Genomic DNA, 115,343 nt, shown 5'->3' with positions numbered 1-115,343 from the left:
GATAAAGCTTCTTATACTCCCCGGATTTCATTTCAAAAATCGCGGCATACAGGTCATTTCCCTCTGTTGCAGTTTCTCCAATGGAACGGTCCAGAACCTTGCTCAGACGGGTATCGTATTTGTCTTTATGAGCTTCATAAACCTTATCCACGTCCCCTTCCGCCGCTTTCAGCTGTTCCAGAAGTTCGTCTGCGTCTGCTTCGTCAGCGGAGCCGTCGTCTTTCGCTCCTTCGGTGGAATCCTCGGCTGCTGCGGTAGTAGCGGCCGCAGTGGACCCGGTTTCATCTGTCGCGTTCTTCAAATAGAGATAATCCGCCTTTACATGCCTGAACTCTGCTTCGTCCACCTCGGTGTCTACGTCCTCTACCAGTTTTTCATAAACACGCACCGCCAAAGCGTTGTTGGTATATACCCGTTCCGCCAGCTCTTTCGTAAAGCCTGCGGCTGTCAGGAACTTCTCTTCCAGCTTTTCATCCTCTGCGATTCTGGTCTGAATCTTTTCTTTATCCGCATCGCTGAGGGAAACGCCCAGTTCTTCCGCCTTAGCGTTTAATACATATTCCTGAACCAGCTCTGTCATCACCGCTGTCCTGAGGTACTGTTCCATGGTGGTGGAATCATCCGCCGCCTGCTTCCAAAACATCTCAATATCATAGCCAAACGAACTGTAGACATTCTCCAGCCCATATTGCTGCCCGCGCAGCATATAATTCGCTTCATCCAGGTAGATCTTCTGATCGCCCACTGTCGCTACCACTGTTGTGGCATATTTCTCGGGATCAATATGTTTCGTGCCGCACCCTGCCAACACGCCTGCCGCCAGGCATCCTGCCACCGCTGCCGCGGCCGTCTTTTTCCATCTGTTTCTCATGATAACCTCCAAATTGTACTGCATACTTGTCCATTATAGTATATTTCTGATGATCCCGCAAGAATTTTATAAGAAAGACACAATTTTTTCACTGTTGCCTTATGCAATTCCGCCATTCCCATCATCCCCCACAAAGCAGGAGAGCAGGCGGCCGATCATTTCTTCATCTACCATGGATACCGGGCCTTCCGCAGAGTATTCGGTTATATTGCAAACCATGGCATATCCGTCTTCCGTCACGAACCATGCCTGCCAGTCCCGATAATACGTATCTTCCATAAATCTGTAGGAAAGAGAAATATATTTAATCTCTTTTCCATCAGCCGCAAATGCCTTCACATCTTCATAAACGATATCGCTGTAGTCTTCGTCTTCCCCATAGTACTCCTGGTCTTCTTTGAAGTAATCAATGATGTCCTGCTCGGAATTATATTCTGACAGCTTCTCGGCCGAATAGGCTGCGGAATAAAACCCGTTGTCTGTATCGGCGCTGAAATAGGCTGTATATTCGCTGGTATAGTCGTTATGTTCCATTCCCTCCGGACACTTCACAGAAAATTTCCTGCTGTCATCGTAATCCTGAATTGTATAAACGCCGTCTGCGGATTCTGCCGGCTCTGTTTCATCTGTATTCCCGGCATTGGGTTTTCCAAAGGAATTTCCTCCGGAGGTATTATTGGATTCCTTCGCCTCATCCAGAGCTTCCTTGGGGATCTGGATGGAATCCACAGTATTGTACTCGTCATAATTAATTGTAAAGGACATTCCGTCCAAAGAAGCTTCCGCACCCTGCACGTCCATCTGGATTCCCATTCCTTCTTTGATTTCCATGGAGATTGACGCGGGCAATTTAGTATCTTTGAATATCTTAAATGTGCAGTCCACCTTCAGCTTCGAATAGTCTATCCCCTTCATCTGCTCCATAGCATCCCCAAGCAGCTTTTCTGCCGCAGCTATGGCGTTGCCGTCAACGGTGCTCTTAATCACATAGACCTCTTTCCCGTTGACCTCTTCCGTCCCTTTCTGCAGCTTAAAATCACCGGCTTCCTCTATATAGGCGGAAAAATCCATAACATCCAGACTGTCCGCCGCGTTTTCATCCATCTCGCTTTCCTGCACAGTCCACTGGTCGGCTGCTTTCACATAAGTGGTCAGCTTTTTGCCGTCTTCACTCAGCGCCATATACAACTCCATATCCGCGCTGATGTTCATCAGACTCATGGTCATTTTTCCCTTCATGTGCATCTGAGCAGGATCATTGACCGCTTCTATGTCCATATCCATTCCCAGATCCAGGCTCACAGAAATCCCGCTCTGCTTGACGCCCATTTTCATGTCCATATCCATGCTGCCTTTTACCGACGAGGCCTTAGAAGCGTTTTCACTGGCTTCTTTCATCAAATCCTCCGCCTTTACGCCGCCGCACCCCGCCAGCAGCCCCACAGCCAGAAAAATCCCCGCGGCCAGTCCCAAACCTCTTCTTCTCTTCGTTCTCTTTTCCATTTTTTCCTCCTGTTCTTTGAAAAACTCTTCAGTTACTTTTTATCCTTCCAGCAGTCCTTTTATGTCAGCCACCAAGTCTTTTATGGATAACAGCATACTTTCCGCGTCAGGATTCTTATGCTGCCGGTCCAGAAATGTGAAATAGGGGTTTTCCGCCGCCGTAAATTTCAGCTGGTTCCGGTATTTTGCCAGCAGCTCCGGTATTTTTTCTCCCTGCACCCTGGCTTTTCCGTACATGATGATCCGGCACTCCTGTTTGTTTCCGGAAATCTCAGTAATACAGGCTTTATGCGCCTCTGCTTTCAGCAATGCGATCTTCAGCAGGTTTTCCACAGCCTTGGGGATATCCCCGAAGCGGTCCGTCAATTCATCCTGCATATCCATATATTCTTCTTCCGTCTCCACCGCTGCAATCCGTTTATACATATCCAGCTTCACATACTCATTCCGGATATAGGAAGAGGGTATATACGCATCCATCGGCAAATCCACCGAAGTGTCAAATTCTTCCGCCTGGACCGTTTCCCCTTTCAGGGCCAGCACTGCCTCGTTCAGCATCTTGCAGTAAAGATCATAACCCACCGCTTCCATATGGCCGTGCTGCTGGGCCCCCAGAATATTTCCGGCCCCGCGGATTTCCAGATCTCTCAGCGCAATTTTGATTCCGCTGCCCAGCTCGGTAAACTCCCTGATTGCTTCCAGCCGCTTCTGAGCTTCTTCTTTCAGCAGCTTGTTCCTCCGGTACATAATAAAGGCATAAGCCGTGCGATTGGACCGGCCCACACGGCCGCGAAGCTGATACAGCTGGGACAGGCCGAATCGGTCCGAATCATGGATGATGATCGTGTTCACATTGGAAATATCCAGTCCCGTTTCAATAATCGTTGTGGACACCAGCACATCAATTTCGCCGTTGATGAAATCCAGCATGATCTGCTCCAGCTGATGTTTCGGCATCTGGCCATGAGCAAACGCCACGTTCGCCTCCGGCACCAGTTTTGCCACCTGGTTGGTGATCTCGTCGATGTTTTTCACCTGGTTATAAACATAATATACCTGTCCCCCTCTGGCCAATTCCCTGTTTATGGCCTCCCGCACCAGCTCAGGCTGGTATTCCATCACGTATGTCTGAATCGGTACCCTCTCGCTGGGCGCTTCCTCCAGCACGCTCATATCCCGCACGCCGATCAGGCTCATGTGCAGGGTCCTGGGAATCGGGGTGGCGGTCAGTGTCAGCGCGTCCACATTTTCCCTCATCTGCTTTATTTTTTCTTTGTGGGTAACGCCGAAACGCTGTTCCTCATCCACAATCAGCAGGCCCAAATCCTTAAAGTGTACATCCTTTGACAGAATCCTGTGGGTCCCGATGAGAATATCCACAAAGCCTTTCTTTAGATCCGCCAGGGCTGCCTTAATCTGCCCCGGCGTCCGGAAACGGGAAAGCAGTTCCACCCTCACCGGGAAATCTTTCATTCTCTGGACAAAGGTGTTATAATGCTGCTGCGCCAGAATGGTGGTAGGCACTAAAAAAGCCACCTGCTTGCCTTCCTGTACGGCTTTAAATGCCGCCCGGATTGCGATTTCTGTCTTTCCGTACCCTACGTCTCCGCAGACCAGACGGTCCATGATTTTGTCACTTTCCATATCATGCTTGGCAGCCTCCACCGCCGCCAGCTGGTCATCCGTCTCTTCATAGGGGAACATTTCTTCAAATTCCTTCTGCCAGACCGTATCCGGCATATAGGCGTAACCTTTTCCGTTCTGACGGGCAGCGTACAGCTTAACCAGCTCTGCCGCAATTTCCTGGACCGCTCCCTTGACTTTAGATTTTGTGCGGCTCCATTCATTGTTCCCCAGCCGGTTCAGCTTTGGCCTTTTTGCCGTGGAATCCGCATACTTCTGAATCAGGTTGAACTGGGTGGCCGGGATATACAGGTTTCCGCCGTCCCCATATTCTATCTTCAGGTAATCCTTTACCACCCGGTCCATTTCAACCTTTTCAATTCCCCGGTAAATACCCAGGCCGTGAGTCTCATGCACCACATAATCCCCGGCCTTCAGGTCTGACAGACTCCCGATGGCCCGTCCCTGATAGGCTGCATGGCGCTTTTTCTTCTTTTTTGCTTTCCCGACAATATCGCTTTCCGTAATCACCGCAAACCGGATCGCAGGATAGGCAAATCCCCGATGAAGGTTACCGTAGGTCACCAGTATTTCTCCGGGAGTGACCGCCTTATCCGGTTCCTCCGCATAGAAGGCCCTTAACTCATAATCCCGAAGATTCTGGGCCATACGTTCCGCTCTCAGCCTGGAGGCGCAGAGCAGCACCACCCGGTACTGTTCTTTTCTCCACTGTTTCAGGTCCTGGATCAAAAGATCAAAGTTGTCCCTGTAGGAATTCATGTTCTGAACCTGGATGCTGTATCTCCGGTCAGTTTTAATAAAAGGGATTTTCTGGTCCAGGCCGGTGAGCATCACGGTAGTCGGCCGATCCAGCCGGGCCAGCACTGCTTTTGTGCTCTCCAGGATCTCCGTCTGCCCAGCCAGCAGATAGCCTTTTTCCAGCCTGTGGCTCATGCTCTCGCGGAATTCCGTCTCCACCGCGTCTCCCCGTTCCTTTAGGCGGAGCGGTTCATCCAAGCAGATCATGGTTTCCTCCGGCGGAAAGTAATCCAGGAAAGTGACAGTCTTATCAAAGAAATATCGGAGATATCCTTCCAAGCCTGACGGCAGTCCCCCGTTTTCCAGTTCTTCCAGAGTCTCCTCCGTAATCATGCGCAGCCTGTGCGCTTCTTCCGTCCGCATGGCGCTTTTCAGCGTTTTGCAGGTCTTCTCCATCTCTTCCTTGATCCGCTGCATGCCGTTTTCCAGCATCTCCGGTTCAATCACCATTTCTGTCGCGGGGTAAATCCGGACCTCAGCCAGCCGTTCGGTAGAACGCTGGCTCTCCGCATCAAAGCAGCGTACAGAATCCACCTCATCTCCCCAGAATTCCACCCGGCAGGGAGTTTCCTGGGTCAGCCCATAAATATCCAAGATACCGCCCCGGACGCAGAACTGTCCCGGTTCTTCCACCTGAACCACCCGCCGGTAACCCATCCTTACCAACTGCTCCGACAGTACAGAAAGCTCTGCTTCCTCCCCTTCCGCAATGGTCATTACATGATCTGAAACAACAGAAAGCGGAGGCAGCTCGTTCATCAGGCTGTCCATCGTAGTTATCACCACGCCGCCCCGATCTTCCAGCATTTGCCGCAGCACCTGCATCCTCTCCCGTTCCAGCTGATTATTCTGCAAGTCCGCGCTGTAAAAGATCAGGTCCTTTACAGGGTAAAGAATGGCCCGGTCAGCAAACTGCCTGTAGTCCTCGAAAATCTCTCTGGCCCGGATATCGCTGTAGGTCACCAGCAGCTGAAATTTCCATCCTCTTCCCAGTTCATTTACAAAATGCACTTTCTGGGAGTCCATGCACCCGCAGGCCTGTACCGGCCCTTTTCTCTTCAGCAGCGCCTCCTTCAGGTCCGTATAATCCTTTAATTCATCCAAAGGACTGAAAAACTGATTCGCCATCTCTGCCCTACGCTTTCTTTTTGGCATTAAAGCGGTTCATCGCCGCGTCCGCTCCATCCTCCAGCAATACTGAAACAGCCTCTGCCGCAGTTTCCTGCGCCTCACGGGCCAGGGTCCTGTCCTCTCCGTCCATTCTTCCCAGCACATAATCCGCTAAATCCATTCTGGGAGGCTTCTCTCCCACGCCAACCTTAATTCGCAGGAATACATCCGTTCCAAGATGCTGCAGAATGCTCTTGATCCCATTATGCCCGCCGGCGCTGCCTTTTGTTCTGATCCTCAGCTGCCCCGGTTCCAGGCTGATATCGTCATAAATTACAATAAGATCTTCCGGCCCCGATTTATAATAGTCCATAATCTCCCGCAGGCTTTCACCTGACAGGTTCATATAAGTCTGGGGCTTGGCCAGTATTACTTTTTCTCCCCCAATCACACCTTTTCCAATCAGAGCTTTATGTTTCCTGGCGTCCACACTGATTCCGCTCTTTTCTGATAAAATATCTATTACTTCAAATCCCATATTATGCCGCGTTCCGGCGTACGCGGCGCCGGGATTTCCAAGTCCTGCCACGATCTTCATCTCCGTATCCTCTCTGCTCCTTCTTCAGAACGCAGTCTTTCCCGGGAACGTTCTGTCCCCGGGTATCTGCTTTCTAAAAATAGTTTACTATAAGATGGTTGAAGTTACAAGGGGATATTGATCCAAATACCGAAAAGCGTCCCTCCGGCCTTACAGCCTTTAGGACGCTCTCATTATTTCTCAGTCATTGCTGACTTTTCAGGAATTCTGTTTTCTCTTTCTAAAGACTACCAAACATCCACCCATTGCTCCACAGGCCACAATCAGCAGCACCACCGGGAAAGCAACTCCTGTATCATCTCCGGTAGGAGGCGTAACAGCTTCCGTAGAGTTTTCTGTAGGATCCGTCACATCCGGTTCCGTAGGCTTGGTGGGATCTGTAGGTTTGGTGGGATCCGTAGGTTTCGTTGGATCTGTCGGCTTGGTGGGATCCGTAGGCTTGGTGGGATCCGTAGGTTTCGTTGGATCTGTCGGCTTGGTGGGATCCGTAGGCTTGGTCGGATCATCCGCTTCTTTCACTGTAAATTCTGTCTCTGCAGTTCCATCCGCAGATACGATACCCAATTTATGTTTACCCAGAGACAGCGTTTCCAGATAAGCAGCCGTCAGTTCTACCGCAGAGCCGTCCTTGCCGGTCACATAATTTGCCTGATCAATCTTCACACCGTCAACTGTCACATACTCAAAATTCTCTGCGCTGGTGCGGAACAGCAGATTTACTCCGGAGCCCTTAGTCCATGTGCTGTTCATTCCTTCCACGATCTCGGGGGCTTCCACTTTATCACCCGGCAATACATGAACACGGAAATAACTTGTCACTCTGTTATCTGTAGTCACGTTTACTTTAACATATGCATAGCCTTCAGATATTGCAGTAAGCGTGCCGTCTTCGGATACTGTCGCAACTTCAGGGTCAAAGCTGGTCCAGGTCAGCGCAGTATCCTGCTCCAGAGTGGGTTCAGGAGAGAGAGCAGCCTCCAACACTTTTGTCTCGCCTGCCTTCAGCTCCACATCATGCTCTTCCACTGTTAATGTGTCCGGTTTAACAGGCTCACATACCACAGCAAAATTAACAGAATATTTTCCATCCTTAGAAGTCGCTGTAATATAGCTGACTCCAGGTTCGGAAGGCGTATAGTTTGCAACAGTGGCCGAGATATTTCCTACTGTTTCTTCCTGCAGTATCAGTTTTCCATTGCCGTCTGTTACTTTCCAGTCAAAAGGACCATAAACTCCGTCAGGCCTCTCATAAACAGTATCGCTCAGGACCATTGGCTCAGATGCGTAAGTTCCCGTGCTGCTTTCAGCTGCGCCTGTTTCTGCAGCTTTCCCTGATTCTGATTCTGTTTCTGTCTCATTGGCAGATGTGCCGGCGGGAGTTTCCACAGCCTTAACCCCTTCCGCAACAATACGAATTTTGTTATCCGCTCCGGAAGGACAGTAGTTTATGACAAGACTGCCTGTGGCGGGATCATAGCTGTAAACATGATACCAGGAATAATTCACCATCTCTACTTCATACCCGTCAGGATAAACGGTATAGAGCTTTACAGTTTCCGGCAATGTATATCCCGGTTCGGCAATCAGTTTGCCTTCATAACTGCCTCCGACATAGAAGAAGTCCGGGCCTTCCAGTCTCACGTTCTTCAACGAATCTGTAAGCACCTCATTTATTTGATGCTTGGAATTCTGCCGGTATTTTGCGAGCAGTCTGGCCGACTCGCCCAAATTCACATAGACTGCCTGATCCTGATAGTCTAACCCGGAAATCAGTCCATCCTCGTCCCTTGAACTGTAAAGAGCATCCCAATCAATATCCATGGACCTCTCCACACCGTCCAGCGTAACCTTCAACACGCCATGCCCGCCGGGCACTTCTATCATTTCAGATGTTTCAAGCGTCAGATACACAAAACCTGATAATCCATCCCCTGTATTCTGACCTACTGTAATCAGACCCGCGCCGTATTCCTCGGCAAACTCATCATCTTCATACGTCGCCCATCTGACAGTCTCAATTTTCGCATTCGCAGGCTGCAGATTCTGAACTTTAACAACCAGCTGGCCATTTGACTTCAAACCGCTGAATTTGTCCATAGACAAGTCGAAGCTTTCCACCCGTCCGGGAGTTTCTTCCACTGCAACCACACAAACTGCGGAGGCTGATCCATTAGAAACCGTGATCAGTGTCTGGCCAGGCTTCTTTGCCACTACTTTACCAAATTCATCAACAGTAGCTACCTCCGGATCGCTGGAAGTTCTCGTCAGCGTATGGTTCTCCATACCGGTATTGTCATTAACGCTCAGTTCAAATACATCGCCGGGGTGCAGCAGCGCCGACGTCTGGGAAAGAACGATTCCCTCTGTGGCATCCACCTTTACAGCATAGCTCCGGTCATTTGCGCCATAATCCCCGCAGGAGATTACAACATTTCCCGTCCAGTCAAAGTTGTAAATATTATTCTCTCCGGGATAGCTTTCTATTTTATGAACATACTCTGTTACATCCGCCTCAAAATCTACAGTCTTTGTTCCGCCGTCATAGACAACATTGCTGTAAAAAGCATTGCTGTAGTCCACTCCGGATTCGCTGTAACTCGGATCGCCGTAACCTTCTGCATATGAGCGGAGTACTATAGGCGCAATTTGAACAGACGCGATTGAACCGTCGGCATCCTCTACAGTTCCCTTTATATAAATACGCCCATCCTTCTCATACAGGCTGACCGCATTGTTTTTCAGTTTCGGCGCCACAGTATCCACTACAATCGGGAATTCGATTACATCACCCGTCATATCCATAGCATGCCCATTGAAAGTAGGCGTATATTTTCCTGAAAGCACTGATTCAAAATCAGTAACCTCACGGCCCGCTTCCTCATCAAAAACGTTCTGCCCGTAATCACCGTCCCCATATGCAGTAACGGAATATATACACTTGGTCCCGCTGGGCAGCACATTTCCTTCCATATCTGTTCCGTCCCAGGGAGGAACGGTGCCGTACAGGCTGAAGGGGAATACAAAACCATAGTTTGCATTATAAACTGTACGGAATGCATAACCCGCGCCATCTTTCATGTAGATCTCGCCGGTTTCCGCATCCTTTACCTCTACCACCAGCAGACGGGCATCTCTCAGCTGATACAGAATATAATCATCAACATAATCCAGATAACCGTCTCCATTGGGTGAAATGGTTATGTTATCCTTATTGTAAGACATAACCGTCTCAGTACTGAACATGTTCTGTCCCAGATCGATATAGCCCACCACTTCATTTCCATTGCGCAGTGTACTGCCGATCAGGCTGACTCCCCAGGAGGTCTCGTTATTCTGTACGTTTTCTCCGTCTTCAGGCTCATCAAACCATACGGCGCTGTCAAAAATAGGCGCTTTTGTCCAGTCTCCATAGAAAGAGAGCAGAGGCAGGCCCAGCTGTGCATTTCCGCTGCCCGTGTTATCCTTAAGGATTACAAATCCTTCAACGAAAGTTCCGTTTTCAAAAAGGCTGTTCAGCTCCGCTTTCTCCGTATCAGTCAGGGCAACTGTTGTCCTGAAGTCAGAAGTGCTGTTGGGCGCAGCGGTTACCGTCCCTACAGGAATAGTGCGGATCACTTTATCAGAATGCAGAATCGCAGCCCTGTCTTCACCCTTTAGATTCTGTGTCGTTCCGGTCAAAGGGCGCATTAATACAACTTCAGCATCATAAGATACCTGCTGGCCGGAAATATTATTCAGCGTAAACGCCACATCATATTTCCCGCTCTTTGCCGGATCATCTCCCAGCTCCAGCTTACCCACTGTCTGTCCGTCCACTGTAATATAGGCAGGCGTCTCCACTGTCGCAGCGGCATTTACCAGACCTGCTCCCTGTGACCTGGGGGAATAGTATACGCCGTTCTTATCTTTCTGAGGCAGCGCTGTGCTCACCAGTATCTGGCTGATCACGTCATTCAGCTCAGACGAAGGCAGAGAAGCAAATGCCGCCTCTTTCAGCACGCGCTGGCGCAGCAGCGCGCCGATTCCTGTCATATGGGGCGCAGCCATGGAGGTTCCGCTCATCATTTTATAGCTGCCCACATAGCCTTCATTTTCTGTATTAATTCTATCCAATACAGTGGACCAGATATTTCCGCCGGGCGCTGTGATTTCCGGCTTCAGCTCCAGGCCGGGACCCGCTCCCCATGTGCTGAATTCAGACATCTCTCCTGCGGTAGGATTTTCTATAAACATATCCTCTTTCGCAACCTGAATCGCCACTTGCTGGCCTGACTGCAGGGCTTTTGCCATTTCAGCACCGGATTTGCCGGAAATAAACGCAGAATCAAGACTGGTATTTTCCACTCCCATATTGATTAATTCTGTGCCTTCCGGGTCCTCATCGTATACAATAACAGCCAATACTCCATAACGCTCTCCCCGGGAATTCAGGCCGGAGTATCTCATTGCGTTATTAATTTTATCAACAAAGGAAATCTCACCCCCGCGCTTAACCAGCGCAATAGCGTCCTTACCTCCATTATATCCATTATTAAAACCAGCGGCAGCGTAATCCTCCGGCGTGCCGTATCCGTCCACCAGACAAACCGGATACTCTTTATCAGAGAAGTCAGCCTTCATTGCCACAGACCAAGGATCCTGGAAAGCTACTTTTATTTCTGCGCCGCTGCCATCCTTCCATGTAAAATAGGAATAACCCGCCACCTGATTATCAATAGAAGCGACGCTCAGGTTTGTATCATAGATGGCCGGAGAAGACATCATAGTAGTGTCCGGATTTTTAGCCAGGCTTTCTCCGCCATAATTGTTGCTCTGGGAGGAATACGCGGAATTGCCGGCGGAAGTCATCATCACGATGCCTGCTTTCTCCACACGGGCATACAAATCATGCTGCGCTGTATCGTCCTCTGCAAATCCATTGTCAGAACCAAGGCTCAGGTTAATCACATCAGCCCCCAGCCTGACCGAGTCTTCCAGCGCATTGATAATACTGGCTTCCTGCGCTCCGCCACCTGCGTCAGGAAAAATCTTCATCGCCAGAATCTGGGCGTCCGGCGCAACACCAGAAAATTTTACAACGCCTTCCTCTGTAGCTGCATATCCTGCAACAGTCCCGGCCACATGTGTTCCATGGTCGCTGTCTCCTGGAAGGACATGCAGATCAACATCCGCATAGTCGCAGGCATACGGCACTTTGCGGTTCTTATACAAGGCATTATTAGAGTAAACAATTTTACCTCCATCTGCCTTGGTAGTGGAAACCAGCTGATTGTCTTCCAGGAAAGCCTCCAGACTTTCGTCAGTATACCGAAGCTCCCAGCCGGAATTTGCATCAGCAGGATCCCCGCTCTTAAAGGAATTATCATCAAAAGCCTCGTGCACACGCACTACTTCACTGCCGTCATAGGACATCTTAATATCCAGGCCGCTGTCCAAAACAGCTACCAGCATACCCTTGCCTGTATAGCCTTCTTTCCAGACCTTTTCAATCCCAACCATATCGTAGCTGTAAGTATGTATGGGCTTTCCTTCTGTTACAGCAGCTTTTTCAATCGGTTCAGGGTTGTCATATACATGGCCTATATAAGCTCTTTTTACACCGTCGAGCCGTCTGACCTCTTCAAGTTTCCCATAAGGAATCTCTGCCGCAAATCCATTTAATACAACCGACCACTGAGCAGTCACGTTTAAGCCGGCCGCTGATCTTGTTCTAGGATTTGCCGTCAGTGCTGACATCTGAGAAATCACAGCCTGCTGATTGCTGACAATCTCCCGGGAAAATTGCTGGGCCTCCGGGGTTCCCAAAAACTTTGAAACTGCCTCGCCTGCTGATGTATCGGAATCTAATGCGGCATAAGCGCTGATCCCGTAATAGTCCATAACAGGTGCTTCTTCCAGCTCCACAATTACTGTTACAATCTCATCTTCCTCATACTGCGGAGCCTGAGGGCGGCCTTCGGACGTAAAGTCCTTCTGATCCAGGCGCGACGTTCCCTCCATTTCTTCGGCCGCAACCACTCTCTCCCGGCTCTCTTCCTCCTGATTTACATCCGCGTATGAAACCGTCGGTATCAGGCCGATCACAAGAGCAGCCGCAAGGAAGATTGAGAAATAGCGCTTCATGTTCTTCATAATTCTTTCTCCTCTCCTTTTTAGAAGTAATCCATAATCCCTCAGTGTAACATGTTCATCTAACATTAGTACCATGTACACTTATACTTTTTACTATATCCATTTCTGCTTTTTTTGTCAAGATATTTTATCACATTAAATCACTAATTTCCTCAAAATCCTGGGTTTTTAAGGAATCTGATATTCCGCCGCGCTTGTACTGTGTTTGACAAGCAATAAAAAGTGTGGCATACTCAATATACTTTTGATATTTACTATCATTACTACAAAGGAGCATTTACTGTGATAAATTATAATGATGAGCCCAACCTGCTGCTGGAAGCCCTGGCCTATCTTGGACGCCGCGCCTCCGGCAGCACCTGGAACCATATGGAAGAGCGTATCCGCTACCGCCATATAAAAATGAATTCTGCTTTTCAGGAGCAGTTTTCCAGGCTCAAAACTTTCACAAAAAAAGTGGATAAGCAACTGGCTCTGGATGAAAAAGACTTTTCCCCTTTATTCAGTAATCTGGACGGACTGCCCGCTAATACAGTCGGGTCTGCCTCTATCGCATTTACTCTGTTTTACACCGCTCTGGAACATTTTGACGGAGACTTTGAGGCGATTGTTGAATCCCTTAAGGCAAATCCGCCTGATGAAATCGCCCGCGGAATTGCTTTGGTACTGGATTTCACAGATGATTCCTCCGGTCAGGAGCCGCTGACAGCTTCGAAATTTATGCAGCTCGTCCTGGCCCAGTCCCTTCCTGACAGCACAAAAGTCTCAATTCTGGACACTTATAACCAATATACTTCTTTAATAGATGAAGCTGCTTTTTTTCTGAAACCCGTCATCCGGATTTTGAGCCAGGAATATGAAAGCTTGAAACGCCTTGTCAGCTTTTTCACAAAGGATTTATCCTCTCTGGGTTATCCGGAATTTCTTGCGCAGATGTCCCATCTGAAGTTCGATGCTGATGCCTCCTACCTTCTGCGTCCTTTTGTATTTGGTATGGATACGAATATTGGTTCAGACATTGTTCCTCAAACGCTGTGCCTGTACTGCGGTATTTTGCGGCGGGATCTTTCACACATGCTCAGTGAAAGCCTCCCTTCTGCAGAAGACGTCTATAATGTATATCATGTCCTGGGAGACAAGACTCGTTTTGATATCCTCTGCTACCTGCGGGGGCGCAAAGCATACGGTCAGGAATTGTCCAATTATTTCAATCTTTCCCGCAACACCATTCACCACCACATGAATAAACTGGTAAACAGCAATATGGTGCAATGCACGATGGAAGGCAACAGAGTATATTATTTCCTGAACCAGGATGCCCTTCATTCCATGGTTCACAGACAGTATGAATTATTCTGTGATGAACAGGATTAACCCTCCTGTTCTGATTCGTGTACAAAAAGAAGGGCCCCGCCGTATAGGAGGGCCCTTCCTGTTTTCAATTCATCTTGTTATCTTTACCCCGGCACCACCGGTGTGGGGCGCTTCTTATCAAAGACTTCCCTTGCGTCGAACAAATCGGAAAGACGGTCTTTATAATTGGGATAAGCAGAATCACCATTCAGCGCGCACACTGCCTCCCAAAGCCGGTAGCCGTCCAGGTTCCTGCGGCCCTGCTTAAAGACATTTCCGCTGATCTGTACCCAGCTGGGCGAAGCGTCCACTGTACAGAAATACCGGAAGCCTGCCTGTTTCAGGTAATTGATTTTTTGATTATCTTCCGGATATTCCTTCCAGCTTCCGGTGGGATCGGCCCCCTTGGGGTACAGGATCACATCTGTATCCCCTACAATAGGCTGCACCTCCGCTTCCCAGAGATCCGTATCAGCCTGAAACGATTCCAGGGACATTTCAAACATATCCAAATGGTTAAAGCTGTGGCTGGCAAAAGTCCATCCCAGCTCTTTCAGACGGTCCGCCACCTGTTTTGCCTTCACTTTATCCTCTTCAATATTGGGGTTAAGCTGCCATTTCGTCTTGTCCGCCGCCCGGTTCGGACCGTTTTCAGAATCCGAGGTTCGGTAGCCCAAAACACCGTTATATCCTGTCAGCGCAATAATTCCTCTGGCGCCCCGGTAGGAAAAGTCCGGGTGCTCTTTCAGAAAATCTTCCGTCATGGGAATCATATCATAGGAACCATAGGACACATTTCCTGCAGCGTCCTTATATTCATTCACCACATTGTTGTTTTCATCCAATACCAGCTTTGCGGCGAATCCGTCCCCCTCCATGTACTCATAATAGCTCACATCATCCTGGGACAGCACAAACGCCTTTTTCCCCGGCGGCAGGTAGATCTCTCCCTGAACCATCTTCTCATTTCCGTTTTCGTCTGTTTCAATATGGGCCAGGTCATGGATATCCACCATCACATATCCCGCGTCATACATTTTCTGCATGATCGCCGCGTATTCCTCCATGGTGGTCATCACATAATTGTAATTTGCCGCTTCCTGGGCTCCGCTGTGCTGAGGGTCCAGCGCCAGAGAAGTATCTACAATAAGCGTGTGATAAAAAACATGGGTCACCTTTGTTACGTCCACTTTCGTATAAGTAGCTTTCGCCTCCTGATATTTTTTCACTGCGTCCGTCATTTCAGGCACAGCCTCATATCCGGCAAAGGATTTGATTTTTTCTACAGCTGCGTCGGGATCGTACTGGGCAAAAAGCAATTCTGCTTCCGCCAGAATCTCCTCCGCCTCATTTGCTGCGGTAGTGGTACCGGCAGTCTCTTCTGTTGAATTCTCCGCCCCCTGTTCTGTCGTTCCGGCAGGCGCTGCGGCAGGCTGCTTTTTACCGTCCAGCAGCAGCTTCACGCAGACGCCGATCAGCGCCAGGCATACGACAAAAAGGGAAATAACGATAATGCGGTTGCGGATCACCTTTCTTCTGCGGCTCCTGTAACCACCTCTGTATGTCATTGCCTTCCTCCTCTGTATCCTATTTCAGTCATTGGTCAGCCGTGCGTAATCGGGGTAGGGCGCACAGCGTCAAACACTTCTCTTGCATCGAACAGATCCGACAGGCGGTCTGTATAATTCGTATCTCCATTCAGCGCCGCAACAGCCTCCCACAGCCGGTAGCCATCCAGATTTCTGCGGCCCTGCTTGAAGACATTGCCGGAAATCTGCACCCAATACTGGTTGGAGTCAACTGTGCAGAAGTAACGGAATCCTGCCTGCTTCAAATAATTGATTCTGGCGTTCGACTCATCATAAGGCCTCCAGGTCCCCGTTGGGTCTTCCCCAAAGGGATACAGGATCACATCGGTTTCCCCGATCAGAGGCTCTACCTCTTTCTCCCAAAGATCTGTATCCGCGGTGAAGCTGGCGTCGCTGCAGCCGTGCATGTGAAGATGGTTGAAGCTGTGGCTGGCAAAAGTCCATCCCAGCTCTTTCAGACGGTCCGCCACCTGCTTGGCCGTCACCTTATCCGCTTCTATATTGGGATTCAAAGTCCATTTGGTCTTTTCCGGCGCGCGGTTCGGGCCGTTCTCGGAATCCGAGGTACGGTAACCCAGAATACCGTTATAGCCGGTCAGCGCGATAATCCCCCTGGCCCCCCGGTAGGAGAAATCAGGATGCTCCTTTACAAAATCCTCTGTCATAGGGATCATGTCATAGGAACCGTATACCACCGTACCGTCGGCTTTCTTATACTCATTTACCACATTATTGTTTTCATCTATAACTAGCTTAGAGGCGAAACCGTCTCCGTCCATATATTCATAATAGCTCACATCATCCTGAGACAGCACAAATGCTTTCTTTCCGGGCGGCAGATAAATTTCTCCGGCCACCATTTTTTCATTCCCGTTGGCGTCTGTTTCAATATGGCCCAGTTCATGAATATCCACCATCACATAACCTGCATCATACATTTTCTGCATGATTTTCGCATATTCCTCCATGGTGGTCATTGCGTCATTATAATCCTTCCAGTTGTCCGGATTCTTCTCGGGGCTTAACGCAATGGATGAATCTGCGATCAGAGTATGATAAAAAACATGGGTCACCTTGGTCACATCCACCTTCACATAGGTGGACTTGGCCTCAGTATATGTATTGATCGCCGCAACCATCTCAGGAACAGACGCATAGCCGGCATAAGATTTGATCTTCTCCACTGCGGCGTCCGGATCATACTGCGCGAAAAGCAGCTCCGCCTCTTTCATGATCTGCTTCTCTTCAGCCGCCGCCTCTGTCGTCTCTGTCGCGGCGCTCTCCGTCTGGGATTCCACAACCTGTCCGGTATTTTGTACCGGCCCGCTGGCAGGCGTCCCCCTTCCATCCAGAATCAGTTTGATACAAACTCCGATCAGCGCAACGCTGACCACAAGCAGGGAAATCACAATGATACGGTTGCGTATCACCCGCCTTCTGCGGCGTTTGTAACGGCTTTGATACACCATCTTGCACCCTCCATTTCTCGACAAAACCTTGCATATAGCTCTTTCATTTTACACTATATGTCCGAGAAAGGCAACTTATATCTTGAAATGAAAATAAAGAAGTCCGCCCGTGAAATTCTCCGCCTGCGGCGTGCCTCCTTCAGCACCATAACCCTTACACAGCAAAAAGCCGCGGCAAAGCCTTTCATGCTCTGCCGCAGCCCTCTTTTTACACCGACCGCACCTTATACAAACAGCCAGCCTTCCGTCTCAATTTCCTGCGCTACTTCCTGATATTTGGTCAGCACTGTCTCCTGAATCATCTCCCGGGTTTCCGATTTGATCGGATGGGCAATATCATGAAATTCCCCATCCAGGGCCCGTCGGCTGGGCATCGCGATAAAAAGCCCTTTATCGCCCTCCAGCACCTTGATGTCGTGCACCACAAATTCATTGTCCAGCGTGATGGATACCAGCGCCCGCATCTTGCCTTCTCTGGAAATTTTCCTGACCCTTACGTCCGTTATTTCCATCAGGTCCCCCTCCCTTACATTATCTACAGAACGTAGCGGTCGTTCTTCTCAATCACTATTTTAATATTCCCCGGTTCGCCAACATGATTGGTGTTCGCGCGGATCGTGTCCCTGCTTTCCACAATACAGTTTTCTATGTATGTATTGTCTCCGATATAGATGTCATTGAGGATAATCGAATTTTTAACCACACAGTTATTTCCGATATATGCCTTCTTGAACAGGACTGAATTTTCCACCTGGCCGTTGATGATGCATCCGCTGGAAACCAGGCTGTTGCGCACCAGCGCCCCGGGATTGTACTTAGCCGGAGGATTGTCGTCAACCTTAGAGTAAACGTCCGGATACTGTTTAAAGAAATAGTCCCTTACCTCAGGTTTCAGGAAATCCATGTTCGTCTTAAAGTAAGCGTCCACAGTGGAAATGTTGCTCCAATAGCCCTCCATCCTGTACGCATAAATCCTCTTCAAATTCTTATACCGGATGAGGATGTCATTGACAAAATCATATCTGTCTTCCTGGGCGCAGCGCTCCACCAATTCAATGAGCTGCCTGCGGCGGATAATGTAAATCCCTGTCGATGCCAGGGACGAGGTCGCAACCATAGGTTTTTCTTCAAACTCAATAATGCGTCCGTCGTCATTGGTCTTGATCAGGCCGAACCGCTCCAGGTTTTCACTCTGGGCCATTTCTTTGCAGACCACAGTGATATCCGCTTTCTTTTCAATATGGTATTCCAGAACCTTGTTATAATCCAGTTTATAAACGCCGTCGCCTGCCGCGATCACCACATAAGGCTCATGGCTGCTTTTCAGGAAATTCAGGTTCTGGTACAGCGCATCCGCGGTTCCCATATACCAGTTGCTGTTTTCCGCAGTAATGGTAGGGGTGAACACAAACAGCCCTCCCTGTTTACGGCCGAAATCCCACCACTTGGAGGAACTCAGATGCTCGTTCAGGGAACGGGAATTATACTGTGTAAAAACCGCAACTTTCTGAATGTGTGAATTGGACATATTGCTCAGCGCGAAATCTATGCTTCTGTAACTGCCGGCCACGGGCATTGCGGCAATGGCTCTCTTGTGAGACAGCTCGCGCATCCGTTTATTGTTCCCGCCCGCTAAAATTATTCCGATTGCTCTCATCTTGTCCCACCTGCCTTAATGATGTATTCACCGCTGGCCAGATGCCCTTCCGGATAATCCTCCGCTTCTGTCAGGCCAGCAATCGCCGTATTTTTGCCAATTATTACGCCGCCCGGAATCGACGAATTCTCACCGATGGTCACCAGGTCAAACGAATATACCTTGGGGTTCAGTTTACTGGGGGCGTATTCTCCAACGCCGATCTGTGAGCCAGTTCCTACCTTCACATTCTCCGCAATAATCGCTTTATTCACGCGGGTTCCTTCTCCAATCACACATCCCTGCATGATAATGGAATCACGGATCTCTGCGCCCTTCTCAATCACGACCCCGGAACCGATCACAGAATTGTACACATTGCCGTATACCTCCGTGCCTTCGCCAATGATACACCGTTCCACATGGGAATCGGCGGAAATATACTGCGGCGGAAGAATATCGCTCTTCGTATAAATACGCCAGAATTCTTCATATAAATTAAACACAGGAATGATATCAATCAGCTCCATATTCGCTTCCCAATAGGAGGCCAGCGTTCCCACATCCTTCCAGTATCCGTTGTATTCGTATGCAAATACCCGGTCTCCTCTGCCATGACAATATGGGATGATATGCTTACCGAAATCACAGCCCGGCTCGTCCTTCATCCGGATCAGGGCTTCTCTCAGCACGGGCCAGGAAAATATGTAGATCCCCATGGAAGCCAGATTGCTCCTGGGTTTTTCCGGCTTCTCCTCAAATTCTGTAATCCTGTTCTTTTCATCTGTAATCACCACGCCAAAACGGCTTGCCTCTTCTATCGGGACAGGCATTGCGGCAATCGTGATATCCGCGTTATTGGACTTGTGGAAATCCAGCATCACCTCATAATCCATTTTATAAATGTGATCGCCGGACAAAATCAGCACATAGTCCGGATTGTAGTTATCAATATATTCAATATTCTGGTAAATCGCATTGGCAGTACCTGTATACCATTCGCTGTTCCCGCTCTTCTCATATGGAGGAAGCACCGTCACGCCTCCGATGTTGCGGTCCAGGTCCCACGGGATACCGATCCCGATATGGGTATTCAGACGGAGCGGCTGATACTGGGTCAATACGCCCACCGTATCCACCCCCGAATTAATACAATTGCTCAATGGAAAATCAATAATACGGTACTTACCTCCAAAAGCAACCGCCGGCTTCGCCACATGGGAAGTTAATACCCCCAGACGGCTGCCCTGTCCTCCTGCCAACAACATGGCAATCATTTCTTTCTTAATCACATTATCACCCCTCGCTGTGTTTTTCAGTAAAATATTATGTCTTATTTCACGTAAATTCATTATAGCATATCATTTTGAAAAAGTGAATATTTTAAACAAAAAAAATTCGTAGAAAAGGCTATTTTTGTCATTCTTTCCAATTTTCATTGTCTGATTCATGGTCTCTCCCTTCCTTTCTGTCATTTTTACAGCAAAATGAACAATTTTTCTCTCCTCTTCCCGAAGCTTCCTCCTCTCTGAAATCCTTATTTATCTCCCGCGCCCTCTCTGAACAATTTTTTCTTTCCTTTTAAACTGAATAATGCTATACTATAGGAAATAAATTAATCACAGAGGTAATCCTATGTACGAGATAAACTTTCATCAGCCGATTCACATCCATTTTATCGGAATCGGCGGGATCAGCATGAGCGGATTGGCAGAGATACTCCTGAAAGAGGGGTTCCGCATCTCCGGTTCCGACTCCCATGAGTCTCCACTGACACGGCATCTGGCTTCATTAGGCACTACTGTATTCTATGGCCACAGAAGGACAAATATTACTGCTTGTCCTCCCCAGGCTGTAGTTTATACCGCGGCCGTCAAACAGGATAATCCCGAACTGGCCGCCGCAGAAGAGGCCGGCATTCCGGTGCTGACCCGCGCCGAGCTGCTGGGCCAGCTGATGCGCAATTACCAGACTGCCATAGGAATAGCCGGGACTCACGGTAAAACCACAACTACTTCTATGGTTACTCAGATCCTGCTGGCAGACCACGCCGATCCCACAATCTCTGTAGGAGGAATTTTGCCGTCTATCGGAGGAAATATACGTGTAGGCGCCAGCGAACTGTTTGTGACAGAAGCCTGCGAGTATACCAACAGTTTTCTGTCTTTCCATCCGTCTATGGAAGTTATCTTAAATATAGAAGCTGATCATCTGGATTTTTTTAAAGATATTGACGATATCAGGGCTTCATTTCGCCGTTACGCCCAGCTTCTTCCTCCCGGCGGCCTTTTGGTAATCAGCAGCGCGATCCGTGATTTGAAGGAAATCACCCAGGGGCTCGCCTGCCCAATTGTCACATTTGGAGTGGACGGAGGGGATTATACCGCAGGCAATATCACCTATGACCATCTGGGCTGCGCCGGGTTTGATGTGATCTGCCGGGAAAGCGGCGAAGCGCAGAATCTGGGCCGTGTTCAGCTGTCCGTACCCGGGATGCACAACATCGGGAATTCTCTGGCAGCCATTGCTCTCTGCGCCCATCTGGATATTCCCTTTGAAACCATCGCTAAAGGTCTGAAGGAATTTACCGGGACAGAACGCAGGTTTGAAAAGAAAGGCGAGATCGGGGGGATCACCATTGTAGATGACTACGCCCACCATCCTCAGGAAATTACCGCTACCATTAAGGCGGCAGGCCATTACCCCCATCAAAGACTGTGGGTGGTATTCCAGCCCCATACCTACTCCAGAACAAAACTCCTGCTGGACGATTTCGCCGAAGCCCTTTCTCTGGCGGATGAAGTAGTTCTGGCAGACATCTATCCCGCCCGCGAGACCGACACTCTGGGAATTTCCTCCAGATGTCTGCAGGAAAAACTGATGGCTATGGGAACGCCCGTTCACTATTTTCCTTCTTTCGATGAGATTGAAAAATTTTTATTGGAAAACTGTATGCACGGCGATTTGTTGATAACTATGGGCGCCGGAGACATTGTAAAAGTGGGAGAATCTCTACTTGGGAAATAAGTTATCCACATTATCCACATATTTATCAACAAAGTCTTGCTGATAAATATGTGGATTTCTTTTTTTCATCAGTTCACATAATTTTCTATCCCATTCCTCCCCTTTTTCCCCAAAACCTGCTGTTTTTTTCGATATCAGTAAGTTAACGGCAACCATATATCTGTTTTTTTCCACATTATCCACATTATCCACAATTCATTTGTGTAAAACCGACCATTTTTTCGCCCCCTTGAAATTGCAAAAATATGTGTTATGATATTAATACAGTAAACCATATGGGGGAATTTTTATGCCATATATCGCTCTACATAACCAAACAGACTGCGGGCTGGTCAGCATTCCGGCCCGTTTCATTGATTATTACATGGCCCCGGCTGCCGGAGAATATGTGAAGGTATATCTTTGCCTGCTCCGCTGTCTCACCGGGGGAACCTCCTGTTCTGTGGCCGGTTTGGCCGAGCAGCTCCGTCACACAGAAGGGGATGTCTTGCGCGCCCTGCACTATTGGGAAGAGCAGGGCCTGGTCCGCCTGCAGTTCGACAGCCGCCGGGAACTGACAGATGTATCCCTGCTTCCGGTGCCTTCAAAAGGCGGCGAAATACCGCTTCCACATATGCCGGCTCCTGCAAAAACCCGGGAATCCGGTGTTTCCGAACCAGCATCTGCCGGGAATAGAGAGACCGCGGCAGGGCTTTCTCCCGCTGAGCTGGCCGATCTGGGCAGCGATAATGGGTTTCAGGAGTTCCTGATGATCGCTCAGCACTATCTGGGCCGTACGCTCAAGCCTTCCGACTGCGACCGTTTCGGCTACTGGTACCAGCTGTTCGGCAGGAGTGCTGACCTTTTGGTATTTCTTGTGGAATATTGTGTGGAGAACGGGCATACCAGTCTGCACTATATGGAAAAGGTGGCGCTTAACTGGCACCAGAGCGGCGTGACCAACGTTTCTGAAGCAAAGGAATACACTGATGCCCGCAGCAGCGCCGTCCATGCGGCGATGAGCGCTTTTGGCCTGAAGGACAGGGCCCCGGGCGTGCCGGAGCAGGATTTCATCCGCCGTTGGCAAAACGTTTACGGATTTTCCTCAGAGATGATCGGACTGGCCTGCGGGAAAACGATTTCCGCCATTCATAAGCCCAGCTTTGAGTATGCGGATAAAATACTGTCCTCCTGGAAAGAACAGGGAGCCTTCACCCCGGAGGCTGCGGCAGCTCTTGATTCCAAACGGCGCGGCAGCAAAAAGCAGGCCGCGGAACCCGCAACCGGGCGCGGCGCAGCCGGCAACCGTTTTCATAATTTTGACCAGCGTCAGTACGACTATGACGCGCTGGAGGACCAGATCTATAAATATTGACTGCGAAAGGAGAGCCAGAGGTGCCCTTAAAAAATTCTCAATTTGAGCAGCTGATGCGGGAATATTCCCGGCGGCAGCTGGATAACCTGCACGACCAGCGGCGCAGGGCAGAAGAAGTATACGCCGGTATTCCTGAAATGAAAGAGCTGGAAGATTCCCTCATCACCCTTTCCGCAGAGCGCACCCGCCGCCGGATCGAAACCGGCGTGCCGGACCCGGAGCTGGAACAGCAGATCCGCATGCTGCGGGCCAGGCGACTGCTTCTTTTAGAGAACGCCGGATTTCCTGCTGATTATCTGGAGGTTCATTACCGGTGCCCTGACTGCCGGGATACCGGTTATATCGGCAATGAGAAATGCCACTGTTTCCGCCAGGCCGCCATCGACCTGCTGTATTCTCAATCCAACCTGCAGGATGTTTTGGCCTCGGAAAATTTCAATACCCTTTCTCTTGATTTTTATCCAAAAGACCAGACGCATCCGCGGACAGGACAGACCATTTATGATTACATGAAGCAGGTGGCTGACCGCTGCCGGGCGTATGCCTATTCCTTTGGCCGGGAAAAGGGCAGCCTTCTCTTCACCGGCACCACCGGGGTGGGGAAGACCTTTCTGTCCAACTGTATCGCCAAGGAGCTGATCGACAGATGTTACTCTGTTGTTTACCTCACCGCTACAGAACTGTTTGACCTGTTTTCCCGGGACGCCTTCCGCTACGATGAAGTGGCGGACGATGAAATCAGCCAGTATATTCTGGAAAGCGACCTGCTGATCATCGATGATCTCGGCACGGAGCTATCCAACAGTTTCACCAATTCCAAGCTGTTTTACTGCATTAACGAGCGTCTGCTCCGGCACCGCGGAACCATCATATCCACCAATCTGTCTTTAAAGGAGCTGGCAGATGCTTACACGGAGCGGGTGACTTCCAGGATACTCTCCGCTTATCAGGTGATTCCGCTGTTTGGAAACGATATCAGGCTGGCCCGGAAATTCAGCGGCAAGCCTTGACTTCAGGCTATTGTCATGGTATAAAATATAGGTCCGGCAGGCGGAGAGCGCCGCTTGTCACAGCAAAGAGACGGAGGAAGACAAATGGCACGCGATGATCGCAACCTACAGACGATTCCAGTAGGCCCTCTGGGCCTGATCCCGATGAACAGCTGCACAGAGCTGGGCAAAAAAGTGGACAACTATCTGGCGGACTGGCGCCGGGAACGGGAAAACGAAAATAAAACCACCATTGCTTTTAAAGGATACCAGAAGGATTCTTATATTGTGGACGCAAAGGTCCCCCGCTTTGGCAGCGGCGAGGCAAAGGGCATTATCAACCAGTCTGTCCGCGGCGACGACCTCTACATCATGGTGGATGTCTGCAACTACAGCCTCACTTATTCTCTGAGCGGCCATGTAAACCACATGTCCCCGGACGATCACTTTCAGGATCTGAAGCGGATTATTGCCGCCGTAGGCGGAAAAGCGCGCCGTATCACGGTGATCATGCCGTTTTTGTATGAAAGCCGCCAGCACAAGCGTTCCAGCAGAGAATCTCTGGACTGTGCCATGATGCTCCAGGAACTGGCAGCCATGGGTGTGGATAATATCATCACCTTTGACGCCCACGACCCCAGAGTGCAGAACGCCATTCCTCTTCACGGTTTTGAGAATGTGCCCTGCATCTACCAGTTCATCAAGTCCCTTCTGCATGTGGAGAAAAACCTGCAGATTGACGCAGAGCATATGATGGTGATCAGTCCTGATGAGGGCGGAATGAGCCGCGCGGTTACTTTTGCCAACTACCTGGGCCTGGATCTGGGAATGTTTTATAAGCGCAGAGATTATACCCGCATTATAGACGGCCGCAACCCCATTGTAGCCCATGAGTTTTTGGGCAGCAGCGTGGAGGGCAAAGATGTCCTGATCATCGACGACATGATTTCTTCCGGCGAAAGCATTTTGGATGTGGCAAAAGAGCTGAAGAGCCGCAAAGCCCGCAAGGTTTTCCTGGCCGCAACCTTCGGCCTGTTTACCAACGGTCTTACTAAGTTTGACGAATATTACAGCAACGGCCTGATTGATCATGTGCTGACCACCAATCTGATCTATCAGACGCCTGAGCTTTTATCAAAGCCATATTATGTAAATGTTGATCTGAGCAAATACATTGCTTTGATCATTGATACACTGAACCACAATGCGTCTCTCCACGATCTGCTGATCCCTACGGACCGCATCAACCGGGTTCTGTCAAACTATAAAGCTGAGCAGGCCGCTCAGGCAGACGATAAAGCATGACCATACAGCCCTATAAACACCAGGCGCAGTATTACGAGACCGACCAGATGGGCATTGTCCACCACTCCAACTATATCCGGTGGATGGAGGAAGCCCGTATAGATTTTATGAAACAGGCCGGCCTCAGCTATCGTAAAATGGAAGCGCTGGAAATTATAATTCCCGTTCTGGAAGTCCAGTGCGTTTACCATTCCATGGTCCGTTTTGACGATACTGTAGAAATTCATACACGGCTGACAGCCTATAACGGAGTGAAGCTGGCCCTGTCCTATGAAATGAGAAATCCGGCCAGCGGCGCGGTCTGTACCTCCGGCAGCAGCAAACACTGTTTTCTTACTCCGGAACACCGGCCGCTGTCGCTGAAACGGTCATTTCCGGATTTGCATGAGAAATTTGCGGAACTTCTGAAGATTTAAAAAAAGCTTCCCATCACCCGATCGGCAGAGAAAAAACCGGCAAAGAGGCGGATGAGAAAGCTCCGGAGGCTATAGCCATAAGGCATCGAGCCTTCGGAGCTTTCTCATCCGCCTCTTTGCGATTCCCTCTGATTGTCCAGCCCCTGTACCGGCTCATCCTCACTCTTTCCCAGGAATATAAAACACAACCTCTGTTCCCATCCCTTTATGGCTGCGAATTCTCAGGCAGCTCTGACACCCATACTCTAAAAGCAAACGGAGATTAACATTCTGCAGCCCTATATGCTGATTTTCATATTCCACCGTTCTGGCTCCCAACTGCATTCTTAGTTTCTGGAGCTGATTCGCATCCATTCCGCAGCCGTTATCAAGCACTGTTATCAATACGCCCTTTTCCTTTCTTCTGATTTTTATCCGTATTTTTCCGTCTTGTTTTCTTTGGATTCCATGAATAATCGAATTTTCAACCAACGGCTGCAAAATCAGACGAAGAATTTCCTGCTCCTGTAACCCATTTTCAATATCCCATTCTGTCTGAAACCTGTTCTGATATCGTATTTGCTGAATTTCAATATATTTTTTGCAGTTATCTGCTTCTTCTCGCAGAGCGACCTTTTTCTCTCCAGAATCAAGAGAGTACCTCATGATATCCGCTAAATTTCCCACCATCCTTTCCGCGCACCCATCTTCTTTTCCTGTCTCATCCAATATTTCATAGCGAATCGTCTGAAGGGTATTGAATAAAAAATGAGGGTTAATCTGATACTGAAGCGCTTGAAGTTCTGCTACCTGCTTTTTAAATTTTTCTTCAGAAAGACGTATTTCCAAATAATCGTTTTTCAAAAACATTTGTATAATATTCTGCAATATTTGTGAATACATATCTTTTGTTTTCGACTCTGGTAAAGGTTTCTTTGCGGCAGCTAATTCAAACCACTGTATAATCTGAGACAAGTGGCTATAATCATTTACTGATATGATCCAGGCTAAAAATATGCTGAACAACAAAATCAGCGATAAGCTGAAAATTGTCGTCTGCATATGTTCCAGACTGGCCTGATAAAATAATTGTTCTGGAACAGCCGTAATAAGTCTTAAATGAAGTGAATCATATTCCTGCTCAATAAACCTGTACTTCTCACCCTGTAAGTTTATTGTATCTTTCCCTTCGTCCAAAGCGCCAGAAAACATTACCGCCAGTTCTGACGGACATTTCTCATTTTTTAAAATATACCCTCCTGCCTGGTCTGTTACAATTAAAAATTGTTCCGGATAAAACAGCGCGGATTCATACGACTTCAGAAGTTTTTCCATATCATAATTGAACACAATACCGCCCGGATAATTTCTAAGTTTATGAAATACAGACAATAGCTTTTTATCTTCCTCAAAATCATAATCCTTTTTCCGTCTCGTCCAAAGAAAGGATTCTTCTTTCCCGTTTCGCAGCACTTCAATCCATTCTTTATCTTTAAGCCATTTCACATCTATAAACTTCTGGTCCGATGTATACACCCTGTTCAGGTTATTGGGAAAGTATAAATAAATAGATTTAAGATCCGTACTTGAATTTATCATAGACTGTATCATTGTTGTGAATTGCTTCAGTATCATATAATCTGTATAGGAAGCAGTTCCTTCGAGCATCATTCTGTCCATCCCCAGCAGAACTCCTCCATTTTTAAAGTACAATTCCACAGTTTTTCCATGGTTGTAAAGCCTATCCATATCCTCTGCGGTCAGCTTCAGGGTGTTCTCCATTCTCTGATGCACTTCTCTGCTGGTTGTCTGAAAAGCATTCCAAGCCAGCAAAAGCCCCAGAAATAACTGGGGCAGCACAAAGGCGCAGAAAAGAGTAATAAAATTTTTCTTCACAAATTGTTCTTTTATCCGCACTGGTTTTGGTATTCGTCTCATAATTTATGATTTCTATACTCCCTTGGAGATATTCCATAGTAATTTCGAAATGCCCTTGTAAAATTTTTTGGGTCGTCATAGCCAATCAGATGGGCAATTTCATAGGTTTTCAGATATTCATTCTGCAGGAGCTTCCGCGCCTCATTCATACGAATTTCCTGAAGCGCTTCGGAGAAGGTCTTTCCTGTATATTGTTTAAATATTACTGACAGATAACTGTCACTGATCCCCACCCTGCCGGCGGCTTCTTTCAAAGTCGCTTCTTGCATATACTTCCTCAAGTAAGATTCCGTCCGCTTCACTATCTTGCTGTAGTACGATTCTTCAGTAACCCCCTCCTCTTCTCTGCAGGAAAGCCTTGTTCGGATTTTCTCAAATACTGTACAAAATTCCTCTGATTTTACCGGTTTCAGCAGATAATCGAAAACACCATACTTAATCGCCTGCTGCGCATACTTAAAGTCTGCGTAGCCGCTGATAAATACTACCGTTATATCTAATGACCTGCGCTGTATTTCCTTAATCAGGTCAATACCGGACATCTCAGGCATGGAAATATCAGAAACCACTACTTCTACTTTATTTTTTTCAAGATATGCCAATGCTTCAGCAGCGGATTCAAAACTGCCGACTACTTCAAATCCAAGTTTATTCCAGGGATAATGCCGTATCATTCCGGCTGCAAGTTTAGGTTCATCATCTATTACAATCACATGATACATCCTGTTCCATCCTCCTCTTTACTGCCAGGACGTCATCTCTATACCTGCGCAGCCGTTCTGGCTGCAGTCTTGCATAGATATAATATGGATAATCTGTACCGCAAAGCGTTGTTTCTATACGTTCTGCTATTTCATTTAACATATTTATATACTGTTCTAATTTTTCCACTGCTTCAGGTGTCCTTTGTTTTTCTGCCCATACAGCGCCATACATGGATAGCGTCACTGCCTTGCAAAGCTCCGCAAACAAAACCTCCAAATCTATACTTGCGATAATTTCTCCATGTAATGCTGAACTTATGCCCAAATGACCCTCTTCTATAAACTCAGCCAGCTTTTTCGTTTCTCGAACTGCCTGTTCCTTTTCACTGGCTATTTTTTCTATATTTTCCTCTGTCACTTCAACTCTTTGAGACGCGCCTTTTTCCCAATCATCCCTCCCATGAATCACTGTCATAATTTCAAAAGCTTTTTTTATCGTGTACGGTGGCTGATCACTTTCCAAAAATTGATGCCCCAGAATATATTCTGTCTTTCGGTATGCCTCCCAGGATGCCTCCATAAACTGCTTCAAATACCTCCATGCTTCTGGATTCTGCGGAATCTCAGGTTCCTGTTTTTGAGAAACTGTTTTTAAAGGAGAATATAGTCCCTGGGATGTCCATTCTCTGTAAATATTATCCGTTCCTTTTTCTGTGTCCGCCGCAAGCATAGCTCCTGCCAAAAGATTAACCCGGTTCATTGTTCTTTCCACAGAAGCGTCGTGCATCAATTCCCAATCTGTACGGAACCATACGCCGCAGGCCCCTTTTTTCAAACTATATTGCATCCGTTGTTTGATATCTTCTGCAATACTTACAGGAAAACAGCTCATTCCAAAAAATTGCCCCCATACATCAAACTCTATATATTCCTCCCGCAGACCGCTGCATCCGATTTGGGGATTTATGGGAAACGTGGGGTAAAAATCGTGGGGATACGCCTTCAGCGCTGCCGTAATATCCTTCGAAACCCTGGCACAGGCCTCTAAAACCAGATTCTGCTGATCCGCGGAAAAAGCAAAATCCCGAACAATCAGTTTTTTTTCATACTTCTGGCAGCTTTGATAAAGAGCCCTTATCATATTTTCATACCAGGTTATTTCCGGGGTACGCATGCATCTGGGACAGGTACAGCGATTCGCAGCAGCAGAAACCTTACTCTCTCTGGTTCCAAGGCTGACAATCAGGCCGTTTATTCCTGGGCATACAGAAAACAATTCTTCCAGCCTGGCCTTTTCATATTCCTCCCAAAAAGGATGATTTGGGCATATCACTCCATTCTCCCTTCTTAACCCCGGAATCATCTCAAAAATTTCTTCACAAGTATCAATCTCTTTTATCTCCAGATAAAATTCCGCCCCTGCCTCCGAGGCCAGCTGTGTTATTCTATTGATATATTCCCGCTGATAAAGAACCTTCTGTCTTTTTGTGGGCCATCTGTCCCACATTACATCATTATCGAAATATTTCCCCGGAAGTACCAGCTGGTTGATCAGGTCATTCTGATGGAATATCAGAGCATTCATCTCATATTCTTCCATGAACTTCAGGCTTCTTTCCACTTCACCCTGCTGCCACATTCTGTTGCTGTGAATCTCCAGGCCTCTAAATAAGAACTTTCCCATCTGATCTTCTATCCTTTCAATCCTGTTGTAGCAATCCCCTCCACAAAATACTTCTGCGCACATATATATAATACCACAGGCGGAAGCATTGACAATACAGACATTGCCATTAGTTGGTCCCAATGAACAGTAGCGGATATATCCAATGCGCTTCGCAGCGCTAATGAAAGCGGATATTTCTTTACGTCATTAATATAAATAAGAGGATTAAAGAAATCATTCCACCGCCACACAAACTGGAAAATAATCACTGAAAACATCGCCGGTTTTGATAGCGGGAATATAATTCTGGCAAAGATTTGAAAAGCTCCGCATCCGTCTATGCGGGCAGATTCATCCAATTCCCTGGGGATTCCACGTATAAATTGTATCATCATATAGATAAAAAAAGGATACGTTGCAAATAAGGCAGGAATAATAAATACCTTATAACTGTCTACCCAATTCAGCTTCTGAAATAAAAGATATCTCGGTACCAGCAGGATCTGTTCCGGTAAAAGCAGCGTAGCGATCATCAGGGCAAAAAGCGCACCTTTCAGGGGAAAACGGAATCTGGCAAAGCCAAAAGCCACTGTAATACTTGATAATACAGTTGCAGCCACCGTTGGAATCACCATCAAAAATGTATTTATAAAATAAGTGGTATAGCTTATTTTCCCATTGCCTTTCCAGCCTTCCACAAAGGCAGTCACATGAAAATTCTCCGGAAATATACTTAGGGACGTAAAGATCTCCTGATTATCCTTAAATGCGGATCCAAGCATCCAAAGCAGCGGATAAATCATAATAACAGTTAATAAGATTAAAAACAGGTATGTACCGGTTCTGCCTATTATCCTGTACATATTCTTCATGATTCCATCCCTCCATCCTGATAAAATACCCATCCCTTCGAACTTTTAAAGATAAGGAACGTCAATGCCATCATTATTACAAACAAAATCCATGACAGCGCAGAAGCATAACCCATTTTCAGATAAGTAAATGCGTTTTCATATACCATCAGGCCGTACAGATAAGTCGCTTTTAACGGTCCTCCCTGTGTAATCAGAAATGGTGCGGAAAATTCCTGAAATGCATTAATCATCTGCATAATGATATTAAACAAAATAATAGGCGTAATCATAGGAACAGTTATTCTGAAAAACATCCTCACTCTTCCGGAGCCATCTACCATAGCTGCTTCATACAGCTCCTTAGGGATCTGCTTTAGAGCAGCCAAAAACAAAATCATAGAAGAGCCAAACTGCCATACTGCCAAAAGGCTGACGGTGGGGAGCGCAAGTTTCGGGCTCCCCAGCCAATCTATTGCTGATAATCCTACTTTAGACAACAGCAAATTTACAAAACCTTCCCGTGCAAAAAGGAACCTCCACAGTATTGCGATGCCAACGCTGCCGCCCAAAATAGAAGGCAGATAAAATAACGTTTTAAATAAGCCGATTCCCTTTAACTTCATATTCAGCAGCATTGCAATGAATAAAGCAAAAAGCAGTTTGAGTGGTACCGATATGATTACATAAATACATGTAGCCATTAATGACTTCCTAAAATCCCTGTCATACGTAAATATTTCCTGAAAATTTGCTATTCCAATCCAATTCGGTGTTTTCAGCATAGATAGGTCCGTAAAAGAATAATACAAAGAATTCAAAAACGGGACTGCCTGAAAAATCAGAAAGCCAATTATCCAGGGCATAAGAAACACAAATGCCACCAGGTCTCTTTTTTTATACTTACCCATTGCGCGCCTCTTTCCTTACGGTTTTATTTTCTTAAGCAGCCTGGTAAGATCTTCGTAGAGACCCTTGGCCGCTTCCTCAGGCATCATCTGGCCATATCCGACCTGATGAGAATATTCGCTAATTGCTTCTGCTACTTCTGCATTCAAAGTAGGTGTGTTCTCAGGGCTTACCGTTACCTCCAGCGCCTGCGTAAGCATAGCGGATACTTCTTCAGAAATAAGACCCTTCTTCGCCAGGGATTCTTTTGCCTCTTCATTGGCAGGAACTCCCCTTGTATCCCCGGTTATTTCAACAGCTTCAGGATCATTCACAAACCAGTTAATAAACTTAGCCGCTTCTTCAGGGTGTTTGCATGCTTTGGGAATACCCAGCATCATTGTAGGTGCAATCGTAATCGCTGAGTCTTTTCCTCCTTCAGAGGAAAAAAGCCGCAATGTTTTTACCTCAAAAGGGGAAGCCGCAACCACGGAAGGGAGGTTGGAATTAACTAACACGGTCATCCCCCATTTTCCCTCCAGCCATGCCGGCACCTGGTCTGCAAACACATTTTCATACAAAACCGTCTGTTCAAATGAAGGCATTGTTCCTGTATCTACCAATTTTTTAACCATTTCCATACATTCCTTCAGGTCTTCTTCCGTACACACCAATTCATAATTGTCATTGATCATATTTTCTCCGTATTTCTGTTTGATCAAATCTCGTGTCAGATAGACCAGCACATCATTAGTCAGAAAAAGGAGATGCGCGTCTGGATCTTGCTGGTTTACTTTTTCCCCTGCTTCCAGCAGATCTTCCCATGTCCAGTCTTTTTCTGAAGAAAGCCCATACTTTTCAAAAAATTCCACATTATATAAAGCCCCCCTTGCTGTCATACCACAGGGAACGCCGATCAGGTAATCCTCTCTCCCGCAAAAATTCTGCACAAACTCCTGATCAAATTTACTCAGATCAATAATATCAGTTAACTCATTAATATTCAGAAATGGTTTATCCTGATTGATAAGATCTCCGATCCATTTATGATCGATTGAACAGATATCCGGCTGCGTCCCACCCGAAAGCTGTGTCAGAAGCTTTTCATAATACGTATCAAATCCCATATATTCATATTCAATACTGATTCCCGGATTTAACTCCATATAGCGGTCTATTGCTTTAATTGTTGCTTCATGCCGGTTATCACTTCCCCACCAGGAAAAGCGCAGCGTGATTTCTTCCTTTTCATTTCCGGTCTCTGTTACAGGATTTTCTGTGCCCTTAGTTTCCTCATTGCCCCCATTGCCTCCGCAGCCCGCCAAAGACACCATTGTCAATGCTGCCGCACAAAAGATACTCCATGCTCTTTTTCTCATCCTTTTTCCTCCTCGGATAACACTGTATTTTTGATATTATTATCATACCATTACTTATTTTTTCCTTCCAAATGGCAATTGATTTAAAAAAGTGTCATTCCATCAAAAAAACCCTGCAATAAGCCGCAGGGTATCAAATAAATGCCGGATAATGAATGAATTTCATGAGCTTTGGTAGATATCTTTATTGCTTTTAAAAAGATCTGCTATAGAATATATTCCAGAAGATATTTCACCGCCTGCTCCACAGTCTCAAATTCTGTATACCTCTCCGTAATATAGCAAACCGCGTCTGTCCATTCCCTCAGGCTATAGAGTTGAGGCTCAATCTCCCCTATTGTCTTTCGGATATTGTACCTTTCTTTATGAATACGCAGATCGGAAAGGTATTCACATTCCGATTTTTGGGCAATGTACTCCAAAAGCCCTTTTAATTTTTCCATGGATGTCCCTCCTTTTTTTAATTTTCGGAATTAAAATATTCATCCAAAAACCTTTGATGTACAAAGGAATAACCATGCCGATTATGGTAAAATTACAACAATAAAACAAACTAATGGAGGTTACCCTTTGCATTCCACACAGCATTTATATAAACTTATATATTCCAGATTAAAAAAGCAGATTCTGACGGGTCAGTTGGAATATAGAAGCCTTCTCCCTTCTATTTCGCAACTTGCCAGACTGCATCAAGTAAGCTCTAAAACTATACAGTCCGCGTTAAAGCTTCTGCAGAAAGAAGGACTGATTTGTACTCGAAAACGTCAGAGGGCTATGATCACCTACCAGGCAGGCTTTCTTCAAGAAAAAAGTTCTTCTATATGTTTGATTGCCCAGAAACAAGCTTCAATTTTAGATATCTATCGGACCATGGAAATGATCATGCCTGATATCCTTGCATTTTGTTCTAAATCAGTCAGTGTATATGAGTTACCTCACTACGGAAAAGCCATTGATTGGGCAAAAAAGCCACGCCCTGAGGGAAGCTGGCAGATATGTTCGGAAATTCTGCATGATGTTCTCCGTTCTTCCGGAAATTTTCTTATTAACAGCGTTTATGTATCACTGGAAATACAGGCCGAAGTACCCTTTCTGGCAGAATATCAATACTTGGTGACTCATTACACTCCCTTTTCAGAAAATCACCATGTAGACTGGATTTTAAATACTCTGCAGTCTAGCTATTATACTGTCCGGCGTAATTTTTCCGAGCATTATCATAACACTTACCAGACCATGGAAAAATCCTTCAGCATTCTTGCAAACCTATATCCCGGAATAAAAAGCAGCGGGAACTGTACGTTTACCTGGGATGCCGGTTGGGGTTGGGATTTACTCCATAAGAAAATCAGCCGGAAATTAATTGAAAAAATTGGCACAGGTATCTATTCAGCTGGAACACTGCTTCCGTCAGAAGCATGCCTGATGGAAGAATACAAAGTTTCCTTATCTACCATTCGGAAATCATTAAAAGTGCTTCAGGCCTCCGGCTTTATTGAAACCATAAATGGCAGAGGAAGCATTGTGCAGCCTCCGGAAAGGTGGAGATTCACCTCCATGATCAATCGTTCAGACTATCATCAGGATATTTTTATATATTTAAGTGCTCTGCAGTTCATTCCATTCCTCATACGTTCCTCTGCGGATCTGGTTTATACACACCTTGACGCAGCGGTTCAGGACGAATTACAGAAACGCTTTCATCAGTATCCTCGTAATTATCTAAAAGTATGGACGGACTATATTATTGCTCATGTACCTCTGTATTCGCTTAAAGTGATTCTGGAACAAGTTAATAAAGTTTTAAATTGGGGGTACTTTTATTCTCTTTATCCTATTGCCAGCCAGCTCCTGAGAAAATTAAATAAATTTGGTGAACGTGCATTTAAATGTCTGCAAACCGGCGATCGTGAAGGTTATGTAAATGGAATTCATGATGGATACCTTTATCTCTTCAAAGAGATCCGCAGCTATTTCATCCAAAACGGATACTTTCAGGCCCAGATGCTGAAACTGCCGAAGCGAGTTTAGTACTATTATTAATTTTCCTTTGCAGTACCAAAGGGCAATATTCCCACATCTGCCAGGCTCTCTGTTTTCCGCTCTGACATCCTCCCTTTGCCAAGCGCAGTTCTTTGGACGGATATCCAATTTCCCATACTGCGTCCGTCAGGAGCGATAACGGCAGGATTTAGCGGAAGTCGTCCATATTTACTTTTATACGCCTTTATCCATCGCAGCATTTCATCCCATCTCTCTTCCCGGACATCCTTCAGCGACCACACCATAGAAAGTTGTTCCAACGCTTTAATCTGTTCCGGTGAAAGAGGTCTGCGGCCAGATTCCCTATAATAACGTTCACGCTGAACAAATATCCAGTTTCCCAATTTTTCTCCGGCAGCTGTTTTGTAATTTCTCGGAACCAATAAATTACCATGTTCCCCATAATATGCCCGCGCAATCTGAAGCCAATCATTCCAGCCTTTTCGTTTATAAAACTGCCACGCAATACCGCAATGTTCTAATTCCCGAACCTGTTTTTCCGTCAAACTGCCTGCCCAATATTTTTTTCGTTGTTCCTTTATCCAGAATCCCAGCCTGCACCCATCTTTTGTAACATACTCTGACGGTACATCCAGACTGCCGTACTCCTGACGGTATTCCTCCGCCATTTCAAGCCATCTTTTCCATTGAAAACGGTCTTCCAGTTTCCAGATCATCCCAATTTTTTCCAGGGCAATGCATCGCTCTTTATTGAGTGAAGAGGGCAGTACTCCGTTATACATTCCCCGCTGCCGTTCTATCCACCGGCCAAGCCGAAAACCATCTGCTGTCACAAAGTCACGTGAAATTAATAAGTCGCCAAATTTACTGTAATAATTTTTTGCGCACTCATACCATTCTTCCCATGTCTGGGTTTGATATGTCCTCTTTCTCATGACAGTTCCCTTTCCAGGTTAACCTAAAGACTCACATAATGTTAATTATGTGAGTTTGAAAGTAGTAAGAAATTAAAATTTACATACAATTGGTATAATACATAAAATAATATAGCACAAATTGTATCTTATTTCAAGATAAAAACCTGTGTGTATTAATATTTTTAATTTCAGGTACAAAAATGAAACCGGCAGTAAAATCTGTGAATTCCGGTCTTGTTTTTGTACTTTTTTTATTGCAAAAGATCCGCCAGGTACCGGCGGTTTCGCAGCACGGGATCTTATTCTCCTCACATGGGCGCATTTAAGCTATCACATAATTAACATTATGTGACTATCAATATCTTTTGCACCCGTTCCATACGGCCAACATGCTCGTTGCCAGTCTCCATGGTGTAAATCCTTGTAGTGTTAATACTGCTGTGGCCCAATAAATCAGCCAAACGTACAATATCCTTTTCGAGAAGATAAAAGGTTCTTGCAAACAGATGCCACAAATTGTGAGGGAATACTTTTTGGGGAGCAACTTTTGCCGCACTGCAGAGTTTCTTCATCTTTCTCCAAATACAGCTCCTGTCCAGAGGGGCCAGATTTTTTCCTAAAAAGACTGGTCCGCTTTGAAGGCAGGATTTTTTAATATATTTTTTCAGCAGCTTTTGCAGCGGGGCAGGAATAAAAATAATCCGTGTTTTATTTTTGCAGTTAACTACTGCCTTTCCGCAGTATACTGCTTCTACTGTAATATATTTCAGCTCTGAAACCCGGATTCCGGTACCGCAAATTGTCTGAAGTATATACGAAATCTGTGTTCCGGCCGCCGCCTGTACTAACCTTTTATATTCCTGTTGTGTTAGTTCCTTTTCCTCATTGCAAAATATTTGTTTTTGGATCTTCATAAGTTTAACGCAGCATTTCTGCAAACCCCAAAAACGAAGAAATACGTTCATAGCTACCAGCATGGAATTCACACTTGCAGGCGCATATTTTTCTGCAAGCTGTTCTTTATAAGCAATTGTTAATTCTTTATTGACAGTACGGCCGTCAAGAAAGGCTAAAAAGCGCCGGATATCCCGCAGATATTTTTCCAGAGTAGCCTGGCTTTTTTCTTCTTGTTTCAGATATTCTTCAAACATTGTTAAGTTGTGATATCCCATTGTTTGCATGTAAAATCCTCCAGAATCTATAGATACAGAATATCTTTTCCGGCATTTGTAAAATTATGTATTCCCGATCTATTCATATTCTAGAAAAATCCTACTCCTTAATCAACTCTCATCTATATACCACAGCATAAAGGTCAAGAATTTTTTTCTGCTGTAAACATTTTTTTGCATAAAGCAGCCGGTGCTGCATCTGGATACTAAGATCCAGGCAGCACCGGCCGCACATATTTATTACATCCCCAGATTTTCTTCCTCCCGCCTGTGGCAGGTAAACAAAATCAGCTGATTCTCCTGTTCCTGCAGAAGTTTCAGCGTATTTTGCATCCGCACATCATCATAATGCACAAACAGATCGTCCACCAAAAGAGGCATGGGTTCTTCCGGCCACAGCACTTTTGCCGCGGCCAGCCTGATTGCCAGGTAAATCTGCTCCATGGTCCCCCGGCTCACCTGTTCCAAAGGAATCAGCTTTTCCCTGGTATTGATATAAACGCTCATATCTTCATGGATCACCAGGTCGGTATATTTACCCTCGGTCATCCTGGAAAGCAGCTGTGAGCTCATTTCATGAAGCCTGCTGCCAAAAGAGTTTTGAATCCTGCCCGAAAGCTCCTTCATCGTACGGATCGCAAGCTCCAGAGCCTGGATTTCTTCCGCCCGCTTTTCATTATCCGCGCATTCCTGTTTAAGCTCTTCCAGTTCCTCAGCCAGACGGTTCCTCTCCTCCTGGCATTTTTCCTGCTCCCAACCCGCGCGGCCGGCCGTATTATGAAGCTGCTTCAGCTCCTGGTCCAGTTTCTCGATCTCCGCCCTGTCAGCCGGTTGATACCGCTCCGACGCGGCCCTGCAGGCATTGTCCAGCCTTCGTATTTCTTCCTGATGTTGAAAAATCATATTATAGCGCCTGGCTTTCTTATCATGAGCAATCCAAAGCGCTACCCCCAGGATAAATACCGCCGCTTCACAGCCTCCTGCAATCAGTGTCTCCGTAAGATTCATCCAAAAGGGGATTATTTCAAAATAAGCGAGCACTGTCAGGATTCCTGCCATTACCGCCAATGCCGCCAGCACAGGTCCCGCGGCATTCTTTCTTTGCCTGAACTCCTGCCCGCCGGTCATCTGCTCCAGCTCCCTTTCCATCTGGGCCCGCTTATTCTCCATCTGGCGCAGCGTCTCCCGATGCACTGCGTCTCTTCCATCTGCATCCCGGAGCAAAGCAGCCCTTCTCTCTTCCATCTCTCTGATCTGTCCGGCAGACTGTTTCTGAGTCCTTTCCAGAATCATGCACTGTTTTTCCAGAAGATCCATTTCCTCCCGGCATGCCACACTGCGCCTGCCAGCCTCTGCATCCTGCAATGATTCCAGTCTGCGCCGTTCAGAAACCAGATATCCTTCTGCAGCGGGAAAATCCACTTCCAGATTGCCCGCATTGTTCAGATTCGCAATGTAATTTTTCAGCTCATCCGCCAGGCCGGAATCCGTAGCTGCTTTCATCTGGGCTACGCTCACTGTATTCACATAGCTGGTTTCGTTCATGCCGCCCAGAAGCTCTTCTATTTTTTCCTGGGCCGGCGCCAGCTCTCTTCCATGGGTTTCATCGATCAGCCTCACCCATTTATCCGTCTTCAGAAAGCTTCTTTCAATCCTGTAGGAAACTCCTCTGATCTCAAACCGCAGGACGCCGCCGTATCCTCCCTGGTTATCCCAGGGCTCATACCTGCTGTAAACATCATTTTTAGACGCTCTGCCCCGCTGTTTCTCAATCCCCCAGAACATTCCCTGGATAAAGGTATGTATCGTGGATTTCCCGGATTCATTGCGTCCGTATATCACATTGATCCCCGGCTGAAAGGTCATGGTCTTTCCATGGAATTTGCCAAAATGGGTCATGGTGATTTCTGTAATATTCATCGGCCCTTCCTCCCCATCAGCGCTGTGATACCATAATATAATGCTTTTTTCTGCACCTCTGACAGCCCTTCCAGATCCCCGAAACTCTGCAGATACATACCGATAATATCATGCCGGTGCTCCTGAGCCAGCTGTACCAGATCATAGTGGGGTACAGAATCATCTGTCACCTCTACAATATTCCCCAGTCCCGGAAGCCTGTCCAGCTGCAGGGGCGCTTCCGGGTCGTATTCCCCTTCCAGCAGCAGGCGGTATAGATTCTGCCTGCCATAAAGATTCACAACCTCCTGCACCTTTCTGCACAATGCGCCTTCTGTGGAAGAAGGCGTCAGCACCAGTTTTACCCTAAGGTATTCCCGCTTCGCTGCCGGCACAAATTTCAGGCTCAGCTTACCGCTTTCCAGCTCTCCCAGTATATAGCCTCTGCTGCCCAGATCGTTTTTGTCCGTAGGCTCCAGAGAACCGGAATAGGCGATCCTCTCTTCCTTCCAGATCTGCGGCTTGTGAATATGCCCAAGGGCTACATAATCAAATCCTGCTGCAGCCAGCCGCTTCCGTTGAAAAGGCAGGTGTTTCTCATCCCCGCCGTGGGCCAGAAGGATACAGTGTCCCTGCCCTTTTTCCACCGGGCGCGCCCCGTCCAGAAGCGGTTCCAAAATCTCCTGCTGCCGATAGCTGAAGCCCTGTACACAGGTATTCAGCTCCGGGAAACAGGCTGACTGCATTTCTTCATTTTTTAAAAATGTGACCTGGCTGCACCATTGGAATTCATCATAAACAGACCCAGGTCTCAGGTAGTCATGATTTCCGGCTATCATCACTACCTTTGTGTGCGTCAGCGTGGAAAACTGGTAATCAGCTTCCTTTAATTCCCGTTTCAGCGGCTGTCTGTGAAACAGGTCTCCCGCGATCAGCAGCAGGTCCACTGCATCCCGGTTGCACACCGCAACCACCTCGCTGAAGGTATCCCAGATTTCCTTCGCCCTCGCCTTGCTCCAGGGGCGCCCCAGGTCAGGCGCTGCTCCCAGGTGGATATCCGCAATATGAATAAACTTCATCAATCGCAGTTCTTTACGGTCCTGGGGAACGGAATCACGTCGCGGATATTCCCCATGCCGGTCAGGTACATCACGCAGCGTTCAAACCCCAGCCCGAAGCCGGCATGGCGCGTGCTGCCGAAGCGGCGGAGATCCAGATAGAACTCATAGTCCTCCTTCTTCAGCCCCAGCTCTTCCATACGGGCCACCAGCTTGTCATAGTTATCCTCTCTCTGGCTGCCGCCGATAATCTCACCGATTCCCGGAACCAGGCAATCCATCGCGGCCACTGTTTTGCCGTCCTCATTCAGCTTCATATAGAAAGCTTTAATTTCCTTCGGATAATCAGTCACGAATACCGGGCGTTTAAAGACCTCCTCTGTCAGGAACCGCTCGTGCTCTGTCTGCAGATCGCATCCCCAGGAAACTTTATACTCGAATCGGTGGTTATTCTCTTCCAGAATCTTCACTGCATCTGTATAGGTCACCCTGCCGAATTCAGAATTCAGCACGCCGTTCAGCCGGTCCAGCAGCCCTTTATCCACAAAGCTGTTGAAAAAATTCATCTCCTCCGGCGCATTCTCCAGAACGTAGCGGATGACATGCTTCAGCATCCCCTCTGCCAGGTCCATATCGTCGTCCAGGTCGGCAAAAGCGATTTCCGGCTCGATCATCCAGAATTCTGCCGCATGGCGCGTGGTGTTGGAATTCTCAGCACGGAAGGTAGGTCCAAAGGTATAAATGTTGCGGAAAGCCATGGCGTAAGTCTCACCGTTTAACTGTCCGCTCACCGTCAGGTTCGTTTCCTTTCCAAAAAAATCCTGGCTGTAATCAATCGCCCCGTCCTCTGTCAGGGGTGCGTTTTTCAGGTCCAGCGTAGTCACCTGGAACATCTCGCCCGCGCCTTCGCAGTCGCTGCTGGTGATCAGCGGCGTATGCACATAAACGAACTGGCGCTCCTGGAAGTACTGGTGAATCGCATAGGCGATCAGGGAACGCACGCGGAATACTGCCTGAAACGTGTTGGTGCGGGGGCGCAGATGTGCAATGGTGCGCAGGTATTCAAAACTGTGGCGTTTCTTCTGCAGGGGGTAATCCGGCGCGCTGGGCCCCTCTACAGTCACCTCCTCCGCCTGGATTTCAAAAGGCTGCTTCGCCTCGGGGGTAGCCACCAGTGTGCCGCGCACAATCAGCGCAGCCCCTACGTTGCATTTAGAAATATCAGCAAAATTATCCATGGTATCGTGATATACTACCTGTATGGGTTCAAAATAAGTGCCGTCATTCAGCACTACAAAGCCAAAGGCCTTGGAACCGCGGTTGCTGCGGACCCAGCCGCCCACCTGCACCTCTTTATCCAGATATGCTTCCTTGTTTTTAAAAATCTCTCTTACTGTTGTCAGATCCATAATCTTTCTCCTGTTCTCCCGTAAGTTTATAAAACTCATTATAGCAACTTGCAGTCATTTGTGCAAGGGATTTCCTGTTCAGCCCTGCTGCCTGGTAAACGCGTCGTATTCATCAGATACTTCCCTCAGCCGGGATACCAATTCCATAATCTGCTGGATTGTATAATCTATCTCTTCTTTTGTATTTTCTTCCCCAATCGTGAGCCGGACCGAAGCGTGGGCCAGTTCTTTGGGCAGCCCGATGGCTGTAAGCACGTGGGACGGTTCCGGAGAGCCTGTGGAACAGGCGCTTCCCGCAGAGGCGCAGATTCCTCTTGTATCCAGCAGCACCAGCAATGATTCTCCTTCAATAAACTGAAAGCTGAAATTAGCGTTGCCCGGCAGCCTTCTTCCTCTGCTTCCGTTCAGCCTGGTGTAGGGAACCAGCGCCAGCACCTGCCTGATCAGATAATCCCGCAGGCCGCTGATTTTTTCTGACCGCTCTCTCATGGTGCTAAATGCCAGCTGGGCAGCCTTGCCGAATCCGGCAATCCCCGGCACATTTTCTGTCCCGGCCCGCATATGGCGTTCCTGCCCGCCGCCATGAATCAGAGGCGGCAGCTCGATTCCTGCTTTTATATACAGCATCCCAACGCCTTTGGGGCCGCTCAGTTTGTGGGCGCTGGCACTCATCAGGTCTATATTCATCTCATTCACATCTATCGGAACGTGTCCGAATGCCTGCACCGCGTCCGTATGGAACAGCACATGGGCACGCCGGGCAATCCTGCCAATTTCCCTGATGGGCTGAATCGTTCCTATTTCGTTGTTGGCAAACATGACAGAAATCAGCACCGTGTCAGGACGGATCGCTTTTCTCACCTGTTCCGCAGATACCATTCCCTGTTCATTCACCGGAAGATACGTCAAGCGCATCCCCTGCTGTTCCAGCCATTCACAGGCATGGAGGACGGCATGGTGTTCAATTCTGGTGGTGATGATATGACAATGGGGATGAAGAGAAGCAATCCCTTTCAGCACCCAGTTGTCCGACTCGCTTCCGCCTCCCGTAAAATAAATTTCCTCCGGCTTTGCGCCGATTCCTCCAGCAATCCGCTGTCTGGCTTCCTCCACCGCTTTCCTGCTCCTGCCTGCCAGATCATAGACAGAAGACGGGTTACCGTATTCCTCCTGCAGATATGGGAGCATTTCCTCCAGCACTTCCGGACGCACGCCGGTGGTGGCTGCGTGATCCAGATAAATCATCGGTTTCATTGTGATTTTGCTCCTTTCGGGATCTTTCCATACTATATGATATTCTTCACACATATACCGTGCGCATACTTCCTAATCTTGTAGATTTTTGCCAGAAGGCAGGAAAATATTTGCTGGGTAGCCTGTCCCAGCCATGCTATACTTTAATAATAAGAGAGAAAGTATACCAAAAAGGAGGAGTTTTCTATGGTAGATTTAAAGGGAAAGCCATTTTATCTCAGTGATGCTGATATAAAATGGGTAGAGGACACCATCGCTTCCATGACGATGGAAGAAAAAATCGGACAGCTCTTTGTGCTCATGGCGAAAAGCGATGACGAGAATGATATTAAAGAAGTGGTGGAAAAGTATCATCAGGCCGGCCTGCGCTATCCGCCCAAGACTGCCAGGATGGTATGGGAACAGAACAGGAATTATCAAAAATATTCCAGAATCCCCATGCTGATGGCCAGCAACTGTGACAATGGCGGAGACGGCGCCTGCTCTGACGGAACTTATATCGCTACCGCGGCTGCCTGCGGCGCGGCTCCCACACGCCAGACCTCTTTTGATATGGGCTATGTGTCCGGAAAGGAATCCGAAGCCATTGGTTCCAGCTGGGTGTTCAACCCCTGCTGCGATATTTTCATGAACTGGCGCAACACCATTATCAACACCCGCTCTTTCGGCAATGAAACCGAGGCGGTGATTGAGAATATCCGGGCGTTTATCGATGGTGTTCACCAGAGCAACGTGGCCTGCTGCTGCAAACACTTCCCGGGAGACGGCGTGGAAGACCGGGACCAGCACCTTGTTCTGGGCGTCAACGACCTTTCCGCGGAGGATTGGGACAACTCCTACAGACGGGTTTATCAGGCTATGATTGATGAGGATCTGGAAACGATTATGGTAGGGCACATCGCTCTGCCGGAAATGAGCCGCAGGCTGCGCCCCGGCATCCAGGATCAGGATATCATGCCCGCCACCCTTGCTCCAGAACTGCTCACTGACCTGCTCCGCGGTGAAATGGGCTTTAACGGACTGATTATCACAGATGCCTCCCATATGGGCGGTATCGCCAACATGATGAAGCGGGAATATGCCGTACCATTGACCATCGCGGCAGGCTGCGACCTGTTCCTCTATGCCAATGACTACGATGAGGATTTTGGTTATATGCGCAAAGGCATCGAAAACGGCGTTATCACACCTGAGCGCCTGGAGGACGCGCTGAAGAGAATCCTTGGTCTCAAAGCACATCTCCACCTGCATGAACGCCAGGCAGCCGGAACCCTTGTTCCCGAAGAAGACGCGCTGAAAACAGTGGGCTGTCCCGAACATCTGGAGCTGGCTAAAAAAGCTGCAGACCAGTGCATCACGCTGGTGAAAGATACACAGAAGAATCTTCCCATCCGTCCCGATACCCATAAACGCATCCGGCTGTTCTACATCGGCTCCACTCCTGTTTCCAGGGCCTATAAAGGCGACCCTGTCAAGCAGGTGGTGATTGAAGAACTCCAGCGGGCCGGTTTTGAAGTGAGCGTAGCTCCCAGCATGGCTGATTTGGAAGTGGAATACGGCGTCCGTCCTGAGAATAATACGCTGATGACAAACTGCGGAAGCCGTAAAGACTTTCAGGATAATTACGATGCTGTGATGATGTTCATCAATGTGAAAGGCTACGCCCAGGAAAATAACGTCCGCATCCGCTGGTCCGTGGGCCATTCCAATGAAATGCCCTGGTTCGTTACGGAGAAGCCTACTGTGGGCGTATCCCTGAACTATACCACCCATCTCTGGGATGTGCCTCAGATCCACACCTTTATCAATTCCTATGGGCATACCAGAGAAGTGATCCGGCAGACCATTGAAAAGATCATGGGCGGCAGCGAATTCAAGGGAACCGCAAATGATACCGTGTTCTGCGGTAAGTGGGATACCCGGCTGTAAACATTATAATTCTATCACAGGGATTTTCTGCAAAATTTCCTGTAATTTAAAAAAGGACCTCAGGGTCCTTTTTTAGGTTAAGTATTTGTATGCAGCGGTTAGTTATTTCTAACCTATACTTACTATATAACATTTTTTTCTTTCTGTCAATACAAATTTCCATACGGTTATGCATCCCGGCACAGGGGCTGCGCAGATATCTGTTTCAGCAGCAAGCAGCCCCAGGCAGGTTTATCAATTTGCACCGAAAAAGTTTTATTGGTCAGCAGTCTTACTTTTCCCGCTGAGAATCTTCCTCAATTTTGTAACCTCTGCTTTTTCCAGCATCCCGTCCGCGTTGAGTTTTTCCACCATATTGCTGATGGACCCTCCGTACCAGGCGTTCAGGAAATTTCCATTGCGGTCCCGCTTGTAATCCTCCACATCCACCAGAGGCCGGTAATAAGAAACGCGGCCGCCTGTATAAAAATCCACATACCCTTTGGCCGCCAGATGGGACAGATGGGTGGATACTGTCTGCTGTTTCCAGTCTTTACCATGATCTTCTCTGGCCCATTGCATAATTTGGGCAATCGTGACGTCCTTCTGGCCTTTCCAGATGCACTGCATCACAATAGTCTCGCTCTCCGTCAGCTTCTTCATTTCGCTTCATCCTTTCTCATCACATCATTTTCTGTAAACTATATTTATATTTTATAGCCTTTACAGTCTGATTATGCCTAAATATTTGCTTTTCTCCACTTATTTCTCCCGCCTTTGAGCTTGCTGAACCATCTGTAGTAGATAACAAACGCCACAGACGTAATCACCCAGGTCAGCGGATAACAGAACGCCGCTGTGATTATATTGGGTTTCACCGGCAGCGCCAGCAAAATCCAGATCACCCGGATTCCGCATACGCCTATGCCTGTGATGAGCATCGGAATCCAGCAGTCCCCCACGCCTCTGAGCGCGCCGGAAAGAATCTCAATTGCAAGATACGTGACAAAAGTAGGCACCATGAAATGAAGCAATTCCATACAGAGCCCCCGTACAGCCTGATCGCCGGTAAAAAGCACAATCAGATAGTACCCGCCGAAATACAGCGCAGCACACATGATCAGCGTCATAATGATCCCCAATCCCACGCAGACGCCCACACCTCTGTGTACCCGTTCCTTTTTTCCGGCTCCATAATTCTGACCTACAAAAGTTGTGGCAGAAATTCCCAAAGCGCTGATCATCATCCAGAACAGCCCGTCCACCTTCCCGTAGGTCGCCCAGGCAGCAGCCGCATCTGTTCCCAGAGTATTTACGCCGGTCTGGACAATAATATTGGAAACCGTATACATCACTGACTGAAGGCCCGCGGGAAATCCGATCTGCACCATTCTTTTCAGCATCAGGCCGTCCATGCGCACATCCTTCCAGGTAAGTTTGTATACGTCATCCGTCTTCATCAGCGTGCGCAGCACTAAAGCAGCGCTGAGCACCTGGGACAAAACTGTGCCAAGGGCTACGCCCAGCACGCCCAGTTTGAAAAATACAACAAAAACAACATCCAGTATAATATTGGCAAAGCAGCAAGCGATCAGATAATACAGCGGCCGTCTGGAATCCCCGATGGCCCTGAGAATACTGGACCCAATATTATAAATCAGGTTGGCAATGGTGCCGGCAAAATACACCCTGATGTACACCAAAGCGTGATCCATCACGTCAGCCGGCGTTTTCATGGCTTCCAGGGCGAATCTGGAAATAAGAATCCCTGCCACAGTCAGAACTGCGCCGCCCGCAATGGAAAATGCGATGGCAGTATGCACCGCGTCATGCACCCTGGCTCCGTTGTTCGCACCATAAAACTGCGAAATAATTACCGTGGCACCGCTGGACAGCCCCACAAAGAATCCGATCAGCAGGTTAATCAGCGTGCCTGTGGTTCCGCCCACAGCCGCCAGGGCCTCTTTTCCTACAAACCGGCCCACAATCATCGCGTCAGCCGTATTGTACAGCTGCTGAAAAAATGTACCAAAAAGAATTGGGAAAAAGAAAATCAGAATCTGCTTCCAGATCACGCCTTCTGTAATCTGGTTCCCCTGCACCGCAGATCCGGCCACCTTTTTTCCGGCTGCCATCCCTTACCTCCACAAGCCTGCACTATTTCGTGCGGCTTTCTTCTTATTCGATCATGCCAATCCTTCTGGCATGGCGCTCTTCTCCGGAAAACGGCGTATGCAGGAAAGTATCTGTAATCTTCAGAGCCAGGCCGGCACCAAGCACCCTGCCACCCATACAGAGAATATTAGCGTCATTGTGAAGCCGGGTCATTTCCGCAGAAAAGCAGTCGCTGCAGAGCGCGGCCCTGATCCCTTTTACCTTATTGGCAGCTATGGAAATTCCGATACCTGTGCCGCAGATCAGAATTCCCTTTTCAAAATCCCCCGCCGCCACTGCTTCTGCCACCTTTCTCGCGTAAGCCGGATAATCCACAGACGCTGTGCTGTAGCATCCAAAGTCTTTATATTCAATCTTCTGTTCCTGCAGGTATTTCAGAATCTCCTGCTTCAGTTCAAATCCTCCCTGATCACATCCAACCGCAATCATTTATTCGTCCTCCTTCAGCAGCTTCTGCACTGCCATTTTTACCATGAGATCCAGATATTCATACAGCGCCCCGTATTCCGCCAGGGATTTCCCATATGGCTCTTCAATATCCCCGCGCTCCCCCGCGAATTCCCTGAGCGTGTAGAGATTCGGGACTGCAGTATAGTCCTCCAGGATCTGGCGCTTTTCTCTTTCTGTCATTGTCAAAACCAACGTGCTCTCCCCGCATTCCTCTTCTGTAAATAATACGGAATTGGTACGGTCCACATTCAGCCCATGGCCTTTGATTATTGCCACTGCCTTCGGGTTAAGCGGTTCGGGAAACAAGACCGCCAGTCCCCTTGATATAATAGAATTCCAGTCCGATACCTGCATTGCGTCCCGCACCTGCCGCAGAATCGCCTCCGCCATAATGCTGCGGCAGGTATTCTCCCTGTCCACAAAAATCACTCTGTTAAAATGCCGCATGATTCCTCCCTGTCTGCTGTTATTTCCTGATGGCCGGCTGCTTTTGACAGCCGGTTCATCACTGAACGTCCAAGTGGTGTCTCATCAAATACTTCCGAATAAATTTTTGTCACGCCCAAACCGTCAAATTCCCGCAGGACTGCATACAGATTGTGGGCCACGCTCTGCGGCTCCCTCCGGCTGCCCACGCTGCGGCATATTCCCTGGGGAAACTGATCTTTCGTCTCATCAGTGCACAAAATACCCGCGCATCCTCCCGCAGCATCTTCTTCCCCGGCCAGACGCCTGATGGTCCTGACCACGCCCTCCGGCCCGCCGCGCACCAGTATCATAGGCACCTTTGGCGCGTAGTGACGGTATTTCATTCCCGGCGCCTTGGGGCGTACGCCGGGAGCTGCTTCCCCTGCCACAGCCGGATCGACCTCCACCGGGCCTACTGCCTGCTCCAGCATTTCCCGTGTAATATATCCGGGACGAAGAATCATTGGAACCGGACCGGTCAAATCCACAATCGTGGATTCAATCCCGATTCCCACGGGGCCTCCATCCAGAACCATCTCTATTTTACCATCCATATCTTCCATCACATGCTCTGCCTGCGTGGGGCTGGGCCTGCCGGAGGTATTGGCGCTGGGGGCTGCAACCGGCACCCCTGCCGCCGCAATCAGCGCCAGAGCCGAAGGATGCGAAGGCATGCGCACCGCCACCGTGTCCAGTCCTCCTGTCGTTCCATAAGGCACAGCAGGCTTCTTCGGGAAGATCAGCGTCATGGGGCCCGGCCAGAACGCATCCATCAGCCGGTCCGCCGTCTCCGTAATTTCTGTCACCAGAGAACTTAACTGTTCCCGGCCTGCAATATGTACGATCAGAGGATTATCGCTGGGGCGGCCTTTTGCGGCATAGATTCGGGCAGCGGCTTTTTCATCCAGCGCATTGGCGCCCAGGCCATATACTGTCTCCGTGGGAAAAGCCACCAGGCCTCCGGCCCTCAGAACCCTTCCCGCCTCTTCAATATTCTTCCTGTCCCTCTCCAAATCCGTCACCTGACAGCACGTTGTCTTCATCTTCATGTCCTTTCTACCCCGAAGACCCTTTCTATTTCAAAAGCGTTCCCATAAACTTGTCATAACCCTCTAATAAAAACTCTGTTTCCGGCACAGCATAAGGGATTCCCAATTCAGAAGGCAGCTTCCACTGCTCATAGCAGCGGTAAAGATCCAGATGCAGACCCGGGACAAATACAACCTGCTGTTCCTCATCAAACTTCACCATGCTGCGGTCAAACTCCCGGATGGGAATATAATCCAGCAGACCATTGGCCAGCCTCAAGCTGGAAAGAGAAGCATCAATGGAACAAGGGCCTTCTTTCCCTGTTCTGGCGGATCGCACCGCAGACTCCAGTTTCTCCACGCATCCCATGTCCGGGCCCATATTCTCCAGTTCTTCTATTCTTCCGTCCCGGTAAAAAATTGTAATCTGTTTCCCTCTGTCAAAGGCGTTCATCGTTACAACCGCCTGTTCAAACTCATATACAAACATAGGATCAATCTTGTAGTTGCTGGCATGGGTCGCATAAAAATACAGCTTTACCCCATGGACTGTTTCCATTTCCAGGGCTGCGGTATCATAAGTTTCAATATCATTTGCCCGATAAAGCGCTCCCCGCCCGCTGGCAATTTCTTCCGCATGCCCGGTCCCGTCTCCCAGAATATAGAGCATCACCTGGACATAATGCGCCACCGCATTCGTCACAATGGAATCCAGTATGTAGTTCCCACGGGCATCCTTTGCCCTGGCAGCCCATCCCCTGCTGTAATACTTCAGCGTTCTGGGCCAGGAAATATAGCTCTTCATCCGTACCGCCCTGCCCAGTTCACCCCCGGCATACAATTCCTTTACCCTCAGGACAGACGGCAGGTAATCCCACTGGAACGCTACGGACAATGTCTTTTGATACTTTTTAACCGCTTCCCGGAGCTCCGGAATGTCCTGCAATACAGGCACCAGCGGCTTCTCACAGAGAACATGGGAGCCATTTGCCATTGCGGTAATACATTGCTCCTTATGCATGGGCAGAGGCGTGGCAAGAATCGCCAGGTCCGCTTTCTGATGCTGATAGAATTCTTCCAGGCTGTCATAAACAGGCAGCTGTTTCTGTTTTACCATTTCCCACGCTTCCGGACTCTTTTCCAGATATGGGTCCACAACTGCCACCAGCTCTACATCCGCGCAGGGCCCCTCAGGCATGTACTCCAGATAAATTTTTCCGTATCCGCCCGCTCCGGCCAGCACGGCCTTCACCTTTTCCATTACAAAACGCCTCCCAATAAAAATAATTCCACACCTTGCATCATACCGCAAATATGCACAAATCGCAATAAGTTTCTGCGCTTTTCTTTCTCTAAAATAGAGATTTGTAGTTTTATGTACTCTATGATATACTTTTAATATCCGCAAATAAGCGGACGGAAAATTTACTGACGGAGGAATTACGAATATGGGCGGATTTTTTGGCGTTGCATCAAAAAACGATTGTATATTTGACTTGTTTTTCGGAACAGATTACCATTCCCATCTGGGCACAAGGCGGGCCGGCATGGCCGCCTACGACCGCAAGAACGGTTTTGACAGGGCGATCCATAATATAGAAAACGCGCCTTTCCGCACAAAATTTGATAAAGATGTGAACACCATGCAGGGGCAGCTTGGCATCGGCTGCATTTCAGACTATGAGCCCCAGCCGCTGATCGTCCGGTCCCATCATGGCACATATGCCATTATGACTGTGGGAAAGATCAACAATGCAGATGAAATTGAACAGCGGCTCTTTTCAGACGGCACCTCTCATTTTCTGGAAATGAGCGGAGGCGATATCAACCCCACGGAGCTCACCGCGGCGATCATCAATCAGAAAGCCAACCTGATTGAAGGAATCCAGTATGCCCAGGACCTGATTGACGGTTCCATGACTATTGTGATTATGACCCCCATGGGCATCTATGCCGCCAGAGACAAAATGGGCCGCACCCCAGTGGCCATTGGCCGGAAAGAGGACGCATACTGCGTATCCTTTGAAAGCTTTGCTTATCTGAATCTCGGTTACCAGGACGCCAAAGAACTGGGGCCCGGCGAAGTGGTGATCGTTACCCCGGAAGGCGTCCGCACTCTGGTACAGCCAGGAAAAGAAATGCGGATCTGCACCTTCCTTTGGATCTATTACGGTTATCCTTCTGCATCTTACGAAGGGATCAGCGTGGAAGAAATGCGCTACCACTGCGGCGCAATGCTGGCCAAGCGGGACACGGGACGGGTTTCTCCCGACATTGTGGCGGGCGTCCCGGATTCCGGCATCGCCCATGCCATCGGATACGCCAATGAATCGGGTATCCCTTTTTCCCGCCCTTTTATCAAATATACCCCTACCTGGCCCAGATCATTTATGCCGACCATCCAGAGCCAGCGCAATCTGATCGCCAAGATGAAGCTGATTCCCGTTCACGACCTGATCAAAAACCGCAGCCTGCTCCTCATCGACGATTCCATTGTACGCGGAACCCAGCTGCGTGAAACCACTGAGTTCCTGTACCAGAGCGGCGCAAGAGAGGTACATATCCGCCCTGCCTGCCCCCCGCTTCTGTACGGCTGCAAATATCTGAACTTCTCCCGGTCCTCATCTGAGATGGACCTGATCACAAGGCGCGTCATCAGAGAAATGGAGGGAGACAACGCCTATGCAAACCTCCAGGTGTACGCGGATCCTGAAAGCGACCGCTACCATGCAATGGTGGAGCGCATCGGAAAACAGCTGAACTTTACTTCCCTGCACTATCACCGGCTGGATGATATGATCTCATCGGTTGGTATGGACCGCAGCAAGCTGTGCACTTACTGCTGGGACGGAAGAGAATAATGGCAGAGCAGCAGAAACTGCCCCGGGTTATCGCGTAATTGTCCTGAGAAGAAAAACAGCCAGCCCTCATCACGTACGGGCCGGCTGTTTATAGATTGATCGGAGTTTACATGGCGCGGCGGCTGTCTGAATAGTCTAAAACACCAGATTCAAAACAAAAATTGCCAACAGCACCACTGAGCAGGCGATCATCCCCGGATTACGCCAGACTGTTTTCAGCCTCTGCCCGGCCGGCATTTCCTGCTCTGCGGCGACCCATTTCAGCCGTTTCCGCCAGCCTATCAGCAGCGTGCATCCGGCTGCGGCAACGCCCAGCACCGCCGAAGCATACAGGACCATTGCAAGCAGTGTTCCGCTCTTCGCAGCGCCGCTGAAAATCTCGTCCAACATCAGCATAGGGATAATGCTGCCCAGAAAATTAACCACCATATGGAACCCGATGGTATACTGGATTTTTCCGGTGCGCATATAGATATATGCAAACACGCCTCCGGCTGCAAACGCATAAAAAAACTGATAAAAATTCCCATGGGCCAGGCCGAAGACCACTGCTGACAGCAGCACAGCCGTCCTTTCCCCGAATCTTCCCACCCGGTCCAGCAGCCATTTTCGGAAGACCAATTCCTCAATCACAGGAGCCGCCACCACCACACAGAGAAAGATTGCCGGAATGGGCAAAGTGTTCAGAAGCTCCACCAAACCATTCTGCGAAGGGTTGGATGATACTCCGTTTATCAGAAACATCAGAAGGTTTCCGATAATCCCCCCCACCTCGATCAGCCCATAAAGCATTATCATTGTCAGGACAAGCTTCTTAAAGCTCCATGTTTCCTTCTTCGGAGGGCAGGACGGAACGGACCGGAACACCAGATAATACAACGGCACGCTGGTCAGGTAGCGGAAAAAATCCTGTACACAGAATTCCTGCCAGTCGGACAGGTCCCACCCAAGCCTCGCCTCCCCCAATACAATTATAAATGCAATCAGCACTTTGCCCAGCAGGGTCCCAACCTCAAAAGCCACAAAAGCCCAGCCTGCCCTGGAAAAAGATTTTCTTGCGTCAGCCATAAACCGTCCTCACTTTCAGCAGGCCTGCCTGCCCTCAAAATATGTATTCAGTATATCCCAATTCCTTGCAAAAGTAAACAAATTTAGTTATAATAAGCAGATAGATAGGTACAATTAAAATTTCAAGGAAAGGAATTAAAAATGCCCCCTGTCAGCCTGATGATCAAACCTGCTTCCGGCCTGTGCAACCTGCGCTGCCGCTATTGCTTCTATGCAGATGAAATGGAAAACCGCTCCCAGCCTTCCTGCGGAATCATGAGTGAGGAAACGCTGGAAACTGTATTAAAAAAAGTCCTGGAAACAGCGGAAGGATTCTGTTCCATCTGTTTTCAGGGAGGCGAGCCAACTCTGGCCGGTTTGCCCTTTTTCCGCCGGGCGGTGGAACTGGAGCGGAAATATAACGTCAGGGGACTTTCTATTCAGAACGCCATACAGACAAACGGGATGCTTTTGAATGAAGAATGGGCCGCTTTTCTGGCAGAAAACCAATTCCTCACCGGGATCTCGCTGGATGGGACGATCCACACCCACAATGCTTACCGCCGGACCCCGGAAGGGCAGGATACTTTTATCAAGGTGATGGATTCCATCGGCCTGCTGGAGAAGCACGGCGCGGAATATAATATTCTTACTGTGGTACATAACAGATGTGCGGCGGCTCCTGATAAAATTTACCGCTATTATCAGAAGCAGGGCTTCCGTTACCTGCAGTTTATCCCCTGCCTGGATCCCCTGCAGACGGCAAACTCTACCGCTGCTCCCCGGGAATATTCCCTGACCCCGGAAGCTTACGGGAGCTTTCTCTGCCGTATTTTTGATTTGTGGCATGATGACCTGCAGGCGGGCCGGCAGCCTTACATCCGTCAGTTTGAAAACTATCTGGCCCTGATAGCAGAAGGCAGAGCAGAATCCTGCGACATGAACGGCTGCTGCAGCATACAATATGTGGCGGAAGCAGACGGCTCTGTCTACCCCTGCGATTTTTTCTCCCTTGACGAATACCGGCTGGGCAGCCTGCTGGAAAACAGTTTTGCAGAAATCGACGCAAAGCGCCAGGAGATTCAGTTTATTCAAAAGTCCCTGCCCCTCCCCGAGGAATGCAAATGCTGTCCCTACCTGTCCCTCTGCCGGAACGGCTGCATGCGCCATCGAATGATGAACAGTCAGGATGGAGGAAAAGATTACTTCTGCCGCTCCTGGCAGATGTTTTTTGCCCACTGCGGTTCCAGGCTGGAAGAAATTTCCCGGATTATTGCTAAAAAGTGAATTTTTTGTTAAAAAAGGTCTTGCAATTTAAAACAAGTTGATATATAATTAATTTCGCGTTAAGTTTTTAACGTGGAGATGCGCTTCTAGCTCAGTTGGTAGAGCACCTGACTCTTAATCAGGGTGTCCAGGGTTCGAGCCCCTGGAGGCGCAGGCAAAGTACCGGTTTTGCGGACGTAAGAGCCGCGGGGCTGGTGCTTTTTTTAATATATAGAAAATAACATTACTGTATCATCCCCGCGATCACCACACTGGCGATCACTCCCGCCAGCGTAGCCACCATTGCTCCGGCCAGCGTATATCTGGTCTTTTTGACTTTGGCTGTCATGAAATATACGCTCATGGTATAAAAAATCGTCTCTGTGCAGCTCACCAGCAGGCCTGCGATCAACCCGATATGGGAATCCGGCCCGAACTGCCGGAACAGATCCAGCACCAGGCCTGTGGCTGCGGAAGAAGAAAACATCCTGACAATAGTCAGCGGCACCAGAGGCGCGGGGAGCCCCAGCCATTCACAGGGGCCTGAGAGGGCCTGGGCCAGAAAATCCAGGAATCCGCTGGCCCGCAGCATCCCCACCGCCACCATAAGCCCCACCAGGGTAGGCAGAATGCCTGCCACTGTCTTCATCCCTTCTTTGGCCCCCCGGACAAATACATCATAGACCGGAACTTTCCCGGCCACTCCGGTGGCAATCACATAAAAGAACAGCAGCGGAATCATAAAATTGGATAGGTATACAATAAAGCCCACGGCCCACCTCCTGGCGTTTCTGCTGTATCCTATTCCCGTCACTCACTGAATATTCCGCCGCTGCCCCCGTTTCCCAAATCTAAATGTTCCCTGTAAAATTCAGCAATACATTTACAAACAGGTTATTATCATAAATATAAGTCAGAATCTGGCTTTTGCTGACCATTTCCAGCATTTGGCCGCCCCAGTCAAAACCAGCAAACATAGTGATCAGCAGGCACCCCAGCCATACTGCCACCAGCGCTTCCGCTATTCCGATCCCCGCGCCGGCGATCTTATTGATTCCGTGGATCAGCGGCAGCCTGGAAACCAGGTTCAAAACCGCTCCCAGGATCCGCAGCAGGACAAATGCCAGAAGAAAAGTAAGAATAAATCCAATCACTCCGATAATCAGCGACGCCACATAGCCGCTCAGGTATGAAGTGAAACTCTCCACGCCAAGCACTGCGTAAACTTCACTGTTATTGTTCTCCTGCAAAGCATCCTTTAAGGATGCGGGCAGCGGAAGATCTTCAATAAATCTGGCCTGCTGAGTCACCGTCAGCTGGTCTGTCTGCTCTTCAATCTTTTCCTGCATGGATTCCTGCACCTGTTCCTGTAGCCGTTCATAAAGCCCTGTGTGATTTTTCAGTACATCTGTCACATAGGGGGATAACGTACAGGCCAGAATTATAGTCAGCACTGCCGCTACAAGGGACACCGTCATCTTCACCGCGCCCCGGTGCCATCCGATCAGAAATCCCAGTGCAAAAATAATTAATACTGCTATCAGCAACCAGTTCATTTTTTCTCCCTTCCGTCCGCATCACCTGAGATAACTCAGAAACGCGTTATTATATCTGGAAAACAACGCTTCCGCTTCTTTCATGGGCAGCTTCACATTTTGACCCGAAACCGGGTCATAGTAAGTCACACTATTCGTCTCATATCCAATGACCAGCAGCCCGGTGTGATCCCCGGTAACAGCCAGCACAGGGCTTCCCAGATTGATATAATACAAAATATGGCTCAGCGCGCTGCCATACAAATCCACCGTTTTATACCCTTCCAGACTGGAAAGAACCTGGAAAGGGGAATCTCCCTCTGACAGCTTCTCCCTGACCTGGGCTCCGTCCTGCCCCTCACAGGCCAGCATCAGCTCTATACATGCCGCCAGACTGTCTTCCGCGGACACAGTCTCCTTAGCCGGAAGCTTCAGTGTCTTATATAAGGCCCGGCTGTCCCTGTTCCAGACATATTCCTGATTTTTATCCAGCACTGTACCCATTTCATCAAACGCTTCATGAATCGCACCGCTCAGACTGGCGGAAACAGTTTTCAGCCTTCCTCTGGTATACACATAATATTGAGGCGCTTCTGTCTCATGCCCGCCCAGAGAAACAATCTGACAAAGCTCTCCGCTGCGGTATTCTCCCTCCGACAGCCTGTACTGCACTCCAGCCTGGCCTTTTGGCTGCAGCTCTATGGAATAAACAGTTCCAAACCTGTCGTCCCTGGCTGTTTTTACAAAACCCGCGGAACTGTTTCCGGCCTCCGTGCTGCGCGCCAGCACGTCTCCGGTATACTCCGTCATCTCTCCGCTCTCACCGCGGCGCAGCCGGGACATCACAATCCTGTTTTCCTCCACAGCCACATCCGAAATATAAATACCATCCATACTGTATTCTGCCTGTATTTCCATCTCTTCATTTCTGATTGCCAGCATATACAGCGGATAACCCATCACTACGCCGGCAGAGCGCTGTACATCCTCCGTCCTGCCGATCCCATATACCAGGTCTCTTCCCACAAACCCTTCCAGTTTCAGATATTCTCCCTCTGCAGCTGTCACCTCATGGATCTGTCCGGAATCCATATTCAGGCAATGAATCTTCCCTGCATCTTCGACCTGATCCCCCTCCTGCCACGCGATCAGAGCATTGTCACTGCTGATCCCATAAGAATCCTGCATCACATTCTCCGCGATCTGCACAGTTTCACCGCTGGAAATATCGAGGGAATAAATGCTCCTGCCATAAATCAGATAGAAACTGTTGCCGCTGCTGACATAGGCCAGCGATCCCAGATCCGAACGCAGCACCTGATAGGAAACATTTGAAGGAATATAAAACAGCTCATCCGTCCTGCCGCTGTTTCTGTCATAGCGGAAAAAGCTGATCCCTACTTCTCCCTCATGAATTCCTCTGTTCATATATCCGAATACAATAAAATCAATCTGGCCGTTGTCCCTGCAGCCCACCAGTTTAATATCATGCTCCCTGAAATTGGTGCGGGCGTCATTTTCACCTACATTCCGAAACGTGAACACAGGCCACATTTCTCCTGTTTTTCTGTCATATCCAAACAGTTCTCCTCCTGCTGCAAATGCCATCAGATTCCCGTCCGGGCTGGCCGATGCCTGCGCGCTGTCTCGTCCGCCGCTCAGGATTCCCAGTCTCATCTCGCCTTTGTTTACTTCTGCCCTGACAGGTTCAAAAACCTGATCCATTTCCCGTTCATAATCCAGCAGATACAGCTGCTCGCCGCGCCACCGGACACAGAAATATTCCCTCACCTGGAAAGTATGCGCTTCTCCTGCTTCATCCGCAATTAAGACCTGGTAGCTGAATACCACCGACATCTGTGTGGGCGTCAGCTCTGTCACCCGCACAGCCCTGTCTCCCGAAAGCTGCGGGTTCAGGCCATTCCAAATGATTGCCGCATATTTGGAATGAATATTCACTTTGCTGTAATCGCTATCCGTCACTGAACTGTCCGGCTGGAGATACTGGGGCACCAGCTGCCTGGCTGTCTCAGGCTCAAAAGTAGCCCGGCTGAACCGGAACGCAAAATCCAGAAGTTCCTGGGTTTTCATCTCCGGCCCGTAAATCACCCTTGTATAATAAAAAATATTCTGCTCTGCTTCTGTGGATAATTTCAAAATCAGGCAGTATTCTTCCTGTGGCTTCAGCAGGCCGGAGAGCTGCACGGTCAGGCCGATATTGTCTTCCTCCGCATTCCAGCCTCCCAAGGTCTGAGCCTCAATAAGCTCCTGCCCGTCCAGGCTCCGCACTTCATAGGAAATTTCCGTAATTACTGCGCCATAAGTTCTGACGTAACCGGTAAGAACCCTCTGCCCGTCCAACGGCGTAATACTGTCCCGGACAAGCGGCAGCGTCATCTCCGAAGTATATCCATGCAGCTCATTCATAGTCTGCCCGCTATAGGTCATTTCAATTACCGGAAGTCCTGCTTCTTCCATTTTGGCATAAGAAACTGGCTCCTTTGCCCGCAGCAGTGTAAACAGAAGCACTCCGCCTGCAACAGTAAAGAATACCAGAAGCAATATGATCACCCTTCGGAATATATGTCTCATACAATCACCTCAAAAAAAGTCAGGGCAGCCTGCCCTGACTATATTGTATCTGTTCCCACCTTAAATCACAACTTAAAATTTATGAAATTTTTCATACCAGTATTTCAATTTTCACCGGACAAATCCTCTAAAGCCTGTTCCACCGGGACCTTTTGCTGCCGCAGACCGCTGCCCACTGACAGTTTCCGCAGATTTCATCTCTCTTTTCGGGACCGAGGATTTGTTTCTGTACCATCCCCGCAAAATCACGGAATTCCAGAACATCTCCTTCCTTCAGGCCGCACCGTATCAGCACTGCCAAATCGTACCCCTTTACTTTTTCATTGTCCCTGCATTCCCCGCTGCCGCAGTTGTTGGGGCATTCTCCGCAGATTTCATCCGTCCCCGCTGTCAGCTTCACTTTTCCCCCTGCCTCCAGTTTCTCCAGCACGGACTGCATATGCGCCGTAAATTTTTCGCTGTATCCTCTTCCTTCAAAATATGCCAGGCACATGCCGTGATGAGGCCGCAGACTGCAGATTTCCCGCTCATTGCACATATCTGTAAAGCCTCCTGGACAGCGCCAGCGCCAGCGCAATTTTTATTAAGTCCGGAATAATAAAGGGTACAACACAGCCCATCAGCACTGCTCCCAGACTGACAGCCCCGGTTTCTTTCAGATAGACCGCCATATACCAGGCCGTCCCAAAAGCATAGCAGACGATTAATCCCAGTACCATGGAAACCAGCAGGACCCAGAACTTTCTTCCAAACATTCTTTCCGCGCCCCACATTACCAGCGCCAATCCCAGAAAGCCCACGACATATCCCCCTGTACTGCCGGCCAGGATGCCTATCCCTCCGCTGAAACCGGCAAAAACAGGAATGCCCACAGCCCCCATCAGAATGTAGATCAGCACCGCCGCCGTTCCCCGTTTTCCCCCAAGGATTCCGACCGCGGCAAACACGCCGAAAGTCTGAAGGGTAAAGGGCACTGCCGATGGAACAGAAATCCAGGAGCAAAGCGCAATTAGCACAGCAAACATTGCTGTTATCACCAAATCATAAGTTTTATTCCTCGTTTTCATCACTGTAGTTTTCAATAAAAATTCCTCCCGCTCCATTTTTTCAAAAATACTTTATCACAGCAGGGCTCTATTGTCAACTTGTTTTTTATTTTGGTTAACAATTGATTTTTTAACCTTGACAACCCCTATGGCTTAGACTATACTTTTAGGGGAAATATCAATAAAATTTTGCCGCCGGGTAAACGTCTTGTTTTCATTCCATAAGGCCTTAGAAGGAATGATAGAAGGGCGTTTTTTTTATCCAAAGCAGAATGGTCTTTATGATATAAAGCTGCGGCGCGGAGGGATGCCATGAAATCAACTATTTTGAAAGAATTTATAAAATACTGCTCGCTGAATGTCATCGGTATGATCGGCCTTTCCTGCTACATTCTCGCCGATACTTATTTTATTTCAAAGGGGCTGGGCGCAAACGGCCTCACTGCGCTGAATCTGGCCATTCCCATCTATAGTTTTATCAATGGGGCCGGGCTGATGATCGGTATGGGAGGAGGCATAAAATATTCTATCCGGCGCGGCCTCGGGGATTTCAGAAGCGGGGATACTGTATTTACTCATTCCATTTTGCTGGCGGCAGGCTTCGCCGTCCTGTTTTTTCTGTCCGGCGTCTTTTTTCCGGGAAACATTGCCCGTCTGGCCGGCGCAAATGCGGAAGTCTTTGATATGACGAAAACTTACCTTCAGGTAATTTTATTATTTTCACCCATGTTTCTGCTGAACAACCTGCTCCTGTGCTATGTGAGAAATGACGGAGCCCCTCAGTTAGCCATGGCTGCCATGCTGGCCGGGAGCTTTTCCAACATTATACTGGATTATATATTTATTTTTCCTTTGAATATGGGAATCTTTGGAGCTGTCTTTGCTACAGGGCTTGCCCCTGTGATCAGCGTTTTAACTCTTTTTCCCTATTTTTTCAGAAAAAGAAATCACTTTCATCTGGCAGCATGCAGTTTTTCTTTGAAAACTTTTGCCGGTATTTTTTCCGGTGGCCTTCCCTCTCTCGTTACCGAACTGTCTTCCGGAACGGTTATAATTATCTTTAATATGCTGCTTTTAGACCTGGCGGGAAACATAGGCGTGGCCGCTTATGGGGTGATTGCCAATCTGTCTCTGGTGGTTCTCTCTGTCTATACCGGGATCTCTCAGGGCATTCAGCCCCTGCTCAGCAGAAGTTATGGAGCCGGCCGTCCCGGCGAGATCCGCATCATTCTCCGGTATGCGGCAGCTTCCGTGTTCATCATATCTGGGGTTATTATGTGCTGTGTCTTCTTTGGCTCCTCTCAGATTGCAGGTCTGTTCAACAGCAGGAATGATGTTCTTTTACAGCGTATTGCGGAAAAAGGGATGAAAATTTACTTTACTGCCTGCCCTTTTGCAGGCCTGAACATTATACTCTCTGTTTTCTTTACTTCCATAGAATGTCCCAGGCCTGCCCACGCAATTTCCTTGCTCCGGGGATTTGTGCTGATCATTCCAATGGCGTTTCTGCTGGCCTCTCTGGCTGGAATCAACGGCGTGTGGTCTTCCTTTCCCGTCACGGAGGTTCTGGCAGCCGCCGCAGGGCTGTTTCTGTTCCTGAGGAGGCGGAAACTCAGCCTTCATAATCCAGAGGAAAGCTCTCCCACCTCTACTTGAATTAGTACGCCGCTTCCTTGGGCTGCCGCTGTCCATGAAATAATATAAAAATGTACTTATCTCCGCCACATAAAAGGAAGGCGCCTTTTGGGGAAGAATCGGCGGCGGGATGGACAGGCCTGCAGGCTTATGGTAGAATGTATGCAGCACAGGAGCAGCTTTAAACCGCCGTGGGCCGGAACATAATGTGCGCAGGCGCGCCCGGCATAACAGAATTCCAAGGAGAGCAGTGTGGCAGGTTTATTTAAAGACAGATTTAATTATGAATCACTGTATAAGCTCGCTTTAGAGGTTCAAGCAGTCTACAAGAAGTTTCCGGTTGAGGATTTTTTGAATTCAACTATGGACGAACTGTGGGATAAGTTAGAATTCAAGCAGCGGGTGATGCAGATTGGGACGAACTTAGGGAAATACCTTCCGGCAGATTATAATGCAGCAATTCATATCATTGATAAAGTGATACTGAATTACGAGGTCTGCCTGGACGGGTTTGCTATTTTTTTCCCTGCTTTTGTTGAACTTTACGGACAGGATAAAGAGCACTGGGATACTTCTGTTGCTGCTTTGGCGAGGTATACCCCGTATGCCTCTGCTGAATTTGCAGTGAGGTCTTTTATCATCCGGGATGAAGAACGCATGATGGCGCAGATGGCTGTCTGGGCCAGACATAAAAACGAACATATCCGGCGGCTTGCCAGCGAGGGCTGCCGTCCCAGGTTACCTTGGGGACAGGCTTTATGCAGTTTTCAAAAAGACCCTTCGCCCGTTCTGCATATTTTAGAGCTTCTGAAAGACGACCCTTCGCCATATGTCCGAAAAAGCGTAGCGAACAACTTAAACGATATCTCCAAAACCCATCCCGGTTTAGTGGTAAAAATCGCTGGGGATTGGTATGGTAAAAATCAGAATACGGACTGGATTGTAAAGCACGGATGCAGGACCCTTCTTAAAATGGGCAATAAGGATGTGCTTGACATTTTGGGATTTTCAGACGCCGGCTGTGTGAAGGCTGATTCTTTTTTACTGGAAAAAACCTCTGTTTGCATTGGGGAGGATATGTGTTTTTCTTTTGAGATTGAGGCAAAAAAAGCAGCCAGGGTGCGGCTGGAATATGGCATTGACTATGTAAAAGCAAACGGCAGGCGCAACCGTAAGATATTCCAAATATCTGAGCTTACGTTTAAAGGTAATAGGAAAAGGTCTTACCGCAAGACCCATTCCTTTGCAGATACAAGCACAAGAAAACATTACCCCGGCACCCATTCAGTTACGCTTATTGTAAACGGCGCCGAACGGTCAACATTAGATTTTGAGGTACTGGCCGCTAAATAGAATGTCCCTGTTTAATAAACGATTCCGGCAGTCATACTAATATAATTGAAAGATAGGCCGGACCATAAAGGGTAAAATGATTGGGGGGAAAACCGATGGATATAGAAATCCAACTGGTTATGCGAAAAGCTGAGCAACTTTATAATATCAAGCTGCTTCACAGGATCCACATGGGCGGATCCGGCAATATTATCTTTGCAGCGGAGTCCGGGCAGCGGCCTTATATCCTGAGAGTCTCAAAAGGCGGCGGGAGCAGCCTGGCGCATATAGACTTTGAGTTAAACTGGGTCGAGTACCTGTCACTCCGAATGGAAGGAATCGTACAGCCAATACGGAGCGTGAACAACAGGCTTTATGAGGTGATAGAATCAGATGGCGGGGCTTATGTGCTGTGCCTCATGAAGAAAGCAGAAGGAAAATTGGTCGACTGCAATAATCCAGCCGAATTTAATGAAGTGCTGTTTTCCAATCTTGGCGCACTGATGGGCCGTATCCACAAGTTGACCGCAGACTATGAGGGGAACAGGCCTTGTCCAGAGTTCCAATGGAATGGCCCTTATTTTTGGCGCAGGGATATTGCCATTCCAGACGAACTTGTGCGGCAGGGCGAAAAACGGTTTTTAAAAGAAATAAATGCCCTGCCGGCGGCGAAAGAAAATTATGGAATTATTCATTTTGATATTCACACGGATAATTTCTTTATGAAAAACACTAAAATTACGTTATTTGATTTCTTTGACTGCCAGTACAACTGGTACGCTGCTGACATAGCAAGCGCCATGTTCTTTATGGTACAGAGAGGGGCCGGCCCATTAAAACATTTAAGCGAGAAGGAACGAACGGCCTTTGCCGAATCCTATTTGATATCTTATTTACAGGGCTATCTTCAAAGCAATTACATAAGTAAATATTGGATTTGCACCATTGATTTATTTATGAAGTACCAGATGGTAGATGAATATGTAGCTGCATCAAACTACTGGCCGGAGGAAGATACCCATCTGCAGCAGCGGTATTTGGACTGGCACAGAGAAAGAATCGCACATAACCAGCCCTATGTGTATATAGATTATGACAATGTCCTGGATCGTTTACCCAAAGTGCCATTTATTTGAACCCGGGTGCCATGCACGCAAATTGTATCCTACGCGCCACAAGTTTCCTATGCAGCGAAAAAGAATCCCGCCCGCGGGATTCTCCGCCTGCGGCGTGTCGCTTTAGCGACGTAATTCCTTACGCCGCAGTGCGATCCCCCGGAGGGTTTTATTGCATAGGGAACGCAGTGCCCTATGCAATAAAAAGACGGGCTGTCAGCTTACTGCTTACAGCCCGCTTTGTTGTCATCTTCCGCCTGTACTTAAAAATATCTTCTGCCGCAGCAGCGCTTTCTGGCGCGCCTTTTATACAGCTCGTTAATAACCAGCAGTTCCACAAGATCGCAAAGCCTCCGGTTTCTGCAGACAGCAGCGCTGTCCATTTCAGATTCTTCTCCCCAGGCTGCAGCCACAGCTTCATCTTCCGCAGCCCGGTCCGTAATTCCCCGGCAAAGCCTCCTCACCATCAGATGGTCCGGATATTCATCATAAATAGGGCTTCCCTGGTAGTCCATTTTATCACATTCTTCGTCTACAATCGCCTGCAGCCGTCTCACGCTGGAAGGGTACATGCTCTTCCAATATTCCATATCATTCAATTCTTCCCGTTCCTGTCCATATGGGCGTGGAATCAGAATCAGGCTGCCCTGCAGCATCATTTGCCTGTACTGATAGTCTGCTGTATAATCAAAAGGGTAAGGCTGCCTGTAGGGAGTTTTAGGCACTCCGTAGTCAGGTTCCGTCCCGTAGTCATCAAAAAAGGCACGGTTTTCCATCTGCATTGCTCCTTTTTTCGGATCTACTAACAGAATATGCCCATGTCCGCTTTATGGTGCAGCTATTCCTCTAAAGAAGGGACTCCGATACGGTAGCGCGTCATCCCGGCAATGCTGTCATATTCTGCGGCAAAACTGATATTCATAGCTTCTTCTCCACGGTAAACTGCGCTGCCCAGCCTGGGCGAATAGCCGTATATCCGGTAAAGCGACTCCGTTTTCCAGGAGGATACTTCTTTTGCTCCCACCTGGCTAAACAGCGTCTTTGCCGTATTTCCATAGTCTTCCAGGGTATCTTTTCCCGGACGGCTTCCTTTAAGCTCCAGCCCGGCGCTGCCGGACAACCCAAGTTTACTGGCCGCCTCTTCTAATTTATTTCTGTAAAACACTGCGGCCTCCATATGGCCCTCTGTCTCCAGCTCCACAATTACATAGCACCTGGGGCTGATCAGGGTATCGTAAAGCCAGGTCCCCACCGCAAGATAAGTAAATGTTGTTTTTCCTTCTTTTCCTTCTATCACTGCCGTGGTCACAGACCCATTGTCCCGGCGCTCTGTAACAGTTTGAGGAAAGTTTTCAATATGCATCTCTTTTGCCAGAGAACAAAGCAGCTCTTTTCTTCCGTCTTCTTCTAAATACTTTTCGCAGCTGCCGCTGTAACGGACTTTGCTCTGAATCTCAGGAAGTTCTTCTCTGGAAAACGCCTCCGCTACAGAAACCGGCTCCGCAGCCTTTTGTTCCCATACCTGTTTTACGCCTGCCACAATCCATAAAATAATAGTCAGTACAGCCATCCATTTTCTCAATACATCCACCTCCTGTCTGGAGTATTGCCATTTCCGGTTTATGTATTCTTGTAAATTTCCCTGATCTGTGATAGACTGTAAAAAAACATTAATGAAGGGCATAAATAGATGAAAGAAAAAGAAGAAAGTAAAACAGAAAAAAAGGATACAAAAAAAGAAATTCTCAGTTGGGTTATCACCATTGGCGTTGCTGTGGTCATCGCTCTGCTGATTGATTCTTTTATTATTGTAAATGCTTCCATACCCAGCGGTTCCATGGAAAACACGATTATGACCGGAGACCGAGTGATGGGATTCCGTCTCTATTATCTCTTTGCAGATCCTAAGCGGGGGGATATTATTGTATTCGAATATCCCGACGATGAAAGCAAATTATTTATTAAACGTATTATCGGAGAACCTGGCGATAAAGTAGAAATTAAGGAAGGCAAGGTTTATATCAATGACAGTGATGTGCCCCTGGATGAGCCTTATCTCAAAGATTCCTCGGATACCCGTTCTTTTGGGCCGTATCAGGTTCCTGAAGACTGTTATTTTGTGATGGGGGACAACCGTATTTTATCCGGGGACGCCCGTTTCTGGACCAATACTTATGTGCGCAGGGACCAGATCAAAGGGAAAGCGCTGTTCCGTTATTGGAAAGGGTTTAAATGGCTTGGGTAAAGTGGCTGTTTAGGGGGGATTGCAATTGGGGAGTCGCAAAGAGGCGGCAGGATTTTTCGCGGAGAGGCGGCAGGAAAAACTCCGGAGACTCGATGCCTTCGGCTATAGTCTCCTACGTTTTTTCTGCCGCCTCTCTGCTGAGGGAATCCCTCGCTTAGTTTGAGGAGGGATGCTTGTTTTTGGGAATCTGTACCTGCTTTTTTGCGGTGGCTGGTAAATAATATTGGAATTTGCAAAAGCGGTCTGGCATGGGATATTAAATATCCACATGGCAGACCGCTTTTTGATTGCAAAATAAAACAATACTTACGGCCACTGCCTATCAGTAGGCAGTGGCCGCTCAAATCTGTTGTCCTGTTAATTATACAGTGTATGCTTATCTCTTCAGTGACTTTCTGCGCTTAAAGCCTGCGGCTGCCAGGGCCGTCATAGCCATTGCAAGCGCTGCCAGCACAATCCAAAGGGCCGGCTGGTTTCCGTCTCCTGTAGGAGGGTTTACAGGGTCTGTGGAAGGCTCTGTGCTCTCGTTCTCTGTCTCGCTGGGTTCTGTGGAAGGTTCCGGAATCAGCTTGTCGATCACCTCTGTCTTCGTCTCATAACATACTGTACAGGTGTAGGTCTTCTCGCCTTCTTTGTCCTCTGTAGGAGGAATTGTTACCTTTCCTTCATCCCAACTATGGCCCTTTGCGGGAATTACTTCCTGTTTTACAAGAACCTCTCCGCACACGGAGCAGTGCTTTCCTTCTGTCAGGCCGGTTTCCGTGCAGGTTGCTTCCTTCGCAGGGTCAATCACTTCGGTATGCGGCACCATCGGCACCACTTCCTGCTCCATAATTACCTCTCCGCAGACGGAGCAGTGTTTTCCTTCTGTCAATCCGGTTTCCGTGCAGGTCGCTTCCTTCGCAGGGTCAATCACTTCGGTATGCGGCACCATCGGCACCACTTCCTGCTTCACAATTACCTCTCCGCACACGGAGCAGTGTTTTCCTTCTGTCAGGCCGGTTTCCGTACAGGTTGCTTCCTTCGCAGGGTCGATCACTTCGGTATGCGGCAGCTTCGGAATCACTGTTCCCTCTTCCAGAAGTTCTCCGCACTCTGAGCATATTGTGTCGCCGGTGTAGCCTTCTTCTGTACAGGTAGCGTCTTTCTTTCCTACTACTTCAGGCGTATGGACATGGAAAAGTTCTTTCTGCACCACCATGATAAAGCTGACCTGAACGGCTTCATTTGTTGAAGCGTTGGGAGCTACTGTTACGGTCATGGCTCCCGCCTTATCCATTGTGATATTATTAAAGCTCAGTGTATCGTTAATATTGTTAAGGTACTGATAGCCGGTGGTCACTTTCTCACCGTTAATCAGGATATCAGCTCTCCTGTTAGAACTGCTGGTCACCCAGGAGGAAGGATTGAACATCCCAACATAAACTTCATATTTTCCTGCGTCCAGATCAAACTGATATGTAATGCTGTCGCTCTTATTGGCGGCATATCGCATGCTCTGGTAAATATCCGCATTGGTTCCGCGGACCTTTCCTTCTGTTCCGGTATAGCCAAATCCTCTGTCAGCATTGTACGCCCCGTCGTTTTCACTACTCTTGAGCGTATCTTCGTTCGCCTTCGCAATCGCTTCATAATCAGCGCTGAGCGGGGTTGTGCTGGGATTTACAAAATACACAAGATCTTTTGGAACCACCATAACGGAAACTGCTGCAGTAGCATTCTCACAGCCGGTAAGGGTCCCCGTAAGGCTCACCCTGCCAAAGTTTTTCAGCGCCGAGGTATCCCACACCACCGGACTGTCTACAGTCTTACCCTGCCAGTTCACATTCAGTGTATCCGGCAGATTGCTGCCGTCATTATAGATAAATTCGGGCATTTCTGTATTAATGATGGTTGGGCAGAGACTGTCCAGCTCATCCACGGTCCAGTGGGACCTGTTCAAAATTGACAGTGTATGGTCTCCTGTCACCTGCAGCGGCAGCCAGATCGTACGGCTGTCTGTCAGGTTACTGCCGTTCCATCTGTCTCCCATATAGATGAACTTGCCTGTCTCAGCATCCACCGGCAGCACCCAGGTTACCTGCGTATCAAAACATTTGCCGGTATCATCCTTAGCCGGATTCCCCATTTTCTCCCATCCGGAGAGCAGGTTCTGGCTCCGGTAGTAAACATGGGCCGTACTGTTCCAGCCGTCTGTGCCGCTGGTGATCAGATAATACCACCCGTCAAATTTAAATACAGCAGGGGCCTCGCGGCTGTTATCTGATACAATGCGGGCCGCCATCTGCGTGTCATCCGCAGTATCTCCCGCAGCGGCAGGTCCTGTATAATCTTTATTCAGCAGGGAAACGTAAAGTTTGGCGTTCATTTCGCTGGAATAAATCACATAGGCATCATCCACACCATCGTTATTTTTGTCCACACCTTCATCCACAAAGACAGTCATATCCCGGGATTCACCCAGTCTCTGAGAATTCAGCGCCGTATCATAATTCATTCTGGTCACGTTCACCAGCTTAAAGGGACCAAACGGCGTATCGCTTTCCGCAAAGCCAACCATAGCCCGGCTGTACCGGCTGGCGGAACAGTTGCCCTGGCATCCGCCTGCTACCCACTGGTTCAACGCTTCGTTATTATAGAGCACGCCGTCCGCATGGAATACAATCACAAATTTTCCGGTGCTCTCGTTGTAAATCATCTTTGGCCGCTCGGTAATGCAGTAATCTCCATACAGGGCTTCAAATGCCAGCTGCAGAGGTGTGGTTGTCACCGTTCCTGCGGCAGCGCTGTCAGGATACAGGAAACTGGAAGCTGTTATTACGGTTTCATCATAGGATTTGGCCGTCCAGCTGGTATCATACAACCCTGTAGGCTCTTTATCAAATTCAGTTACATAAGCCCTCAGGAACAGCTTCACATTGCCGAAATCTTCCTCTGACACTCCCTCCGGAGCAGTTTCCATACGTCCCCAACTCTTCAGAGTTTCCAGGTTTGTCTTTGAAACCTGCATTGCGTTATAGTTCTGGGTGGTTCCTGTTCCTGAAGCTCCCACAGAGGAAGTCACTGCCTTCTGGCCAGACTCTTCTATCGGAAGAATCGAATTCTGGAGGTACAGCACGTTCCCCCTGTCTACCCAGTTGTACAAGTCTGTGGAAACATAGCAGCGAACGCCGTCCACAGGGCACGTATTATTAGTCTTGTTTTCACCGTACCACAGATATACAGTTTTTCCTTCCGTGATCTGTCCGTCTCCGTCCAGATCCACGTTTACACAGCCTTCGCCGGTTCCTTCTTTCATCACTGTGGCGGAACCGCCGTGGGCCTGCATGGCCAGGCCGGTATTGGAAGCATAAATTACATCTCCTGCCTTGCCGGGAATATCCGTATATGTGCCCGGCATAGTGCGCAGGTTCTCAAATATATCCTTCAGTTCTTCAATACATTTGCCAAGGCTGATAGCTGTTGCACTGGGGTTCTTAAGAAGCTCTTCCCCAGCTGCGATAGCCTCGTTCAAATCCTTCAGGCTGTCCTTCGGCGGATCTCCCGCTCCGGTATACTGTCCAGGCTGAAGGGGTGACTCCGCATACACAGTTCCATTTTCCTGAGCTGCTTTTACGTCAGCCTGAATCTGATCGATCAGCGACCGCAGCGTATTCTGCAGTTCGTCCGTACCTTTCTCTGAAACTGCAAACCAGCTGAACAGCGGCGCTTCTCCGCTGGCCTTATCCCAGATCAGCGTGATCCCACCGGTATGAGCCGGGAGAGTGAACTGGCGGTCAGTCAGCGTATCGGCAGGCATAGCAATAGCATCCATGGTAATTGTCTGCTGTTTTCCATCCAGATCCGTGTAGGTAACCTTAGGATTAAATACACGGGTACGGGAACCATACCAGTCATAGCTGCCTGTCGTCAGGGTATAGCTGCCCTCATCCAATTCCAGCTTATAGCTGATGGAAGTATTTCCGGTACGCAGGCCTACTGCATAAGGGTCCAGCAATTCAGTTGCTGTCTGGCCGTCAGGTGAACGCAGCGGATCTGTTTTGCTGGTGTTGGAACTGCGGGTTCCTACAACAGCGCCCCAGGTATTGTTCTTTCCTGCCATATTATAGATCTGGTCGGAGGTCTGGTTGATCAGTTCGCTGCCGCTGAGTGCCGCTACTGCCGTATAAGCCAGAGAAGTCACGATGCTGACTTTATCGTTTCCGGCAGGAGGATTTGCCCAATCGCTTCCGGTACCCGCATCCACATAATATTTCAGCCCGTCCGGCACCACCAGGACAGGTACGCTTACGGACAGAGGCAGGCCGCTTTCTGTCTCGCAGTCTATGCTTCCGGTGACAGTTTTCTGTACATAGGCCTCATCAAAAGCAGTTCCATCGTTATCCCAGTTCACCGCAAACTCTTTAGTGCTGTTGTCGCTGAATTTCACAGTGACCTTTTCCGGCAGGTTTTCAGCCGGCTGGCCAACTCTGGCCGCCACTAATTTCGGCAGTTCGGTCTCAATTCCTGTCGCTGCCGCCCCTTCCTGGCTGGAATCGTAAGGCGCACCCAGCACCTTAACTTCCCACAGGCGGGCAGTGTTGAACCGGTTGTTCAGGTTATTCTGAGGAATTGCCGCCAGAATTTCCAGTTTCACATAGCGGAAGTTACCTTTCAGTTCCGTATAGGCAAAGCCATAATCCACGGTATTATTGCTCTGAGGCAGGCCGGAATGATCTGCAATTTCTGTCCAGCTGCTTCCGTCCTGGCTTCCGTATACTTTGTATGGATAGTAAGGTTCAGAGCCCTTAATCAGATACCAGGAAATCTGGATTCCCTTTAAGGTGCTCTTCTCTTCCAGATCCACTACCCATTCCGTAGTCCCTGTGCTGGAAGTTCCTTCAGCCATAGTATTATAATCGCCGTCCACTGTCTTTGACGCGTCTGCCGTATTCCCGGAAGACTTCATTGTTGCTGTTTTTCCCTGAGACAAATTCTTTCCGCTCAGTTCCGGTATAATTACGCCGGTACTCTCGTTCCGGTAAACCTTTTCAAAGAATGTGGCGGTAGCAAATCCATTGTTCAGCTGCAGCGGCATCACCGTACTGCTTCCGGAGTTCTCTGACCTCCACCAGCGGGAGCCGGTGAGCAGATGATTTCCGTTTTTGCTCCAGCTGCCATTGGTCTGACAGGAAAATGAGGATGCGTCCGCCGGATAGGCTTCCTCGCTCCAGGGCCCTTCCAGGCTGGTGGCTGAAATATAAGCAGTTTTGCTGGGCAGCCAGCCCGCCGCCTGAGAGGCAAACATATAATAGATGCCCTGATCCTTAATCACCACTGGCGCTTCGCGGAAACCGCCCTCAAATACTTTGGCAATTACGCCGGCTTCGGTATCCACAGCCTCCCAGTCTGAGGTGAGCTGGTGGATATAGATGGTCCTGTTGGCGCTTTCACCTTCTTCATTGCCCGCCGCGATCAGGTATGCTTTCCCGCCATCCATGAAGATGCTCTTGTCCCGGGCATGGGTTCCATTGGGCAGAACCAGTCCGGAATACCGAAGGCTTCCCGCATCTCCGGGCACAAAGGAAAACATTACCAAAGCGCCTGTGGAGTACCCCTGGGACTTTTCATAGTGGGCCCAGATAATCTTGCGCCCGCCCTTGTCAAGCCAGCTGACAGATTCAAATTTGCAGTCAGCCAGTTCAGGATACTTTTCAGCGGTAGCCGCCTCTGAAGCATCCAGATAGGTAACTGTCTCACCGGTAGCATCATTTGTGGAATACAAAAGGGCCGCTGTGCCTGTTCTGGTCAGTTTGGTGGTCCAGCCGCTTTCGCTGGACAAAACCGCTGTATTTTCTGCTGCAACAGCTGAACCGCTGTCCGCTGCATTTGTCCAGCCGCTGCTCCAGCCGTCCGTTACGCTCATGCCAGCCGGCAGCTTTGCATATGTATCGGCCCGCGCCGTTACTGTCTCGCTGGTCACTTCCCCGCCATTATAGCCGCGCACCTGGTAGTACCATGTGCCGTCTGCGGCATCCAGTCCGTACAGCGTATAGTTGTTCACATCTCCAGCTACAGCTACAGGCTCTGCAGAAACCAGTTCCGCCTCGCTGGCTGCACGGTAGATGCGGTATTCCGTCGCGATATTGTCTCTTTCCCATTTGAGCAGGACATTGTTTACCGCTTCCTCTCCGGCGATTTTAAATGCCTGCGCTGTGAGCCCGGAGCCCTCTTTCAGCTCTATTCTGGCTTCTTCGCCGTACACCTGCATTTCTACCAGGCCGGCCGCCCAGGATGCGGAGCTGTTATTATCCGCGCGGAGAACCTTGCTCACGGAAATGCGCACATACCGTGCGGTTGTTCCTTCCAGGCTATGTGTGGTGAATCCAACCTCCTTATTATTGCCGGCATCCACTACGGGATTCCAGTTTACTTTATCATTGCTCACATCCACCGTATACTGGTAATAAGCCTCAGAGCCATTATAACAGCGGAAGCTCAGGTCGATGCGGGAAAGGTCATAAGTTCCTTCCAGGTCGATCCCATAAGTAAAGGGAACCTTGGCGTCTGTGCCCCCTGCCTGGGTCACCGGCTTAAAGTAGGAACTGCTGTCCCCGCTCACCTTGGTATTGAAGTAATTTCCGTCGTTAGCCACTGAAATCCCATGTTCCGCATCCTGTTCCTTCGCATCGGAAAATGCAGGCTTGCCTTCAGATATCAATGTATTCTGCGGCGCCACCACCTTGCCCGTGGCCACGTCCAGGGACCATCCGGACTGATAGTCCATAGTCATAACCGGCGCGCCTTTGCTGTCGTCAATCGTCAGCGGCAACCAGACATAGGTAGAGGAACCCAGCTTTTTGGAATTCCAATGGTCTCCCATATATACATAGCTGGTCCCTTCACTGCCTGTTACCGCCATAATGTTTGTAGGCTGGCTGTAAAAAGTTACATTGTTTCCCAGGCACCCGATGGGGTATTGCGTTCCTTCCTCTACCGCCCAGGAATCCGGATCCGTGATATCTTTTGTATAGGAGTAGCGGGTCTGGTTGGGCAGCCATCCTGACTGTCCTGAAGAGATCATATAATAGTATTCTCCCGACTTTACCAGAGCCGGCGCTTCTCTTCTGCCGCCGTCAAACAGCTGGTAGGTCATAGAAGGGTCCACATCCGTGAAATCGCCCTTCAGCCTGTAAATCCGCATCACGGTGCCGTTCTGCGCAGAAACCAGATAAGCCTCTGTTCCGTCAGAATACAGCGTAAAGTCTCTGGAACCAGTTCCCCATACAGCCTCGTCGCTGTAATCACTGATTTCCTCTCCTGTTCCGTCAAAGTAATTTCCGTTGCTGGTTGCTCTCCAGTTGCGGTGATCCGCATCCGCCCCAGGGCGCCAATGGCCCAGGAATGTATACTGGCCGTCCACTGTCTTGCTGGTTGCCACGCAGATCTGGCTGGAAGAATAGCCGCTGGCATCCTCCCAGTGTCCATACAATACATAGGTCTGTGTCTTTTCATTATAGATCAGCTTCGGACGTTCCACTTTATTCGTATTCAGCCCGGGATTTTCATAATCCGGCTGCAGAATTGTACTGCGGTAGGTCCAGTTCAGCAAATCCTTAGAGGAATATAGGTTGACTCCATTGAAGTTGGAGGAATCATGGGTCTTGTCCTCTCCTACCCAGTAGTAGATCGGGGTTCCATCCGAATCCATCTGTTGCAGAAACCCGCCGCCATGAGCCTGAATGGGATCGCCTTCTGTGTCCAGCCAGGTCTGGCTCACCGGAACGGATGAATAGCGCCCGGGATCTTCCTCCTTTAATGTTACGTTATCGCAGATTGTACTCAGTGATTTTGCAGCCATATCCAGCTGTCCCTGCACGGCCCCCGAAATCTTTCCGTCATACAGCTTCCTGGCATTGTCCAGCGCATTGCTCACCACGTTTCTGCTGTGAGACGCGTACTGGCTCAGGTCGCCCAGGGCTTCCGCTTTTCTGATAGCAGTCCGCAGCGCGCTTCTGTCCAGCTGAACCGGTATCTCCCCCTTGCTCACCGCCAGCCAGTTCATAGAACCATTTTCACCGCTGGTCTTTTCATAATGAACTTTTACCAGCGTTGTTTTCTCTAATGTAAAGGTGCTGCTGGATACCATATCCGGCGCGGCTGAAGAATTAGCGTTGTTGGACATGGAAACAGAATCCAGCGTGGCGATCAGTGTTTCCCCGTCATACAGTTTAGGAACCATTCCCCGATTATGGTTGCCATTGTAAAATTCATGGAACCCCGTGGTCAAGGTATAAGTTCCCGCTTCCAGCGTCAGATAGTATTCGAAATTCGTGTTGTTACTGGCGCGCAGGCCCGCAGCAAATTTATTTGTTATGGTGCTGCCGTCCGCCGGCGCCACATTATTATTCCAATATGTCTGAATCGGGTCGGCCCTTTTATTCGTACCGCCGCTTACATAGCCAATCCCCCAGGACTTTCCGCTCACATATGCCTGATCTGAAACCTCATTCAGCAGCGAGTCTCCTGCCAGGGCCTTTACTGCAGCATAAGCCTCGGAAACCAGATTCCTGGCCGCGCCTGCGTCGCTGGTGCCGGCCATGATGGTTTTCCAGTCTGTTCCGGTTCCTGAATCAATAAAGTAAACCAGATTTTCAGGAACGACTTCCACAGTATAAACTGTTCCTGCAGTATCTTTGATCTGAACTGTGGAAAATGCCTTTGAAAACATATCGTCTTCCACATCAGAAGCCCAGACGACGCCGTCTAATACAGGCGTTTTACCCAAATATGTAGCGATATGAGTGCTGGTCTGTTCCGCATTGAACAACTGCGGGCCTTCCTTGACAGTCCCTTCCTCTGGAGAAACTGCCGTTCCCTGGGACTCTGTGCTTTCCGGCTCAGTTGTTTCTGCCTCTTCTGTAGGGTCTGTTTCCGTCTCCGACTGTCCCCCCGGGACGGATGTACTTTGAGATTCTTTTGTGGAATCCGGGGTCTGTGTCTGTTCAGAAATCTGTGTAACGCTGATTTCGTCAGCTGAAACGGTATAGCCTTGTCCCAGACTGCCCAGAACCATTCCCAGAACCAGAAGCATGCTCAAAATACGTCTTCCTGCTTGCCTCATAAAATTCCCTCCTTTTTATTATTCCTGCAGCATCCATTTGCGGCAGGAAAGACGCTGAAAATTTGTTCTTTTTCTTTGGAACCGCTTCCAGCGATCTTTATTATGTTTTTTCTTAAGAACATTATATCTATTCTTAACCTTACTGTACATGTGTTTTTTTAACATTGTATGTAATATTTATCTTTTCTGCCTGTTGCAACCGCTTTCAATATCACCAGGATTATTTTAAAAAAATTTCTGTGGAAAGAATTGATTTTATCCGCTATAATAGCTTTAACAATTATATTGAAAGACCTTCAGAAGAGGAGACTGTGTATGAAAGAACATATTACAATATATGATATCGCAAAAGAAGCTGGAGTATCGGCCTCTTCTGTTTCCCGGGTGCTGTCAGGACACCCTAATGTAAGCTCCGCGCTCCGCGCGAAAGTGCTGGAAGTGACGGACAGGTATCATTATCTCCCCAGCATGATGGCCCAGCATCTGGATCAGGGAAAAAACAATACCATCGGAATTGTGATGCCCACTGTCAACAACCCCTACTACTCCGCTCTTTTTTCCGCCGCCAATGAGGCTGCGCAGGAGCAGGGATACTCCACCTGGCTGCACCAGCTTTCCACAGGAGGCAGCCTGATTAAACAGGACCTGGTTGATCAGCTGATCCACCGAAGGCTTGCCGGGGTTTTATTGACAGGCAGCTTTTCTGATCCCGAAATCCCTCCTCTGCGCAAGGCGGTGGCAATGCTGCAGAATTATATGCCGGTGGTGGCGCTGTGCACTCCCATTGCAGATTTAGGCTGCCTCTGCTTTCACAATGACCTTTCCTCTGCAATCGAGCAGGCCGTGAGGCATTTGTACAACCTGGGGCACACCAGGATAGCCTTTTTAGGAGGTCCTGCCCTGTCCCCCTCCTCCACTCTCCGCGGAAAATCGTTTTTGGATTCTCTGGCCCTTTGCGGACTGGACTATCCCCCAGACTATTTTCTGGGAGGAGGGTATGACGCGAATTCCGGCGCGCTGGCTGTCCTGCAGATGCTCTCTTCCCTGCCTGCCGGCCGCCGCCCCACGGCGCTGCTCTGTTTTAACGATCTGGTCGCCATAGGCGCAATCCAGCAGCTTCACAAAGCCGGGCTGCGGCTTCCCGATGATATGGCCGTCATTGGCTGCGACAATATCTTTTTTGCCGCTTATACCGCTCCTCCCCTGACCACCATTGATCTCTATCCGGAAAAAACTGCCCAGCATGCCATTCAGGTCCTGCTGCGGTCTGACGCTTCGGCATCTCCCATCGCTCAGGTCATGGAAGCGACTCTTGTAGTGCGGGAGAGCTGCGGGATTCACCTGGGAAGACGGCGTTTCTGATTATCGTAAAGGAGTATGTAAATGGAAGGAAATATAATCGGATTTGTTATATGGATATTATGTGGATGCATGTTCGTCTGTCTTGGCGTATACGGTTTTTTTGCAAAAAAGCCGTTGGGATTCTGGGCCAATGCAAAAGTATTTGAGGTAACTGACATAAAAAAATACAACAGGGCCGTGGGGAAATTATTCTGTACTTTTGGGATTGTATTTGCAATCCTGGGAATACCCTTAATATCAGGGCAGAATTCACCTTGGATCCTTTTATCTGTCCTGGGTATCATGATTGAAACCATCGTCGCCATGGCAGTATATTCTCTTGTGATTGAAAAGAAATATAAAAAGACAGGCCTTTAGTCCAGCCTGTCTTTAAACCACACCTTTTTGGAATCACGTGTAATTATGTTTTATCCCATTATCTTTGTGAGCCGTTCCAAATCCGGGCCAATATGTCCTTTAGCACCAGAAACGAATCCTCATTGCTGTAGCCATATTTCACTTTAAGACTGTCAAGCATTTCCTGCAGCTTTACTTTATAGCTTTCCGCATCCACCTGATCCTGGTATGTTGTTAATATCGGGTATCTCTTGCCCCACACTTTTGCCCAGTCAATCTTCTTCTGCTTCTCTTCGCTGGTTTTTTCAATCACCTCTTCGATCTCTTTCAGTTCCAGATCAAAATCAATCAGTTCGTCCAGGGTAAGATGGTACAGCGTGGATAATTTCTTGGATTGCCGGATATCCGGAAGGGTTTCGCCCAGTTCCCATTTGGAGATGGTCTGCCTGCTCACCCCCAGCCGTTCCGCTACCTCCTCCTGAGACATTCCGCTCTTTTTTCGGGCATTAAATAAACTGTTTCCTAAACTCATCAGCTTAACCTCCTGTGCTTTATAGTATATGATAAGTATACAAGAGGCCCCCGCGGAAATCCACCAATGATACCGCCCGTTTCCGCCCGCATTTATAACATCAGGATTTTCTCCGCTCCCCGATCAGATTTCGCACTACAAACCCTGCCAGCATCATCCCTGCAACCGGGGGCACAAAGGAAATACTTGCAGGCGTCCTTTCCGAACCTTCTGCCGGCGTTATCGGAAGCTCTGTGGAATATACCACCGGAAGTTTTTTTATACCCGCTTCTTTGCACAGCTTCCGCATCACCCTCGCGAGAGGGCATACGCTTGTTTTATAGAGATCCCCGATCTGCAGCAGTTCCGGATAAAGCTTATTCCCAGTCCCCATGCAGCTGATCAGTGGGACTTCAGCTTCCCCGGCATTCCGGGCCAGCAGGACCTTTGAAGTCACGGTATCTATGGCATCCACCACAAAATCATATTCTTCCAGAGGATACTCATTTTCTGTAGATCTGTCATAGAAGCAGACTTTCGCTTGGGCCCGGCATTCCGGATTGATATCCCTGGCCCTGGCCGCCATCACCTCTGCCTTAGGCATTCCAATAGTGCTGCCAAGAGCCACTATCTGCCGGTTCAGATTTGTCACATCCACCACGTCCGCGTCAAATAAATCCAGACTTCCGATTCCAGCTCTTACAAGCGCTTCGGCGGCGTGGCCCCCCACACCGCCGATTCCAAACACCGCAACACGGGCGTTCTTCAGTTTTTCCAGCCGCCCTTCCCCGATCAGCCTTCTGGTCCTGGAAAAACGCTCCTCTGTCATGCTTCCATCGCCTCAAAACCCAGGTCGTCAAGGATCTCTATCGCCTCTTCCACATGCAGATCTTCCACAGCCACGGTCTTATCTTCCAGAGAAATCTCGCAGCGAAGGCCTGCTTTATCCATAGCCTTCTCAATGCGTTCCACACACATCTGGCAGTGCATATCCTCTGCCTTTATCAGCCTCATTTTCACTCACTCCTCCTATTTACCCGCAACTTCAAGGCGGGTCAGCGCACGTCGCAGCGCAATCTCTGCCCGGGCCAGATTCGCATCGGGATCGTCGCCCTTCAGGCGGCGCTCCGCCCTGATCCTCGCTTCTTCCGCACGGTTCAGATCAATTTCTTCCGGCCACTCCGCAATTTCCGCAAGAACCCTGACGCTGTCCTGGAGGATTTCCACAAAGCCTGCGTGCACAGCGGCAGTTTTCTCCTGATCTCCGTCATAAATCCTCAGCGGGCCGGGCATCAGAATGCAGGTTGTGGGCACATGGTTCCTGTAAATACCGATCTCTCCCTCGCTGGTAGTCATTTCCACAAAATCAGCCTGACCGTCAAAAAAGATCCTCTCAGGAGTCATAATCTGAAGGCGGAAATATTTTTTGCTATCCTCTGCCATTTTCTGCCCTCCTATTTCACACGGGCCAGAACATCATCAATATTTCCTGCGTTCAGGAAACAGCTCTCAGGCACATCGTCGTGCTTGCCGTCCAAAATTTCCTTGAAGCCCTGAATTGTCTCGCTGATGGGCACATAACGGCCTTCCAGCCCGGTAAACTGTCCGGCCACAAAGAACGGCTGGGACAGAAAACGCTGTACCTTACGGGCCCGGGACACCACCAGCTTATCCTCCTCAGACAGCTCGTCCATGCCCAGGATAGCAATTATGTCCTGCAGTTCTTTATATCTCTGCAGCATTGCCTGCACGCCTCTGGCCACCTCGTAATGCTCTTCTCCCACGATCCTGGGGTCCAGGATGCGGGAAGTGGATTCCAGCGGGTCCACCGCCGGATAAATACCCAGCTCTACAATAGAACGGGACAGCACTGTAGTCGCGTCTAAGTGGGCGAATGTTGTGGCGGGAGCCGGGTCCGTCAGGTCGTCCGCAGGCACATAGACAGCCTGTACCGAGGTGATGGAACCGTCCTTTGTGGAGGTGATCCTCTCCTGCAGCGCACCCATCTCAGTCTGCAGCGTAGGCTGATAACCTACTGCAGAAGGCATACGTCCCAACAGAGCTGACACCTCGGAACCGGCCTGCGTAAATCTGAAAATATTATCAATAAAAAGCAGCACGTCTTTGCCGCCCTTATCGCGGAAATATTCCGCCATGGTCAGACCGGTCAGCCCCACTCTCATACGGGCTCCCGGCGGCTCGTTCATTTGTCCGAATACCATGGTGGTCTTGTTGATTACGCCGGATTCTGTCATCTCGTGGTACAGATCGTTCCCTTCCCGGGTCCGCTCTCCCACACCGGTAAATACGGAATATCCGCCGTGCTCAGTAGCAATATTTCGGATTAACTCCTGAATCAGCACTGTTTTTCCCACTCCCGCGCCGCCGAACAGGCCGATCTTTCCGCCTTTCTGATAAGGGCAGAGCAGATCCACGACTTTTATACCTGTCTCCAGGATCTCTGCGGATGTGGACTGGTCCTCAAATGCCGGAGGCTTACGGTGGATCGGATAATATTCCACCCCTTCCGGAGCCGGTTTATTGTCAATCGGCTGTCCCAGCACATTAAATATGCGTCCCAGGGTCTTTTCCCCCACCGGGACTGAAATGGGACCGCCGGCGGCCACAGCCTCCATACCCCGCACCAGACCGTCCGTGGGGCCCATAGCGATGCAGCGGACAGTATCGTCGCCCAGATGCTGGGATACCTCCACTGTCAGACTGCCGCCGTCCCTGGTGGCAATGGTTACCGCTTCATTGATCTGCGGCAGATGCCCTTCGGGAAACTTGATATCCAGGACCGCGCCGATGATCTGCGTGATGGTTCCGGTAGTTTGCTGTTGCATCTGTTTCACTCCTTTTCCTGCCGGTTAACCGTTTATCGCGTTGGCTCCGGCAATAATCTCTGTCAGTTCCTGGGTAATGGAGCCCTGTCTTGCACGGTTGTATTCCAGCCCCAGTTCCTCTATCATTTCTTCTGCATTGCTGGTAGCAGAGTCCATTGCGGACATCCTGGCCCCGTTTTCGCTGGCCACAGCTTCCAGCAGCGCTCCGTAAATCAGGCTTGTCATATATTTGGGAATAATCGCATCCAGCGCGTCCTCTGCATCAGGTTCGAAGTTCATGGGCGTCAGACGGCCTGTGGCCTGCTCTTCCTCGGTCATGGAATCCGCTCCGATCATATCCGCCCCCGTCATCTTCATGGAAGCCCCGTCAGCTCCTTCGGTTCCGCCTTTTTCTACTTCCAAAGGCAGCAGCTTCATAAATGTGGGAATATGGCTTACCGTATTTTTAAAGCTTGTGTACGCCAGATAAATCTCGCTGACTTCCCCGTCCGCATAAGCTTTCAGCAAACGCCCTCCGATCTCCATCGCATCCTTGTAAAGCGGCTCATTGATAACGTCGGAATCATCCTCCGCCACATGATAGCCCCGCCGTTCCAGGGACTCCCTGCCTTTACGGCCCACAGCATAAATTTCCATTTCCTCCCTGGAAATCCCACTGTCCAGCACCAGCCGGACCACATTATTATTATAGCCTCCTGCCAGACCTCTGTTCGCCGTAATCACAATCACTGCCTTTTTCCCTTCTCCTCCTGACTGCAGGTAAGGATGGCGTATGCTCCCGGCTCTGGTGAGCATAGAAGCGATCGTGCTATACATAAAGCGGGAATATGGTCTGGAGTGTTCAGCCTTTGATCTTGCCTTCTGCAGCTTCACCGTCGCCACCAGTTTCATGGCCTTTGTAATCTGCTCCGTACTCTGGATGCTGCTCCTTCTCCGTTTGATGTCTCTCATTGAGGCCATAAACTGTTACCTCCTACAACTGGGCGCGGCATTCCTGTATCGCCTTTACCAGAAGTTCCTCTATCTCCGGGGTCAGCTCTTTCTTCTCCCGTATTGCCCCTGGCAGCTCCGGATAACGCTGATCCACATATGCAAACAGCGCCTCTTCAAAACGCAGCACATCGTCAATCGGAATATCCAGCAGATACCGCTTGGTTGCAGCGTAGATAATCATCACCTGATACTCCACCGGCATAGGCTTATACTGCGGCTGCTTCAGAACCTCCCTGATCCGCTCTCCCTGGGCCAGCTTATCCTTTGTATCCGCATCCAGCTCTGAGCCAAACTGCGCGAAGCTCGCCAGCTCACGGTACTGAGCCAGCTCCACACGAATGGGAGCGGCAATCTTTTTCATAGCCTTTATCTGGGCTGCGCCGCCCACACGGGACACAGACAGACCGGCGTTAACCGCAGGGCGGAAGCCGGAATTAAACATTTCTGTCTCCAGATAAATCTGTCCGTCTGTAATAGAAATCACATTAGTGGGTATATAGGCGGAAACATCACCCGCCTGAGTTTCTATAATCGGCAGAGCGGTCAGCGAACCGCCTCCCAGCTCATCCGACAGCCTGGCCGCACGTTCCAGCAGCCTGGAATGCAGATAAAAAACGTCTCCGGGATAGGCCTCGCGCCCCGGCGGACGCTTCAGAAGAAGGGACAGCGTCCGATAGGCGGCTGCATGCTTGCTCAGGTCGTCATAGACCACCAATACATCCTCTCCGCCTTCCATCCACTCTTCTCCGATGGCGCAGCCGGAATATGGAGCGATATACTGCAGCGGAGCCATATCGCTGGCTGTGGATGCCACCACCGTGGTATAATCCATGGCGCCGTATTCTTCCAGCGTCTTAACAATGTTTGCAACCGTAGAGGATTTCTGCCCAATGGCCACATAAATGCAGTGCACGCCCTGTCCCCTCTGATTGATAATCGTATCAATCGCAATGGCCGTCTTTCCGGTCTGCCGGTCGCCGATAATCAGTTCTCTCTGTCCGCGGCCGATAGGAATCATAGAGTCAATGGCTTTAATTCCCGTCTGCAGCGGCGTATCCACTGACTTTCTGGCAATTACGCCGGATGCCACTCTTTCAATGCGCCGGTATTTTTTTGTATGGATCGGGCCCTTGCCGTCGATGGGCTGTCCCAGAGGGTTCACTACACGCCCCGTCAGAGCGTCGCCCACAGGCACCTCTACCACGCGCCCGGTAGTCTTCACCTGGTCGCCCTCATTAATGCTGCGCATATCTCCCAGCAGCACCGCGCCCACATTATCTTCTTCCAGATTCAGCACCATGCCGTAAACGCCGCCGGGGAATTCCAGCAGTTCACCCTGCATGGCGTTCTCCAGGCCGTGAATACGCGCGATCCCGTCTGCAACCTGGATTACGGTTCCCGTATCTGAAACCTCCAGTCTGGACGCATAGCGTTCGATCTGTTCTTTTATAACGGAACTGATTTCTTCCGGTCTCAAATTCATGGAGCGACTCCACCTTCTTTCTGATTCATCTCTTCTGTCAGCTGGATCTTCAGCAGCGCCTGCCGCAGGGACTCCAACCGGTTTTTAATGCTGCTGTCCACCACCCTGTCTCCAATCCGGATCACCAGTCCGCCGATCAGCTCAGGGTCAATGTCATATGTCACTTCAAGACTTCTGTAAGAAGTCGTTTTCAGCAGCTTATTTTCTATATTCTGTTTCTGTCCGGCGGACAGTTCTGCCGGCGCCGTCACATATACTACGCCGATATGCTGGTATTCCTTAACCTTGGCCTCAAAATACAGCAGCGTTTTTTCCATCCATTTCTGACGGCCCTTTTCCACCATTTCCCGGAGAAAACCGGTCATAATACCCGAAATCCTCCCGTCAAAAATCTCTGTCACCACCTGGATTTTCTCCTGCTTCTCAATCTGAGGATGGTTTAACAAACTCACCAGACCTGGATTTTCCTCCATCAGCCGGCGGACTTCCCTGGACTCTTCCCTCAGGGCAGGCAGGATGCTGTTTTCCAGGCCCGCTTCAAACAGAGCGTCGCCGTAGACCTTTGTCACCTGCTTTGCCATGTGTCCTCACCTATCTCCTTCAGCGTCTCTTCCACCAGCGTATCCTGCACCTCTGTATTGATCTGGGCGGAAACTACCTTTCCGGCCATCAGGGATGCGACAGAAATCATTTCTTTCTTCATTTCGTCCATCGCCTTCTTGCGCTCCAGCGCAATATCAGCACGGGCCCTGTCTTTGATCAGCACAGCTTCTTCTCTGGCTGCGCTGATTATCTCTGCTTCCTGCAGCTTAGCCTGCCGTCTGGCCTGGCTCAAAATCTGCTCTTCTTCCTTATGGATATCCGTCAGCCTGGCTTCATATTCCTGTTTCATCGCCAAAGCGTCCGCATTCACCTTCTCCGCATGTTCCAGATCTGACTGGATTCCTTCGCGGCGCTTCTTCAGCATTTCCCGCGCAGGGTTGAACAGCAGATAAGAAAGAATCAGAAACAGAATAAATATATTGATGCCCAGCAGAACTGCGTCATGAAGCAGCTGCGGATCCAGGCCGAAAAGACGTCCTTCTTCCGCGGCCGCTGCAGCCAGCATTCCTACTGTTCCTGTCATCACTTCCAAAATTCAGCCTCCTCTCTTCTCATCCCGGGGGATTTTTTCCGGCCTGCCTAAAAACAGGAACCGGTCCTCATACGGTCATGTCAGAGGCTTCACAAACAGCAGAATAATTGCTACTGCCAGGCCATACAGACCGGTAGTCTCCGCAACGGCCTGTCCAAGAAGCATGGTGGATGTAATTTCGGACTTCGCGCCCGGATTACGTCCTACCGCCGCCGCCGCGTGCCCTGCGGCAATTCCCTGACCAATACCAGGTCCCACGCCTGCTATCAGAGCCAGACCTGCGCCAATTGCTGAACATGCTAAAATTAAATCCTGTCCTGTAATCATAAATTCATTCCTCCTGAAAAATGTTGTACTGTAAGCCCTCGGGCATTACTCTCTGTGATCAGTCGTCGCCGATCTTGTCCCCCACATAAACCATAGTCAGCATACAGAATACGTAAGTCTGTATCGCTCCGGAAAACAGATCGAAGTAAGCGTGCAAAAACGATGGGATTCCCAGACTGAAAAGCAACGGCATCATTCCGTACCACAGCCCGAGCATTACCGTGCCTGACATCACATTGCCGAACAAACGCAGCGACAATGAAAGCGGCGTGGCTACCTCTCCGATCAGGTTGATCGGAAACAGCAGCGGCAGCGGTTTGAATAGATTCGTAAAATGCTGTATCTTATTCTTCTTCACACCATTATAATGGATCAGACCAAATGTAATCAGCCCAAGCATCAGCGTTACACCGTAGTCAGCAGTGGGCGACCGCAGACCAAAAATTCCTGAAATGTTGCTGAGCAGTATAAACAGGAATATGCTGCTGATATAATTGACAAAGCGATACGCATTTTTTCCCATGCTGTTCTTCACCATGGAATCCAGCTTTTCCACAATCAGTTCCACAAAATTCTGAAATACTCCGGGAACCGGTTTCGCATGGCGTATCGCCCTGTTGGCCGCAACAGCGAAAATTATCAACACCACGCTGACAATCAGCATCGCCACGTGAGTAGTGGTCAGCCAGAAAGTCTGTCCAAACAGTTCATAGCTCACCAGCTTTTTAATCATAAAATCCGCTTCCGCGGAAATCTGTATCATGTGCGCTCCTCCTTTCTCATGATTTTATGCGTAAACGGCTGTAAATAAGCCGCTACCTTCAGTGTCATCATTCCGGCCAGAAGACTGAGGAGATTCACCCATCCAGTGAGATATACCGCTGCCATAGCGGCAAACGCTGCAAGGGTTCTGATTATGGAAAACATTCTGCTCCGGTTCACAGCCCCTTTCTCCTCCATTTCCATAGTCCGGTCAATGGAGCTTCCCATATGCCAGAAAATGACTGCCGCAAAAATCCCGCCAACCAGAAAACCCAGCGCAATCTGTACGTATGTTTTACCGAAAGAAAAAGGGCCCAGCCAGAATATTGCGGCCGTTACCGCTTCCAGAATGAGGCAAATTGCCCCAATCCCTGCCGCCACTTCTGTCACAATCTCCCTTGTCTTATCGCTCATATCCGCTGTTTTCCTTTCCTTCGGACAATGTTTCCTTTCCGCTGCCCGGAATCTCCCAGTCCCCAAACAGATCAAACTGTTCTTTTTCCTTTTTTCGTCTGCTTCTGGCCTCTTCTGTGCGCAGATAATTCTGAGCGAGCACATAAGCATTCCGCCCACCCGCCAGCAGTCCAAGAAGCAGCAGCGCTACCGGAGCCCACCCTGCAGAAAACTGGTTCTGAAGCCAGATCCCCAGCGCCAGGCAAAGAAACACCGGCACTAACACGCTTAAGCCTAACTGTAAAATCAGCGAAATCCCTTTCCCTGTCCCGGTCCAATCATTCCTTCTATCACGGCGGCCCATAATCCACTCCTCTCCATTGTTCCCCATTCCTGCCCCCGCACATACAGATATTATAAGCAAAAATCCCCAAAAAGTCTATCTCAAATCTTCCAAAATTATGTATTTTTTAAGAACAATCCGAAGTTTGACCACTGTTTTTACTGGACTTTCTCTATATATTCTGCTATACTGTTGTTAATAAGTATACCCGGAAAGGCAGTGATTCCATGGAGCCATTGACCCTGTACCGCAGGCGGCTCATTCCTAATGAAACGGTGCTTCTGGATCATGACGAGCTGTTATTTCATGACAGCACTCTTCTGGTCACCCGCTGGAAAACCATCCATCCGAAAAAGCGCCTGTCTCATGGCACGTCCTGCTACTATTTAAAAAGGGGCTATAAAGTCAGCCAGTTTTTTGATCACAGCGGCCAGCTGATGTACTGGTATTGTGATATTATAGAAACCAGTTGGGATTCCGACGCCCGAGCCTATACTTTTACCGACCTGCTGGCAGATGTAGTGGTCTGCCCTGATCTTTCTGTCCATTTGCTGGATCTGGATGAACTGGCTCTGGCTCTGGAAGATCAACTGATAACACCGGAACAGATGTGCGCCGCGCTCCGCCGTCTTCACAGCTTGCTGCAGATAATTGAGGCAGGGGAATTTTCCAGCCTGTTGGAACCTTTCCGCCAATATTAAAAACGTATTTTTTACAATAGAAACCAGTCCGACCGGTAAGACAGTTGTCTCCAAACGGCTGGTTTTTTTGTTGCAGAATTTTAAATCAGCCCTGCTCCCGGCACAGATACAATAAGCCGCAGCCTCATGCACAGAGTATGTTTCTTCAGGCACAAGGCTGCGGCTTTTATACTATTGTCTTATTAATGCTTTTCCATCTGCAGCGTCTTCATTCTTCTAACATGTGAGATGGATAAAAACGCCGCAGATAATGTGATAATTATAAAATTCCGTTTCTCTTTCTTCTACGGACAACTACCAGGCCGGTGCCCATTCCTGCTGACAGGATCAGCAGTACAATGTACATCATCATACCCTTATCTCCGGTAGGAGGAGTAGGAGGCAGTACAGCCAGGGTCTCGGTCTTCTGGCCTCCACATACATAGCAGGTGTAAACTTTCTTACCTTCTTTTGTCTGTGTAGGTTCAACTGTTACGATTCCGTCATCCCACTTGTGGTCTTCTGTTTTCACTTCACCACAAGCACAGCTGCTGGTATGAGTCTTGCCGTCTCCTGAATCCTTCCAGTCTCCAAAGGAGTGTCCGGTTGCAGGAATTTCTTTATAAGTGCTGTAATCACCGCGGGTGCAGGTCTCATATGCTTCCCAGCCTGCTTCTGTACAGGTTGCTTCCTTGCCTTCATGCTTCACAAGGTCATGACCAAGTGCAGGAATCACTTCCTGTTTCACAAAGATCTCTCCGCAGACGGAGCAGTGCTTTCCTTCTGTCAGACCGGTTTCGGTACAGGTTGCTTCCTTCGCAGGATCGATCACTTCGGTATGCGCCTTCTTCGGTACAACTTCCTGTTTCACAAAGATCTCTCCGCACACGGAGCAGTGCTTTCCTTCTGTCAGACCGGTTTCGGTACAGGTTGCTTCCTTCGCAGGATCGATTACTTCCGTATGTGCCTTCTTCTGCACCACTTCCTGTTTCACAAGGATCTCTCCACACACGGAGCAGTGCTTTCCTTCTGTCAGGCCGGTTTCTGTGCAGGTCGCTTCCTTCGCAGGGTCGATTACTTCCGTATGAGGCACCATCGGAATCTCTTCATAGGTGGTGTAATCGCAGCGCTTACAGGTCTCATAAGCTTTCCAGCCTACCTCTGTACAGGTCGCTTCTTTTCCTTCATGCTGTACCAGGTCATGGCCCAGCGCTTCTCCGAAGGTGAACGTCTCTGTTCCAACCGCTCCGCACTCGCAGCTGTAATAATATACCGCAGGCTCTGTGCAGGTTGCCTCACTCTTCAGGTACTTTTCGTCTGTATTCTTCTGGTCGAACACACACTCATGTGCCTTTACGGAAGAGTACTGGAACGGTCCGATATCCACAACCGTCATTCCGGTAATGTCATTATTGAAGAAATCCTTTGTCAGTGGCAGCGCCGCTTCGTTCTGTTCCTTATAGTCATACTCGCGGTCTACCACCATACCCTTGCCAATGGCCGGGCTCTTCTCCGCCAGCTTGATTCCTTCGAACTGGCTCAGGTCAAATCCTCCCGTAGGCGTCTTCACGCCGCGGCCTGCTTCAGGGCTCATCGCCACACCGGCTCCCTTGCCGCCTTCCAGCTGTTCTACCTTATCTCCTGTGAAATCACTTCTTCCAAGCAGCGCCTTCACCGGCTGGGCCGACATGAATCCATCCAGGTTCTCAAATACTGCGTTCAGTTCTTCCTTGCTGTTCAGCGTGATGTTGTTTTCCAGGACCACTGTTGATCCTTCCACTACGCTGTCTACAATCGCTGCAGGGTAGAACAGGTTATTCTTCATTTCTCCGCTCAGCTTCGGGTTACTTACTGTCCCGTCACTGCTTCCGTTGATATGGAAGCCTCCGAACTTTCCTTCCGTGGTCAGACCGTTGGGTGCAATCACGATGTTGTTGTAGAAATACGCTGTATTAGCAGGGCCTCCAAAAATAGTAGCTACTTTATCGCCCAGGATAAACAGGTTGTTATAGATCGCTTCCGGCGCTCCGGAATAATGGAACAGGCCGTTCTGGCTCTCGCTAATCCCTACGCTCTGCGCGTCTTCCACACTCACGTTATAGCGCACCAGCGTGCCGTCATCCATGGTTCCCATGAACAGGCAGAATCCGCCGTTGTTACGGTAAGTGTAGTTGTACTGGAATACGGTTCCCCAGCAGAACATATCCGCGTCAAACGCCTCAGAGTCGTTGCAGACCCATACGTTATTCACCGCTTCATTATACTGTGCCACTGCGTCCTTTGTCCCGATGAACCACAGTCCCGCAAAGTTCGGAGAACCCATGGTCATCGGCGCCTGACGGTTACCCATGTCTTTCGCCACTGCTCCGGTCTTCTCCGCTACTGCACGGCAGCTTGACAGAATATCAGTATTCCAGGTAACGCTGCCGCTTACATTGCCGCTATTGCTCGTCGCATAGTAGGAATACCCTGCATCCGTCAGGTAGTTATTCTCCAGCACCGGCTTGTTGGCGGAAGAAATCACCACGCCGTCTCCGGGTACACCTGCGATATAGTTGTTGCTGATGCTCACATTTTCCATGTAAGCAGGGAACTGCGTACGGGTATCCCCCATCCATGCCAGCACATCGTTGCGGATTCCTTCCACATCACAGTACATCACGATGTTGTTGTTGATCTGCAGGTCGTCATAAGGGCCATAGGCATTGATGCCGCCGCTCATCTTTCCGCCGGCGCCTTTCGCTCCATTAACAGGGTGATAGCCTACCACATCATGCACATAGCAGTCCTCGATCACCACATGCTGCAGCTTGCCTGCACGGTAGAACGCTTTCTCCTTCTCTGCATTGCTGGTGGGAAGCGTCTCCAGTCCTTGGGTTTCAAAATAGTCAAAGATCACAGCGATACCGTTACGGCCGGTAGCGCCCTTCTGCATTTCCTTGGTATAGTTGGTCACTTCAATCCCGCGGATTTCCCACTGCTCCACATTGAACAGCTCAATAGTGCCGGAGGGATAGAACTTACGCCATGCGTCAAAGGCCAGGTAAGAATGGGCATTCAGATCCGCCACCGTACCGTCTCCATTCAGGACAGGACGCTTGGAGGAATCTCCGCCGTCGTTATACTTGGTCATGATGATGGGATTTCCGGGGGTACCGGAGCCTTCGGGACGGAACTGCACGCCGCTCCAGGTGCTGGTCGCATCCAGATAAATGCGGTCGCCAGGGCCGAAGGTTACGGACTGCAGCTTCTCAAATGTCTTCCATGCAGTCTCAGGGGTATGTCCGTCGGCATCGTCATTTCCGCCGTTGGACAAATAATAATTCGTTGCTACATGTGCGCTTGCTTTTACAGTAAAGGTTACAGGGATATTTTCACCGGCCGCAGTAACCATAGTCAGCTTATGTTCCCCGTCAGCCAGTCCCTTGAACACATCTGCATTCAGCGTAACCTGATATCCTTTCATTTCGGCAGGATAATTTGACGCATTCAGAGGAGCCTCTCCCTTTTTGGCGGTCCACTGTTCAGCATTCAGTTCCTTGTCGCCTACCAGTACCTTAACGATATCTGTATCGTTCTCCATATAAGGAGAAATGTACAGTGTCTGGGCTTCCGGATATTTACTGTCCGCCTCAAATGTTTCAGGGGAAACAGTGTAGGTAATGCCCTTCACCGGAATTTCAACAGAAGTAAGGGTTTTGCTCTGAGTTGCAGCGCCGTTTTTCACAACACTTACGCCGTCAATAAAGTGGCGGTTGCTGATTTCACCCAGGTTTGTGCTGTTATTGCTCCACCCGTCCATAATGGTAAGGCTTTTCAGCGATTTCACCTGATCATAGTTTTCTACCTTGAACAGGTTCATGTCTGTAACTCCATCACCAACAATCTTATTGGTAGAAATCACTTTACCGTCAATTTTTTCGGTCAGGCCTTTCTCACTGTCGATCACCCACTCAAACTTATGCCAGCCTGTACTTCTCTCTGCATCGGTAGTACCCCATGCGTAGTTTTTATACGTACCTCCGGTTATACGAGCTCCATAATGGGTTTTGGTCATGTTATCAACATAGGGGGCGATAACTCCGTCATAGAAAAGACCAAGCGCATTGCCCTGACCGTTGATGCTGAATCCAAACTTCGTCTGGTCAGCGCCGCCGTTGGCGTCATAATACCATGCGGTAACAGTCACATCGGAGACTTCTTCCAGATTCTTGGCAGGATATCCTGTCGTGCTGCCCACTGCGGTAGCGGCATAACGACCATACATAGATCCAGCGTCAGAATGTCCATATACATCAGGAGAAGCGTCGGTAAACTTCTTATCTCCCTCAAAGCTGTCCACAAACACGACATCTTTAGGATCATAGTAGCTTACTTCAGCCGTAACCTTAACCGTCTCGCCTTCCTTCGGCGTATAGCCGGGCTTGATGGTCATTGTTCCGTCTGCTCCAACAATTACGTTCTCATTATTCGTTGTATATTTTACTCCGGCAATGGCATAGTCATCCATGTTTTCAAGATATACGCGTGCACTTTCGCCCTTTGCCAGAACGCCGGTATTGTCTTCTCCGAATACCAGCTCAAATTCCTTGGCAACATACTTCGTTGCCGCGATGTTCTGCTGCGCCTCTGCTGTTGTCGCTTCGGCAGCATTCTTTTTCAGCGTTACAGTGAACTTATAGAACCCGTCCACGCCGTCCTGATTCGTCAGGCTTCCGGCTACCGGCGCCTGATACTCTACTTTATTTACTGTAACAGCAATGCCATCTCCGGCCGCTGCCGCTGCTTTTGCCTCGATCAGCGCCAGCACTGCCGCTTCATTCGCTACGTCAGCCTGAGATACTGCGTCAAAGGTCAGAGCTTCTACCGCTTCCTTCGCTGCGTTTACTGCTTCCTGATCAGCTGCCGCGTCCGCGGTTTCCACAGTGATCGTGGTGCTGATGCCTGCTGTCTTCGCATCCCCTGCTCCGGGCTTCAGGATGTACATGTCATCGATGAAGTGCTTGTCCTGGACGAACTCCACGACTTCCTTCTTATCGCCCCAGTTGGTGGCCACACCTGCCTTGGAGATGCTCTTGACTCCTGTCACTACCAACGGTTCTGTCTGGCCGTCCAGGCACACAGGTCTTCCGTCAATGTACAGGCGGGTCCCATCTGCCGCAACGTCGGCTTCCATCTTATGCCAGCCTTCGCTTCTCACGATATTTGTCTGGTTCCAGTTTCCGCCATAACGGATTGTGTAGGTTTTCACATATTCCAAACGCTGATCCAGCGTCAATGTACTTCCTCCTGCACCCTTATCCGCCGATGCGGGAACTCCGATGCCGAACAGCAGGTCCGGATAGTTGTTGATTACCATTCCAAACTTAATCTGATCGAAATTATTGGGAGATAAACGGCCCGCAAGCTCTTCTATGTCCTGCTCTGCCTCTGTACAGGGATCATAGTACCAGAATACCAGGCGTCCCGTGCTGTTGATCGCAGGGGACCACATCCCGTCTTTTACATTTTGGTTTGTGGTGGTTCCGGCCTTCAGTCCGGTATGCGCCATCTTATCTGAATGGGTCAGGCAGTATTTCCCTGTTGCTGAAGGGATCAGGCTTCCGTCTTTCTCCAGCCCGTCGCTCCACAGCAGCTGGTCCGCGGTATAATACTTCGCGGTAGTGCCTATGGTGATTTCATCTCCGTTTGCGGCAACAGCGCCCTCTTTCAGCGTCACCTTGCCGTCTTTCAGTTCATACTTATCCCCGCCCTTGGTAATTTTCAGGTCAGCGGAATCCACCGCCGTTCCTTCTGCTGCTTTCACATACACGCGGGCCGGGTCTACGCCGTTCCAGGTGTTTCCTACTTCAGATACCACCTCGGGCGCGCCGGTTGTTTCAGCTGCTTCCACCCGCGCTACGTCCAGGCTCGCCGCTGAAGTCAGGCAAAGGCTGAATGCCAGCAGGCTGCTGAGCAGCTTTCTGCCAAATTTCTTTCTCCTCATTTTCCTTCCACTCCTTTTGAATTTTATACACTATGCTTCAAATGCTTTTTCTCCCACCTCCTCTGAAATAACTTTTATATTGCCGCGTCCCTCAATACCTAATAAAACCCAACGGACATTCGGCTAAAAACAGCTGCCGCTGTTTTTATGACATAGTTATCGCGTCATAACGGTCCTGGTCAAAGACAATTTCCGCCGCTTCAACCCTTTCCGCGATCAGCCTGCTCACCTCGCTTCTGGCAAAGAATACGCGCAGCGAATCCTCAGCCTCCTCAAAAGGCATATATCCCAGGCTTTCCACTGATTTCAGCACGATATTCACCTTGTCCTCGCGGTACAAATACCCTTGTATGCTGTCCCCCGGCTTCATGTAATCGAAATAGTTATAGATCAGATCCTCTGTGGTGGTATCCTCTTTTGCAATGTCCCTGGTGTTCTGAGTCACCTCTTCTGTTCTGCCGTCCTCATAAATCACCGTATATTTATACACAGTCCCAAGAGTCAGGTTTTCCTTATTGGCTTCATACACCTCTTCCAGCTGTTTCTTGGTAGGCTCGACCAATTCTTCCTGGGAATGTTCCAGTTCAGACCGGATATTCCCGTTCAGGTATTGATAATATGTAAAGGGCGTAAACTCCGACAGACCGTAAAACGCATCCCCGCTGTCCTTTTTACTGGCGCGCTGGGCGTTTTCCGCTTCCATCTCCTCCATCATGCCGCCGTAATCCTTGTATTCCAAAATTCCCCGTTCCGATGCCAGGATGAACTCCTCCTTCGCCTGCACCACGGCAGCCAAAGCCTTTTCCTTTGCGTATTCAAGAGGAGTTACTCCGTCAAACTCGCTTGTCCAAAATTTGTCATCAGATTCCGCCTTATAATTAACCCAAAAATAATTAACCGTAGCTGCTTTCTGATCCCTCAGAAACAGCATGTACTCTTCTTCTGTCACACCATATCCGTCCACTGTCAGAAGATAGGCTCCGCTGTCTACCGAATCTGAGCCCTTGCTCTGTTCCTCTTTGCCGCAGCCGCCCAAAACCAGGCTGCTTAAAAGCGCCGTCAGGGCAAAAATGCCGAAGATTCTCCGGCTCCTTTTTATGTATTGTTTTTTCATCATCAGATTCCTATTTTCTTTCACATATTGCTACACATAACATTATATCAGGTTCATGGAATCTGCTAAGTGGAAAGATTTATTCCCCCCCTTGCCGGAAATATTACAAAACGTCTTCTAAATTCAGAAAAGGGCATAAACCAACAATTAAAACCGCTTTTATAACCAGTTAAAAATTGCTATTTATGCCCTTATCCTAGAGTCATTATGATGTCTCAAATATTCATTAAAATAAATTTAACATATTTTCATGTATCTGTCAAGTTTTTAAATAATTTAAATGTATGTTTTTATTTTTCGACTCAATTCGACACATTAATACTGCATTGTATTTAAGAATTATTTGTTCTTACCATATTCTTATTCTGTTCTTCCCTGCTTTCAGGTTTGCCAGAGGCCCGGGAACGCCTTGATCTTTCCTATCATATCCCAGCAGGTCCTTTGACAGGCGGATAAAATTCCCGTCTGCATCATCAAAAGGCGCCTCTGTGATTCTTGGAAGTTCAAATCCGGCTGTATCCAGCACCGCAGCCTGCAGCTCAAAGAAGTCCTGGGGCAGATTAATTTCCAGATATCCAGCTCCGTTTTCCTCTGACACAGCTGCCTGAGGATCTTCCTGAGAGCAATACTTCTCTTCTTCTCTGTCGTATGCCAAAGCCCCTTTGAAATAAGCGTTGCCGTTGATATAAGCCGGCTGAGGCACATGTTTGAAGCGTTCATGATCCCCCGGTTTCTGGCTTTTGATCCTCTCCACATATTCTTCCAGAGAAGCCGGCGCGCCATTATAGCTGACCGTACCCGATGAAGCGTCTTCCGCGCTGTCCAGAGCCTCTCCTATAAAAATATTCTGGAAAAATCTGTCGTCTCCGCCATAGACCAGCGCACACCCAGCTACTTCTGTAGTGTGGGGGAAATGATACGGCGTGGAACGGTCCAGCACATCAATGCGCCTCATAATGCCGCAGCAGAGATTATGGACATAGGCTCCGCCCTGGGCTACATTGTCAAAGTTATAATCCGACGCAAAAATATTATTGTCCACCAGATAGGGCCCGTGGGTCACTTCCATCATCAGATCCCGCTCATTATCGTAGTAAATATTGCTGCTGATCCTCGCCCCCTGCGCCTGCCAGTCCATCCAGGTGCCCAGGGAACAGCTGTGAATCCGGTTGTGGTGGATCTGCACGTCAACAGCGGCATGGAATTTAATGCCCGCGATTTCATATCCGAAAAATTCCTGCTTCACTGCAATGTTATAAATATGGTTTCCGTAAATCTCTGAAAAAGCGCACCCCAAATGCCCAACAATGCCATTCTGCCCGCAGTCATGGATGATGTTGTTGCGCACAATATGGGAACCTATGGTTTCTTTGCTCCACCCGATCTGTCTGGCGCGGAACACCGCCTCCATCTGGTACTGGTATCCAGGCTTTCTCCAGGTCCTGTAGCACATCTCATGACCTGTGGATTCTTCTTTTCCAAGACTTACCGCGCTGCATTTTGCATCATGGATGTGGTTGTTTTCAATGATCCAGCCTTTACTCCAATGAGCACCGATCAGTCCTGGCTGGTCGGCTGTGGGCGGGGCCCAGGGGCAGGCTGCCTGTGCAATCTCAAACCCCTGCACTGTGATATAATTTCTTCCGGCACGCTCCGGATAAAAACAGCACTTACGCACGCTGATTTCTGTCAGCTCCTGGTTAGGGTCTGCATTCTGAAAATTGGCATATATCACCGTTTCCGTCTCTCCCACTTCCGCGTACCACTGGTACACGGTGTCTTCAGGATGCAAAATCTCCTGTTTTTTCTTCCTCCAGGGCGGATTAAACCCTTCTGTCCGCATTTCACCCCGCTTTACTTCTTCCAGAGAAGCAGCCTCATAAAGGGACTTTCCATTCAGATAAACATCCCCGGCGTGCACAGGCCTGTCCTCCGGATAAATCATCCAATCTCCGGCGATCAGCTCCGCAAATGGATTCCAATCCCCAAACAGATCGTTCGGCACCGAAGTTTTCCACACTGAGCCCTCTTTTTTCACCCACTGATCCACCGGTTCGGAGCCTTTGATCACCACATGTTCCCCTTCCGCCGCCTGATAAGTAATCCGGCAGTTATCGCTGGTTCCTGAGTTTACCGGCTTTACCCATTCTCTGTATGTACCTTCATGAACCACTACTGTATCACCGGGCATAGCCTCTTCTGCCGCCCTGGATATGGTGCGGTAAGGGCACTGTTCGGTCCCTTCCCCGCGATCGCAGCCAGTCACTGCAACATGAATCATTCTCTTCATCCTGTTTCGTCTCCTTCCTGCCACATTGGCATGTACCACAGCTTATCTGATTGCATTATAATTCCATCCGTGATAAAATGTTAGGACAAAACAAGCTGAAAATATGTCATATATTGCTGTGAGGCCAATGCAATGTTACCTTTTTATGAAAACAACAGCTGGCAGTTCCGCTGCTTTCGATTTGTCCCGGATGAATTCCCCTCTCATCTCCATAAAGAACTGGAAATTGTATATGTCCGGCAGGGCGCCATTGAGATCCGGCAGGAGGATCTCTGTTTTTGCCTGGAAGAAAGGGACTGCGCGGTTATTTTTCCAAATACCGTACACAGTTACCGTCAGATGCCGGGCAGCGATGTCCTGATGACAGTTTTTGATCAGTCCCTGGTGTCCCACCCTTTTGGAAATCTCAGGACCTGCCGCAGCCAAAAACCATTTATAAAAGCCGCACAGGTGCACCCGGATATCCCATACTGCATGGAAAAACTGCTGCAGTTGGGAGCCGGGCAGGAACACCCTGCGGCTGTAATCGGTTACCACATTCTGATGTTAGGCCATGTCCTGGAGTCTGTTCCTGTCACGGACACTCCCTCCTGCATGGCAGAAACCAATATTCAAAAAATACTGTCTTATTCTTCCGCACATTTTCGTGAACCGATTACAATTTCCAGTATAGGGAAAGCATTGGGGCTGAACCGGTGTTATGTCTCCAGATTATTTAACCAGAAAGTCGGCAGTTCTTTTCCGGATTATCTGAATGCGCTGCGCATGGATCTGGCCGCGCAGCTGCTGCTCACCACAGACGACACGGTGGAAAGCATCGCCCTCTCCTGCGGCTTTTCCGGAGACAGAAGTTTTTACCGGAATTTCAGAAAAATCTATCATACCACCCCCAGGAAATACCGCGGCGCAGGGTTTCTCAGAAAATCATAGAACGGCGGATAAAACAGGACTACAGTTCTTCCCCCTGCTTTACCAAAAGCAGTCTTTGCCCCGGCTTCAGCGCATCTGTCGCCAGCCCATTGGTCTGCAGTACAATTTCTTTTGTGGTGGAGAAGCGCTTAGCCACAGTCCACAGGGAGTCTTCAGGCCGGACAATATACCCGATAATTCCCGGAGTCTGTTCCAGCTCTTCCGGTGTCATCGGCTGAAATTCCACGTCTGTTACCACATTTTCCTTACAATTTCTCTGTACCAGTGTATCCAGATTCAGCGAGGCTTTTACTTCTATTTCATCATTCCCCAGCATGACGGTTGTCAGCTGTTCGATCACAGGATTCATCTCCCACAGGCAGTCCGGGCCGATCCCTCTGGCCTCCACCACATCAGAAAAGGGTACTGCGCCTTCCAGAGATCGGAGGGGTTCTTTATCATCATCGGACATATATAGTATTTGAAGCACCAGGGCTCCCTCTACCTTCAGCCCGTCTTCCACCAGCTCTGCTGAATCAATTTTTACGGACCCGCTGCTGTGGCAGATTTGAAGAATTTTATCTTCTCCGGCAGCTTTCATCTGATCCACCACTTTACATTTTGCCCCATTTTTTACCAGAAGGCTGCGGAAATATGCTTCTTTCATTTTCGGAACAGCTTTTTTTCCTGGCTGATACAAGTCGCAGAGAAGCTGAACCCAGCCTTCCTCGAACAGGCGTATATCCAGATCCAGAACTGCGTCCACGCTGATCACGCGGTTTTCTCCATCATAATCCGGTCTGGCTTCAATCTCTTTATGTCCCAGGCTGATGCGGGTGGATGAGACCATGCCGCTCCGGCAGCCGGGGCATTCCACTTCTCCGGAAATTAAAATTGATTTTTCCATCCACTGCAGCGGAATATGGTCCTCTTCCCCGCTGTATATCGCAAACAGTACCAGTTCTCCCCGCAGCGTAAGCTTCTCGTCCTCAGGCTTGCATTCCACATTGCGCAGTTCCAGGCTGTTCCATAGAATCTGGCGGATATTAGGGTTATTGCTGGTCAGTTCAATTTCTTCTTTTACCCGGAAAGAGTCCCTCTTCTGCACTTCCATCTGCAGAACCTCCAGACGCTTTGTCAGGGTCTGCAGTTCTCCCGCGTCTGTCACTTCCTGAGCGGCGACTTCGTCATAAAGCCGGTCAGCGTTCACTTCCAGCGTAACGATAGCATTTGCCCGCAGTTTTCTGGAATTCACCGCAGTCAGGGTCAGGTCCTCAATATCCCATTTTACCTGCAGATGATCCTGCAGTTCCAATCCGTCAAAATTCAGCGTCTCTTCAAATGGAACCGCTCCGGCAAATTGTTCCGGGATTTCTCCCTCCTCCGGGGAATAGAGCAGAGAAAAAACCAGTTTCCCCTTCACCGCCGCCTTATCTTCCATAGGTTTAGACGCCTCCAGCTGAATCTCTGCCTGCTGCATGATGATCCTCGCCAGATCCGGCTTCATTTCCGGCAGGTTGAAATCCTCATCCAGCGTGAGCTGGCTGGTCACTTTTCCCTTCAGCCTGTTCATATGTATATTGCTTTTCTGTAACTCCATACGCACCTCCGCTTGCGGGCCATGCCGCCATGCGGCCTGCCCGGACAAAATCATCCTCTCACTCAATATATGAATCATACCCCGGAAACATAACCCCGCCATCCACATTTTTTTGGTTTTTCCCCAAACCCTGCGCCTTTTTCTGTTTCAGGAAATACGCTATAATTGAGTGAAATGAGGAGGTACAGTATGAAGCAACCAAATGTTATTGTATTTTTTACGGACCAGCAACGCTGGGATACCACCGGGGCCGGCGGAAATCCCTGCGGCCTCACCCCCAACTTTGACCGCATGGCACAGGAGGGGACCTGGGCGAAATATGCGTTTACGCCGCAGCCAGTCTGCGGGCCCGCGCGGGCTGCCCTCCAGACCGGAAAATATGCGGCTGCAATCCATATGCATCACAATGGACTGGTTCTTCCCAAAGAGCACAAAACCATGGCCCATTATTTCAATGAAGCAGGCTATGATACCGCCTATATCGGCAAATGGCATCTGGGGGATACCCGGGGAGCGGTGCCGGAAGACCAGCGTGGGGAATACCGGTACTGGCTTGGAGCCGGATCCCTGGAACACACCTCCAGGCCATATGATACCGTGGTATACGATCATAATGACACACCGGTGAAACTGCCCGGATACCGTGTAGACGCCCTGACTGATGCAGCCGTCCGTTATATCGGAAAAAAACATGAAAATCCTTTTTTCCTGTTTCTGTCCTTTTTGGAACCCCATTTCCAGAATTCCAATGACAGCTTTCCCGGTCCGGATTCCGCATCTCCTGTTACAAACCCTTATATTCCGCCGGATCTGGGCGCACTCACAGGCACTTCCCGACAGCACCTCCCCGGATATTATGGAATGGTAAAACGGCTGGATGAATGTCTCGGCAGAATTCAGGATGTTTTGAAAAGCCTGCATCTAACCGAAAATACCATCGTACTTTTTACCACAGACCATGGCTGCCATTTCAAAACCAGAAACGCGGAGTACAAAAGGTCCTGTCATGACAGCTCCATCCGCATTCCCATGGCTTTCACCGGCGGCCCGTTTTCAGGAGGAGGCTGCCTGCAGCAGCTGGTCAGCCTGATCGATGTGGCCCCCACCCTGCTGGACGCCTGCGGCATTCCTGTGCCCGGGGATATGCAGGGGCGTTCCATCCTCCCTCTGGTGAACCGGACCGCCTGTGACTGGCCGGATGACGTTTTTGCCCAGATCAGCGAGAGCCAGACCGGCAGGACCGTGCGCACCCACCGCTGGAAATACGCGGTGGAAGCTCCGGGAACGGACCCCATCCAGGATTCAGGCGCCGGGCTGTATGTTGAAACTGCCCTTTATGACCTGGAAAACGATCCCTATGAGCTGGATAATCTGATCGGGATGGCTCCCTTGCGGCCGGTAGCAGACAGGATGAAGAAACGTCTGCTGCGCAGAATGAGGGAGGCAGGCGAACCTCTTCCTGAAATTCAGGACGCCCCGGAACAGCCGGCCAGGCAGCATGTCTTATTTGATGGGGAAGAAAATTTATAAGCATTTGTGATGAAACATCTGCATGCTGCCGATTACCCGCCAGGCAGTATGCGGATGTTAATTTATTTTGCATAATCTTACTGCCCGTCTGGAACTTCTTCCCCGGTTCCTACTGCGCCTCTCCATCTTGCATTTACTGTAATAAATATAAGTTATGCTTTTACGATGCAAACATTTCTTGACTTTTCTTAGAAATATATGTATCATAAACTCTACATTAACTGTAATCTATCTATATAATAATCCCACGGAGACGCTTCATGGAACTTCAGAAACACAGACTAACTGTCGGCCAAATGGCTAGGCTGCACGATATCAATAAACGGACACTTCACTATTATGATGAAATCGGTCTGTTTTCCCCAAAGCTCAAAGGAGAAAACGGCTACCGTTACTATACCATGGATCAGATGGCCGACCTGGAACTGATTCTGGCCTTCCGGGAGCTGGGCATGTCCATTGAAGAAACCCAGGCAGCAATTCATTGCAGCGCAGGGACAGTGAATGATATATTAAAAGATAAAATTAAAGATATAGACGGAAAGATTCAGCATTTAAGAAGCATGAAAAAGCTGCTGGAGGCCCGTCAAAAGCTGTCTGCTCTGTCAAAAGACCTCCCTCTGGGAAAGATAGAGACAATATTCTGTGAAGAGGAATATTTTTTGCTGAGCAATAAAATCGTGGGGACAGAAGACGAAAACTATTTCCTCGCCATGGGAGAGCTACTGAACAGGGAACGGCGTTACCGGCTGTTTAATCATGATTATGGAATCATGATTTCTGCTGAGAAAATTATGGACGGACGGTTCAACGATTATGACCGTTTTTATATGAAACCCAGTTCCGCAGTACAGAAAAATCTTTTTAAACGCCCGGCCGGAAATTATCTGCGCATTGCCGTTAAAGGAGACTGGACCCAGCTGCCCGGCGCGTACAGGCACCTGCTGGAGTATGCACAGGAGCACCATATCCGATTTGAAGGCTACTCTTATGAGCGGGGCCTGAATGAAACCCTGAGTTCCAACATGGATGAATATATTACAGAAATCCTTATTAAATGGACTGAAGATATTGATCTATAATCCGCAGGAGAGAAATGTTCCGATGAAAAAAACAGCCGCCCCGTTAAAAGCCCTGAAGGCCGCGTTCCCCCATACAATTCCCATTTTCGCCGGATTCTGGTTTCTGGGGCTGACCTATGGTATTTACATGCGAGCCTCTGGTTTTAGCTTCTGGTATCCGATGCTGATGAGTCTGACTATTTTTGCCGGTTCTATTGAATTTGTCACCGTCAATCTGCTGATGAGCGCCTTTAACCCTGTCCAGGCCCTCGCCATGACGCTGATGATCAATGCCCGCCACCTTTTTTACGGCATTTCCATGCTGGACAAGTTTCGGAGCTGCGGGTGGAAAAAGCCCTACCTGATCTTCGGCATGTGTGACGAGAGTTTTTCCATTAATTATACAGCGGATATTCCTGAAGACGTGGACAAGGGCTGGTTCATGTTTTTTGTGACCCTGCTCAACCATCTTTACTGGTTCTCAGGCTCAACCCTGGGCGGCATTTTCGGATCCCTGCTTACTTTTAATACAAAAGGGCTGGATTTTGTAATGACCGCCATGTTCGTCGTCATTTTTCTGGAACAGTGGCTGAAAGAAAAAAATCATTCCAGCGCGCTGCTGGGACTTGGCCTTTCCCTGCTGTGTCTGATCGCTTTTGGAGCAGACCGTTTCATGATCCCATCCATGCTGGCTGTGCTGGGCGTGCTCACCCTTCTGAGAAAGCCTCTGGAGAAAGGCGGTGAACCGGCATGACTATTTTCCAGCAGATTACCACCGTCTTGATGGTCATCTTGGGAACAATGCTCACCAGATTCCTCCCTTTTCTTCTCTTCCGGGGAGACAAGCCTGCGCCCAAATATATCAGGTATCTTGGAAAAGTCCTTCCTTCTGCGGTATTCGGCCTTCTCGTCATATACTGCCTGAAAAATGTGGATATGACCGCAGCCGGCCATGGTCTTCCTGAACTGATATCCATAGCCGCTGTAGTGGGCCTGCACCTCTGGAAACGGCAGATGCTGCTGTCTATTGCGGGAGGGACCATCTGCTATATGTTTCTGGTGCAGTTTATTTTTCTGTAAATAAGGAAAACAAACCGGAATCAGATCATTGCTTAGGGCACCCTTATGTCAAGCCCACGACAAAAATTTCTATTTATTTACTAAAGTCCACCTTCACTAAATGACGGCGGACTTAGGGTGAACTTTTATACTATTTACTTTCCAAACAGGTCGGAATGTGTCCCAGTGCGAGAAGCAGTTAAAATTAACTTGTCTTGCTTTATTGCATAAATAAGCAGCCAGTCCGGTAAAATATGGCATTCGCGGAATCCTGTATAATTTCCTGTCAGGGAGTGGTCTCGATACTTCTCTGCAAGTAACTTCTCTTCTAAAATTGTTTGGATTACATCTTCCAGACGATTCATATCATATCCTCTCTTTTTCACCCGCTTGTAGTCTTTCCGAAATTGTCCGGTTGTTTCCAATTGTAACATCACTCACCGTCCATTTCCGCGTCAAGCTCTGCAAACAATTCACGGGCAGAGGAATAGTTTTTTGTTGAAATATCACCATTCATAATATCTCTTGCTTCCTGCATGGCGGCTTCTGTCTCAGCATTGTACCGAGGCTGCTTCATTTCAAAAGGCAAACCACCTTCCATGATAGATTTGCGTAAAAAGATATTAATTGCATCAGTAACTGTAATACCAAAACTGGCAAAAAGTTTTTCTGCTCCGGCTTTTGTTTCTGGATCAATACGGACGTTGATATTAGCTGTTTTAGCCATTATGCTCACCTCCTTAAATCATTGTCTATATCTATAGTATATCTCATTGTATTAACAATATCAACACAATGTGAAACATTTTTATAAAATGAATCTTTTATAACTGCTATATTTGTCGAAAATTGTCGCCGCCATCTCCGTCATACATATGCCTCAAATAGAAACAGCCAGAAATGCCTCCCTAACAGTAAAGAAACAAGAACCACCCCGCTCACTGCAGAAATATCCCCCACCGCCGGAGAGGACTCTGGCAGAGAGGCGGAAGACAAAACGGAAGAGGCTATACCCGTTAAGGCATGTAGCCTCCGGTATTTCCTCTTCCGCCTCTTAGCGACCCATTTTCACTTCTTAGCGGCCCTCTTCCGCATATCCCGCACCGCTACATTCAATCCTCATAAGCCATCCGGTAAATAGTCTCAATCTCCGGAGCATCCAAATCAATGAAATCCGGCAAAGTGCGCTCTCCAAAGAACGTGCACTTCTCCGCCATTTCACCGAACTTCTCGTCTGTAATCCCCAGCTCCCGCAGGCTTGTAGGCATGCCCAGGCTTCTGAAATATTCTTCGGTGGCGTCAATGCCGGCCAGCGCCGTCTTCATAGGATCTTCAAAGTTCATCTCGCAGTTCCAGACCCGCACCGCATACTGGGCAAAGCGTTCCGCCGCATAAGGGCACACAAACCTGGCCCAGGAACAGAACAGCGCAGAAAGCCCCGCTCCGTGGGCGATCCGGGGATACATCCCCGACAGTTCATGCTCCATCTGATGCACCGCCATAAATACGTTTCTTCCCGCTCCCGTCAAATCATTGTGGGACAAACTTCCCGCCCACATCAAAGTCGCCCGGGCTTCATAATCCTCCGGCTTCTGATCCGCGATTCTTCCCGCCGAGATCACTGATTTCAGCAGGCCCTCCGCCAGCCGGTCCGTCAGATCTACATTCCTGGATACTGTAAAATACCGTTCCAGGGTATGCATCATAATATCCACCGTGCCGCAGCCCGTCTGAAACTTATTCACTGTATAGGTCAGCTCCGGGTTCAGGATGGAAAACAGCGGCCGATGGGTGGGAGAATTAAATCCCCGCTTAAAGCCGCCTTCCTCATTGGTAATCACACAGGAAGCGCTCATCTCGCTGCCGGAAGCCGCCAGCGTCAGAATCGTGCCCACAGGCAGGGCCTTGGCAGGCGCGTCTTCTTTTGTGAAAAATTTCCAGACATCTTTGCCCGGATTCCCCACTCCGTCCGCGATACATTTCGCAGAATCAATCACGCTTCCGCCGCCCACCGCGAGAATCATCTCTACGCTTTCCTTCTCGCAGATTTCCATCCCCTTCCTGGCCAGAGCCAGCGTAGGGTTGGGCTGTACGCCTCCGAACAGCACGTATTCCACACCGCTCTTGTCCAGTGAGGAGGTGACTTCATCCAACAGCCCCGTCCGCTTCACGCTTCCGCTGCCATAATGGATCATCACCTTCAGATATCCATAACTTTTAACAATCTCTCCCACCTGTCTGTGCATATCTTTTCCGAAATATACTTTCGTCGGTGTATAAAACTCAAAATTTTCCATCACTTATCCTTCTTTCAGCCGCAATAATAAATTTCTGTCTCCTGTTCCGCATTGCTGTCTCCGCCAACAAATACGCGGAACCTCCCTCTTTCCGGTCCCCAGGTTTTATCCGCCCGCAGGAAGCTGAAATCCTTCTCATCCAGGGTGAACGCAACCTGTTTTTTCTCTCCCGGACGGAGAAACACTCTGGCAAATGCCTTCAATTCCCGCACAGGCCGGGAAGTGCTGGATACCAGATCCTGCACATAGCACTGCACAACTTCTGTTCCCGCAGTCATTCCTGTATTTTGAACCTCTGAAACTACTGTGACAGTCTCCCCGGTCCCCACTTCCCCCCTGTCAGCCACAGGTTTTCCATAAGAGAATTCCGTATAGCTTTTCCCGTATCCGAAGGGGTACAGCGGTTCGTTGGGGATATCCTGGTAAGCGGACAGGAACCTGTTTCTTGTCCCCTTTTTGGCCGGACGGCCTGTATTGTATCTGGCATAATACACCGGAACCTGTCCCACACAGTAAGGCACGCTCATGGACAGTTTTCCGGAAGGTACAGCGTCCCCAAACAGCAGGTTTGCCAATGCGGCGCCTCCTTCCGTCCCCGGCTGCCATACCAGCATCAGAGCCGCAGCCCTGTTAACAATATACCGCAAATCCAGAGGGCGGCCGGAAAACACCAGCACAGCAATCCTGGAATTGACTTCATAGACTGCGTCAAACAATTTTTTCTGGCATTCCGGAAGATCCAGAAACGCCCTGGCCGCTCCTTCGCCGCTCTGTTGGGGGGATTCTCCCAGCGTCATCACCACGACATCCGCCTTTTTTGCCGCTTCCACCGCCTCTGCTATGAGGTCTGACTGGTCTTTCCTGCCCCGGAGCTCCTGTCCCCGGAATCCGATATAAACCGGTTCCGCATCCAACAGGTCGCAGCCTTTTACGCAGGCGGATAACTGCGTTTTTTCCTCCATCCCCGTCCGCAGGGTGGTCACATCCGCAGAGTTCCAGAACAGAGACCAGGACCCGCAGATCTCCGCGGAATCAGCCGCAGGGCCAATCAGGGCGATTTTCTGGCCTTCCTTTTTTAATGGAAGAATCCCGTCATTTTCCAGAAGCACACAGGACTCCTCAGCCAGCTTCCGCGCCGTCTCCCGGTGGGCTTGGCAGTGACCCAGCTCTTTTTCCTTTGATTCATCCGCAAACCGATAAGGGTTCTCAAAAAGCCCCAGTTCATTTTTCAATTCCAGGACCCGCATCACAGAAGCGTCCAGCAGCTCTTCACTGATGACGCCGCTCTCCACCATATCCTGCAGGTGCCCGGCGTACATGTCCGTCACCATGTCGATGTCCACACCGCATTCCAACGCCAGCCTGGATGCCTCTCTCCCGTCGGCCACTACGCCATGGACGATCAGCTCCGCAATCGCAGAATAATCGGAAATCACCACGCCTTTGTAATTCCATTCTTTTCTGAGGATTTCATCCAGCAGCCAGCGGTTTCCGGTGGCAGGGACTCCGTTTACCGTATTAAATGAGGTCATCACCAGAGCCGCGCCCGCCTCTGCGGCTGCAGCATGATAGGGCTGCAGGTACTCTTCCCTCAGCCTTTTTTCTGAAAGATCCACCATATTGTATTCCCGCCCGGCTTCCGGAGCGCCATAGGCAGCAAAATGCTTTACGCAGGCCGCAATGGTTCCGGGCTCCGACAGGCTCTTACCCTGATATCCCCGCACCATCGCCGCGCCCATAACCCCGTTCAGGCACACATCCTCGCCAGTGGATTCCATCACCCTCCCCCAGCGGGCGTCACGCACCAGATCCACCATGGGTGAAAAAGTGACGTGCAGACCGGCAGCCGACGATTCTCGGGCAGAAACAGCTGCCGCCTCTTCCACCAGCCCAGGATCAAAGCTGCATCCCTGTCCAAGAGGGATCGGAAATACTGTTTTAAACCCATTGATCACATCCGCCATAAACAGCATGGGGATTCCCGAAGGGTTCTGTTCCAGATAGCGTTTCTGCACCCCTTTCAGCTTCTCCGCTCCTGTCACATTTAAAATAGAGCCTGTCCGCTGCACCATATCCTCAGGTATGCCCAGCTCCTCCGCCGGCCCGGTCTGTATCTCCCCGCCGGCAAAACACTCTCCCGTCAGCTGCACCAGCTGACCGATTTTATCCTCCAGACTCAGACTGTCCAGAAGATTCTTTAATTCTGAATTTGTCATAAAACCTCCCCGGCGTCACGCCGTATTTCTTATTTATGCCCCATAAAAAATTAGACTTTTCCCCGAAAACCAATCTTATTTAAGTATACAAAATTTTCTGCAGAAATACAATGTAAATTTTGGTGTGCATGGCCGTATTTTCTTCTGTCTTTTTATATTGATTTTCTGTATTGTACGTCCGGTAAACCGCTTGTCATTATAGTTAATATATGCTATGTTAAAGTATAGAATTCTTGCTGCAGCTATACCTAAATTTGCAATTGGCAGTTTTCCTGCCCACAGGAGCTGGTATGAATATGCGATATTCAAATTCTAAACAAAAAAAAGGCAGCCGTCTCCAAGGAAAATACCTGTGGGTTTTGCTGGGTGTATGGCTCTTGGTCTTACTGCCCTGTCTATTTTACCCCTTTTCCTATACCCGCACCCTCCATCTCACCGGCACTGACCTTGCCGCATACAGCTCCAAACTTCTCACAGAGGGGCCGGAAGATGTCATATTAGAGCTGGAAATTAAAAAACCGATCCTGGGTACAGGCAGCTGCACTGGTGTGATCAAGACGGACAATATGGAATATACATTTTCCTACCCCACCCGCTGGCTTTCCCGGAATCCCCAGCCGAATACGGCATACCTCCTGTTTCCCACAAAATCAATTCTCGTTTTTGGGGACAGCTGGTCCGAAGCAGTCATTACAAATTATATATCTGACAGCAAAATTCTCTGCTTCCCCGCGCAATCCTCCCAAGATGCTGAGGAATTGTTGAAACTCCTGTCGGAAAAAAATAATATTTTGAGTATCCTGGCAGACGAATTCCTGAATGAAGCTCAAGAATAGGTAATAATATTATGCCCTCCTGCTCTTTCCACCCGCCAATTCAGAAAAGCGCAGGAATTTTCCGTGTTTTGGCAAATATTGCTTGACACTTCCCTTACGTCAGAATATATAATGGCTGTATCAGAAGGGGGAAGGAGTGACATGATATGAAGATAAAAGAGGTATGCCAGAGAACAGGCCTGACGGAACGTACCGTCCGGTTTTATGTGGAGAAAGGGCTGGCAGCGCCGGACTGCACGTACCAGAACGGCAGGGAATACCGGAAATATTCTTTGGAGGACGTAACCCGGCTGGAACAGGTAGCGGTGCTGCGGCGCGCCGGTTTTTCCATTGAAGAAATTGCCTCCATGCAGCACAGCTCTGAGGCAGTTCCTGAAATCGCTTCTGCCTGGCGGGCCAGGCTGGTGCAGATGACAAAGTTCAACGAATCACTTTTGAATGTGGCCCAGGAATTGGATTTGTCGGGATTGAATTTCAGCACTCTGGCCATGAAACTGGAGGCTGCTTCCCATACCAGAAGCCTGCCGGCCAGCGATATAGATATTAATTTCGGCCGCCTGGACGGAGAATCAAAAGAAGAACGCGAAAAAAAAGCCGCAGAATTTTATGAAAAACAGACCCGAATGGTATCTCACGGGGAAAAGATGGTTTTTATCTTTATATTCTGCAGCGCTCTGCGGGATATCCTGGCGATTGTTTCCAGCATTATTTCTGGCGGCGACTATGGCAGTTCACTGGGGTCCACCCTGGTGGGCGTTATAATCGATGTTATTTTATACATCATGCTATACCAGGGCTATAACTGGTCCAGAATTATTCTTCTTGTCTTTTCCGGACTGGGGCTCGCAACGTCGCTCCCCGGCCTGTTCGGCCTCTATGGAATGGGAATTCCCTGGGCCAGCCTTTTGATCACGATGTTTTTTTTCTACGATATTGCTTTATTTTTAATTTTGTTTTTAAGCAAAGATATACGTGAATTTTTGGACTATATGAAATCAATCCGATAGGAGGAAACTATCATGTTATATATGATTGCTGCATTTGTTTTTCTTGTTCTGGGGCTCGTATTTCTGCTGAAACCTGATCTGGTATGGCATATTACCGAAGAATGGAAATCTTACTCCAGCGGTGATCCTTCCAACCTCTATCTTTTATCCGTGCGGATCGGAGGCGTTTTCCTGTTAATCATCGCCGTGGCAGCAGCGATTATTCCTTTTTTGCCTGATTAACATATTTCTCATGCGGAAGGCGCAGAAACAGCATTTTCCACATGGATAAACGGCGCAGTCTGCGCAATATGTGCCTGGGCCTGCCGCAATAATAGCATATCTCAGGAGTGAAGTAGACCAGTACCTCTGATTTTTTAACCTTTACTCTGTTTCTGTTTGCTCTGTTCAGGCAGTCCAGACACATATTTTTCCGGATTATTTTTTCTTTTGTAAGCATTATATCTCCCTTGAACGGAAAAGCAGGAAATTTCGTTCGTATTTTATTATACATAATCATGGTTGAATGTTATGCCAACCTCAACTGTTTTTATTATATCTTATCCGCGCGAAAAAGTCTAGTTTTTCCATCGTTTAAGCTTATTTTACCCTTCTCTGGCCCATCTCAGGAATGTGTCCTGCGCAATGTTCAACTGTTTTGCTGCAGACCGGGAAGAAACCAGCCCAGCCGCCCATTCTTCTTTTAATTGTTCAAATCCCTCCGGAATTTTCAAATGAGGCCTTCCAAACTTCACTCCCTTCCTTTTTGCCGCTTCAATTCCTTCTTTCTGCCTCTGGCGGATATTTTCACGTTCCGTCTGGGCAACATAAGATAAAATCTGCAGCACCAGATCTGCAATAAAGGTTCCTGTCAGATTTCTGTCGGTTCTTCTGGTATCCAGAAGAGGGATATCCAGCACCACAATATCAATTCCCTTTTCTCTGGTCAGATACCTCCACTGGTCCAGAATTTCATCATAATTCCTCCCCAGCCTGTCGATGCTTTTCACTACCAGCACATCTCCCTGCCTCATTTTCCTGACCATCTGCCTGTACTGCGGACGCATAAAATCTTTTCCGCTGAGTTTGTCCATATAGATCCTGTCCAGACAAAATCCTGATTCCTGCATTGCGATCATCTGCCGGTCCTCTTTCTGATCCCTGGTGGATACTCTGACATAGCCGTATGTTTTCACCAATATCTATCTCCTTTTCGTTTTATTGATGGTAGTGTTTTTCCCGACAGCTACTATTTTATACGAAAAGGGCTCTTTTTCACACTGTTGTAAAACCACTTTGAAGTATGTTTTTCTTAACTAGAATAATGAGTCCGGCTGGCCGGACTCTCACGCCGAAGCGCAGTCGCTTTCGCGGCCATATTTCCTTCGCGCGCAGTGCGCATCCTCCGGAGGGCTTTGTTTCATTGGAAGCGCAGTCTCCTGTGAAATAAAGAAAAAAGAGAAGCATTGATCCCTTGTTGGGATTCACACTTCTCTGTCTATCCTGCGCTTGCCTGACTAAAGCATAATCATTTCATCACCACAGATAAGCAATTCTGTAACATTACTGACTTCTGACGCACATCTCTTGCCAATCAACGGTACAAATTTTACTGCAGTCCCAGCGCACAGATCAGATCCGGTAAGCCGGAAAGATTTGAAAGTACAAAATGCGCCCCTGCATCCCGGAATGTTTTTTCAACTTTTTTTACCAGAATCTCTCGCTCAGCCTCTGGCAGGGCATTCCATTCAGCCTGGCTCATCCCCAGTTCCGAGCTTCCCTCAACTATGCCTACAGACCATACTCCTGCGTTGACTCCTTCCTGAATATCAGAAACCGTATCCCCAACCTTAACAGCATGATATACGGATGATACATGTAATTCCTGAAGGTTTTTAAAAATCATATAGGGGCTGGGGCGGCCTGCACCGCCCACACTGTCAGGACTCACCCAAAAATCAGGGCTGTACCCCAGTTCAGCGGCCCTGGGAACCACAATATTCATCATCTTGTCTGTATAGCCCGTAGTAGAGCCTACTTTTATCCCCATCCTGCGAAGCTGCTCCATTGTTTCCAACACAAATGGCTTTGGAGAGGAAAAATCCTTCAAAATAGAGAGCAGCTTTGGTTCAAACTGTTCATAGACTGCCTGAACATCTCTGTCATCAGCAAAACGGCCATACTCGCGTTTCCATAGTCCAGCGATCCGTTCCATTTTCAGCATCGTCCTGATATGTTCAATTTTCAGCATCCCCATGGGCTTTCTCGTTTCCTCTATTGTTACAGGTATATGAAAGTGCGCAAAGGATTCCATAAACGCCTGAACCGGTGCAAAACAGCCATAATCGACTGTTGTTCCTGCCCAGTCAAAAATCACTGCTTCGATCATTTGCCCTCCCCCTTCCGTTCCACAAGAAATTCGGAAATAATATGAATGAGTTTTTGAATATCTTCCGGGTAGATTTCGCCGATGTTTCCAATTCGGAAAGTATCCATATCGGTGAGCTTCCCAGGATAAATGGCATATCCTCTTTCTTTAATGTACCGGTAAAAATCTTCGAAACAGAATGAAGTCTCGGACGGATAGAAAAAGGTTGTGATGATATGTCCCTGATGAGCGCTGTCAATATAAGCAGTAAAACCCATTTTCTCCATTTCTCTGATCAAAAGGCAGTTATTTTCTTCATACCTTCTTCTGCGGGCCGGAATACCGCCTTCCGCTGCCAGCTCTTTCAGCGCCTGCGCAAAAGCCAGAACCACATGGGTGGGAGAAGTAAACCTCCATTTCCCGTCCTTCTCCATACATTTCCACTGGTCCAGCAAATCCAGAGACAGAGAGCGCGCATTTCCTTCGCTTGCAAGCAGCTTGTCCCTCCGGCAAATGATAAAAGAAAATCCCGGGACGCCCTGAATACATTTATTGGCGCTGGAAACCAGAAAATCTATGCCCCATTCAGCCACAGGAATCTCCATCCCGCCAAAAGAAGACATGGCGTCCACTATAAATGTGCGCCCGGCCGCTTTCACTGCTTTACCAACTGCCTGAATGTCATTTAAAATTCCGCTGGTAGTTTCACTGTGGACCATGGCCACATGAGTGATCCCAGGATCTTCCGCCAAAATACGCGCTACTTCTGACGCGTCCGGCGTCTTATCATAAACCTGCTGATAATGGATATAGGGAATACGGCACCGGCCGCATATCTGAGTCATTCTCTCTCCGTATGCGCCGTTTGAACAGATCAGAACCTTGTCCTGACCGCCGATTATGCTGGAAAAAACACTTTCCACGCCGAAGGTCCCGCTTCCCTGCATCAGCACTGAAGTATATTCTTTATCTGAAACTCCGGCCAGTTCCAGCAGCCTGCAGCGGATCTCCTGTGTAATTGCTTTGTAATCGTCATCCCATGTGCAGCGGTCCACCAGCATTTCCCGTTTCACTGTATCCGTCGTAGTCAAAGGGCCGGGGGTGAGTAATTTATAAGTATTCATTAATTTGTACATCCTTTCAATTGTTTTATGGATCAGGGTTTTGCATTTTCAGATAATTCCTGATGTTTTTGGAACAGTTCAAAAGTTAAAGGCTCTTTAAATGTTTTGGGATAGGCAGATTTGTTAGCCGCATCCGAACTTTCACCTTTATACAAGGGGTTGGGATAGGTCAGCTGAAGTTCCTTACGCCCGTTCTGTATAATACATTTTGCCATTTCCATGGCTGCCGGGTTAGTCTTTTCCCCTTTATCCAATACTGCCACGGATTCAGTTAACGAGAAATTCCCTTCTTCCGGGTCCACATAATCAATGGGCAGGCCATCCGCCTGATCGGCCACTGCCTGATGCCGCAGGCCAAAACCGATTGCCACTTCGCCTGCACGGCACAATTTCAGAGGCCCGGAACCGGAGGTTTCAATATGTTCCCCTGCATTTTTGTAAATCGCAGAGAGAGTTTCTTCAGCCCCTTCCTCTCCGTAAGCGTCCGCAAGTGCCTGGATTAAAAGCCATGCGGTGGAGGAAGATTGAATATCAGTGACGGCCAAATGGCCCTCATAGACAGGGTCCGCAAGGTCCTTTAAGCTTTCAGGCCGGGGAAGTCCTTCCTGTTCCATCAGCTCAGTATTCAGAATAATTGCGCCCTCTTGGGAAGTAATCGGCGCGCAGTAATTTTCAAAAATCTCTATTGTGTTTACATCGAATTCCAGCGGCAGGAACATATTATTTTTTTCCTGGGCGCTCTGCAGATAAAAGGTACTCATTGTCACCAGATCTGCCTCCAGGTTTTTTCCTTCTGCAATCAATTTTCCTCCCAGTTCAGAAGTACCGAAGCCCTGGACAATATACTTTCCCTTAAATCCATTGGCGTCCAATGCGTTTTTCATTGCCGTAAGGGCTTCATCATCCGCATTGGAATAAATGATGACCTGTTCTCCTGCTCCGGCAGAAACATTTCCACTGCCATCAGCTCCGCATCCGGATATCGCGGCAATCGTAACTGCCATCGTCAGGCATAGTACAGATAGTTTTTTCAATTTCATGTTAAATTCCTTTCTTTTCCTTTATGGTTTATTATTAGATATTTTTTTTGCAAGCCATGAGAACAGGGCTTTAGCAGCAAGGTTGGTTGCCAGAATCAGCAATGATAAAACAAATACTTCATTGAATTTATTAATGTACTGCAGCTGTTTAATTTTTGTGGTCAGCACCATAGTCCTTGCGCCTGCAATAAATACCAGCGCGCTGATTGTAACCATGGAATTAATAAAGTAGTAACTAAATACTTCCAAAAGGCTGGATAGTGCATTTGGTGTTATTACCCTGACAATCGTCTTCAGCCAGCTGTCCCCCATCAGCATAGCAGTTGTCTCCCATCCGGCATTCATTTTGGAAAGAGAATTTTTTATCATTAAATAAGGTGTGGAAAAATAATGCACAATGTTGCAAAGAACCATTAAAATCAGGGTATTCTGCAGCGGAGTCCCCGGAAACAAAAACATGTAGGCAACGCCCAAAACCATGCCCGGGATTGCATTCGTTATAAGTGAAATGCCGTCAATTATACGTTTATATCCTGCATGAAGCGTGCTGCGCGCTGTGATCAGGGCTGCGCCGTAAGCCAGCATTGTGCCGAACAGCGCCGTTAAAAATGACATGGTAAGGGAATGTATGTAAGAGCTCCGCAATTCATTATCTGCAAATACTGCACGAAAATGTTCCAGAGAAAAACCCGTTTTATATGGCCATTCCTGTACTATTGGCACCACAAACACTACTGCAAAGATGGATAAAACAACAACTGACAATACAGTTCCTGTGGTTCCCCAACTAATATCACGGACTCTGTCCTTACGCAGCTCGATTTCCGATATCCGGCTGTACCGGATATTGAACCGCTCCAGCAGCCGGAGCAAGCAAATGCTTCCCACAGAAGGGATCAGCATAACCGCCGCCACTACAGCTCCCCGGTTAAAATCCGGAATTCCTCCCAGCATTTGATTATAGAGGACCGTAGCCACCACATCATAGCTTCCGCCTACGGAAGCCGGTATCCCAAAATCTGTAAAACTCAGAAAAAATGCCTGTATGAAAGCTCCCGCCAGGGTGCCCAGGAGCGGCCGCATCACCGCGATCCAAAAGGTGGAAAAATTCCTGTCTCCCATCACTTTAGACACCACTAAAGCCCTTTTGTCAATATATCCCATGGTATTATGAATCAGCATAAACGCCACCGGAATCGTATAAATCACATAACCAGTAAGAAGCCCTCCAAAACCGTATATTTGAAAAAGCTGTATGCCCAGAAGCCTGGTGATCAGCCCCTGTCTGCCAAAGGAATAAATAATTGCAAAACCATATGTGATGGTAGGAAGAAGCATTGGCAGCATGGCCACTGCTTTAATCAGCCTCTTCATCCAAACGGGGATCTTTGTATAATGGATCGTATACGCCAGGATAAATGCGATCGCAGATGCAGCCAGCGCAGCCGCAGCCGCTACCAGAAAACTGTTGCACAAGGCCGGCATAAAATCTTTTCCGGTTATTACAGAAGCATAGAATTCCAAAGTCGCGCCCTGCTCTCCCCAGAAAGATTTGACCAGTAAAATCAGCAGAGGAACTGCCAAAAATAACAGAAACAGGGTTATGATAATCCAGAAAATAAGTTTTAGTTCTATATTCTTTTGCTTCTTATTCATATTTATACTGCCTGTGTTTCCGCTGTCACCCGGTTGCCGAACAGAGCGTATATGTTGTTCCGTTTGATCTCCAACTGATTCAGAATGAATTTCCGCACAAATTCGTTTTTAGGAGCATGAATAATATTTTCCGGGGGCGCATACTGGGAGACTGTCCCCTGATTAATAATCAATACTCTGTCGGATAACGTCAGCGCTTCCTCCGGGTCATGAGTCACAATAATCGTAGTGAGATGATATTCCCTTGCTATTGTTTTAATCCGGTCCTTAATGGACTCTTTAATCACGCCGTCCAAAGCGGACAGCGGTTCATCCAAAAGCAGAATCCTGGGTTTCATCACCATGGTGCGGGCCAAAGCGACCCGCTGTTTCTGGCCTCCGGAAAGCTGCTCAATATTTTTGTCAAGATGTTCCCGAAGGCCCAGAAGATCAATCAGTTCTTCAACTTCTTTCCTGCTGGAAATCTCCGGACGGTTCTTCAGCCCATAGGTAATATTTTTAAAAACATTTAGATTCGGGAAAAGGGCGTAATCCTGAAATACAATATTAAATCCCCTCTTTTCCATGAAAACATCCGTCAGATCTTCTCCGTTATAAAGAATTTCACCGCTGTCTGCTTTTATAATTCCAAGAATAAGATTAAGCAGGGTTGTTTTTCCGCATCCGGACGGGCCGAGAATAGAAACGATTTCTCCCTCCTCAACCTGAATAGAAATATCCTTTAATACCGGTTTTCCGTCAAAAGACTTTTGGATATGTTTTAATTCCAGCATGGTTTTCCTCCTGATTATTTCTCTTTTCAATACTTACCTATATCAAATTATCACTGGCAGGTTAAATCAACCATCCTTTCATAATTAAATATATGTTATTATTACGTAAAACAAAAATGCCGCAAAACCATCTGAACAAATGGTTTTGCGGCACTCCCAGCCTGTCTGGTTTATTCTTTTCGTCTTATCCTTCAATGGAGATAAATCTGTTTTCCTCTACCTGCTTGGGGGCCTCCTTAGGGAACACCAGGGTCAGAATACCATTTTCGAATCTGGCTTTCATATCTTCCTGGCGCAGGGCCTCGCCCACAAAATAACTTCTCTGGCATTTGCCGCTGTAGCGTTCCCGGCGGATATAGCTGCCATTCTTGTCCATATCATTGTCCTCAGCAGTCTTTTCTGCCGTAATGGTCAGATAACCCTTTTTCAGCTCTGCCTTTATTTCGTCTTTTTTATAACCGGGCAAATCAATTTCCATAATATAATTTCCGTCTTTTTCCAGAATATCTGTTTTCATCGCAACAGGACGCTTTTCCTGAGTCGCAAAGAAAGGTTCAAACATCTCGTCAATTAAATCAAAAGTAGTTCTGGGCATCAACATAGGTCATT

92 protein-coding genes, 1 tRNA gene and 1 pseudogene (1 of these 94 running past the window's edge) are annotated in these 115,343 nt (G+C 48.8%); 27 read left to right on the top strand and 67 right to left on the bottom strand.

The window, feature by feature from the left end; translation table 11 throughout:
* The 5 genes from EV209_RS11450 to EV209_RS11430 all read right to left on the bottom strand — a co-directional run.
* Nucleotides 1-871, bottom strand: partial view of a SurA N-terminal domain-containing protein gene (locus tag EV209_RS11450; RefSeq protein ID WP_165388913.1) — the 5' portion only. Its footprint begins 332 nt before the window's first position; the window shows 871 of its 1,203 coding nt (coding positions 1-871); the start codon lies at nt 869-871; its stop codon lies off the left edge, out of view.
* Nucleotides 872-970: 99 nt separating this feature from the next.
* Nucleotides 971-2,374 carry a DUF6612 family protein gene (locus tag EV209_RS11445; protein ID WP_130435595.1) on the bottom strand — a complete coding sequence of 468 codons (1,404 nt, stop codon included), beginning with the start codon at nt 2,372-2,374 and terminating at the stop codon, nt 971-973.
* Nucleotides 2,375-2,413: 39 nt separating this feature from the next.
* Complete coding sequence (gene mfd, locus EV209_RS11440) at nt 2,414-5,944, bottom strand: transcription-repair coupling factor (RefSeq protein ID WP_130435629.1); 3,531 nt, start codon at nt 5,942-5,944, stop codon at nt 2,414-2,416.
* A 7-nt stretch (nt 5,945-5,951) separates the two neighbouring features.
* On the bottom strand, nt 5,952-6,524 hold the full coding sequence (pth, locus tag EV209_RS11435) for an aminoacyl-tRNA hydrolase (protein WP_130435594.1): 573 nt from the start codon (nt 6,522-6,524) through the stop codon (nt 5,952-5,954).
* Nucleotides 6,525-6,722: 198 nt separating this feature from the next.
* Nucleotides 6,723-12,656, bottom strand: coding sequence for a S8 family serine peptidase (locus EV209_RS11430; protein ID WP_165388912.1), 5,934 nt, complete (start codon nt 12,654-12,656; stop codon nt 6,723-6,725).
* Between the two features lie 282 nt (nt 12,657-12,938).
* Between EV209_RS11430 and EV209_RS11425 the strand changes: the two genes are divergently transcribed.
* Nucleotides 12,939-14,030, top strand: coding sequence for an ArsR/SmtB family transcription factor (locus EV209_RS11425; RefSeq protein ID WP_130435592.1), 1,092 nt, complete (start codon nt 12,939-12,941; stop codon nt 14,028-14,030).
* Nucleotides 14,031-14,113: 83 nt separating this feature from the next.
* Here EV209_RS11425 and EV209_RS11420 read toward each other — a convergent pair whose 3' ends face one another.
* From EV209_RS11420 to EV209_RS11400, 5 genes are all read right to left on the bottom strand, one after another.
* Entirely contained in the window at nt 14,114-15,577 is a 1,464-nt protein-coding gene (locus EV209_RS11420) for a polysaccharide deacetylase family protein (RefSeq protein ID WP_130435591.1), read from the bottom strand.
* A 35-nt stretch (nt 15,578-15,612) separates the two neighbouring features.
* Nucleotides 15,613-17,067 (bottom strand): polysaccharide deacetylase family protein, encoded by a 1,455-nt coding sequence (locus EV209_RS11415; RefSeq protein WP_130435590.1) that lies wholly within the window; start codon nt 17,065-17,067, stop codon nt 15,613-15,615.
* 224 nt (nt 17,068-17,291) lie between these two features.
* On the bottom strand, nt 17,292-17,579 hold the full coding sequence (gene spoVG, locus EV209_RS11410) for a septation regulator SpoVG (protein WP_130435589.1): 288 nt from the start codon (nt 17,577-17,579) through the stop codon (nt 17,292-17,294).
* A 23-nt stretch (nt 17,580-17,602) separates the two neighbouring features.
* Nucleotides 17,603-18,724: a glucose-1-phosphate adenylyltransferase subunit GlgD gene (glgD, locus tag EV209_RS11405; protein ID WP_130435588.1), complete on the bottom strand. Its 1,122-nt coding sequence runs from the start codon at nt 18,722-18,724 to the stop codon at nt 17,603-17,605.
* Complete coding sequence (locus tag EV209_RS11400; RefSeq protein ID WP_130435587.1) at nt 18,721-19,995, bottom strand: glucose-1-phosphate adenylyltransferase; 1,275 nt, start codon at nt 19,993-19,995, stop codon at nt 18,721-18,723. Before EV209_RS11400 ends, glgD begins: the two co-directional genes overlap by 4 nt.
* A gap of 343 nt (nt 19,996-20,338) precedes the next feature.
* Between EV209_RS11400 and murC the strand changes: the two genes are divergently transcribed.
* On the top strand, nt 20,339-21,730 hold the full coding sequence (gene murC / locus EV209_RS11395) for a UDP-N-acetylmuramate--L-alanine ligase (RefSeq protein WP_130435586.1): 1,392 nt from the start codon (nt 20,339-20,341) through the stop codon (nt 21,728-21,730).
* Here murC and EV209_RS11390 read toward each other — a convergent pair.
* The gene (locus EV209_RS11390) at nt 21,716-21,922 is read right to left on the bottom strand and encodes a hypothetical protein (RefSeq protein WP_165388911.1); all 207 of its coding nucleotides are present in this window, start codon (nt 21,920-21,922) and stop codon (nt 21,716-21,718) included. The two genes, murC and EV209_RS11390, sit on opposite strands and share 15 nt — an antisense overlap.
* Nucleotides 21,923-22,019: 97 nt before the next feature.
* Here EV209_RS11390 and EV209_RS11385 point away from each other — a divergent pair, with 97 nt between their 5' ends.
* The 4 genes from EV209_RS11385 to EV209_RS11370 all read left to right on the top strand — a co-directional run bounded on the left by EV209_RS11385 (nt 22,020) and on the right by EV209_RS11370 (nt 25,794).
* Nucleotides 22,020-23,084 (top strand): DnaD domain protein, encoded by a 1,065-nt coding sequence (locus EV209_RS11385; protein WP_130435584.1) that lies wholly within the window; start codon nt 22,020-22,022, stop codon nt 23,082-23,084.
* Between the two features lie 20 nt (nt 23,085-23,104).
* On the top strand, nt 23,105-24,094 hold the full coding sequence (locus tag EV209_RS11380; RefSeq protein WP_130435583.1) for an ATP-binding protein: 990 nt from the start codon (nt 23,105-23,107) through the stop codon (nt 24,092-24,094).
* Nucleotides 24,095-24,178: 84 nt separating this feature from the next.
* Nucleotides 24,179-25,378: a ribose-phosphate pyrophosphokinase gene (locus EV209_RS11375; RefSeq protein WP_130435582.1), complete on the top strand. Its 1,200-nt coding sequence runs from the start codon at nt 24,179-24,181 to the stop codon at nt 25,376-25,378.
* The gene (locus tag EV209_RS11370; protein WP_130435581.1) at nt 25,375-25,794 is read left to right on the top strand and encodes an acyl-CoA thioesterase; all 420 of its coding nucleotides are present in this window, start codon (nt 25,375-25,377) and stop codon (nt 25,792-25,794) included. Before EV209_RS11375 ends, EV209_RS11370 begins: the two co-directional genes overlap by 4 nt.
* 159 nt (nt 25,795-25,953) lie before the next feature.
* Here EV209_RS11370 and EV209_RS11365 read toward each other — a convergent pair whose 3' ends face one another.
* The 7 genes from EV209_RS11365 to EV209_RS11335 all read right to left on the bottom strand — a co-directional run bounded on the left by EV209_RS11365 (nt 25,954) and on the right by EV209_RS11335 (nt 33,642).
* A complete protein-coding gene (locus EV209_RS11365; protein WP_130435580.1) occupies nt 25,954-27,711 on the bottom strand; it encodes a sensor histidine kinase in 1,758 nt (585 codons plus the stop codon).
* Nucleotides 27,708-28,433, bottom strand: a complete 726-nt coding sequence (locus EV209_RS11360; protein ID WP_130435579.1) for a response regulator transcription factor — start codon at nt 28,431-28,433, stop codon at nt 27,708-27,710. The genes EV209_RS11365 and EV209_RS11360 overlap by 4 nt, the downstream gene beginning before the upstream one ends.
* The gene (locus EV209_RS11355) at nt 28,408-30,054 is read right to left on the bottom strand and encodes a hypothetical protein (RefSeq protein ID WP_165388910.1); all 1,647 of its coding nucleotides are present in this window, start codon (nt 30,052-30,054) and stop codon (nt 28,408-28,410) included. The genes EV209_RS11360 and EV209_RS11355 overlap by 26 nt, the downstream gene beginning before the upstream one ends.
* A 53-nt stretch (nt 30,055-30,107) precedes the next feature.
* Nucleotides 30,108-30,953, bottom strand: coding sequence for a carbohydrate ABC transporter permease (locus EV209_RS11350; RefSeq protein ID WP_130435577.1), 846 nt, complete (start codon nt 30,951-30,953; stop codon nt 30,108-30,110).
* Nucleotides 30,950-31,744, bottom strand: coding sequence for a carbohydrate ABC transporter permease (locus EV209_RS11345; protein ID WP_243647577.1), 795 nt, complete (start codon nt 31,742-31,744; stop codon nt 30,950-30,952). Before EV209_RS11345 ends, EV209_RS11350 begins: the two co-directional genes overlap by 4 nt.
* A gap of 114 nt (nt 31,745-31,858) precedes the next feature.
* On the bottom strand, nt 31,859-33,199 hold the full coding sequence (locus EV209_RS11340) for an ABC transporter substrate-binding protein (RefSeq protein ID WP_130435575.1): 1,341 nt from the start codon (nt 33,197-33,199) through the stop codon (nt 31,859-31,861).
* Between the two features lie 206 nt (nt 33,200-33,405).
* Nucleotides 33,406-33,642 (bottom strand): hypothetical protein, encoded by a 237-nt coding sequence (locus EV209_RS11335; RefSeq protein WP_130435574.1) that lies wholly within the window; start codon nt 33,640-33,642, stop codon nt 33,406-33,408.
* 127 nt (nt 33,643-33,769) lie between these two features.
* Here EV209_RS11335 and EV209_RS17095 point away from each other — a divergent pair.
* Both EV209_RS17095 and EV209_RS11325 read left to right on the top strand, forming a co-directional pair.
* Nucleotides 33,770-33,961, top strand: a pseudogene (locus tag EV209_RS17095) (GntR family transcriptional regulator); the annotation flags it as partial.
* Nucleotides 33,962-33,973: 12 nt separating this feature from the next.
* Nucleotides 33,974-35,230, top strand: coding sequence for a GntR family transcriptional regulator (locus EV209_RS11325; RefSeq protein WP_130435573.1), 1,257 nt, complete (start codon nt 33,974-33,976; stop codon nt 35,228-35,230).
* An 8-nt stretch (nt 35,231-35,238) separates the two neighbouring features.
* Here the strand turns inward: EV209_RS11325 and EV209_RS11320 are convergent, their stop codons facing one another.
* From EV209_RS11320 to nifS, 6 genes are all read right to left on the bottom strand, one after another.
* On the bottom strand, nt 35,239-36,138 hold the full coding sequence (locus EV209_RS11320; protein WP_130435572.1) for a helicase associated domain-containing protein: 900 nt from the start codon (nt 36,136-36,138) through the stop codon (nt 35,239-35,241).
* A 326-nt stretch (nt 36,139-36,464) separates the two neighbouring features.
* On the bottom strand, nt 36,465-37,301 hold the full coding sequence (locus tag EV209_RS11315) for a tyrosine-type recombinase/integrase (RefSeq protein ID WP_243647576.1): 837 nt from the start codon (nt 37,299-37,301) through the stop codon (nt 36,465-36,467).
* 231 nt (nt 37,302-37,532) lie between these two features.
* Nucleotides 37,533-39,212: an ATP-binding protein gene (locus tag EV209_RS11310; protein ID WP_130435571.1), complete on the bottom strand. Its 1,680-nt coding sequence runs from the start codon at nt 39,210-39,212 to the stop codon at nt 37,533-37,535.
* Nucleotides 39,209-40,270 (bottom strand): metallophosphoesterase family protein, encoded by a 1,062-nt coding sequence (locus EV209_RS11305; RefSeq protein ID WP_130435570.1) that lies wholly within the window; start codon nt 40,268-40,270, stop codon nt 39,209-39,211. The genes EV209_RS11310 and EV209_RS11305 overlap by 4 nt, the downstream gene beginning before the upstream one ends.
* Nucleotides 40,270-41,658, bottom strand: coding sequence for an asparagine--tRNA ligase (gene asnS, locus EV209_RS11300; RefSeq protein ID WP_130435569.1), 1,389 nt, complete (start codon nt 41,656-41,658; stop codon nt 40,270-40,272). Before asnS ends, EV209_RS11305 begins: the two co-directional genes overlap by 1 nt.
* A 78-nt stretch (nt 41,659-41,736) precedes the next feature.
* Complete coding sequence (gene nifS / locus EV209_RS11295; protein ID WP_130435568.1) at nt 41,737-42,912, bottom strand: cysteine desulfurase NifS; 1,176 nt, start codon at nt 42,910-42,912, stop codon at nt 41,737-41,739.
* A 186-nt stretch (nt 42,913-43,098) separates the two neighbouring features.
* Between nifS and EV209_RS11290 the strand changes: the two genes are divergently transcribed.
* Nucleotides 43,099-44,841, top strand: coding sequence for a glycoside hydrolase family 3 protein (locus EV209_RS11290; protein WP_130435567.1), 1,743 nt, complete (start codon nt 43,099-43,101; stop codon nt 44,839-44,841).
* A 255-nt stretch (nt 44,842-45,096) separates the two neighbouring features.
* On the opposite strand, the gene EV209_RS11285 is transcribed toward EV209_RS11290, so the two are convergent.
* The 6 genes from EV209_RS11285 to EV209_RS11260 form a co-directional block, all read right to left on the bottom strand.
* Nucleotides 45,097-45,483, bottom strand: a complete 387-nt coding sequence (locus EV209_RS11285) for a BlaI/MecI/CopY family transcriptional regulator (protein WP_130435566.1) — start codon at nt 45,481-45,483, stop codon at nt 45,097-45,099.
* Nucleotides 45,484-45,560: 77 nt separating this feature from the next.
* Nucleotides 45,561-46,937 (bottom strand): MATE family efflux transporter, encoded by a 1,377-nt coding sequence (locus EV209_RS11280; protein WP_207220610.1) that lies wholly within the window; start codon nt 46,935-46,937, stop codon nt 45,561-45,563.
* Nucleotides 46,938-46,998: 61 nt separating this feature from the next.
* Entirely contained in the window at nt 46,999-47,424 is a 426-nt protein-coding gene (gene rpiB, locus EV209_RS11275) for a ribose 5-phosphate isomerase B (protein ID WP_130435564.1), read from the bottom strand.
* Complete coding sequence (locus EV209_RS11270; protein WP_130435563.1) at nt 47,425-47,892, bottom strand: arsenate reductase/protein-tyrosine-phosphatase family protein; 468 nt, start codon at nt 47,890-47,892, stop codon at nt 47,425-47,427.
* Complete coding sequence (locus tag EV209_RS11265) at nt 47,871-48,956, bottom strand: L-threonylcarbamoyladenylate synthase (RefSeq protein ID WP_130435627.1); 1,086 nt, start codon at nt 48,954-48,956, stop codon at nt 47,871-47,873. The genes EV209_RS11270 and EV209_RS11265 overlap by 22 nt, the downstream gene beginning before the upstream one ends.
* 31 nt (nt 48,957-48,987) lie before the next feature.
* Entirely contained in the window at nt 48,988-50,202 is a 1,215-nt protein-coding gene (locus EV209_RS11260; protein WP_130435562.1) for a Gfo/Idh/MocA family protein, read from the bottom strand.
* A gap of 187 nt (nt 50,203-50,389) precedes the next feature.
* On the opposite strand from EV209_RS11260, the gene EV209_RS11255 reads away from it, so the two are divergent.
* Nucleotides 50,390-51,802 carry an amidophosphoribosyltransferase gene (locus tag EV209_RS11255; protein ID WP_130435561.1) on the top strand — a complete coding sequence of 471 codons (1,413 nt, stop codon included), beginning with the start codon at nt 50,390-50,392 and terminating at the stop codon, nt 51,800-51,802.
* Nucleotides 51,803-51,937: 135 nt separating this feature from the next.
* Here the strand turns inward: EV209_RS11255 and EV209_RS11250 are convergent, their stop codons facing one another.
* Nucleotides 51,938-52,870 carry a CPBP family intramembrane glutamic endopeptidase gene (locus EV209_RS11250; RefSeq protein WP_130435560.1) on the bottom strand — a complete coding sequence of 311 codons (933 nt, stop codon included), beginning with the start codon at nt 52,868-52,870 and terminating at the stop codon, nt 51,938-51,940.
* Nucleotides 52,871-53,011: 141 nt separating this feature from the next.
* Here EV209_RS11250 and EV209_RS11245 point away from each other — a divergent pair, with 141 nt between their 5' ends.
* Together EV209_RS11245 and EV209_RS11240 are read left to right on the top strand one after the other, a co-directional pair.
* Nucleotides 53,012-54,136 (top strand): anaerobic sulfatase maturase, encoded by a 1,125-nt coding sequence (locus EV209_RS11245; protein WP_130435559.1) that lies wholly within the window; start codon nt 53,012-53,014, stop codon nt 54,134-54,136.
* A gap of 80 nt (nt 54,137-54,216) precedes the next feature.
* Nucleotides 54,217-54,289: transfer RNA gene (locus tag EV209_RS11240), tRNA-Lys, on the top strand.
* A gap of 70 nt (nt 54,290-54,359) precedes the next feature.
* Here EV209_RS11240 and EV209_RS11235 read toward each other — a convergent pair.
* From EV209_RS11235 to EV209_RS11215, 5 genes are all read right to left on the bottom strand, one after another.
* Nucleotides 54,360-54,887 (bottom strand): spore maturation protein, encoded by a 528-nt coding sequence (locus tag EV209_RS11235; protein WP_130435558.1) that lies wholly within the window; start codon nt 54,885-54,887, stop codon nt 54,360-54,362.
* Nucleotides 54,888-54,966: 79 nt separating this feature from the next.
* Complete coding sequence (locus tag EV209_RS11230; RefSeq protein ID WP_130435557.1) at nt 54,967-55,671, bottom strand: CvpA family protein; 705 nt, start codon at nt 55,669-55,671, stop codon at nt 54,967-54,969.
* Between the two features lie 21 nt (nt 55,672-55,692).
* A complete protein-coding gene (locus EV209_RS11225; RefSeq protein WP_130435556.1) occupies nt 55,693-58,242 on the bottom strand; it encodes a hypothetical protein in 2,550 nt (849 codons plus the stop codon).
* Nucleotides 58,243-58,369: 127 nt separating this feature from the next.
* A complete protein-coding gene (locus EV209_RS11220; protein ID WP_130435555.1) occupies nt 58,370-58,780 on the bottom strand; it encodes a DUF1284 domain-containing protein in 411 nt (136 codons plus the stop codon).
* The gene (locus EV209_RS11215; RefSeq protein WP_243647575.1) at nt 58,770-59,309 is read right to left on the bottom strand and encodes a biotin transporter BioY; all 540 of its coding nucleotides are present in this window, start codon (nt 59,307-59,309) and stop codon (nt 58,770-58,772) included. Before EV209_RS11215 ends, EV209_RS11220 begins: the two co-directional genes overlap by 11 nt.
* 291 nt (nt 59,310-59,600) lie before the next feature.
* On the opposite strand from EV209_RS11215, the gene EV209_RS11210 reads away from it, so the two are divergent.
* From EV209_RS11210 to EV209_RS11200, 3 genes are all read left to right on the top strand, one after another.
* Entirely contained in the window at nt 59,601-60,944 is a 1,344-nt protein-coding gene (locus EV209_RS11210) for an MATE family efflux transporter (RefSeq protein WP_130435553.1), read from the top strand.
* 231 nt (nt 60,945-61,175) lie between these two features.
* Complete coding sequence (locus EV209_RS11205) at nt 61,176-62,276, top strand: DNA alkylation repair protein (protein ID WP_130435552.1); 1,101 nt, start codon at nt 61,176-61,178, stop codon at nt 62,274-62,276.
* 95 nt (nt 62,277-62,371) lie between these two features.
* Complete coding sequence (locus EV209_RS11200) at nt 62,372-63,391, top strand: phosphotransferase enzyme family protein (protein ID WP_130435551.1); 1,020 nt, start codon at nt 62,372-62,374, stop codon at nt 63,389-63,391.
* Between the two features lie 242 nt (nt 63,392-63,633).
* Here EV209_RS11200 and EV209_RS11195 read toward each other — a convergent pair whose 3' ends face one another.
* On the bottom strand, nt 63,634-64,146 hold the full coding sequence (locus EV209_RS11195; RefSeq protein ID WP_130435550.1) for a hypothetical protein: 513 nt from the start codon (nt 64,144-64,146) through the stop codon (nt 63,634-63,636).
* Nucleotides 64,147-64,208: 62 nt separating this feature from the next.
* Entirely contained in the window at nt 64,209-64,952 is a 744-nt protein-coding gene (locus EV209_RS11190; protein WP_165388908.1) for a YwmB family TATA-box binding protein, read from the bottom strand.
* Nucleotides 64,953-65,060: 108 nt separating this feature from the next.
* Here EV209_RS11190 and lepB point away from each other — a divergent pair, with 108 nt between their 5' ends.
* On the top strand, nt 65,061-65,615 hold the full coding sequence (gene lepB / locus EV209_RS11185; protein ID WP_130435548.1) for a signal peptidase I: 555 nt from the start codon (nt 65,061-65,063) through the stop codon (nt 65,613-65,615).
* Between the two features lie 376 nt (nt 65,616-65,991).
* Here the strand turns inward: lepB and EV209_RS11180 are convergent, their stop codons facing one another.
* The gene (locus EV209_RS11180; RefSeq protein WP_130435547.1) at nt 65,992-74,718 is read right to left on the bottom strand and encodes a family 43 glycosylhydrolase; all 8,727 of its coding nucleotides are present in this window, start codon (nt 74,716-74,718) and stop codon (nt 65,992-65,994) included.
* Nucleotides 74,719-75,033: 315 nt separating this feature from the next.
* Here EV209_RS11180 and EV209_RS11175 point away from each other — a divergent pair, with 315 nt between their 5' ends.
* Nucleotides 75,034-76,080: a LacI family DNA-binding transcriptional regulator gene (locus EV209_RS11175; RefSeq protein ID WP_130435546.1), complete on the top strand. Its 1,047-nt coding sequence runs from the start codon at nt 75,034-75,036 to the stop codon at nt 76,078-76,080.
* Between the two features lie 21 nt (nt 76,081-76,101).
* Nucleotides 76,102-76,437: a hypothetical protein gene (locus EV209_RS11170; RefSeq protein ID WP_130435545.1), complete on the top strand. Its 336-nt coding sequence runs from the start codon at nt 76,102-76,104 to the stop codon at nt 76,435-76,437.
* Between the two features lie 58 nt (nt 76,438-76,495).
* On the opposite strand, the gene EV209_RS11165 is transcribed toward EV209_RS11170, so the two are convergent.
* The 13 genes from EV209_RS11165 to EV209_RS11105 all read right to left on the bottom strand — a co-directional run bounded on the left by EV209_RS11165 (nt 76,496) and on the right by EV209_RS11105 (nt 85,257).
* Nucleotides 76,496-76,948 carry a helix-turn-helix transcriptional regulator gene (locus EV209_RS11165; protein ID WP_130435544.1) on the bottom strand — a complete coding sequence of 151 codons (453 nt, stop codon included), beginning with the start codon at nt 76,946-76,948 and terminating at the stop codon, nt 76,496-76,498.
* Nucleotides 76,949-77,048: 100 nt separating this feature from the next.
* Nucleotides 77,049-77,756, bottom strand: a complete 708-nt coding sequence (locus EV209_RS11160; protein ID WP_130435543.1) for a tRNA threonylcarbamoyladenosine dehydratase — start codon at nt 77,754-77,756, stop codon at nt 77,049-77,051.
* Entirely contained in the window at nt 77,753-77,941 is a 189-nt protein-coding gene (locus tag EV209_RS11155) for a heavy-metal-associated domain-containing protein (RefSeq protein WP_130435542.1), read from the bottom strand. The genes EV209_RS11160 and EV209_RS11155 overlap by 4 nt, the downstream gene beginning before the upstream one ends.
* Nucleotides 77,942-77,956: 15 nt before the next feature.
* The gene (atpC, locus tag EV209_RS11150; RefSeq protein WP_130435541.1) at nt 77,957-78,370 is read right to left on the bottom strand and encodes an ATP synthase F1 subunit epsilon; all 414 of its coding nucleotides are present in this window, start codon (nt 78,368-78,370) and stop codon (nt 77,957-77,959) included.
* A gap of 11 nt (nt 78,371-78,381) precedes the next feature.
* Nucleotides 78,382-79,773, bottom strand: coding sequence for a F0F1 ATP synthase subunit beta (atpD, locus tag EV209_RS11145; RefSeq protein ID WP_130435540.1), 1,392 nt, complete (start codon nt 79,771-79,773; stop codon nt 78,382-78,384).
* A 24-nt stretch (nt 79,774-79,797) separates the two neighbouring features.
* A complete protein-coding gene (atpG, locus tag EV209_RS11140) occupies nt 79,798-80,733 on the bottom strand; it encodes an ATP synthase F1 subunit gamma (protein ID WP_130435539.1) in 936 nt (311 codons plus the stop codon).
* A gap of 13 nt (nt 80,734-80,746) precedes the next feature.
* The gene (gene atpA / locus EV209_RS11135; RefSeq protein WP_130435538.1) at nt 80,747-82,249 is read right to left on the bottom strand and encodes a F0F1 ATP synthase subunit alpha; all 1,503 of its coding nucleotides are present in this window, start codon (nt 82,247-82,249) and stop codon (nt 80,747-80,749) included.
* On the bottom strand, nt 82,246-82,830 hold the full coding sequence (gene atpH, locus EV209_RS11130) for an ATP synthase F1 subunit delta (RefSeq protein WP_130435537.1): 585 nt from the start codon (nt 82,828-82,830) through the stop codon (nt 82,246-82,248). Before atpH ends, atpA begins: the two co-directional genes overlap by 4 nt.
* A complete protein-coding gene (gene atpF / locus EV209_RS11125) occupies nt 82,815-83,375 on the bottom strand; it encodes a F0F1 ATP synthase subunit B (protein ID WP_243647580.1) in 561 nt (186 codons plus the stop codon). The genes atpH and atpF overlap by 16 nt, the downstream gene beginning before the upstream one ends.
* Before the next feature lie 84 nt (nt 83,376-83,459).
* A complete protein-coding gene (atpE, locus tag EV209_RS11120) occupies nt 83,460-83,711 on the bottom strand; it encodes an ATP synthase F0 subunit C (protein ID WP_130435536.1) in 252 nt (83 codons plus the stop codon).
* 58 nt (nt 83,712-83,769) lie between these two features.
* The gene (gene atpB / locus EV209_RS11115) at nt 83,770-84,474 is read right to left on the bottom strand and encodes a F0F1 ATP synthase subunit A (RefSeq protein ID WP_130435535.1); all 705 of its coding nucleotides are present in this window, start codon (nt 84,472-84,474) and stop codon (nt 83,770-83,772) included.
* Nucleotides 84,471-84,887, bottom strand: a complete 417-nt coding sequence (locus EV209_RS11110; protein WP_165388907.1) for an ATP synthase subunit I — start codon at nt 84,885-84,887, stop codon at nt 84,471-84,473. Before EV209_RS11110 ends, atpB begins: the two co-directional genes overlap by 4 nt.
* Nucleotides 84,877-85,257 carry an AtpZ/AtpI family protein gene (locus EV209_RS11105; RefSeq protein WP_130435533.1) on the bottom strand — a complete coding sequence of 127 codons (381 nt, stop codon included), beginning with the start codon at nt 85,255-85,257 and terminating at the stop codon, nt 84,877-84,879. The genes EV209_RS11110 and EV209_RS11105 overlap by 11 nt, the downstream gene beginning before the upstream one ends.
* Before the next feature lie 179 nt (nt 85,258-85,436).
* Here EV209_RS11105 and EV209_RS11100 point away from each other — a divergent pair, with 179 nt between their 5' ends.
* Nucleotides 85,437-85,910, top strand: coding sequence for a ribonuclease FAU-1 family protein (locus EV209_RS11100; RefSeq protein ID WP_130435532.1), 474 nt, complete (start codon nt 85,437-85,439; stop codon nt 85,908-85,910).
* Between the two features lie 259 nt (nt 85,911-86,169).
* Here EV209_RS11100 and EV209_RS11095 read toward each other — a convergent pair whose 3' ends face one another.
* The 3 genes from EV209_RS11095 to EV209_RS11085 all read right to left on the bottom strand — a co-directional run bounded on the left by EV209_RS11095 (nt 86,170) and on the right by EV209_RS11085 (nt 95,279).
* On the bottom strand, nt 86,170-91,875 hold the full coding sequence (locus tag EV209_RS11095; protein WP_130435531.1) for a right-handed parallel beta-helix repeat-containing protein: 5,706 nt from the start codon (nt 91,873-91,875) through the stop codon (nt 86,170-86,172).
* 145 nt (nt 91,876-92,020) lie between these two features.
* Complete coding sequence (locus EV209_RS11090; RefSeq protein ID WP_165388906.1) at nt 92,021-93,013, bottom strand: hypothetical protein; 993 nt, start codon at nt 93,011-93,013, stop codon at nt 92,021-92,023.
* 325 nt (nt 93,014-93,338) lie between these two features.
* The gene (locus EV209_RS11085; RefSeq protein ID WP_130435529.1) at nt 93,339-95,279 is read right to left on the bottom strand and encodes a right-handed parallel beta-helix repeat-containing protein; all 1,941 of its coding nucleotides are present in this window, start codon (nt 95,277-95,279) and stop codon (nt 93,339-93,341) included.
* Nucleotides 95,280-95,411: 132 nt separating this feature from the next.
* Here EV209_RS11085 and EV209_RS11080 point away from each other — a divergent pair, with 132 nt between their 5' ends.
* Nucleotides 95,412-96,209: a helix-turn-helix transcriptional regulator gene (locus EV209_RS11080; protein ID WP_130435528.1), complete on the top strand. Its 798-nt coding sequence runs from the start codon at nt 95,412-95,414 to the stop codon at nt 96,207-96,209.
* 19 nt (nt 96,210-96,228) lie between these two features.
* Here the strand turns inward: EV209_RS11080 and EV209_RS11075 are convergent, their stop codons facing one another.
* Nucleotides 96,229-97,788, bottom strand: a complete 1,560-nt coding sequence (locus EV209_RS11075) for a DUF3794 and LysM peptidoglycan-binding domain-containing protein (RefSeq protein ID WP_165388905.1) — start codon at nt 97,786-97,788, stop codon at nt 96,229-96,231.
* Between the two features lie 189 nt (nt 97,789-97,977).
* Between EV209_RS11075 and EV209_RS11070 the strand changes: the two genes are divergently transcribed.
* From EV209_RS11070 to EV209_RS11055, 4 genes are all read left to right on the top strand, one after another.
* The gene (locus EV209_RS11070; RefSeq protein ID WP_207220605.1) at nt 97,978-99,318 is read left to right on the top strand and encodes a sulfatase family protein; all 1,341 of its coding nucleotides are present in this window, start codon (nt 97,978-97,980) and stop codon (nt 99,316-99,318) included.
* 260 nt (nt 99,319-99,578) lie between these two features.
* Nucleotides 99,579-100,400 (top strand): MerR family transcriptional regulator, encoded by an 822-nt coding sequence (locus tag EV209_RS11065; protein ID WP_130435526.1) that lies wholly within the window; start codon nt 99,579-99,581, stop codon nt 100,398-100,400.
* 22 nt (nt 100,401-100,422) lie between these two features.
* A complete protein-coding gene (azlC, locus tag EV209_RS11060; protein WP_130435525.1) occupies nt 100,423-101,133 on the top strand; it encodes an azaleucine resistance protein AzlC in 711 nt (236 codons plus the stop codon).
* On the top strand, nt 101,130-101,459 hold the full coding sequence (locus EV209_RS11055; protein WP_130435524.1) for a branched-chain amino acid transporter permease: 330 nt from the start codon (nt 101,130-101,132) through the stop codon (nt 101,457-101,459). The genes azlC and EV209_RS11055 overlap by 4 nt, the downstream gene beginning before the upstream one ends.
* A gap of 134 nt (nt 101,460-101,593) precedes the next feature.
* Here the strand turns inward: EV209_RS11055 and EV209_RS11050 are convergent, their stop codons facing one another.
* The 4 genes from EV209_RS11050 to bglX all read right to left on the bottom strand — a co-directional run bounded on the left by EV209_RS11050 (nt 101,594) and on the right by bglX (nt 105,951).
* Nucleotides 101,594-101,872, bottom strand: coding sequence for a type II toxin-antitoxin system YafQ family toxin (locus EV209_RS11050; protein ID WP_130435523.1), 279 nt, complete (start codon nt 101,870-101,872; stop codon nt 101,594-101,596).
* Nucleotides 101,872-102,165 (bottom strand): type II toxin-antitoxin system RelB/DinJ family antitoxin, encoded by a 294-nt coding sequence (locus EV209_RS11045; protein WP_130435522.1) that lies wholly within the window; start codon nt 102,163-102,165, stop codon nt 101,872-101,874. Before EV209_RS11045 ends, EV209_RS11050 begins: the two co-directional genes overlap by 1 nt.
* Before the next feature lie 385 nt (nt 102,166-102,550).
* Entirely contained in the window at nt 102,551-103,735 is a 1,185-nt protein-coding gene (locus tag EV209_RS11040) for an iron-containing alcohol dehydrogenase (protein ID WP_130435521.1), read from the bottom strand.
* Between the two features lie 14 nt (nt 103,736-103,749).
* On the bottom strand, nt 103,750-105,951 hold the full coding sequence (gene bglX, locus EV209_RS11035) for a beta-glucosidase BglX (protein WP_130435520.1): 2,202 nt from the start codon (nt 105,949-105,951) through the stop codon (nt 103,750-103,752).
* A 296-nt stretch (nt 105,952-106,247) separates the two neighbouring features.
* Here bglX and EV209_RS11030 point away from each other — a divergent pair, with 296 nt between their 5' ends.
* The 3 genes from EV209_RS11030 to EV209_RS11020 all read left to right on the top strand — a co-directional run bounded on the left by EV209_RS11030 (nt 106,248) and on the right by EV209_RS11020 (nt 108,016).
* A complete protein-coding gene (locus tag EV209_RS11030) occupies nt 106,248-106,787 on the top strand; it encodes a hypothetical protein (protein WP_130435519.1) in 540 nt (179 codons plus the stop codon).
* Between the two features lie 146 nt (nt 106,788-106,933).
* Nucleotides 106,934-107,794, top strand: a complete 861-nt coding sequence (locus EV209_RS11025; RefSeq protein ID WP_130435518.1) for a MerR family transcriptional regulator — start codon at nt 106,934-106,936, stop codon at nt 107,792-107,794.
* Nucleotides 107,795-107,806: 12 nt separating this feature from the next.
* Entirely contained in the window at nt 107,807-108,016 is a 210-nt protein-coding gene (locus EV209_RS11020) for a DUF6199 family natural product biosynthesis protein (RefSeq protein WP_130435517.1), read from the top strand.
* 362 nt (nt 108,017-108,378) lie between these two features.
* On the opposite strand, the gene EV209_RS11015 is transcribed toward EV209_RS11020, so the two are convergent.
* From EV209_RS11015 to EV209_RS10985, 7 genes are all read right to left on the bottom strand, one after another.
* A complete protein-coding gene (locus EV209_RS11015) occupies nt 108,379-108,972 on the bottom strand; it encodes a recombinase family protein (RefSeq protein ID WP_243647574.1) in 594 nt (197 codons plus the stop codon).
* 410 nt (nt 108,973-109,382) lie between these two features.
* Entirely contained in the window at nt 109,383-110,162 is a 780-nt protein-coding gene (gene phnX, locus EV209_RS11010; RefSeq protein WP_130435515.1) for a phosphonoacetaldehyde hydrolase, read from the bottom strand.
* The gene (phnW, locus tag EV209_RS11005; RefSeq protein ID WP_130435514.1) at nt 110,159-111,265 is read right to left on the bottom strand and encodes a 2-aminoethylphosphonate--pyruvate transaminase; all 1,107 of its coding nucleotides are present in this window, start codon (nt 111,263-111,265) and stop codon (nt 110,159-110,161) included. The genes phnX and phnW overlap by 4 nt, the downstream gene beginning before the upstream one ends.
* 32 nt (nt 111,266-111,297) lie before the next feature.
* Complete coding sequence (locus EV209_RS11000; RefSeq protein WP_130435513.1) at nt 111,298-112,305, bottom strand: extracellular solute-binding protein; 1,008 nt, start codon at nt 112,303-112,305, stop codon at nt 111,298-111,300.
* Between the two features lie 21 nt (nt 112,306-112,326).
* On the bottom strand, nt 112,327-113,961 hold the full coding sequence (locus EV209_RS10995; protein ID WP_130435512.1) for an ABC transporter permease subunit: 1,635 nt from the start codon (nt 113,959-113,961) through the stop codon (nt 112,327-112,329).
* 2 nt (nt 113,962-113,963) lie between these two features.
* Nucleotides 113,964-114,734 (bottom strand): ABC transporter ATP-binding protein, encoded by a 771-nt coding sequence (locus tag EV209_RS10990; RefSeq protein WP_130435511.1) that lies wholly within the window; start codon nt 114,732-114,734, stop codon nt 113,964-113,966.
* Between the two features lie 184 nt (nt 114,735-114,918).
* Nucleotides 114,919-115,335 (bottom strand): Hsp20/alpha crystallin family protein, encoded by a 417-nt coding sequence (locus tag EV209_RS10985; protein ID WP_130435510.1) that lies wholly within the window; start codon nt 115,333-115,335, stop codon nt 114,919-114,921.
* Nucleotides 115,336-115,343 lie beyond the last annotated feature (8 nt).

The organism is Cuneatibacter caecimuris, from assembly GCF_004216775.1.
Lineage (GTDB): Bacteria > Bacillota > Clostridia > Lachnospirales > Lachnospiraceae > Cuneatibacter > Cuneatibacter caecimuris.
This window is presented reverse-complemented; position numbering and strand designations above follow the sequence as displayed.

Coding starts and splice junctions, on each gene's coding strand:
- EV209_RS11445 (WP_130435595.1), bottom strand. CDS start 2,374: ATGGAAAAGAGAACGAAGAGAAGAAGAGGTTTGGGACTGGCCGCGGGG.
- mfd (WP_130435629.1), bottom strand. CDS start 5,944: ATGGCGAATCAGTTTTTCAGTCCTTTGGATGAATTAAAGGATTATACG.
- pth (WP_130435594.1), bottom strand. CDS start 6,524: ATGAAGATCGTGGCAGGACTTGGAAATCCCGGCGCCGCGTACGCCGGA.
- EV209_RS11430 (WP_165388912.1), bottom strand. CDS start 12,656: ATGAAGAACATGAAGCGCTATTTCTCAATCTTCCTTGCGGCTGCTCTT.
- EV209_RS11420 (WP_130435591.1), bottom strand. CDS start 15,577: ATGACATACAGAGGTGGTTACAGGAGCCGCAGAAGAAAGGTGATCCGC.
- EV209_RS11415 (WP_130435590.1), bottom strand. CDS start 17,067: ATGGTGTATCAAAGCCGTTACAAACGCCGCAGAAGGCGGGTGATACGC.
- spoVG (WP_130435589.1), bottom strand. CDS start 17,579: ATGGAAATAACGGACGTAAGGGTCAGGAAAATTTCCAGAGAAGGCAAG.
- glgD (WP_130435588.1), bottom strand. CDS start 18,724: ATGAGAGCAATCGGAATAATTTTAGCGGGCGGGAACAATAAACGGATG.
- murC (WP_130435586.1), top strand. CDS start 20,339: ATGTACGAGATAAACTTTCATCAGCCGATTCACATCCATTTTATCGGA.
- EV209_RS11385 (WP_130435584.1), top strand. CDS start 22,020: ATGCCATATATCGCTCTACATAACCAAACAGACTGCGGGCTGGTCAGC.
- EV209_RS11375 (WP_130435582.1), top strand. CDS start 24,179: ATGGCACGCGATGATCGCAACCTACAGACGATTCCAGTAGGCCCTCTG.
- EV209_RS11370 (WP_130435581.1), top strand. CDS start 25,375: ATGACCATACAGCCCTATAAACACCAGGCGCAGTATTACGAGACCGAC.
- EV209_RS11365 (WP_130435580.1), bottom strand. CDS start 27,711: ATGAGACGAATACCAAAACCAGTGCGGATAAAAGAACAATTTGTGAAG.
- EV209_RS11360 (WP_130435579.1), bottom strand. CDS start 28,433: ATGTATCATGTGATTGTAATAGATGATGAACCTAAACTTGCAGCCGGA.
- EV209_RS11355 (WP_165388910.1), bottom strand. CDS start 30,054: ATGTGGCAGCAGGGTGAAGTGGAAAGAAGCCTGAAGTTCATGGAAGAA.
- EV209_RS11350 (WP_130435577.1), bottom strand. CDS start 30,953: ATGAAGAATATGTACAGGATAATAGGCAGAACCGGTACATACCTGTTT.
- EV209_RS11340 (WP_130435575.1), bottom strand. CDS start 33,199: ATGAGAAAAAGAGCATGGAGTATCTTTTGTGCGGCAGCATTGACAATG.
- EV209_RS11335 (WP_130435574.1), bottom strand. CDS start 33,642: ATGGAAAAATTAAAAGGGCTTTTGGAGTACATTGCCCAAAAATCGGAA.
- EV209_RS11325 (WP_130435573.1), top strand. CDS start 33,974: ATGATCACCTACCAGGCAGGCTTTCTTCAAGAAAAAAGTTCTTCTATA.
- EV209_RS11320 (WP_130435572.1), bottom strand. CDS start 36,138: ATGAGAAAGAGGACATATCAAACCCAGACATGGGAAGAATGGTATGAG.
- EV209_RS11315 (WP_243647576.1), bottom strand. CDS start 37,301: ATGCAAACAATGGGATATCACAACTTAACAATGTTTGAAGAATATCTG.
- EV209_RS11310 (WP_130435571.1), bottom strand. CDS start 39,212: ATGAATATTACAGAAATCACCATGACCCATTTTGGCAAATTCCATGGA.
- EV209_RS11305 (WP_130435570.1), bottom strand. CDS start 40,270: ATGAAGTTTATTCATATTGCGGATATCCACCTGGGAGCAGCGCCTGAC.
- asnS (WP_130435569.1), bottom strand. CDS start 41,658: ATGGATCTGACAACAGTAAGAGAGATTTTTAAAAACAAGGAAGCATAT.
- nifS (WP_130435568.1), bottom strand. CDS start 42,912: ATGAAACCGATGATTTATCTGGATCACGCAGCCACCACCGGCGTGCGT.
- EV209_RS11290 (WP_130435567.1), top strand. CDS start 43,099: ATGGTAGATTTAAAGGGAAAGCCATTTTATCTCAGTGATGCTGATATA.
- EV209_RS11285 (WP_130435566.1), bottom strand. CDS start 45,483: ATGAAGAAGCTGACGGAGAGCGAGACTATTGTGATGCAGTGCATCTGG.
- rpiB (WP_130435564.1), bottom strand. CDS start 47,424: ATGATTGCGGTTGGATGTGATCAGGGAGGATTTGAACTGAAGCAGGAG.
- EV209_RS11270 (WP_130435563.1), bottom strand. CDS start 47,892: ATGCGGCATTTTAACAGAGTGATTTTTGTGGACAGGGAGAATACCTGC.
- EV209_RS11265 (WP_130435627.1), bottom strand. CDS start 48,956: ATGAAGACAACGTGCTGTCAGGTGACGGATTTGGAGAGGGACAGGAAG.
- EV209_RS11260 (WP_130435562.1), bottom strand. CDS start 50,202: ATGGAAAAGGTGAAGGCCGTGCTGGCCGGAGCGGGCGGATACGGAAAA.
- EV209_RS11255 (WP_130435561.1), top strand. CDS start 50,390: ATGGGCGGATTTTTTGGCGTTGCATCAAAAAACGATTGTATATTTGAC.
- EV209_RS11250 (WP_130435560.1), bottom strand. CDS start 52,870: ATGGCTGACGCAAGAAAATCTTTTTCCAGGGCAGGCTGGGCTTTTGTG.
- EV209_RS11245 (WP_130435559.1), top strand. CDS start 53,012: ATGCCCCCTGTCAGCCTGATGATCAAACCTGCTTCCGGCCTGTGCAAC.
- EV209_RS11230 (WP_130435557.1), bottom strand. CDS start 55,671: ATGAACTGGTTGCTGATAGCAGTATTAATTATTTTTGCACTGGGATTT.
- EV209_RS11225 (WP_130435556.1), bottom strand. CDS start 58,242: ATGAGACATATATTCCGAAGGGTGATCATATTGCTTCTGGTATTCTTT.
- EV209_RS11220 (WP_130435555.1), bottom strand. CDS start 58,780: ATGTGCAATGAGCGGGAAATCTGCAGTCTGCGGCCTCATCACGGCATG.
- EV209_RS11215 (WP_243647575.1), bottom strand. CDS start 59,309: ATGAAAACGAGGAATAAAACTTATGATTTGGTGATAACAGCAATGTTT.
- EV209_RS11210 (WP_130435553.1), top strand. CDS start 59,601: ATGAAATCAACTATTTTGAAAGAATTTATAAAATACTGCTCGCTGAAT.
- EV209_RS11200 (WP_130435551.1), top strand. CDS start 62,372: ATGGATATAGAAATCCAACTGGTTATGCGAAAAGCTGAGCAACTTTAT.
- EV209_RS11195 (WP_130435550.1), bottom strand. CDS start 64,146: ATGGAAAACCGTGCCTTTTTTGATGACTACGGGACGGAACCTGACTAC.
- lepB (WP_130435548.1), top strand. CDS start 65,061: ATGAAAGAAAAAGAAGAAAGTAAAACAGAAAAAAAGGATACAAAAAAA.
- EV209_RS11180 (WP_130435547.1), bottom strand. CDS start 74,718: ATGAGGCAAGCAGGAAGACGTATTTTGAGCATGCTTCTGGTTCTGGGA.
- EV209_RS11175 (WP_130435546.1), top strand. CDS start 75,034: ATGAAAGAACATATTACAATATATGATATCGCAAAAGAAGCTGGAGTA.
- EV209_RS11170 (WP_130435545.1), top strand. CDS start 76,102: ATGGAAGGAAATATAATCGGATTTGTTATATGGATATTATGTGGATGC.
- EV209_RS11165 (WP_130435544.1), bottom strand. CDS start 76,948: ATGAGTTTAGGAAACAGTTTATTTAATGCCCGAAAAAAGAGCGGAATG.
- EV209_RS11160 (WP_130435543.1), bottom strand. CDS start 77,756: ATGACAGAGGAGCGTTTTTCCAGGACCAGAAGGCTGATCGGGGAAGGG.
- EV209_RS11155 (WP_130435542.1), bottom strand. CDS start 77,941: ATGAGGCTGATAAAGGCAGAGGATATGCACTGCCAGATGTGTGTGGAA.
- atpC (WP_130435541.1), bottom strand. CDS start 78,370: ATGGCAGAGGATAGCAAAAAATATTTCCGCCTTCAGATTATGACTCCT.
- atpD (WP_130435540.1), bottom strand. CDS start 79,773: ATGCAACAGCAAACTACCGGAACCATCACGCAGATCATCGGCGCGGTC.
- atpG (WP_130435539.1), bottom strand. CDS start 80,733: ATGGCCTCAATGAGAGACATCAAACGGAGAAGGAGCAGCATCCAGAGT.
- atpA (WP_130435538.1), bottom strand. CDS start 82,249: ATGAATTTGAGACCGGAAGAAATCAGTTCCGTTATAAAAGAACAGATC.
- atpH (WP_130435537.1), bottom strand. CDS start 82,830: ATGGCAAAGCAGGTGACAAAGGTCTACGGCGACGCTCTGTTTGAAGCG.
- atpF (WP_243647580.1), bottom strand. CDS start 83,375: ATGACAGGAACAGTAGGAATGCTGGCTGCAGCGGCCGCGGAAGAAGGA.
- atpE (WP_130435536.1), bottom strand. CDS start 83,711: ATGATTACAGGACAGGATTTAATTTTAGCATGTTCAGCAATTGGCGCA.
- atpB (WP_130435535.1), bottom strand. CDS start 84,474: ATGATACAGATTTCCGCGGAAGCGGATTTTATGATTAAAAAGCTGGTG.
- EV209_RS11110 (WP_165388907.1), bottom strand. CDS start 84,887: ATGAGCGATAAGACAAGGGAGATTGTGACAGAAGTGGCGGCAGGGATT.
- EV209_RS11105 (WP_130435533.1), bottom strand. CDS start 85,257: ATGGGGAACAATGGAGAGGAGTGGATTATGGGCCGCCGTGATAGAAGG.
- EV209_RS11100 (WP_130435532.1), top strand. CDS start 85,437: ATGGAGCCATTGACCCTGTACCGCAGGCGGCTCATTCCTAATGAAACG.
- EV209_RS11095 (WP_130435531.1), bottom strand. CDS start 91,875: ATGAGGAGAAAGAAATTTGGCAGAAAGCTGCTCAGCAGCCTGCTGGCA.
- EV209_RS11085 (WP_130435529.1), bottom strand. CDS start 95,279: ATGAAGAGAATGATTCATGTTGCAGTGACTGGCTGCGATCGCGGGGAA.
- EV209_RS11080 (WP_130435528.1), top strand. CDS start 95,412: ATGTTACCTTTTTATGAAAACAACAGCTGGCAGTTCCGCTGCTTTCGA.
- EV209_RS11075 (WP_165388905.1), bottom strand. CDS start 97,788: ATGGAGTTACAGAAAAGCAATATACATATGAACAGGCTGAAGGGAAAA.
- EV209_RS11070 (WP_207220605.1), top strand. CDS start 97,978: ATGAAGCAACCAAATGTTATTGTATTTTTTACGGACCAGCAACGCTGG.
- EV209_RS11065 (WP_130435526.1), top strand. CDS start 99,579: ATGGAACTTCAGAAACACAGACTAACTGTCGGCCAAATGGCTAGGCTG.
- azlC (WP_130435525.1), top strand. CDS start 100,423: ATGAAAAAAACAGCCGCCCCGTTAAAAGCCCTGAAGGCCGCGTTCCCC.
- EV209_RS11055 (WP_130435524.1), top strand. CDS start 101,130: ATGACTATTTTCCAGCAGATTACCACCGTCTTGATGGTCATCTTGGGA.
- EV209_RS11050 (WP_130435523.1), bottom strand. CDS start 101,872: ATGTTACAATTGGAAACAACCGGACAATTTCGGAAAGACTACAAGCGG.
- EV209_RS11045 (WP_130435522.1), bottom strand. CDS start 102,165: ATGGCTAAAACAGCTAATATCAACGTCCGTATTGATCCAGAAACAAAA.
- EV209_RS11040 (WP_130435521.1), bottom strand. CDS start 103,735: ATGGAAAATTTTGAGTTTTATACACCGACGAAAGTATATTTCGGAAAA.
- bglX (WP_130435520.1), bottom strand. CDS start 105,951: ATGACAAATTCAGAATTAAAGAATCTTCTGGACAGTCTGAGTCTGGAG.
- EV209_RS11030 (WP_130435519.1), top strand. CDS start 106,248: ATGCGATATTCAAATTCTAAACAAAAAAAAGGCAGCCGTCTCCAAGGA.
- EV209_RS11025 (WP_130435518.1), top strand. CDS start 106,934: ATGAAGATAAAAGAGGTATGCCAGAGAACAGGCCTGACGGAACGTACC.
- EV209_RS11020 (WP_130435517.1), top strand. CDS start 107,807: ATGTTATATATGATTGCTGCATTTGTTTTTCTTGTTCTGGGGCTCGTA.
- phnX (WP_130435515.1), bottom strand. CDS start 110,162: ATGATCGAAGCAGTGATTTTTGACTGGGCAGGAACAACAGTCGATTAT.
- phnW (WP_130435514.1), bottom strand. CDS start 111,265: ATGAATACTTATAAATTACTCACCCCCGGCCCTTTGACTACGACGGAT.
- EV209_RS11000 (WP_130435513.1), bottom strand. CDS start 112,305: ATGAAATTGAAAAAACTATCTGTACTATGCCTGACGATGGCAGTTACG.
- EV209_RS10995 (WP_130435512.1), bottom strand. CDS start 113,961: ATGAATAAGAAGCAAAAGAATATAGAACTAAAACTTATTTTCTGGATT.
- EV209_RS10990 (WP_130435511.1), bottom strand. CDS start 114,734: ATGCTGGAATTAAAACATATCCAAAAGTCTTTTGACGGAAAACCGGTA.
- EV209_RS10985 (WP_130435510.1), bottom strand. CDS start 115,335: ATGTTGATGCCCAGAACTACTTTTGATTTAATTGACGAGATGTTTGAA.